Here is a 114,300-nt window from a genome sequence, read left to right as displayed (position 1 = left end):
CAGGTCACGGATGGTCAGCGCCGTGCCGAGCGCGACGTTGATCCGCGCCACGGCGCGCGCGGCGATGAGCGAGTTGCCGCCGAGATCGAAGAAACCGTCCTCGAGCCCGATCGCCTCGGTGCCGAGCACCTCGCTGAAGATCGCGGCGAGCGCCCGCTCCACCTCGGTGCGCGGCGCGGCGGTGACCGGCATCGTCCTGGCGACGAGCGTCGGCACCGGCAGCGCCTTGCGGTCGATCTTGCCGTTGGCGCTGAGCGGCAGTTCGTCGAGCTCGATCAGCGCCGAAGGCACCATGTAGGCGGGGAGGGTGCGCCGCAGCGCGGCCATCAGTGTCGCGGTGTCCAGGCGTTCGAAGTCGGCGCCGGGCGCCGCGACGACATAGGCCACCAGCTCGTCGCCTGCGCGTCCCGCGTGCGCGATGCAGACCGCCCTCGCGACGTGATCGTCGTCGAGCAGCGCGGCCTCGATCTCGCCGAGCTCGATGCGCAGGCCGCGGATCTTCACCTGGAAGTCGGTGCGGCCCAGGTATTCCAGTACGCCCCGGCCGTCCGCCGCCGGCTCCAGCTGCCAGCGGGCGAGATCGCCGGTGCGGTACATGCGCGCCCCCGGCGTGAACGGGTTGGCCACGAAGCGGTCGGCAGTCAGCCGCGGCTGACCGAGATAGCCGCGCGCCAGCTGCACTCCTGCCAGGTACAACTCACCCACGACACCCGGCGGCACCGGCCGCAACTGCCTGTCCAGCACGTAGGTCTGGGTGTTCCAGACCGGCGAGCCGATCAGCACGGTCCCCGGCTCCTCCGGGCACGGCCAGTAGGTGACGTCGACGGCGGCCTCGGTGGGCCCGTACAGGTTGTGCAGCTGGGTCCCGCGCAGCACCCCGTGGAAATCGCGGATGATCGCGGCGGGCAACGCCTCACCGCTGCAGAACACCCGGCGCAGGCAGCCGCACTGGCGCACATCGGTGTCGGTGACGAACACCGACAGCATGGACGGCACGAAATGCGCGGTGGTGATGCGTTTTTCGGCGATAACACGGGCGAGATACGCCGGGTCACGGTGGCCGTCCGGCGCGGCGATCACAAGACGCGCGCCGATCTGCAGGGGCCAGAAGAACTCCCAGACCGAGACATCGAAGGTGGCCGGGGTCTTCTGCAGCACCGCGTCGGTGTGGTCGAGCGAGTACTCGTGCTGCATCCAGCGCAGCCGGTTCACGATGGCCGCGTGGGATACCCCGACGCCCTTGGGCTTTCCGGTGGATCCCGAGGTGAAGATGACGTAGGCCAAGTGCTCGGGGCGCAGCGGCGCCTTCCGGTCGGCGTCGGTGATCGGCGCGGCGTCGAAACCGGAGAGATCGACGGTGTCGAGCGTCAGCACCGGGGTGCGCAGCGGCAACGCGAGCCCGTCGCGCTCGGCGCCGATCAGGCACACGGGTTCGGCCTGGGCGAGGATGCCGTCGATGCGATCGGCCGGATGATCGGGGTCCAGCGGCAGATACGCCGCGCCTGCCTTGACGATCGCGTACATGCCGACGATCAGCTCGATGCTGCGCCGCAGGCAGAGGCCGACCACCGTGTCGGGGCCCGCGCCGCGGGCGATGAGCAGCCGCGCCAATCGATTGGCCTGCTCGTCGAGCTCGCGGTAGGTCAGCACACGGTCTTCGAACTCCAGCGCGGTCGCATCCGGGGAGATCTCGACGCGATCGGCGAACAGCCCGGCCAGCGTGTCGTCCTGGACCGGCGCCTCGGTGGCGTTCCAGTCGCGTAGCACGAGATCGCGTTCGGCGTCGGTGAGGGCGCACAGCGATTCCGCCGCGGTCGCCGGCTCGGACGCCAGGAACTTGCCGAGGAAGTCGAGGAAGCGACCGTGGTGCATGGCGACCTCGGTGTCGCCGTACAGCCGCGGGTTGGCCTCGAAGTCGACATGGATGTGCCCGGCCTCGCCGTTGTAGAGGTTGATCGAGAGGTCCTCCACCGGTCCGGTGGCGAGCACGTGCAGCGAGCCGGTCAGATCACCGAACTTCAGTTCGTTGTGGAACAGCATGATGTTGACCATCGGCCCGAAGAAGCCGCGCGCGTCCCTGGAATAGCCGCAGTCGCGCCGGATGTCGTCGTGCCGGTAGCGCTGGTGCCGCAACGCGCCGGTGATCTGCAGCTCCGTCGAGCGCACCACGTCTCCGACGGTCGTGTCGGCGTCGAACCGCAGGCGGATGGGCACCACGTTCGACAGCACGCCCGCCGAACGGCGCAGCGCGACGGTCGTCCGCGCCGCGACGGGCAGGCTCAGCACCACGTCCGAATCGCCGGTCACCGAGCGCACGTAGCACGCGAGCGCCGCGACGAACAGCGTCGAGTTGTTCGTGTCGAACGCCGCCATCGCCGCGGTCATGGTGGTATCGGCGTGATCGTCGAGCATGCCCATGGCCAGGCGCCTGCCCGGATCCGGCGTCGAGGTGGTCACCGCGACCTGGGACAGGCTGAGCGGCCCGCCCGCGTCCGAGAGCTGCTCGCGCCAATAGTCGCGGTCGGTGCGGAACCGGTTGGACTCGCGGTAAGCCGACTCGTCGGCGTAGATCTGTTCCAGCCCCGTCGCGCGCGAGACCGACGGCTCCGTCTGATTCTGCACGGCGGTGTAGATCTCGGCCGTCCGCGTCAGCGCGTTCATCGCGCCGTAGCCGTCGATCACAATGTGATGCCCGCGCGAGTACCAGTAGTACTCGGATTCGCCGACGCGCAGCACCACGTTAGTTGTGAGTGGATCGCGTTCCAGATCGATGGGAGAGCTGGCGTGCTCGGTCATCCAGCGCAGTGCGGCGCCGCGCGGATCGGGCTGGTCGCGCATGTCGACGCGGCCCCAGCCGGGACGGCGGGACCAGTCGACCATCTGGTGCGGAACACCGTCGATCTCCGCCATCCGTACGTGCCCGACCTCGGTCTCGGCACCGAAACGTTCGATCGCGTAGAGCAGGCACCCGATGTCGAGATCCCCATGGATCTCGAGGTACTGGGCGATCGTCAAGGGAACGTCGGGCCGAATCCGCTGGGCATACCACAGGGCCGTCTGCGCTGGGGAGAGAGCGAACGGTTGTGCCGAAAATTCACCCGAAGTGCATTGGTCGACGCGATCGGTGGCCAATGAACTCATTCATCACTCCGTTCTGCCGCAACTGACGCAACTCCCCGACCCCCCACGGCGGGCACGCACGCGCGAGCCGTAGGACGTGTGATCCACGCCCTATGATTCGGAGCACCCCAGATGCCGGATGGCCGACGTATTGGATTTGTTTCACATCGAACGACGTTGGCAGAACGTCTTTTTGGTCAGCTACATTTCCGCAAACTTTTGCGGCGAGCGGCGTCGCGGACCGGAAACACCGAGGTCCGACGGCTGACGCCGCGGACAGGATCGACCTCGCGAGTCACGCCAGCAAACGGCACGCAACATCACGAACAGGCTACGGAGGTCTCGCCTGTCCCGGAAAAGACCGGATGTTCGGTTGTCGATGAGATCGTTATCCAGGTCAGCCGACCGATTGGTCGACCGAAAAACCCTGGTCGGTCGCGTAGACAGACTGCGACCTCCGCCGGCGGGACCATGCAACAACGACGGCGGCAGCGGTCAGGATAGCGGAGACCCATTCCGGTGTGGCGCCGATTCGAGTAGCCAATGTGGTGCTGCTGCGCAACGGCAGGTCCGCGACGAGGGCCGCGGGCACGAACAGATCGGTCTGCTGCGGCACCGCGCCGTCGGCGGTGACGATCGCGCTGACACCGGAGGTCGCCGCGACGACCAGCGCCCTGCCGTGCTCCACCGCGCGTACACGGGACATGGCCAGCTGCTGGTAGGTCATCTCGCTGTCGCCGAAGGTCGCGTTGTTGGTCGGCACGGTGAGCAGTTGCGCTCCGGCCCGCATCGAATCGCGGAAGGCCCGATCGAAGGCGACCTCGTAACAGGTCGCCACGCCGATGTCGACGCCGTCGGCGCGCACCACGCCGTCCCCGTCACCCGGCACGAAATAGCCTGCCCGGTCGGCGTATTCGGAGAACAGCCGGAAGAAGGAACGCATCGGCAGGTACTCGCCGAACGGCTGGATGATCTTCTTGTCGTGCCGGTCCCCAGGGCCGGCCGCGCCGTTCCACACCATCACCGAATTCGTTGTGGTGCGATCGCCGTTCACGAGCACGGCGCCCACCAGGATCGGCGCGTGGATCGCCTCGGAGGCGCGCGTGATGAGCGCCGCGGCGTCGGCGTTGCGCAGCGGGTCGATGTCGGAGGAATTCTCCGGCCAGATCACCACATCCGGCTGCCGCACCCGCCCCGCGGCGACCTCGTCGGCCAGCTGCTCGGTGCGCCGGACGTGGTTGTCCAGCACCGCCCGTCGCTGCGCGTTGAAGTCGAGTCCGAGCCGCGGCACGCTGCCCTGAATCGCGGCGACCGTGATCGTCCGGTCACCGTCGTCAGGGGCGGGCAGCGCGGACCGGAGGATCACTCCGGCGATCGGCATGATAGCCAAAGTCGCTGCCGCGGTGATAATTCCGGTCCTCGATGCGAGACCTGCCCGGGATCTAGCCGAGTTCGCCGAGTCGCTGCCCACGGCCTCGCCCGCCGAGTTCCGCTCGCCCGCAGCGGCCTTCGCCGCCTGGCGCGCCATCGCCAGCCGTTCGACCAGCGCCGCGAGCCCGGTGCCCGTGAGCGCCACCGCGAAGCCGATCAGCGGCGCGCCGCCGACCGCGGCCAGCGACAGGAACCAACCGTCCGCCTGCCCGAAAGCCAGCCGTCCCCAGGGGAATCCGCCGAACGGAAAGCTGGAGCGGATCCATTCGGCCGTCACCCAGGCCAGCGCCACCCACAGCGGCCAGCCGGGCAGCCGCCCGATCAGGTTGGTCAGCAGGCCGAACAGTCCGAGGTAGACCGCGCACGCGGTGGACAGCGCCAGCCACGGCGCAGGTCCGACGTAGATTCCCGTCCATGGCAGCAGCGGCACGAAAAAGCCGAGCCCCGCGAGCATTCCGTAGCCGAAGCCGCCGCGCAGGCTGCCCGCGCCGCGGACCGTCGCGGTGAGTACGGCGATGCCGACCGGCGCGAGGAACCAGAACGGCCGCGGCGGAAAGCTGCCGAAGAGAAGCAGTCCCGCGATCAGCGCGGCCACGACACGCGCCGCTACGCCGCGAAACTGTTCCGGAGCGACGCCGGTGCGCGCGAGGCCGGGCATCGTCATGCCTCGAACAGGGTGGCGCCGCGGTGCACGGTGCGCAGGCACCGGGGCAGCGCCGAATCCGGTTCCAGCGGAGGCAATCCCGGTACCCGCGAGCGCGGATCGGTGGACCAGCGCTGCACCGAATCGGCGGCCGCGGCGACGACGAGATCGTCGGCCTCCCACACCGCGTACGAGGCGGGCGCGCCAGGAACGAGCGTGCCTGCGACGCCGTCGCGCACGCCGCCCGCCCGCCAGGCGCCGCGCGTGGCGGCCGCGAAGGCCGCGCGCGGCGAGATGCCGTGGCCCGGCGTGCGATGGTCGACGGCGGCGCGCACGGCCTGCCACGGGTTCAGCTCGGTCACCGGCGCGTCCGAGCCGATGGCCAGCGACACACCGGCGGCGGCCATGGCCGCGAACGGATTCAGCGCGGCGGCCCGCTCGGCGCCGAGCCGGGCCGCGTACATGCCGTCCGTACCGCCCCATGTCGCGTCGAAACCCGGTTGGACACTGGCGATCACGCCCCACGAGGCGAGCTTGCCGATCTGCTCGGCGTCGACCATCTCGGCGTGCTCGACGCGGTGTCCGCGTGAAGCGACGGCCGGACCGCCGAGCTCGTCGGCGACCCGTTGGAAGCCCGCGACCGCCGCGTCCATGGCGGCGTCACCGATGACGTGGAAGCCTGCCTGGATGCCCGCGGCGGTACACGCTCGCAGGTGCGCGGCGATGGCGTCGACGTCCAGATATCCGATACCCGTCCCGGGCGTGTCGGCGTAGGGCTCGCGCAGCCAGGCGGTGCGCGAGCCGAGCGACCCGTCGACGAACAGGTCGCCGCCGAGCGCGTGCACGCCGAGCTCGGCGACCAGGGTCTTGGCCTGCTCGGCGCTGGTCACGGCTTCGCCCCAGTAGGCGCGGACCTCCACCCCGTGCTCGAATTCCAGCAGTTCGCGCACGTCGTCGCGGCCCGCGATATCGGGTCCGGAGCATTCGTGGACGGCCGCGATGCCGTGAGCGGCCGCCGCGTCCAGCGCCGCGCGGCGCGCCTCGTCCCGCCGCGCGCGGTCCAGACCGCCGAGCACCGCGGCGCGCACGAGGTGGTGCGCCGCACCACGCAGCGGCTCACCCCTGGTGAACCCGGCCGCCGAGGTCACCGCGGGCACGGCGTTCAGCAGCGCCGAGGACACCGCGGCCGAATGGGCGTCCACCCGGGCCAGATACACCTGACGGCCGGGGCCCACCGCGGCATCGATCTCCTCGATCGTCGGCGGGCGGCCCTCGGGCCAGCGGGTCTCGTCCCAACCGTCGCCGAGGATCGCGCCGTGCGGCCGCGCGGCGGCGTGCTCGCGCACCGCCGCGAGGCAGTCGGCCAGCGACCGCGCGCCCGACAGGTCGAGTCCAGTGAGTTTCAGGCCGAGTGCCGTCACGTGCACGTGCGGCTCGACGAACGCGGGCGCGACGAACGCGCCGTCCAGGTCGATGATCTCGGCGTCCGGGTGCAACGCGCGGCCGGGCCGCTCGGCGCCGAGCCACACCACCATGCCGTCGCTGACCGCCATCGCGGTCGCGTCCGGTGAACTAGAGCTGTAGAAACGACCGCCGATCAGCAACTGGGTACCCACGGGTCACCAGTCTGCCGTATGCCGGATTCGGTCGATCACCGTGGACGGCCCACCGTCAGGCCGGGCCGACCGCCCGGCGGGCGTTGCCTTGACCGTCGTCGTACCACTGGGGGACGGCAGTCGGCGGAGCCGACGGGGTGGGTGAACACTGCTGGACGACCACGCCGTCGATCACCTCGTCGCCGTCGATGACGACGCCGCGGTACGGCGCGCGGCTCAGCAGACGACCGAAGCGACGCGCGGCCAGCGCGGTGACGATGGGACGCACCAGCATCCTGGTCGGCGGCAGCAGCAACAGCAGCCCGAACAGCGAGGTCACCAGTCCGGGCACGAACATCAGCACTCCGCCCGTCGCGACCAGCGCGCCGTCGGCGACGGCGGTGCCGGGGGTGATCTCGCCGCGTCCGGCCCGGCGGAACTGGTCGAACACCCGCCGCCCCTGGGAGCCGATCAGCAGCATGCCCGCCGCGGAGCCCGCGATGAGCAGCAGGATGGTTGGCATCGCGCCGATCAGCTGACCGAGGGCGAACAGCGCGGCGATCTCGACGACCACGTAGAGCACGAACAGCAGGGCGGGCATGGCGTTCCTTCCGGACGATCTACCCCTACCAACGCAAGCGAGCGGTGTTTTTCTCCCGCCCGGGGCTGATAGCTCGCTGAGATTCAGCCGCCGGGCCGCACCAGCCCGGTCTCGTAGGCCAACACCACGGCCTGCACCCGGTCGCGCAGCCCGAGTTTGGTGAGCACCCGGCCGACGTGCGTCTTGACGGTGGCTTCGGAGAGGTAGAGTTGCTCGGCGATCTCCGCGTTGGAGCGGCCCGCGGCGATCTGCTCGAGCACCTCGCGTTCGCGCGCGGTGAGCACATCGAGCACCGAGGGGTCGCGCATGCCTGCGGGATCGTCGGCGATGAGCCGGTCGAGCAGCCGCTTGGTGACCTTCGGTGAGACCACCGCGTCGCCCGCGGCCACGCTGCGGATGGCCGAGACCAGATCTTCCGGCGGGGTGTCCTTGAGCAGGAAGCCGCTGGCGCCCGCGCGCAGCGCGCCCAGGGCGTGTTCGTCCAGGTCGAAGGTGGTCATCACCAGGACACGGCACCCGTCGCCCGCTTCCACGATGCGGCCGGTGGCGGTCACGCCGTCGACCACGGGCATGCGGACGTCCATCAGCACCACGTCGGGGCGCAGTTCCTTGGCCTTGCTGACGGCCGCCGCGCCGTTCTCGGCCTCCCCGATCACCTCGATGTCGGGATGCGCGCCGAGCACCATCTTCAGCCCCATGCGCATCAATTCTTGGTCGTCGACTACGAGAACAGTGATCGGCACGCGTCCAATCTAGCGGTGCCGGGCGACAATTCGGTTACCGCTTCCGCGCGTCTCCCGGACTTGTCGGCGCGCGCCGATATTCTCTTGCGTTCCCTGTAATCGACTCTCGTGGTGGGGAGATGTGCGAACAGATTCGGCTTCTGGAGATCGCGATGATCCAGCAGCACACGTGGACCGGCGGTCAGCATCGGGTTTCCGTCCTCGACCATCCGTTTTTGCGCCATCCGGCGCGACGGCTGGTCTGGCTCGGGTTCGACGAGCGAGCCAACCTCGAGGTCTCCTTCCGTGTCGCGGCGGACGGCTCCGCGACCGACCGCGATGGGCGGACGATCGGCGTCGACTCGGCCCGTATCGCGGTGGCCCATCCGCTCCAGCTCGCGGGCGAGCTACCGCACTGGGTCAGCCATTTCACGGATCACGAACTGCGCCAACCCTTTCCGCAACTGGCCAGAGAGGTGCACGCGCTGACCGAGCGGGAGCGGGCGGCGACCTCGCTGGAACGCTTCGCGCACCGCATGGTGCCCACCTGCGCGCTGCTGCGCCTGGAGGGATTCGGCTGGCGCCGCGGCGCACCGATCGACGGGGTGCACGATCACCTCTACCGCCGGGTCGACGGCGACCTCCAGGTGCTGCTGCACCTAGACGACGGCATCGCCGTCGGGGATGCAGAGCCCGAGGGCGAGCGGGTCATCGAGGCGGTCGAGCTGAGCTCGCGCCCCGCGTCACCGTGGTGGCGCCGATGCGGCGACACCGCCTTCGGCGCGCTGAACCCGATCACCGCCAGCGAGGTGCTGCGCGAGCTCGCGGCGATCTTCGAGTGACCGGGCGTAGCTGACCACTCCCCCGGGGCCGCACCAGCGGAACCGCCCCTCCATCCCCCGCGGCCGCACCAGCGGAACCGCCCCCACCGGGGCCGCGGCAGCGGGACCACCCCCACCGGGGCCGCGGCAGCGGGACCGCCCCCATCCGGGGCCGCGGCAGCGGGACCGCCCCCGCGGCAGCGGGACCGCACCCTAGCAGTCCAGCGGCTCGGTGACCAGCGGGATGGTCGCGCGTACCCGCCAGGCGCCGTCAGCGGCGCGGCCCACGTCCAGGGTTCCGCCGAGGACCGCGATGCGTTCACGCATGCCGACGAGCCCGAGGCCGCTGCCCTTGATCGGGTTGGCCTCGGGCCCGTGCATCGGAACGCCGCCGGAGTCGGTGACCTCGACGAGGACGTCACTGTCGCGGCGGTGCACCCGGACCCATGCCTTGGGGTGGGCGCCCGCGTGACGCAACGTGTTCGTCAGCGACTCCTGCACGATCCGGTGCACGCCGAGGCTCACCTCCGGGGCGATGTCGTCGATGTCGCCGGTCAGCTCCAGCTCGACGGCGAGACCGGTGCCGCGCATCATCTCCACCACCCTGGCGATGCCTGCCGTGCCGTGCTGGGGCAGCTGATCGGGCGCGTGCTCGGTGCGCAGCAGTGCGACCGTGCGGCGCAGCTCACGCAGCGCCTCGCGGCCGGTGCTCGCGATGGTGGTGACGGCTTGCTCGGCGATGTCCGGGTCGCGGCGCAGCGCGTACTTCGCACCGTCGGCCTGCACGATGATGACGCTCACCGCGTGCGCGACGACGTCGTGCAGTTCGCGCGCGATACGGGTGCGTTCGAGCGCGACCGCGTCGTGGGTGCGCCGCTCCCGGTCGTAGTCGGCGACCGCGAGCCGCGCGGCCACCTCGGCGTCGTAGGCGTGCCGCGCGCCGTTGAACTCCGCCAAGGTCCAGCACAGCGCGTAGTACAACGCGATGAACGCGATCGTCGACCACACGGGCTGGTCGAGCAGCAGGGTGGACAGCGTGGTGTCGACGACAAGACCCGCCAGCAGCAGCAAGCCCTCGCGCCTGCCGACGTAGGCGACCAGCGTGTACAGCATGATCCCGAGCGCGAGCAGCGCCGGGTGCATTGCCTTGTCGTCGAGCAGGTAGCTCAGCAGGGTGGTGCTGATGGCCAGGCCGAGCATGGTGGCGGCGGTGGCCCTCGGGTAGACGCGGCGGAAGGCGACCGGGATCGGCAGCAATCCGCCGACCACCAGGTACACGGCCTTCTGGTTGGAATCGCCGATGGCCGTGAGGTCCAGCAACAGCAAGCCGAACGCGAGGATGGAATCCGCCACGAGGGGCTTGCCACGAAGCCACAGACTGAACCGGCGCATGCCGGCAAGACTAGGCCCTCCGTCCCAGGCAGCACGGAAACATGGGACGTCTGGTTGGGTTGCACCGTGAATCTTGCAGACTGGGCGGCCCTGGTGGCGGCCGCGACCGCCGCGGGCTGGGTCGACGCGGTGGTCGGCGGCGGCGGCCTGATCGTCCTGCCGACGTTGTTCTTGGTCGCTCCCGGCATCGCGCCGCAGACCGCGCTCGGCACCAACAAGCTGGCCGCGTTCGCGGGCACCACCGCCTCCGTGCTGACCTTCGCCAGGAAGGTGCCGATGCAGTGGCGGGTGCTCTTGCCCGCGGCGGGCATCGCCGCCGTGGCCGCGGCGTCGGGCGCGGCGGCGGTCTCGCTGATCGATCGCGACCTGTTCGTCCCGATCGTGATGGTGGTCCTGGTGTCGGTCGCGATCGTCGTGACGCTGCGCCCGTCGATCGGCGTCACCATGGCCACCCATCCGCCGACCCGCCGCAAGGTGGTGCTGGTCGTGGCGCTGGCCGCCGGGCTGATCGGGTTCTACGACGGCTTGCTCGGGCCCGGCACCGGCACCTTCCTGATCATCACCTTCGCCACGCTGCTCGGCACCGAGTTCGTGCGGGCCGCGGGCATGGCGAAGGTGATCAACTGCGGGTCCAATGCCGGCGCGCTGCTCTTCTTCGGCCTCACCGGGCACGTCATGTTCGCGCTCGGCGCGACGATGGCGGTCGCCAATATCGCCGGCGCGATCGCCGGGTCGCGGATGGCGCTGAGCCGGGGCGCCGAATTCGTCCGCGTCGTGCTGCTCGTGGTCGTGGTGGCGATGGTGCTCCGCCTCGGCTGGCAGCAGTTCGGCTGAGCGGCGCGCTCAGTCAGTCGGTGCGCAGTCAGTCGAACGCGCTCAGCCTTTCGAGGCGCTCAGCCGACCGGTTCGGCGTGCGCCGCGCAGCTGGCGGTGAGCCACGGCCGCAGGACGCGGCGGGTGGTCTCGTTGATCTGGCGGTGCAACCGCTCACCGTCCTCGGGTCCCGCGTGCGGCTGCTGGAAGAGCACGGTGAGCGCGCCGGACACCGCACCGACCACCGCGCCGACCAGCGCCGCGGCGCCGACCTCGTCGAATTCGTCGGGGAACGCGGCGTGTAGCTGCCTGCCGATCTCGCGCTGCGCCACCAGCTGGGCGTGCGCGGCGCGGCCGCTCACCGCGGGCACGGTCCGCGAGACCTGGGCGCGCACCGCGGCGATGCGAGCGCCCAGATCGTCGACGAGGTGTTCGCCCGGATTGTCGCCCGCGGCCCGTAGCGCGCGCAGCAGCACCTCGACCGGACGCTCGCCGACGCGGCGGCTCGCGATGGCGGCCACCGCCATTCGCACCCGATCGTCGGGCTCGGGGAAGAGCAGTTCTTCCTTGCTGGCGAAGTAATTGAAGAAGGTGCGCGTGCCCACCTCCGCCGTGGCGGCGATGTCGGCCACCGTGGTCTCGTCGTAGCCTCTTGTCTCGAAGAGTTCGACGGCGGCCTCGAGCAGCGCGCGGCGGGTACGGTCACGTTTGCGGTCACGGAGGGCGGATGGCGGCACGCGGGCACAGTACGGCATTCCGCAGCGCCGATGCGGTAACCCACGCCTTGCGCGTGCCGTTCGCGCCGGTGCGATCCGGCGTCACGAATCGGCTGCCGACGGATGTCTTCTTGCACCGCTGAGTATTTCGGCCGATCGCCCACCGCGCCGAGGTGCGCGGCTTGTCCGCCGATGCCCGGGTCGGCGGACACCCGGTAGCGTAAACGGGGTGAGCATCGCGACTTCCGGGGACGGCTCGGTGATCGACGCCGAATTCCTCGCGCTACCACTGTCCGCGCTGGCCGACGCCGCGCTCGCGGCGGCCACCGCGGCGGGGGCCGAACACGCCGATCTGCGCGTGCACCGGTTGGTCACGCAGTCCATCCGGCTGCGCGACGGCCGCGTCGAGGCGATCAGCAATGCCACCGATCTAGGGTTCGCCGTGCGCGTGATCGTCGACGGCACCTGGGGTTTCGCCTCGCACGCCGCGCTCACCCCCGACACCGCCGCCGAGGTGGCGCGCCGCGCGGTCACCGTGGCCACGGCCCTGCGCGATCTGAACCGGGAGCGCGTCGAACTGGCCGACGAGCCACGCTACACCGACGCGCGCTGGGTCTCGGCCTACGACATCGACCCGTTCACCGTGCCGACCGCCGACAAGGTCGCTCTGCTACAAGATTATTCGGGCAGGCTGGCCGCGGCGGACGGCGTCGATCACGTGACCGCCTCGGTGTTGCAGGTCAAGGAGCAGACCTTCTACGCCGACACCGCGGGCTCGTCGATCGCCCAGCAGCGCGTCCGGCTGCATCCGCAACTCGAGGCCGTCACTGTCGATTCGGCCGCGGGCGTCTTCGAGACGATGCGCACCCTCGCCGCTCCGGCCGGGCGCGGCTGGGAGTACGTCACCGGCGCCGACGGAATCTGGGACTGGGACGACGAACTCGCGCGGATCCCCGGCTGGCTTGCCGAGAAGGTGAAGGCGCCGAGCGTCACCGCGGGCCCGACCGATCTGGTGATCGATCCCAGCAATCTGTGGCTGACCATCCACGAATCCATCGGTCACGCCACCGAATACGATCGGGCCATCGGCTACGAATCCGCCTACGCGGGCACCTCCTTCGCCACCCCGGACAAGCTGGGCACGCTGCGCTACGGCACCCCGATCATGCAGGTCACCGGCGACCGCACCGAGCGCAACGGCCTGGCCACCGTCGGCTACGACGACGAGGGCGTTGCCGGGCAGCGCTGGGATCTCGTGCGCGACGGCGTGCTCGCCGGTTACCAACTGGACCGCGCGTTCGCTCCGCGCCTCGGTCTGCCGCGCTCCAACGGCTGCTCCTACGCCGATTCCGCGCACCACGTGCCGATCCAGCGAATGGCCAACGTCTCGCTGCAACCCGACCCGGACCGCGACACCAGCACCGAGGAGCTGATCTCCCGGGTCGAGGACGGCCTCTTCATCGTCGGCGACAAATCGTGGTCGATCGATATGCAGCGCTACAACTTCCAGTTCACCGGCCAACGGTTCTTCCGCATCCGCAACGGCGCGCTCGACGGCCAGGTGCGCGATGTCGCCTACCAGGCCACCACCACCGATTTCTGGGGCGCGATGGAGGCCGTGGGCGGCCCGTCGACGTGGCGGCTCGGCGGCGCCTTCAATTGCGGTAAGGCCCAGCCGGGTCAGGTGGCCGCTGTCAGCCACGGCTGCCCATCGATCCTGGTGCGCGGCATCAACGTTCTCAACACCAGGACGGAGGCCGGTCAGTGAGCGAGCCGGGCAGCGACAGGGTGCACGCGCGCGGTGTGGCGCCCGCGGGCGACGTGGTGGAGAGGGCGCTGGCGCTCTCCCGCGCCGACGAGGCGATGGTGATCGTCACCGACGCGCACGAGGCGTCGCTGCGCTGGGCGGGCAATTCGATGACGACCAACGGCTCGTCGGTCTCGCGGGACTGGGCGGTGGTGTCGATCTTCCGCGACGGACCGCATGCGGCCAGGGTCGGCAGCGTCGGTTCGACGAGCGTCGACCTCGCCGAGATCGAGGCGGTCGTACGGGCCAGCGAGGACGCGGCGCGCACCGCCGAACCCGCGAAAGACGCGATGCCGCTGCTGGAATCGGACGCCGCCGCCGAGGACTGGGCGGCCGCACCCGGCAGCACGGGCATCGAGGTCTTCGCCGATCTGGCCCGTGACCTGTCGGCCGGATTCGACGGCGCCGACCTGCTGTACGGCTTCGCCCACCACCAGATGCACACCACCTGGCTCGGCACCTCCACCGGCATCCGCCGCCGCTTCGTGCAACCGACCGGCTCGGTGGAGATCAACGGCAAACGCGGTGCGGGCGCGGAGCTGGCCAGCGCCTGGGTCGGCGTCGGCACCGCCGATTTCACCGATGTCGACACCCCGGGCCTGCTCGCCGAGCTGAACCGACGCCTGGATTGGGCGAGGCGCCGCGTCGAGCTGCCCGCGGGTCGCTACGAGACGCTGCTACCGCCCTCGGCGGTCGCCGACCTGATGATCTACATGGCGTGGTCGATGGAGGGCCGCGGCGCGCAGGAGGGGCACAACGCCTTCGCCCGCGCGGGCGGCACCCGAATCGGCGAGCGGCTCACCGACATTCCGCTCACGCTGTATTCCGACCCGAGCGCGGCCGGGCTGGAGTACCGGCCGTTCGTCGCGACATCGGCCTCGTCCGAGGCGCTCTCGGTCTTCGACAACGGGCTGCCCGCCGCGCGGGTCGACTGGCTGCGCGAGGGCGTCATCGAATCGCTGGTCTATCCGCGCGCCACCGCCGCCGAATTCGACGCCCCCGCCACGGTGCCCGGCGAGAACCTGTTGCTCACCGGGGGTTCCGGCGCGAGCTTGGACGAGATGATCGCGCGCACCGAGCGCGGCCTGCTCCTCACCACGCTCTGGTACATCCGCGAGGTCGATCCGGCCAGCCTGCTGCTGACCGGTCTCACCAGGGACGGCGTGTATCTGGTGGAGAACGGTGAAGTCAGCGCGGCGGTGAACAACTTCCGTTTCAACGAGAGCCCCATCGACCTGCTGCGCAGGGCCACCGAGGCGGGCGTGACCCAGGCCACGCTGCCCCGCGAGTGGAAGGACTGGTTCACCCGAACCGCCATGCCGCCGTTGCGGATTCCCGACTTCCACATGTCCTCGGTCAGCCAGGCCACCTGAGACACGACACCACCCGAGACACGACGCAGGGCCGCTCCGTGCTGGGAGCGGCCCGTGCGGACGGGATCGTGGCGGCGACCGGCCTCAGTGCGGGCGGCCGACCTCGTAGGTGCCGTCGCTGTCGGTGATGGTGACCGATACGGACTTCTGCATGCTGCCGACCTTCACGAGGCATTCGAAGGTCGCGCCGAGGACGACGGTCTGACCTCCGGGGCAGCGCACGTCGCGGACGTCGTCCATGCCGTAGGAGTCGATGAGCACCAGCTGCACACCGCGTTGTAGGTCCATCTGGTCCAGCTGCTTGGCCGGCGGATCCACCGCGCGGACCGGCGCGACGGGAGCCGAGGTCTGCGCCAGCGGCGCCGAGGCTGCCGGTGTCCGCACCGGGTTGTCGGCCGCCGCACTCTCGCGGATGTTGACCACCACGAGTCCGGCGATCACCCCGGCGATGGCGATGACGACGGCGCCGACCAGAGCGGCGACGAGCACGGGAAGCCAACCGCTGTCGGTGGTTTCGGCGTCCGAGTGGGCGGCGACCGGGTAAGGCTGCGAGGCCCGCGGCGGCCGAGTCGGTGCTGTCATGAACGATCCCTCCCCCCGGGGCAGGGTCGAGACATCGTGTCCGCCTGGGGACTACCCCGGTATGCCCGACGAAGGATAGCCGAGCCATGATCACCGCCTCCGCCGGTACCCCCGGAATCCCCGTGTCCGCCTTGCCTATTCCGGACCTTCCGGGCATTCGGCCGAATCTGCGCACTCCCGCTTCCGCTCCGAGTGTGCGCGGACCCGGGGATCGACCTCGCCGGGCAGCGCCGGTCAGGCGTCGGGCGTGAACTCGATGCCGATCGTGCCGGCCTTGCCCCTGCGCAGGGTGCTGCCCAGAATGAGCAGCGGTCCCAGCAGCCAGTACTTCTTGCGCAGCAACGCGCGCACGCGTTCGGTACCGTCGGCGTCCAGCACGCGCCCGGTGCCCGCGACGACGGCGCCGCGCACCCGCTTACCTCTGGCGTCGCACGCCTGCACGGTGCATGCGGGATCCCGGCGCAGCCGCTTGACCTTCCAGCTCTCGGTCTCCGTCCAGATGTACAGCTTGCCGCCGTCGGCGACCGCCCACACCGGCGTGCTGACGGGCGTGCCGTCCTTGCGGAAGGTGGTCAGCTGCACGTAGTCGGCGGAGCCTGCCTCACCGAGCGAGTTCGTCATGATCACAGCGTATCCGGGGGCGCGGCGGGGGTGCGAGGGCAGCACGAAGGGATCACTCCGGCATGCGGTACTCGCCCGACTCCAGGCGGGCGAGCAGTCCGTCGGTCCATCGGGTGAGGTTGTCGAACACGCCGCTCCACAGCTCGAGCAGATCGGGCGCGTGCGGCGCCTCGTAGCGGCCGGGGAAGGTCGGGATCATGGCCAGCAGGTCCTCGCGTACCGCGGCCGCGTTGCGCCGCTGCTCCGCCAGTTTGGCGATGACGTGCGCGCGGGGCAGAGCGTCCATGAAAGCGATGGCGGCGCCGAGTTCTTCCATATCGATGCTCACCAGCGCGGCGTCCATGAGCGTGCGGAACTCGGCCTCACCCGCCTCGGTGAGCTCGAACAGCGTCCGGCCGGGTCCCTGGTCGCTGTCCTCGGTGCCGAGCGCGCGCAGCTTCCCTTCCTGCGTGAGCTGTTTGAGCGCGTGGTAGATCGAGCCCGGCTTGACGTTCGTCCAGGTTTCGGCCCGCCACGACAGCAGTTCGCGCCGCACGGCGTAACCGTGCGTCGGTTGGCGGGTGCGGATCACCCCGAGGACGAGCAGACGCACGGCCGCCACGCGCGTTCCTTTCTCCCTGTCGCCACGAATCGACCCATGCTACTCAAATTTGACTTCCGGGAGAGCGCGCGCCTAGGTTGGCGGTACTCAAATTTGACTAGTGTCGGAGGAACGACTCATGGACGACTCTCCGGTCCCGGTGTTGTGGACCGCGTCGCCGGCCACCACCCTCGACTTCTACCGGGCCATCGGCTACACGGTGACCCACGAGCAGACCCGCCCCTACGTCTATCTCGCGCTGGAATTCCACGGTTGTCCGGTGCATTTCAACTCGCCGCCCAAGGGCTTCGAGCTGCCGCCGGAGCGCGTCGGCTGCCTGGTGATGGTCGACGACGTGGCCGCGCGCCACCGCGACTTCACCGCCGCGTTGCGCGCCGCCTTCGGCAAGGTGCCTACCAAGGGCCGCCCGCGCATCACGCGTTTCCGCCCCGGGCAGAGCCGCTTCACCCTCGTCGACCCCGACGGCAATTCCCTGCTGTTCATCCAGCGCGACGAGCCCGACGACCGCGAGTACGGCGGCTCACGCGACCTGGAAGATCTGGCGAGGGTCATCGACAACGCGCGAATCCTGCGCGATTTCAAGACCGACGACAAAGCCGCCGCGCGGGTGCTCGAAGTCGGCCTCGGTCGCTTCGCCGCAACCGCCGCGCCGGTGGAGCGCGCGCGGGCGCTGGCCATGCTCGCCGAGATCGCCATTGCCGCGGAGGACCCGGAGCGCGCCGCCCGATACCGCGACGAGGTGCGCGCGCTGAATCTTTCGGCCGAAGATCGCGCGGCAGTGGCCGCCGAACTCGGTGCGAGCGCCGAGCTGGAGCGCTGGCTCACCGAAACGCGCTGAGGCGAAGGAGGTTCCGCGTCAGGCCGCGCGGGTCAGCACCTGCGGCCCGTCGGCCGTGATGGCGACGGTGTGCTCGGAGTGCGCGGTACGCGAACCGTCGGCGGAGCGGATGGTCCAGCCGTCGGCGTCGGTGTAGATGCGATCGGTGGTGCGGGCGAACCACGGTTCGATGGCAATGGTCAGTCCCGGCCGCAGCGGATAGCCGCGACCGGCACGGCCCGTGTTCGGGATGTGCGGATCCTCGTGCATGGTGCGCCCGAGGCCGTGCCCGCCGAACTCGGTGTTGACCGGATAACCGTAGGCGCGGGCCACCCCCGCGATGGCCGCGGACAGATCGCCGATGCGGTTGCCGGGCAATGCCACCGCGATGGCCGCGGCGAGCGCCTCCTCGGTGGCACGCACCAGCCGCAGGTCCGCCTCCGCCGCGGTCCCGACGATCACCGTGATCGCCGAATCCGCGACCCACCCGTCGACGCCGACCGCGAGGTCGATGCTCAGCACATCGCCATCGCGCAGCACGTAGTCGAACGGAAGTCCGTGCAGCACGGCGTCGTTCACGGACAGGCACACCGTGTTCCGGAACGGTCCGCGCCCGAAGGACGGCGCGTAATCCCAATAGCACGAGACGGCGCCGCGGTCGCGGATGCGTTCGCGCACATAGGCTTCCAGGTCGAGCAGGTTCACCCCGACCCGCGCCCGCGTGCGCACCTCGGCGAGCACGTCCGCGACGAACTCACCGGCCACCCGCATCCGGGCGATCTCCGCCGCCGACTTCAACTCCACCATTTCCGACCTCCACTGCGCCGAATCCACTACCGGTTCCGACCCCGCCGGCGGGACGCGCCGACGGTCGACCGGTATTTTTATACCAGCGTAGCGGCGTCGGTATTTAAATACCAATCGCACACGAGAGCTCGCCGCGCCCGGCGATTCCCGGGCGCGGCAGGACTCGAGAGACACACGCGCCGGATCACCGGCAGGCGGCCCTTACTCCGCGTCGTCCTCGCCCTGCTCCAAGGCGCGCATGGCCTCCGCCAGCTCGGCGCGCAACCGCTCGGCGGCCTGGCGATCGTTGCAATCCTCGGCCGTGGTGATGTCCTGACGAAGCTGGGCGATCGTGTCGCGGGAAACCATGAATCCTCCCTCTCGCTCTCGCGGCGTTCTCATTCCATTCGGGGGATGTCCGGTTTCCGAGCGCGGAAACCCCGCGTCACGGGAACGAGTTTTCGAGGCGCGACCGGGTATCCAGCCGGTGGGCGGCGTCACATCCAACGAGTGAACAGTCGTGCTCCCGATAGCCGACATGGGCGTCGCGCGCGCCACCCCTCGCGGCGCGCGCGACGCCCCGTTCCGGCATCGACGGAAACGGGTCCGAACTGCCAACTCCCGGTACGGCGACGCAAGCACACCACACCACCGTTTATGTGTGCTACCTTTCGTAACATTAATACGGCTACGAGTGTAAACTCAGTGCGGTTGGAGGTTGTCGTGTCCGGCACGATGCACGAAGCGATAGGACGGCTCGCCGCGCCCGGCACCGAGGGCGGCGGCGCGGCGCTGGATCAGGTGGCGATCATGACCGGCTCCGCGGGCCTGATCGCGCTCGCCCTGCTCTGGGTCGGGTACCTGCACCGGACTCGACGCATCACCTGGCTCGGCGCACTGGCCGACCGCATCGGCGCCGTCTTCAACCGGCCCGGCTGGGTGGCCCTGCCCATCGTGATGTTCCTCGCCACCATCCTCACCGCGCTGCTCGGCTTCATCTGGGACGTCAGCCTGCACGTCGGCAACGGCCGCGACGAGGGACCGCTGGCCAATCCGGCGCACTACTTCATCCTGGCCGGCCTGTTCTTCCTGTTCACCGCCGGAATGCTGGCGATCGTGCTGCCCATGGACGAGAAGCCGGGCGCGGCGGCGGTGCGGATCACGCGCACCTGGTACGCGCCCGTCGGCGGCATCCTCATCGCGGGCGCCGGCCTCTACGCGCTCATCGGGTTTCCGCTCGACGACATCTGGCACAGGATGTTCGGCCAGGACGTCACGCTGTGGGGACCCACGCACCTCATGCTGATCGGCGGCGCAGGGCTTTCCCTGGTCGGCGTGCTGCTGCTGGAATTCGAGGGCAGCCGCAACCGGCCGGACCCGGATCGCGCGGACGGACGCCTGATCTGGACGCTGCGCGCGTTCGCGTTCGGCGGCCTCATCATCGGCCTCTCGGTGTTCCAGGTGGAATTCGATTTCGGCGTCGAACAGTTCCGGCTGGTGCTGCAACCGATGCTGATCGTCGCGGCCGCCACCGTCTCGCTGGTCGCCGCTCGCGCGACGCTGGGCGCGTTCAGCACCTTCGTGGTGGTCGGCTTCGCCGCGGTCGTGCGCGGGGTGGTGGCATTCCTGGTCGGCGGGCCGATCATCGACGCGCCGCGCAACGTCTTCCCGCTCTACCTCGGCGCCGCCGTCGTCGTGGAACTGCTCGCCCTGCTCCCGTTGGCGCGCAAGCCGCTCTGGTGGGGCGCGGCGGCGGGCCTCGCGGTGGCCACCGTCGGCGTCTGGCTCGAATCCCGGTGGGTCGACGCCGTATTCGTCGATCCGTGGCCGGCGGCGATGTGGCCGGAACTGCTGGCGATGAGCGTGCCGACCGGCATCGCGGGCGGCGTCGTCGGCGCGCTGCTCGGCATGGTGCTGCGCGGGGAGCCGCTGCCGCGCCCGCCGGTGCGCCGCGCCATGATGGTCGCCGCGGTGCTGATCGTCGCCGCCGCCACGACCAACGGCCTGATCGTTCGCGTCCCCGATCAGGCGAGCGCCACCGTCGCGCTGCGCGACGCCGAGCCCGTCGACGGCGGCCGCATGGTGACCGCCGATGTGCGACTAGACCCGGCCGACCTGGTCGGCTCGGATCCCGAGTGGTTGCAGATCCTGGCCTGGCAGGGCGGCGTCGGGTCGGACAGCCCCGGCCGCGGCCTGGTCGTCGATCAGCTGCGGCGAGTCGGCGACGGCCACTACGTCTCGACGAAACCCGTTCCGGCGCACGGATCATGGAAGACCGTGCTGCGCCTGCAGGACGGCCGCACGCTGACCGCGCTGCCGATCTTCATGCCCTACGACGCCGGTATCGGCGCGGCGGAGGTCGCCGCTCCGCCGGAGTTCACCCGCCCATTCGTCGCCGAGATCACGGTGCTTCAGCGGGAGCGTTCGTTCGATCACCCCGACTGGCTGTTCGGCGCGGCCTCGCTGGTCGTGCTGGTGTGCAGCGCGATCCTCATCGGCGCGCTGTCCTGGGGCGCGGCGCGGATCAACGACCGCTACTCCATCACCGCCCGGACCGACGCGACCGCGCCGGTGACGGCGGGATGACCACGCCCGGCGACGGCGTGGACCTGCTGGCGGACCATTCCGTTCTGCTGGCGATCCCCGCCTTCCTTCCCGCGCTCGCCGTGGTGGGCATCATCGTGCTCATCGCGGTGCGCGACCGCCGCGCCGAGCGGCGCGAGGGCCAACCGAACGCGAAGTCCCCCGCGAGCGGCGACGAGGAGACCCGATGACTCGCACCTGGCGAGACGCGGCGGTTGCCCTCGCGGTGGTGGCCGCCGCGCTCGGCTGTTCCGCGGAGGACAGCACGAAGCAGCCGGGCGTGAGCGCGACCGCCGAAGCCGACGCCGTCGTCGTGGAGTTCCGTATCGCGAACGGGACGGTGAGTCCCGTCAACGCGCGCAGGGACGCGAAGGTCGGCCAGCCGATCGATCTCGTCGTCGACAGTGACTCCGAGGACGAACTCCACGTGCACGCCACGCCGGAGTACACCTTCGCGGTCCGCCCCGGGGCCGGTCAGCGCTTCCGGTTCACGGTGGAGGTGCCGGGCCGGGTCGAGGTCGAGTTGCATCACGCGCACAAGACCGTCGCCACGGTGGTCGTTCGCCCGTGATCGAGGTCAGCGCGCACGGGATCTCCGGTGCGACCGATCTGCCGATTCCGTTGTCCTACGCGTTGATCGGCGCCGCCTGGGCCCTGACGTTCTCCTTCGCCGTGCTGGCCTTCGCGTGGCGCGAGCCGCGACTGGATCCGGATTCGCCCGGCGCGCCGCTGCCCGGGTTCGCGCGCGCCGTGGTCGATTCCACTGCGGTGCGCACCGTGCTGGGCGGCATCGGACTGCTCGGCGCGCTCGCGGTCCTGGTCGCCGGGCTCTTCGGTACGTCCGACTCGGCGCGCAATCCGGTGCCGGGGATCGTCTACATCTTCGTGTGGGTCGGGGTGATGGTGGCCTCGCTGGTGCTGGGGCCCGTGTGGAAGATCCTCTCCCCCACCCGCGCACTGCACCGCTCGATCTGCCGGGTGACGGGGCGGCCGCCCGAGTACGGGCCGCTGCACTATCCCGAAGCGTGGGGCAACCGTCCCGCGGCGCTGGGCCTGTTCTCCTTCGTGTGGCTGGAATTGGCGTTCCCCGAACCGGGTTCGGTACTCGCCGTGACGATCTGGTTTCTCGGCTACCTGATCGCGGGAACCGCGGGACTCGTGGTTTTCGGCACGGCGTGGGCCGAACACGGCGATCCGCTCGAGGTGTACAGCAGTCTGCTGGCGCGGCTGAGTCCCTTCGCCCGCCGCGAGACCGGCGTCCCGGTGCTGCGGTGGCCGCTGAACAATCTCGCGGGCACGCCCGCACTGGCCGGTTCGGTCGCGGTGGCGGCGACGCTGCTGGGATCCACTGCCTTCGACAGCTTTTCGATGTTCGCCGGGTGGCGTGACTTCCTCGATCGGGTGGGCGGCGACTCCACTCTGGCGACCACGCTGCTGCGCACCGCGGGCTTGCTCGGGTTCATCGCCGTGGTCGGCGGCGTCTTCGGTCTGGCGGCCCGGGCGACCGGCGGCCTCACGAAACCCGAACGGGCGCTGCTGCCGAGGCGGCTCGCGCACAGCCTCACCCCGATCGTGGCGGGCTACCTGATCGCGCACTACCTCAGCTTTCTCGTCGAGAAGGGGCAGGCGACGCTGATCCTGTGCGCCGACCCCTTCCAGCGCGGATGGAACATCCTCGGGCTGGCCGACCTCGACGTGCACTACATCCTGTCCACCCACCCCGCTGTGCTGGCCAGCCTCAAGGTGCTCGCCGTGCTCACCGGTCACATCCTCGGCGTCGCCGCGGCCCACGATCGCTGCCTGCGGCTGCTGCCTCCCGCGCACCGGCTCACCGGTCAGCTGGCGCTGATGCTGACCATGATCGGCTTCACCTTCACCGGCCTGTACCTGCTGTTCGAGGCCTGACCCGCCGCGGACGCGCGATGTCGGTCGTCATCGTCCGGCCCGGCTCGAACACCGGCTTCGGCAGGATCTCCACCGCAGGGTCGACCGGCGCACCGATGGCCCGGCCGCTTTCGAGATTGCGGTATTTAAATACCGCATCTACCCTGGGGCGCATGGTTCGTTTGCCGCTGACGCCCGCCCAGATCGAGGCGGGCCGCCGCTTGGGCGCTCTGCTGCGCGCGGCCCGCGGCCCGCGCGATCTCACCGAGGTGGCCACCGCGGCGGGGATCTCGCCGGAGACGCTGCGCAAGATCGAGACCGGCCGGCTGCCGTCGCCCGCGTTCGGGACCGTGATCGCACTGAGCCAGGCACTCGACCTTCCGCTCCAGGAACTCGCCGACACGTGGCGATCGGCTGGGCTGGCCGAATCAGCCTGAGCCGCTATCGATTCGAGGGGCCCGAGACTTCCAGGGTGCCCAGCGTGCGGCGGGCGACGGCGAAGAGCTCCGACTTCGACTGCTCCAGCCGGTCCCCGATCGGCACATAGCCGTCGGCCCTGCCGAACGATCTCGTCGAGCGCGCGCCCGTAACGCACCGTCGACTGATTCAGGGACGACCGAGCGAACCCCTACGGACGCCCGGACTCAGCCGCGGCGGGTTCGCGGCCGGTTCGGTTTCCCTTTCCGCGAATGCGGCAATAAACTCCCGACCGTGGCGAATCTGCGGATCAGCGAGGCGGCCGCCCTCATGGGCGTCAGCGACGACACCGTGCGGCGGTGGATCGATCAGGGGCGGCTGCCCGCGATCCTGCTCGACAACGGGCGCAAGGGCGTCGACGGCCGCGATCTCGCCGAATTCCTGCGCGCCAACGCCGAGGCGCCCGCGCCCGGCGTCACCGTGGCGGCGTCCGCCCGCAACCGTATGCGCGGCATCGTGACCCGCATCGTCAAGGACACGGTCATGGCCCAGGTCGAGATGCAGGCCGGGCCGTTCCGGCTGGTCTCGCTGCTGAGCCGTGAATCGGTCGACGAGCTCGGGCTCGAGGTCGGCAGCGTCGCCGTCGCGTCGGTGAAGTCCACACACGTCGTTGTCGAAATACCGGAAAGTTGATGAGGATGACACTGTTTCGCACGGTGAGCGCGGTCACCGCGACGCTCGTACTCGCGTCTCTGACGGGCTGCGGCTCCGACGACGCACCGGCCACGGGCGACTCCGTGACCGGCACCGTGACCGTCTTCGCCGCCGCCTCGCTCACCGAGACCTTCACCGAACTCGGCAAGCAGTTCGAGGCCGCACATCCGGGCGTCAAGGTCGTCTACAGCTTCGGGGCCAGCTCCGCGCTCGCCGAGCAGATCAACCAGGGCGCCCCCGCCGACGTGTTCGCCTCGGCGGCGCCGAAGAACATGCAGCAGGTCGTCGACAAGGGCGAGGTCACCGCGACGCCGTCCACCTTCGTGCGCAACCGGCTGACGATCGCGGTGCCGAAAGGCAATCCAGGACACATCGCCGGGCTGACCGATTTCGGCAAGTCCGAACCCAAGCTCGCGCTGTGCGCCGAGCAGGTGCCGTGCGGGGCCGCGGCGCAGAAGGTCTTCGAAGCCGCGGGCGTCACTCCGCAGCCCGACACCCGCGAACCCGACGTCAAGGCCGTGCTGACCAAGGTGACGCTCGGCGAAGTCGACGCCGCGCTCGTTTACCGCACCGACGTGCGGGCCGCGAGCGACAAGGTGGAGAGCATCGACTTCCCGGAGGCCGACAAGGCGGTCAACGACTACCCGGTCGCGCCGCTGGCCGAGTCTCCCAACCCGGCCGCGGCGCAGGCCTTCGTGGACTTCGTCAAGTCGGACAAGGCCAAGGCGGTGTTCGCGCAGGCCGGCTTCGACACACCGTGACCGCACCCGCACGACGGCGGGCGGTCCGCGGGCGGCGACCGCTCGTCCTGGTGCTGCCCGCCGTCTGCGGGTTGCTGTTCCTGCTCGTCCCGCTGGCAGGGCTGCTGCTGCGGGCGCCGTGGCAGACCATGCCGGAACGCCTGTTCAGCGCCGAAGTAGGTGAGGCACTGCGGCTTTCGCTGTTCTGCGCGAGCCTCGCCACGGTCGTCTGCCTGCTGCTCGGTATTCCGCTCGCTTGGCTGCTCGCTCGCGGGGAAGTGCCCGGCCGCGGGCTGATTCGCGCGCTCGTCACCGTGCCGCTGGTGCTGCCGCCCGTGGTCGGCGGTGTCGCACTGCTGCTGGTGCTCGGCAGGCGCGGGCTGGCCGGCCGGTACCTCTACGACTGGTTCGGCGTCTCGCTGCCGTTCACGACGGCGGGCGTGGTGGTGGCCGAGGCCTTCGTGGCGATGCCGTTCCTGGTCATCTCCGTGGAGGGCGCGCTGCGCGCCGCGGATGTGCGGTTCGAGGAAGCCGCCGCCACCCTCGGCGCGTCGCGCTGGTACGCCTTCCGCCGCGTCACGCTGCCGTCGGTGCTGCCCGGCGTGGTCGCGGGCGCGGTGCTCTGCTGGGCCCGCGCGCTCGGCGAATTCGGGGCGACGATCACCTTCGCGGGCAACTTTCCCGGCAAGACCACCACCATGCCGCTGGCGGTGTACCTCGCGCTGGAGACCGATCCGGACGCGGCGATCGTGCTGAGCCTGGTGCTGCTAGTGGTCTCGGTAGGTGTGCTCGTCGCGCTGCGGGAGCGCTGGATCCGAGGTGCGCTGTGACGCTGGACGCCGAAATACGCGTCACCCGTGGCGCATTCAGCCTCGACCTCGCGCTCGCGGCCGAACCGGGCGAAGTGGTGGCGCTGCTCGGGCCGAACGGCGCGGGCAAGACCACCGCGCTTCGGGCGCTGGCCGGCCTGCTCCCGGTGACCGATGGACACCTGCGGCTCGGCGAGCGCACCTGGGACGCGCCGCCGTCGGTGTTCGTGCCCGCCGAACGCCGCGAGGTCGGCGTGGTGTTCCAGGACTACCTGCTCTTCGCGCACCTCTCCGCGCTGGACAACGTCGCCTTTGGCCTGCGCGCCCGCGGCCACCGTCGCGCCGAAGCCCGGCAGCGCGCCGCCGAATGGCTCGACCGGGTCGGGCTCGCCGAGCACGCGCACCGTAAACCTCGCGCGCTGTCCGGCGGTCAGGCTCAGCGCGTCGCGCTGGCCCGCGCGCTGGTCACCGACCCGCGGCTGCTGCTGCTCGACGAGCCGCTCGCCGCGCTCGACGCGAGCACCCGGCTCCAGGTGCGTTCCGATCTGGCCCACCATCTGCGCGACTACCCTGGCCACACGGTGCTCGTCACCCACGACCCGCTCGACGCCATGGTGCTCGCCGACCGGCTGATCATCCTCGAACACGGCCGGGTCGTGCAGCAGGGGCCGCCCGCCGAGGTCGCCAGGCAACCACGCTCGGACTACGTGGCGAATCTGGTGGGCCTCAACCTGTATCGCGGCGCCGCCCGCGAGCTCACCGTCGAACTCGATGGGGGCGGCGAGCTCACCGTCGCCGAACCCGCCGACGGACGCGTCCACGTCGCCTTCCCGCCGAACGCGGTGAGCCTGCACCTGGAACGCCCCGAGGGCAGCCCGCGCAACACCTGGCCGGTCACCATCGGCGGCATCGAACAGCACGCCCACACCACCCGCGTCCGCCTCGACGGTCACCCGCCCGTGCTCGCCGATATCACCCCGGCCACGGTCGCCGAACTGCGCCTGCGACCCGGCCTGCGCCTGTGGGCTGCGGTCAAGGCCACCGAGGCGCGGACGTATCCGGCCTGAGCTTCGGGCTGTCAGCTGGGAATCACGACATCGCAGGCGCGACAAGCCTTCTCGCGGGTCCCCGACTCGAGCACGGCGGACCGGTACGCCTCCCACTCGGCCAGCTTGGGCGCGTCCCGGTCGGCGCCCCGCGCGATCATCCGCGCCCTGATCCGATCCGCAGGGGTGTCCAGCCACACCGTGACGATCGGCATCGATCGCGCCGCCTCGGGATAGCCGCGCACGTACTCGCTGAGGGTGCGCCCGGCGGCGTGGGCGTTGCGGATCGTGGACAGGAACGGCGCGTCCAGCACCACCGGCGCGGCGGCGGCGGCAGTCAATCCGGTGCGGATGAGTCCCTCGTACAGGCCGGGCGAGATCAGCGTCCGATAGGTGTCGGAATCGCGGTCGTTGCGGTCGCCGGTCAACTGCTCCATCACCTGTTCCTCGAGCAGCGGCACGAAGCGGTCCTTGTCCAGCACCACGGCGCCGCACAGCGCGCGCAGATACGCTGCGGCCGTGGACTTCCCGGAGGCGGGGAAGCCGCAGAGCAGTACCAGCCCGCGGCGCCCAAGGGCCTCGGCCACCGGGCGCAGCCGCTCCCGCACAGGCGTCGGCACGCGCACGTCCAGCTGATCGCGGTTCTCCAGCATCGCTCCAGTCCACCACATCGCGGCGGCCCGGATCGGCGCGATCGATCGAGAGCCCGCCGTGACGGGCCGACCGGCTCGACAACCGTCCGAGCCGGTCGACCGCGCGGGCTCAGACCGCGGCGGCCTCGGTGTCGGCGACGACCTCCCCGATCCACGGCAGCACCGCGTCGCGCACCGTACCGTGGCGGGCGGCAGCCCGTCGGCGGCCAGCAGGTCGGCGGCGCGCTGCTGCTCGTCGAGGAACGCTTCGGTGGCCGACCGGACGCCGAACGGCCTGCCGCGCAACGCCGCCTCCCACGCGTCCAGGTCGGCGGACCCGCCGCGGGCGACCGCGTCGTCGACGAAATACTGCGCGGCGGCCCGCGGGTGGGCGGTGATCCACGCGTCCGATTCGAGAGCGGGATTTCCTAGGCGACGAGCACTTCCGGGATCGACTCCATCAGCCGAGCCCACTCCGGGTACATCGCGAGCTTGCGTTCGTGCATGGCCATGATCTTGGCGCCGAGCTCCGGATCCATGTCGTCGGAGACGTCCGGGCCGATCGCGAGCTTGGCCAGGTGCGGAATGATGCCGGGATCGCCCGCGAGGTGCACCGGGTCGTGCATGTAGCGCTCGAGCGCCGCCAGGTCGGCGATGCCGACGCAGTAGCTGTGCGTGTACCCCGCCGTCGGATCTCCCAGGTGCTGCCCGACCGCCGAGAACGACACCGATTCCACCCCCGCCGTGCGCCGCATCGCGGCGAGGACGTCCGCTTCCCGCTCCTCCGTCGCCTCGTCGCGGAACGCGAAACGCAGCAGGTGAACGATCATGACAATCTCCTCAGCGCGGACAGGTCGTAGCGCGAGCCGCCGCCAGGATCAGCGACGCCTGCGGACCGTAGGTCTTGTTGTCCGCGGCCAGGCGCAGGATCCGATCGGGCCGAGCCAGGTTGGACGCGGAGCTGATGGTCAGCGGGTTCACGGCCAACGCGTCGGCGGGGAACGCGATGGGCACGGTGATCACCGGACGGGAGGCGCTGCTCGACGCGGGGCGCAAGGGGCTGGCCGGGTTCCTGAAAGATGAGTACGCGAGGTACGAGGTGACCGACATCGTCTTCCTGCGCCCCGATGTCGCCGTCGCGCACAAGGCGGCGCGGGCGATCACGACGGACGGCGAGCCGATCGACCACGACCCGGCGATGGTCGCGCTGTACGTCCTGGTGAAGGAGAACGGCCGGTGGTGGACGGCGGCGCGGCACAACACGCTCGTTCCGAAGGCCGGATGAGGAGCGGGGCGAACAACCCCCGAACAGAACAGTCCCCGGTAGTCTCCATCGATTTCCATGAGTCTCAGTCGTCGCTGACGACTCCGGTCTTCGACTGGCTTGCCGGGGGCCTAGCCGGATCTTGAAGATTTGTCACTACATTCTTTGGACGTCTCCGCCGTTTGTACGACTCTTCTTCGGTGTTTCCGGTATACAACCTATCGTCCTCGGTTTTCCCCGCTAGTCAATAGCTGGACACCCCAATTTTCGACGCATTTCCGCCGCTCACCGCCGCCATCGGCACCCGCCGCGCCCTCCCCGCGAACCCGGGGCAGACCTGGCCGCCCCCCACCCCTCGGCGAGGCGGGCTTCCCGCAGAGACTCGACACGCCGCGCAGATGTCGTATCGCCCATGCAGCGTTTCGAGAGTCCGCGCGAACCGATTTTCCGCGGAAATGAAAAGCGGGATGTCCGGAAATTGCGAGGGCGTGAGTGCGGCCCGTCCGGAATTCGTCCAGGACGGGCCGCCGGTGGTCGCGGGGCCGTTCACCCCGCGATTGCTCGGCTCAGGCGTTCGCGCCGATGATCCCGCCGATCACGGCGCCGATGATGCAGCCGGGAATGGCGGGAAGGATGAGGAAGATCGCGCCGATCAATGCGCCGATCACACAGCCGATCGCGATACCACCGATCGTCGTTCCCGCATCGCCGATGAACGCCAGTTCCGGCCGGACCGGGCCGCTCACCGGGGTGAGCGTCAATTCCGTTGCGCTCGCGTCGATTACCGGCGCGACTTGCACCTGCTGCCCCGCCACGGTGTGCAGCGTGGTCGGCAGGCTGCCGATCACCGTGCCGTCGGGCGCGTGCACCAGCACCGCGTCCGGCGCGACCTCGAAGGTCCCGGACGCGAGGGTGAGCGTGGCACCCGAGCGATCCGGCGCCACCGAGGCCGTGTACTCGACCCCCCGGTCCACCCCCGCCACCACGCCGCCGGGCGAGCCGTTGGCGGTCGCGGTGGCGATGCCGGTGGTCGCGGCAACGGTCAGCACCGCGGCCGCTATCAACTTTTTGATCATGATGAATCTCCATCATCCGGCCGATCCGAATATTGTGTGCCCCGAGAATCGGCTTTAGGGACATCGATAATGATGCGCCATGGGCGCTCTCGGTGTCGATAGAATGACGAGACCGAATTGTGTTGCAAGATCAGCGAATCGGCCCTGGAATTGGGGGGTTGCCAATTCTGGTCGATGGTATTTGCGCGCTCGAATCCACCGATAACCGGAACGAAACAACATGCGGCACAATAAAAACCGAGGCGTCGTTTTGCGGTGGTATACCACGGCATCGGTGGCGGGCGGACCTGATCATAACCGGGTCCGCCCGCACGACGCCGAGGCTACTCGAGCTCGCCCTCGGTCTCCAGGTACACCTGGCGCAACCGGTCCAGCGTCTCCGGCTCGGGGGCGGCCCACATGCCGCGCTCGGCCGCCTCCAGCAGCCGTTCGGTGATACCGTGCAGCGCCCACGGGTTGGACTGCTCCATGAACTTGCGGTTCATGTCGTCGAAAACGTAGCTCTCGGTGAGCTTTTCGTACATCCAGTCGGCGACGACGTCGGTGGTGGCGTCATAGCCGAACAGGTAGTCGACGGTGGCCGCCATCTCGAACGCGCCCTTGTAGCCGTGCCTGCGCATCGCCTCCAGCCAGCGCGGGTTCACCACGCGGGCACGGAACACCCGCGAGGTCTCCTCCGACAGCGTCCTGGTGCGCACCGCGTCGGGCCGGGTGCTGTCGCCGATGTAGGCCTCCGGGTTCTTGCCCGTGAGCGCGCGTACGGTGGCGACCATGCCGCCGTGGTATTGGAAGTAGTCGTCGGAGTCGGCGATGTCGTGCTCGCGGGTGTCGGTGTTCTTGGCGGCCACGGTGATTCGGCGGTAGGCCGAGCGCATGTCGTCGGCGGCAGGAGCGCCGTCGAGATCGCGACCGTAGGCGTAGCCGCCCCACGCGGTATAGACCTGCGCGAGATCGTCGTCGGTGCGCCAGCTCTTGGAATCGATGAGCTGAAGCAGGCCCGCGCCGTAGGTGCCGGGCTTGGAGCCGAAGATGCGGGTGGTGGCACGGCGGGCGTCGCCGTGCTCGGCGAGATCCGACTGGGCGTGCGCGCGAACGTAATTCGATTCCGCGGGCTCGTCGAGATCGGCCACCAGCCGGACCGCGTCGTCGAGCAGGGCGAGCACGTGTGGGAAGGCGTCGCGGAAGAATCCGCTGATGCGCACGGTCACGTCGATGCGCGGCCTGCCGAGCTCGGACAGCGGAATCACCTCGAGGGTGGTGACGCGACGGCTGGCCTCGTCCCACACCGGGCGCACGCCGAGCAAGGCGAAGACCTCGGCGATGTCGTCGCCGGAGGTGCGCATGGCCGAGGTGCCCCACACCGAAAGCCCCACCGAGCGTGGGTATTCACCGTGATCGGCCCGATAGCGTTCGACCAGCGATTCGGCCATGGCCTGCCCGGTCTCCCAGGCCAGCCGCGACGGCACTGCCTTCGGATCGACAGAGTAGAAATTGCGGCCGGTGGGCAGCACGTTGATCAGGCCGCGCAGCGGCGAACCGCTCGGGCCCGCCGGGACGAATCCGCCGTTCAAGGCGTGCAGCACCCGCTCGATCTCGACGCCGGTCTGCCGCAGGCGCGGCACCACTTCGGTGGCAGCGAACCGCAGGACAGCCCGCACCGCGCCGACCGTACCGGGCTCGGCGCCTGCGACGGCCGCCGCACCCGAGGGCGCCAGGGCACCCGCAAGGTCCGCGACCAGTCCGTCGATCGCGTCGACCGACCACTCGGCGGCCTGCAACGCGCCGAGCAGCTCGCGCGCCCTGCCCTCGATCAGGTCGACCCGCTCGCGGGCCTCGCCGCCGGATTCGTTCAGTCCCAACGCTTCTCGCAGGCCGGGCACCGACACCTCGCCGCCCCACAGCTGCCGGGCGCGCAACATCGCCAGCACCAGGTCGAGTTCGCCCTCGCCGACGGGCGCCTGGCCGAGGACGTGCAGTCCGTCGCGGATCTGCACGTCCTTGATCTCGCAGAGCCAGCCGTCGACGTGCAACAGCATGTCGTCGAAGGACTCCTCGTCCGGGCGTTCGGTGAGCCCGAGGTCGTGGTCCATCTTGGCCGCGCGCATCAGCGTCCAGATCTGCTGGCGGATGGCGGGCAGCTTGGCCGGGTCGAGGGCGGAGATATTGGCGTGCTCGTCGAGCAGTTGCTCCAATCGCGAGATGTCGCCGTAGCTTTCGGCGCGCGCCATGGGCGGGATGAGGTGGTCGACCAGGGTCGCGTGCGCGCGGCGCTTGGCCTGGGTGCCCTCACCGGGATCGTTGACCAGGAACGGGTAGATCAGCGGCAGATCGCCCAGCGCCGCGTCGGTGCCGCACGAGGCCGACATGCCGAGGGTCTTGCCCGGCAACCACTCCAGGTTGCCGTGCTTGCCGAGATGCACCATGGCGTCCGCGCCGAAACCGCCCGTGGCCTGGGGCGCCGCCAGCCAGCGGTAGGCGGCCAGGTAGTGGTGGCTGGGCGGCAGATCGGGATCGTGGTAGATCGCGACCGGGTTCTCGCCGAAGCCGCGCGGCGGCTGCACCATCAGCACCACGTTTCCGAAACGCAGTGCGGCGATGACGATTTCGCCCTTCGGGTCGGCCGAACGGTCGACGTACAGCTCGCCGGGCGGCGGGCCCCACGCCTCGACGACGGCCTCGCGCAGGTCCTCGGGAAGGGTCTCGAACCACGCGGTGTAGGCGGCGGCGCCGATGCGGATCGGGTTGCCCTCCAACTGTTCGGCGGTGAGCCAGTCCGGGTCCTGGCCGCCCGCCGCGATGAGCGCGTGGATCAGGGCGTCGCCGTCGCGCTCGTCCAGCCCGGGAATCTCCCCTGAGTCGCCGAGATCGTAACCGGCGGAGCGCAATTCGGTCAGCAGCCGGATGGCGCTCGCAGGGGTGTCGAGGCCGACGGCGTTGCCGATGCGGGCGTGCTTGGTGGGATAGGCGGAGAGCACGACGGCCAGCCGCTTCTCGGCGGCCGGGATGTGGCGCAGCCGCGCGTACCGCGTCGCGATGCCCGCGACCCGCGCGGACCGCTCCGGATCGGGGACGTAGGTGGACAGGCCGTCGGCGTCGAACTCCTTGAACGAGAACGGCACCGTGATGATGCGACCGTCGAATTCCGGTACGGCCACCTGGGTCGCGACGTCCAGCGGCGAGAGGCCGTCGTCGTTGTCCTCCCACTGGTCGCGGCCGCTGGTCAGGCACAGGCCCTGCAGAATCGGCACGTCCAGGTCGGCGAGCGCGCCGACGTCCCACGCCTCGTCGTCGCCGCCCGCCGACGCGGTGGCCGGTTTGGTGCCGCCCGCGGCGAGCACGGTGACGACCAGCGCGTCGGCCTGCCGCAGCGTGGTCAGCAGCTCGGGTTCGGCGGTGCGCAGCGAGGCGCAGTACAGCGGCAGCGGTCGCGCGCCCGCGTCCTCGATCGCGGCGCACAGCGCGTCGACGTAGCCGGTGTTGCCCGCCAGATGCTGGGCGCGGTAGTAGATCACCGCGACGGTCGGCACACCGGCGACGGGCGCCGGGTGACGGGCCGCGCGCTCGAGCTCGCCCCAGCTCGGCAGCTGCACCGGCGGCGCGAAGCCGTGGCCGGTGAGCAAGACCGTGTCGGACAGGAAGTTGTGCAGCTGCCGCAGGTTCTCCGGACCGCCCGCGGCCAGGTAGTTGTGCGCGTCGGCCGCGACGCCGCCCGGCACCGTGGAGCATTCCATGAGCTCGGCGTCCGGCGCGATCTCGCCGCCGAGCGCCACCGTCGGCACGCCGCTGTCACGCAGCGCGGCAAGCCCGTCCTCCCAGGCGCGCTTGCCGCCGAGGATGCGGACGACCACGAGATCGGCTCCGTCCAGCAGCCCGGGCAGGTCGTCGACCAGCAGGCGGGCGGGATTGCCCAGCCGGTAGTCCGCGCCGCTGGCGCGCGCGCTGAGCAGATCGGTGTCGGACGTGGACAGCAGCAGGATCACGGGTGACCTTCCTCGGGTGACGCGCCCATCGGGGTGTGGTGCTCGCCGGAGAGGGTCTGGCTGTTCACAGTGGCGCGACCGCACCGGAATTGCACCGGTTTCCTCGTCGCCCGCCGAGCACGCCGATGCTACCCGGCCCGGTGCGGACCGCCGCACCCCCGGTTCAGGACAGGTCGGCGTTGCCGTCGACGACCTTGAGCAGATAGTGGAACCTGTTGATGCGCCAGCCCGCGGGCGTGCGCTCGACGCCGAGGTCGTAGCTGCCGACGAAGGTGCGGGTCTTGCCGTTGGCGGCGTCGTTCTTCACGTGCACGGCGATGGAGTCCGCGTGCACGTCGGCGGTGTCGCCGTCGCGATCGATCAGGTAGTTGCCCGCCTGATGGTGGATCGCGTCGAGGTCGCCGAGGCCCGCGCGCCAGTCGGCGACGATGTCGGCGGCAGGGCGCGACGCGGCGGGGTCGCCGAAACCGCCGTCGAAATCGACCTTCGCGGTGAACACCTCGGCCAGATCGTCCCAGCGCTTCTGGTCGCAGTAGACGAACATCTGGGTGGCGAGGTCGATGATCGCCAAACGATCTGCGACATCGGAGAAATCGGTCATGTCCGCCACCCTATCGATCGCGCGGGTCACCGCGCTCGGTGAATTCCCCCACGAGGCGCGATCTCGCGGCGCGGTCGCGCACGTAGGCTGAAGGAGCTATGACCAGAACCGCCCCCGATTCCTGCCCCGGCGTGCTCCGGCTCCATCAGGCCGCCGACGGACCGCTCGCGCGCATCAGGGTGCCCGGCGGACGCCTCACGCCGGAGCAGGTGCTGGCCTTGGCCGCCGCGGCGAGCGAACTCGGCGACGGCGCGATCGAACTCACCTCTCGCGGCAATCTCCAGCTGCGGCAGGTGCGCGACGCCGCGGAGCTGACCGCGCGCGCGACCGCCGCCGGACTGCTGCCGAGCCGGACACACGAGCGGGTGCGCAACATCGTGGCCTCGCCGCTGTCCGGGCGGGTCGGCGGACTCGCGGACGTGCGCGGGCTGGTCGGCGCGCTCGACGCCCGGCTGTGCGCGGAGGCCCGGTTGGCGGAACTGCCGGGGCGGGTCCTGTTCACGCTCGACGACGGACGCGGCGACGTCAGCGCACTGGATGGCGACATCGGCGTCCACGCGGTCGGTCCCGACGAGTTCGCACTGCTGCTGGCTGGGGCCGACACCGGCGTCCGTGTCGCCGGATCAGAGGCCGTCGATATCGTGCTGGCCGCGTCGGCGAGTTTCCTCGAGGTGAGCTCGGGGCAGTGGCGGCTACACGAGATCGCGGACGGCCCGGCCCGAATCGTCGAGTCGCTCGGTCTGGCTCCCGGTGCGGAGCGCGTGGAAATCCTCCCCGTCCAGGATGTTCCGATCGGCTGGCTGAACCAGGACGACGGCTTGGTCGCGCTCGGCGCGGGCGTGCGGCTCGGCGCGCTCGACGCCCGCGTCGCCGAATTCGTCGCGGCCATCGAACGTCCGGTGATCGTCACGCCGTGGCGCAGCCTGGTCATCGCCGACCTCGACGAGTGGGCCGCCGAACAGGTGGTGCGCGTCCTGGCCCCGATGGGCTTGATCTTCGACGCCGCCTCCCCCTGGCTGCACGTCAGCGCCTGCGCCGGACAGCCCGGCTGCGCGAAGTCGCTCACGGACGTGCGCGCCGATGTCACCGCCGCCGTCGAATCCGGCCGCGTGCTTGCCGAGGGCGCGTCGACCGACACCGCGCACGAGCAGGCCGTCCCCGCCGAAGAGGTCAGGGTCGCGGGCCGCCAGCACTGGTCCGGCTGCGACCGCCGCTGCGGACGCCCGCGCGGCGAGGTCACCGACGTGGTGGCGACTCCCGACGGCTATCGGGTCGACTGAGTCACACGGCTACCGACCACACGGCGACCTCACCGCCGCGGCGACAACTCACGACGGCTACCGCGTCGACTGATCGCACCCCCTGCCCGGAACCAGCCGCGTCTGCGGTGGCGCCGAGCCCATTCCGGCGTGCGGCCGTGGTCGCCGGGTTGGACTTCCGCCGAATCCGGAATCGGCGATGCCGCACGCGATCGTGACGCCGAGTCGGAGGTCCTGATGCAATGGCTGTGCCGCACGCGATTTCGGCTCCAGCCACTCGGGGTCAATGCAACTCCAAGGTGCAGCATTTGATCCCGCCGCCCGCCTTCAACAGCTCCGAGACGTCCACCGGGACCGGGAGGTAGCCGCGGGCGCGGAGGGCGGTGGCGAGGTCGGTGGCCTGCGGACTCAGGAAGACGTGGTAGCCGTCGGAGACGCCGTTCAGCCCGAGGGCCGCCGCGTCCGCGTCGGTCGCCTCGATGGCGTCGGGGAACAGGCCAGCGAGGACGGTGCGGCTGGTTTCGTCGAAGGCGGGCGGGTAGTAGGCGATGGTGGCGTCGTCGAGGACCATCAGGACCGTGTCCAGGTGGTAGAACCGCGGGTCCACCAATTCCAGTGAGATCACCGGGATTTCGAAGTGCAACTCGACCTCGCGGTGGGCCGCCGCGGAACTGCGGAAGCCGGTGCCCGCCAGGAAGCGTCCGCCGATCAAGGCGAAATCGCCTTCGCCCTCGTTGAATTCCGCCGCCGCCACGACCTGGACGCCGCCGCGTCCGGTGAACCAGCGGTGAAAGGCGGGTCCCTCGGCGGCGCGTTCGACGTGGGTGAAGCGCGCCGACATGATCCGGTCGCCGACGGCGAGGCCGCTGTTGGCGGCGAACACCATGTCGGGGAGCCCGGGTTCGCCGGGGACCACGTCGACCCGGTGCCCGTGGCGCTCGAAGGTCTCGCGCAAGGTGTCCCACTGGGCGAGCGCGAGTGCGCGGTTCACCGGAGCGTTCGGATCCATCCACGGGTTGATCGCGTACCGGACGTCGAAATGGTCGGGGCGACACATCACGAACCGGCGCGGCGCGGGTCGGCGCGCGGGGGTCGGCTCGGTGGTCTGGAGGGTAGCTACTGAGGTCATCGTGGCTCCCGGAGTCAGGCGCGGATTCGGCTGATCCGAAGGTAAACGGCCTACCATTGCGTCAGGAACGCCGAATCGTTGCGCAGATCGCCGTACATACGGCGGATCATTGCGCCGAGCGGAGGATGATGTGACGTGGACGATACCGACCGCCGAATCCTCGGCCATCTGTTGCGCTCGGCCCGCGCGTCCTTCCAAGAGATCGGCTCCGCGGTCGGCCTCTCCGCGCCCGCGGTCAAGCGCCGGGTGGACCGCATGGTCGCCAGCGGACAGATCACCGGCTTCACGGCGCTGGTGAACCCGGCGGCGCTGGGCTGGACCACCGAGGCCTACGTCGAGGTGTACTACCGCGACAACATCACCCCGGCCGAGCTGCGCCGCACCCTGGAGCCGATTCCGCAGGTGGTGGGCGTCTGGACGATCGCGGGCGAGGCCGACGCGCTGGTGCACGTGATGGCCACCGACATGGCCGAGATCGAGTCGACCGTGGAACGCATCAGGGAGAACGCGCGCGTCGGGCGCACCCGCAGCGCGATCGTCATGTCCCGCATCCTCGAACGGCCGCGCACCTGACCCGCGACCGGCGGGCGCGCTCGCCCAGGCGTGGCTCCGCCGCCCTGCGCGGGCTGTCGGCGAGGTCGGTTCGGACGCCCCATTAGGGTGGTGCCCATGTCCGACGTGCGCACCAGCTACCTCACCGACGGGGCCGAGATCTATCGGCAGTCGTTCGCGACGATCCGCGCGGAAGCGGACCTGAGCGCGTTCCCGGCGGACGTGGCGCGGGTGGTCGTCCGCATGATCCACGGCTGCGGCCAGGTGGACCTGACCGAGGACATCGCCTTCTCCCCCAGCGTCGTCGCGGCCGCACGGGCGGCGCTGCACGCGGGCGCGCCGATCCTCTGCGACGCCACCATGGTCGCCTCCGGCGTGACGCGCAAAAGACTGCCCGCCGACAACGAGGTGATCTGCACCCTCGCCGACCCCCGCGTGCCGGAACTGGCCGCGGCACTGGGCAATACCCGCTCGGCCGCGGCGCTCGAGCTGTGGCGCGACCGGCTGGACGGCGCGGTGGTCGCCATCGGCAACGCGCCGACCGCGCTCTTCCACCTGCTGGACATGCTCGACGCGGGCGCCCCGCGCCCGGCCGCGATCCTCGGCATTCCGGTCGGTTTCGTCGGCGCCGCCGAGTCCAAGGACGCGCTGGCGGCCTACGGCGGCGTCGAATACCTGACGGTGCGCGGCAGACGCGGCGGCAGCGCCATCACCGCGTCGGCACTGAATGCGATTGCGAGCGAGGCGGAATGAGTACAGCGGGCAAACTGTGGGGCGTCGGGCTCGGGCCGGGCGACCCCGAGCTGGTGACGGTCAAGGCGGCGCGCGTCATCGCGGCCGCCGACGTGATCGCCTTCCACTCCGCGCGGCACGGCCGCAGCATCTCCCGCGGCATCGCCGCGCCCTACATGCGGCCCGGCCAGCTCGAGGAACACCTCGTCTACCCGGTGACGACGGAGACCACCGACCATCCCGGCGGTTACCAGGGCGCGATCGACGAGTTCTACGAACAGGCCGCCGAACGGCTGGCCGCGCACCTGGCGGCGGGCCGGTCGGTCGCCCTGCTCGCGGCCGGTGATCCGCTGTTCTACAGCTCCTACATGCACATGCACCGCAGGCTGGCCGACCGCTTCGACGCCGAGATCATTCCCGGCATCACCTCCGTGAGCGCGGCCTCGGCGGCGCTCGGCACCCCGCTGGTGGAGGGCGAACAGGTGCTGACCGTGCTCCCCGGCACCATGCCGACCGAGGAGCTCACCCGCCGCCTGCGCGACACCGACGCCGCCGCCATCATGAAGCTCGGCCGGACGTATCCGGGTGTGCGGCAGGCACTCTCGGACGCGGGACGGCTCGACGACGCCTACTACGTGGAGCGGGCGAGCACCGACCGCGAGCAAGTGCGCACCGCCGCCGAGGTGAACGACGCCGACGTGCCGTACTTCTCGATCACGCTGGTGCCCGGCCCGCGACCGACCACGCCGCTGCCGCGAATCGCCGCGGCGAAGGAAGAAAAGGACGCGAACTCCACGACTGTTCCCGCGGAAGCGAATTCGCCCGGCGAGGTCGTCGTCGTCGGCCTCGGACCCGGCGCGGCGGACTGGACGACGCCGGAGGTGCGCGAGGCGCTGGCCGCCGCCACCGATCTGGTCGGCTACACCACTTACATCGACCGCGTTCCACACCGTCCCGGCCAGCGCAGGCACGCCAGCGACAACCGCGTGGAATCCGAACGCGCCGCCATGGCTTTGGATCTGGCCAAGCGCGGCGCCAAAGTCGCGGTGGTCTCCTCCGGCGATCCGGGCGTGTTCGCGATGGCGGCCGCGGTGCTCGAGGAATCCGCCGATCCGCAGTGGCAGGACGTGCCGGTGCGGGTGCTGCCCGGCCTCACCGCGGCCAATGCCGTGGCCAGCCGGGTCGGTGCGCCGCTCGGACACGACTACGCGATGATCTCGCTCTCCGACCGGCTCAAGCCGTGGGAGGTTGTCGCGCAACGCCTTTCGGCGGTCGCCTCGGCCGATATGGCGATCGCGGTGTACAACCCGGCGTCCTCGCATCGCACCTGGCAGGTCGGCGCGATGCGCGATCTGCTGCTGGAGCACCGCAAGCCCGACACTCCGGTGGTGCTCGGCCGCGATGTCGGAGGGCCCACCGAGTCGGTGCGGGTCGTCTCGCTCATCGATCTCGATCCGGCCGACGTGGACATGCGCACCCTGCTGATCATCGGCGCGTCCACCACCGCCGTGGTCGACACCGCGCACGGAACCCGCGTCTACACCTCGCGGCGCTACCACCGGCCGTGACCAGCGGGTGAGCCCTATCTGGTATGCGCATACCAGCACTCGTGATCGCCGCGTACCATAAGCCTCTTCGACGGGACGAAAGGAGACCGCGGTGCCGCGGCTGGTGGATCACGAGCAGCGCAGGCGGGAGATCACCGACGCGGCGCGGCGCGTCATCGCGCGCGGCGGACTGGAGTCCGCCACCTTCCAGTCGGTGGCCGCGGAAGCCGGAATCTCGGTCCGCTTGGTGCAGTACTACTTCGGCACCAAGAAGGACTTCCTGCGCGCCACCCACCTCGCGGTGAGCGCGGACGCGAGCGTCCGCTTCGCCCAGCGGTTCGCCGCACTCGGCGAGGCGGCCGAACCGCGCGATGTCATCTACGCGATGCTCGAGGAGTTGCTCCCGATGAACGAGGCGCGGCGACAGGACACCGTCGTGCTCGGCGCCTTCCAGGCCGCCAGTCTCGCCGGGTCCGGACTGTCGATGGACGAAACCCTCGGCGGCACGCGATGGCTGGTCACCGCGGTCGCCGATCAGCTCCGCCGGGCGGCCGATTCGGCCGACGCCGAGCGCGACGCCACCCTGATCGTGCTCGCCGCCGCCGCGCTCACGCAGACTATGGCGGCCGGGGTTCACACCAACGAGACGGCGACCGACCTGCTCGACCACCTGCTCCGACGCATACCCGGACCGGGCGCCGCCCGACCGGGCGAATGACGACACGACAACCGGCAGCGGGATCGTTCCGCTAACATTCCACTATGGAATGTCGAGAAGGGAGCGACCAATGGCCACGATCCGGCGCAAACCGTTGAATTCGACGGCCGCGTCGCTGCTGGGCTTTCTGCACGAGGGGCCGATGTCCGGCTGGGACCTGGTGACGCTCGCGCAGGACCGGATCGGCGATTTCTGGACCATCACACAGAGCCAGGTGTATCGCGAGCTCGCGGCCATGGACGCGGCGGGACTGGTGGTGAAGGGCGAGACCGGCGCGCGGGAACGCACTCCCTACCGGATCACCGACGCGGGCCGGGAGGCGTTTCTCGAATGGGTCACCCGCGATCCCGGCGCGGAGACCATCCGGGTGCCGCTGCTGCTCACCATGTCCTTCGGGGACCACCTGGACGCCGAGCATCTCGACCGGATCATCGCGGCCAATCGCGAGGTGCACCAGCGCCGCCTCGACCACTACTTGAAGGAAGAGGGCGCCCCCCGGCGGCCGCACCAGCGGGCCACCCTCGAGTTCGGCATCGGCTACGAGCGCGCGGTGCTCGCCTGGTTCGACCGGCTGCCCGGGCTGCTCGGGCGCTGATCACCGCGCGCCGGATGCCCTGGCCCGCAACCATTCCCAGGCTTCGGCCACCGTGTCGACGACCTCGGCGCCCGCGGGCAGTGGCGGCCGATCGATCACGACCACCGGAAGGTGCGCCGCGCGGGCCGCTGTCAGCTTGGCCTCGGTGCGATCGCCGCCGCTGTCCTTGGTCACGAGCACGTCGATGCGACGGCTCGCCAGCAGCCGGGACTCCTCGTCGACCGTGAAAGGCCCTCGGGCCAGCAGCACTTCGTGCCGCGGCGGCAGCTCGGTCTCGGGCGGATCGATGGCGCGGATGAGGAACCACTGCCGGGTGAGACCGGCGAACGCGCCGACGCCCTGCCTGCCGATGGTGAGAAACACGCGCTCACCCAACTCCGGAAGCGCGCGGGCCGCGGCGGCCGGATCGGGCACGCGAATCCATCGGTCACCCGGAACTTCGGACCAGCCGGGCCGCCGCAGGTGAACCAGCGGCACGCCCGCGTCCCGCGCGGCGGCGGCCGCGTTCGCGGTGATGGTGGCGGCGAAGGGATGGGTGGCATCGACAATGCTCTCGATCCCGTTGGCCACCAACCACTCCCGCAGCCCCGCGACGCCGCCGAAGCCGCCGATCCTGACCTCGCCCTCCGGCAGCAGCGGGTCGCGAACACGACCGGCGAGCGAGGAGACGATGTCGAATCCTCGCTCGCCGGAAGCGATGTGGGCCAGCTGCCGGGCTTCGCCGGTGCCGCCCAGAATAAGAGTTCTCAGGGCTGACCGCTGAAGTAGGCCATGCCCGCGTTCAGCAGCGACGGGCCGCCCGCGACCAGCAGACCGATCACGCCGCCGATGATGGCGCCGGGGATGACGCCGACGACCAGACCGAGCAGGCCGATCAGACCGCCGATCACGGCGCCGACGGCAGCGCCGAGCGAGGCGCGCTGCAACTCGGCGAAGAACCACTCCTGCGCGCTGACGTCCTGGACGGCGACCACGTCGGCCTTCGGGGTCAGCGTGAGGGTCTGGCCGGTGGCGTCGAGCGCGGCGGCGATCTCCACCGCGGCGCCGTTGCTGGCCTCGCGCGCGGCGAGCGGGATCGAGGTGACGACCTCGCCCGCGTCGTTCTTCAGCGTGACGGCCTTGCCGTCCGCGTCCAAGGAGAACGCGCCGCCGGTCACCGTGGTGACGATGGACTTGCCCGCGTCGGCGAGCGCCGCGGTGTAGCCGACGCCGTGGTCGACGCCCTGCGCCGACAGCGCGGCCTGCTCCTGCGCGGCAGGCGCGTCGGCGGGGGCGGCGTAGGTGGTGCCCGCGGTGACACCAGTGGCGGCGACGGCCAGCAGAGCGGTGGCGGCGAATTTCTTGTACTTCATCTATCTCCCCATCAGGAATCGGTTGTCCGATAACGGGCGGATGTCGCGACCGACCCTACCTGGCGACACACGCGTGTTTCACCCTCGCAGTGCAGATTTCAGGGTGAACCCCTAGGCTGATTTGACGATCGACCACTGGGCCACCGGCAGCTGGGGACGCCACGCGGTGAAGCCGCCCAGCGGTTCGGCGCGATAGATCTGGAACTTCCGCAGCTCACCGCCCCACTCGGCGGCCATCGTGACCAGCAACGATTCCGATTCCGCGGTGACGGCGTTCGCGACCAGCCTGCCGCCATGGCGCAGATGGGCAAGGCATGTCTCGAGCAGGCCAGCCTGAGTCACGCCGCCGCCAACGAAAATCGCATCCGGCGCCGACATTTCGTGCTCCGCGGCCAGTTCGGCGAGCACCTCGCCGCGCACCTCGACGTGCGGGACGCCCAGCGCGGTGGCGTTGGCGGTGATCTGCTGCCTGCGCCGCTCGAGCCGCTCGAAGGTCACCGCCCGGCAGGCGGGGTGTGTGCGGCACCACTCGATGGCGATGCTGCCCGAGCCGCCGCCGACGTCCCACAGCAGTTCGCCCGGTGCGGGAGCCAGCGCGGACAGGGTCAACGTCCGCACCTCGGCCTTGGTGAGCTGCCCGTCACCGCCGTAGACGGCGTCGGGCAGACCGGGCACGCGGGTGCGGCGGACGTGCTCCGCATCGGCGGCGCAGTCGACGGCGACGATGTTGAGCGGATCGCCCGTCTCGAGATCCCAGGACGCCGCGGCGCCGGATCGCACGCGTTCCGCGGGACCGCCGAGCTGCTCCAGCACCGTGAGGGTCGACGGGCCGAATCCGTTGTCCCGCAGCAGTTCCGCGAGGCGCGCCGGGGTGTGTTCGTCGCTGCTGAGCACCAGCAGCCGCCGCCCGTCGGCCAGGTCGGGCAGCACCGTCGCGACGGGACGGCCCACCGCGCTGACGACCGGCGTCTCCGCGAGCGCCCAGCCGAGCCGCGCGCACGCCAGCGACGCCGAGGACGGCTGCGGCAGTACGCGCAGCGAAGCGGGTCCGAACAACCGCGCCAGCGTGACGCCGATGCCGTAGAACATCGGGTCCCCGCTGGCGAGCACGCAGATCCGCCGCGCGCCGTGCTCGGCGAACAATCCGGGCAGCGCGGGCAGCAGAGGCGACGGCCACGCGCGGCGCTGTCCGCCGAGATCCGTTGGCACGAGCGCCAACTGACGCGCGGACCCGAAGAGGATCTCGGCCGCGGCCACGGCGTCGCGTGCTGCGGCGCCGAGACCGTCCCACCCGTCGGCCCCGATCCCGACCACCGCGATCGCGGGGCCGTGCCAGGTCATCGAGGCATCCGGCGCCAGAGGAATTGCGGAACCAGGCGCGCGACGACGACGGCCGGGCCGAGGGCGCGGGGCACCCAGATCCTGCCCGCGCGGCGGCGCAACCCGCGGACCACGGCATCGGCTACCTGACCAGGCGTGCTGGACAGCGGCGCGGGGTCCATGCCCTCGGTCATCGCGCCGATGACGAACCCGGGGCGCACCAGCAGCAGATGGACGCCGCTGCCGTGCAGCGCGTCGGCGAGACCGCAGGCGAAACCGTCCAGACCGGCCTTGGCCGAGCCGTAGACGTAGTTGGCCCGGCGCACCCGCGCGCCCGCGATGGAGCTGAAGACGACGAGCTGGCCGTGCCCTTGCGCGCGAAGGAGATTCGCGAGGGTGGTGAGCACGCTGACTTGGGCCAGGTAATCGGTGTGCACGACGGCGAGCGCGTGCCCGGGTTCCCGCTCGGCGCGGGCTTGGTCGCCCAGGATGCCGAAGGCCAGCACGGCGACGCCGATGGGCCCGTGTTCGGCGGCGATCTTCTCCAGCAGCGCCGGGTGGCTGCCCGTATCGTCGGCGTCGAACTCCACCGGGTGCACCGCGCTCGCACCGGCCTGTTCGACGGCCGCGATCGGCCCCGCCAAGTCGTGGCTGCGCCGCGCCGCGAGGATCACCGTCCGGCCGGGGGCAAGACGCCGGGCGATCTCCAGACCCATTTCGCTGCGTCCGCCGAGTACCAGTACCGAGCCCTCGGCGATCCCTCGCATTCCCATGCGCTCAGTCTGTCATCCCGGGTTGCACACCCCTCGATCCCCTCGCGGCCGGCCGAACACCCGCGCCGTGGCGGCCACCGCCGGACGCAACGGCTACCGTCGAGGGATGCCGACCACCACCGCACAGCTCTCCCCCGCCGCACTCGAGTTCGTCGCCGAACGCCATCTCGCGACCCTGACCACGCTGCGCGCCGATGGCACGCCGCACGTTGTCGCCGTGGGATTCACCTGGGACGCCGACGCCGGGATCGCGCGAATCATCACCAACGACGGTTCGGTGAAAGTGCGCAACGTGCGCCGCTCGGGATACGCGGCGGTGAGCCAGGTCGACGGCATCCGGTGGCTGACCCTGGAGGGACCCGCGACGGTGCTCGACGACCCGGACAGCGTCGCCGACGCCGTCGAGCGGTACGCGGGTCGCTACCGGGTACCGCGCGAGAACCCGACCCGGGTGGTGATCGCGATCGAGGTACGCCGCGTCCTGTCGTCGAGCACGTTGCGCTGACTGCACATTCCGGACGTCACAGCACGGTCAGGCCGTGCGGGCGCGCGTTCATGGATTCGCAGCCCTCGGGCGTGACCACGACGATGTCCTCGATGCGAGCGCCCCACTCACCGCCGAAGTAGATGCCCGGTTCGACACTGAACGCCATGCCCGGCTGCAGAACCAGGTCGTTGCCCGCGACGATGTAGGGCTCCTCGTGCACGGACAGGCCGATGCCGTGACCGGTCCGGTGCACGAACTTCTCGCCGAAACCGGCCTTCGTCAACGGATTCCGGGCGGCCGCGTCCACCGAGGCGGCGGTGACGCCGGGCCGGACCGCGGCGACGGCCGCGGCCTGGGCGCGTTCGAGTTCGGCGTAGCGGGCCGCGATGTCGGGGCTGGGCTCGCCGAGGACGTAGGTGCGGGTGGAGTCGGAGTAGTAGCCGGGCTCGACGGGTCCGCCGATATCGATCACCACCACGTCGCCGTTCTCGATGCGCCGATCGGATACCCCGTGGTGCGGATCAGCGCCGTGCGGGCCGCTGCCGACGATCACGAACGCCGCCTCGGTGTGCCCTTCGGCCACGATCGCCGCCGCGATATCGGCGCCGACCTCGGCCTCGGTGCGTCCTGCCTGGAGGAACTCGCCCATCCGCGCGTGCACCCGGTCGATGGCCGCGCCCGCTCGGCGCAGCGCATCGATCTCGGCGGCGTCCTTGAGCATGCGCAGCTCGCGCAGCACCGGCGTGGCCGAGACCGGCAGGCCGCTGAACGAGGCCGCCAGCGGCAGCAGGTGCAGGGCCGGCATGGCGTCGGCCACCGCGACACGGGAACCGACGTGCAGCGTCGACTTCACCACCTGGTACGGGTCGACGCCGTCGACCCAGTCCAGCACCTGCAGGCCGAGTTCCCCCGCCGCCGAGGCGGACAGCGAGGCCAGTTCGAGTTTGGGAATGATCACCGACGGCGTCGCGCCGTCGGCGGGAATCACCAGGCAGGTCAACCGCTCGAAGGATTCGGCCGCCGAACCGATCAGATAGCGCAAGTCCGGGCCGGGGGTGATGAGCAGGGCGTCGAGGTGCGCCGCGCGCATCGCCTCCACCGCCCGCTCGAGCCGGTCTCCGTAGACATCCGCCGCGAATCTGGACTCCGTGTGCCCACTCATACCCATCGACGTTACCCGTGATCGACTCGCGGCGAACCCGAACACCGGGCGGCGCCGACCCCTCGGGCGAGCGCCGTGCCGTGTCGGGTGGATGCCGCGCCGGATCGGGTACGGCCTGTCGTAGCCTGCGGGTAGCCTCAGCGCGTGACCTCTGCTGCGACTTCCGGCCCGCTGCTGCTGCTCGACGGAGCAAGCCTGTGGTTCCGCGCGTTCTACGCGATTCCGGACAAGATCACCGCACCGGACGGGCGTTCGGTGAACGCGCTGCGCGGCTTCACCGATATGGTCGCCTCGCTGATCACCAAGCACGCGCCGAGCAGGCTGGTCGTCTGCCTGGACCTGGACTGGCGCCCGCGCTTCCGGGTGGACCTGGTGCCCTCCTACAAGGCGCACCGCCTGGACACCTCGGCCGACGCGGCGGAGGGCGCGGAGGAAGTGCCCGACAAGCTGACGCCGCAGGTCGAGATGATTCTCGAGGTGCTCGCGGCCGCCGGGATCGCGACCGCCGGTGCGGAGGGCCTGGAGGCCGACGACGTCCTCGGCACGCTGGCGAGCCGGGAGCGCACCGACGAGGTGATCGTGGTCAGCGGCGATCGCGACCTGTTGCAGCTGGTCCGCGACGAGCCCGCGCCCATCGTGCGGGTGCTCTACGCGGGGCGCGGTTTGGCCAAGGCCGAACTCTTCGGTCCCGCCGAGGTGTCGGCGAAGTACGGCGTCCCGGTGCGCAACGCCGGACCCGGCTATGCCGACCTGGCGACGTTGCGCGGTGATGCCTCCGACGGCTTGCCCGGCGTCGCGGGCATCGGCGAGAAGTCCGCGGCGACACTCATTTCCCGCTTCGGTTCGCTGGACGCGCTGGTGGCCGCGGTGGACGATCCAGAATCCGATCTGGCGCCGGGCGTGCGCGGAAAACTGCGCGCGGCCGAGGAGTATCTGAAGGCCGCGGCCCCCGTGGTGCGCGTAGTGCGCGACGCCGAGGTCGAACTCTCCCGCCCCGACACGCTGCCCACGGCGCCCGCCGACCCGGACCGCTTGCGAGAGCTGGCGGTGGCCTACAACGCGGAAAGCCCGGTCACCCGACTCACCGCCGCGCTGGCCGCACCGCGGTCCTGAGGCGCGAACACTCCCGCGAGGGCATGCGCCGCACCTTTGCACAAGGTGCAATTTCGCACACCATGCGTGCGCGCGCGTCGTGCCGCTGCGGCTCGATCCGAGTGATACCCGGCGGATTCGCCTCCACTCGCACGGCATGGGTTCTCGACCAGCTGCGCAGGAATCGCACGCGTGCATCCGTGCAGTGGGCTCGTCGGCGAAACGCGACGAGCCCACGAACATCGACGCCGACACCACGACCGTGGTGCACCGCCGAACCCGTTCGTGGGCCCGCTACTTCCCTACTCCCACCGGACGCCCGCGCCGCAGCACGGGCCGCCCGGTCTGGGCTCCGAGCTCAGTTCGGTCGACCGACCTCGTAGGTGCCGTCGTCCTTGGTGATCTTGATGTTGACCTTCTTCTGCTCACCGCTGACCTTCAGGGTGCACTGGAAGGTGGCGTCCACCTCGACCTTCTGGCCCGACGGGCAGGAGACGTCGGTGACGTCCTGGATGCCGTAGGAATCCGTGAGCACCTTCTTGACGCCGTCCTGGACGGCGGCCTGGTCCAGCTTGTCCGTGGAGGTCAGCACCACCACGAGGGCGACCACCGCGCCGATCACCAGCACGCCGAGCGCGGCCAGACCGATGATCAGCCCCTTCTTGCCACCACCACCGCCGCTCTGCTGCTGCGGCTGCTGCTGGCCCTGGCCCTGGCCCCACTGCTGCTGGGGCTGCTGACCCCACTGCTGCTGCGGCTGCTGTTGCTGGCCCCAATCCTGCTGCGGCTGCTGCCCCCACTGCGGCTGCGGCTGACCGGGCGTCTGTCCCCACTGCTGCTGCGGCTGTTGAGGCTGTTGAGGTTGCTGCGGCTGGCCCCACTGTGGCTGCGGCTGGCCGGGGGTCTGTCCCCACTGCTGCTGGGGCTGGTTCTGGTCACCCCAATGCTGGGTGGGCTGTGCCTGCGACGGAGTCTGCTGGCCACCCCAGTGCTGGGTCGGTCCGGCGCCGCCGGGCGCCTGCTGTCCGCCCCACTGCTGGGTGGGATCGTTGCGTCCCTCCCCGGGGTCGTTCGGTCCGTACGGGCCGCTCATCTGGTTGCCTCCACTCGCATAGTTACTCACACGGTAGCCCCCCGCCGGCGACTCGTCGTTGCAGAACACGACTCCTCCGCCACGGTCGGTACGCGAAAGAAATCAAATCACAATCGAATCCGCTACGCGGCGTCCACCGCCACGACACCCCGCCGGATGGCCCGGACCGCCTTCGCCGCCGTCCCCGCGATCTCCGGGTCGTCGGCCGTGCCGTGGATCTGATCGAGCAGGTCGATCACCTGCCTGCACCACCGGACGAAATCGCCCGCGGACAGCGGCGCGCCCTGGTCGCCACTGGCCAGCAACGACTCGGCCAACCCGTCGCCGCGCGCCCATTTGTAGACGCCGGTGACGAATCCGAGATCGGGCTCCCTGGTCGGCGGCAGCTTGTGCCGCGCTTCGTCGGAGCGCAGTTCGCTCCACACGCCGATGGTCGAGGCGACCGCGCGCCGGATCGGCGCGGTGGGACCCGAGGCGCCGAGAATGCCACCCTCCTGGCGAGATTCGTAGACCAGCGCGGACACGACACCCGCCAGCTCGGCCGGGCCGAGACCGCGCCAGAGGCCGTGCCGCAGGCATTCGGCGACCAACAGGTCGCTCTCGGCGTAGATGCGGGCCAGCCTGCGCCCGTCCGCGGTGACCTCGCCGTCGTGCACGAAACCGCGTTCCTCCAGCAGCCCGACGATGCGGTCGAAAGTGCGGGCCAGCGAGTTGGTCGTGGCGGCAACCTTCTGGCGCATGCTCTCGGTCTCGCGAAGCAGCCGGTTGTAGCGCTCACCGATCCGGCTCATCTGCTCGCGGTCCGGCCGGGTGTGCGCGGGATGCGCGCGCAAGCTCCGGCGCAGTGTGTCCAGTTCGCGGTCGTCGGCGGCCTCGGCGCGCTTGCCGCGGCGCGGACGGCCCGGCGCGCTGATGCCGGTGCTGCGCAGCGCGGACGCGAGGTCGCTGCGGGCGCGAGCGGTGCGGTGGTCGACGCGACGAGGCAGCCGCATGTGACCCAGCGGTTCCGCGGGCACCGGGAAGTCGGCGACCGACACCCGGCCCGCCCACTTGTCCGCGGTCAGCACGAGCGGGCGCGGATCGTTGGGCGTCGTGTCCGGTTCCAGGATCACCGCGAGCCCGGCGCGGCGGCCGGATGGAATGGCCACCACGTCGCCGCGACGCAGCGCCGTCAACGCGCTCACCGCCGCGCCGCGCCGGTCGGTGCGACTCTGCTGCGCCAGCTGACGCTCCCGCTGCCTGATCCGCTCGCGCAGCGAAATGTATTCCAGGAATCCGCCTTCCGCGCCGCCGAGCTGGCCGCGCAGCTTGCGCAGCTGGCCCTCGTTGCGTTCGATGCCGCGCACCAGCCCGACAACCGAGCGATCGGCCTGGAACTGGGCGAAGGAGCGCTCCAGCAGGGCGCGCGATTCGGCGGCGCCCATCCGATCGATCAGGTTGATCGACATGTTGTAGCCGGGCCGGAACGAGCTGCGCAGCGGATAGGTGCGGGTGGAGGCCAGGCCGGCCACCGCGCTGGTGTCGACCTCCGGCTGCCACAGCACCACGGCGTGGCCCTCGATATCGATGCCGCGCCGGCCCGCGCGGCCGGTCAGCTGCGTGTACTCGCCGGGGGTGAGCTCGGCGTGCGTCTCGCCGTTGAACTTGACCAGTCGTTCCAGCACCACGGTGCGCGCGGGCATGTTGATGCCGAGGGCCAGCGTCTCGGTGGCGAAGACGGCCCGCACCAGCCCGCGCACGAACAGGTCTTCCACGGCGTGCCGGAAAGCGGGCAGCATGCCGGCGTGGTGGGCGGCCAGACCGCGGTGCAGCGCCTCGCGCCACTCCCAGTAGCCGAGCACCTCGAGATCGGACTTCGGCAGATCACCGGTGTGCTTCTCGATGATCGCGTCGATCTCGGCGGTTTCTCCCTCCCTGCTCAGGTCCAGTCGCGACCGCAGGCACTGAGCCAGCGCGCCGTCGCATCCCGCGCGGCTGAAGATGAAGGTGATCGCGGGCAGCAGCCCTTCCTCGTCGAGACGGGCCAGCACTTCGGGGCGGGGCAGCGGACGGAAGTCGCGGCGCATGCCGCCGCGACCGCGCGGCACACCCCAGTTGTTCATCCGGTCCGCGGACTCGCGGTGCCGGATGTAGCGCACCAAGTCCTCGTCGACGAGCACCTTCTGCTCGCTGGACTTGGTGTCGAACAGGTCGAACATCCGCTTGCCGACCATCACGTGCTGCCACAGCGGCACCGGGCGCGTCTCGTCGACCACCACCGTGGTGTCGCCGCGCACGGTCTCCATCCAAGCGCCGAACTCCTCGGCGTTGCTGACCGTGGCCGACAGGCTGACCAGCCGCACGTCCGACGGCAGGTGCAGGATGACCTCCTCCCACACCGCGCCGCGGAACCGGTCGGCCAGGTAGTGCACCTCGTCCATCACCACGTACCACAGCCCGCGCAGCGCCTCCGAGGACGCGTAGAGCATGTTGCGCAGCACCTCGGTCGTCATCACCACGACGGGCGCGTCGGGGTTGATCGACTGATCGCCGGTCAGCAGGCCGACGCTGTCGCGCCCGTACCGCTCGGTGAGATCGGCGAACTTCTGGTTCGACAGCGCCTTGATCGGAGTGGTGTAGAAGCATTTGCCGCCGGAGGCCAGCGCCAGGTGGACGGCGAACTCGCCGACCACGGTCTTGCCCGCGCCGGTCGGCGCGCACACCAGCACGCCGTGGCCGTCTTCGAGCGCACGGCAGGCGTCACGCTGGAAGGGATCGAGAGTGAACTTCAGCTCGGCGGAGAAACTGGCCAGCTCGCTGGTGCGGGACCGGTGATCTGTCACCGTTCAGAGAGTATCGGAGTAGTCCGACACCGGTCGCGTTGATTTTGCCGCCGGATCCATGATCGACTCCGCGGGCGTGATCGGCTCCGGCATGGCGATCGAGGAGGCCTCGTCGTCGGTCAGCGCGGCCAGCGCGTCCTTGCGCGCCTTGCGCTTGTCGTTGATCCTGGCGATCTGCACCGCCACCTCGAACAGCACCGTCAGCGCGGCCGCGAGCGCCAGCATCGAGAACGGGTCCTGCGGGGTGACCACCGCGGCGAAGACGAACAGGCCGAAGATGAGGCCGCGGCGCCACGCCTTGAGCCGCTCGTAGGTGAGCACGCCGATCATGTTCAACCCGATGATCAGCAGCGGCGTCTCGAAGCTGACGCCGAAGATGATCAGCAGCTGGATGATGAAGCCGAAGTACTGCGAACCGCTCAAGGCGGTGATCTGCACGTTGTCGCCGATGGTGAGCAGGAAGTCCAACGCGTGCGCCACCACGACGTAGGCGAGCACGGCGCCCGCCGCGAACAGCGCGGAGCCCGACGTGACGAAGCCGACCGCGACCTTGCGTTCCTTCGCGTACAGGCCGGGCGTGATGAACGCCCAGATCTGGTAGAGCCAGATCGGCGCGGCGAGCACGACGCCTGCGGTGAAACCGACCTTCAACCGGAGCATGAACTGCTCGAACGGCGCGGTCGCCAGCAGGCGGCAGGACCCGTCGGGGGTCAGCGCGGCCCTGGCCTCGGGCGGCAGCGAACAGTACGGTCCGCGCAGGATCTCGCCGAGGCTCTCGATGCCGAGGAACGGATGCGAGTACCAGAGGAAGCCGAGCACGGTGGTCAGCAGCACCGCGAACAGCGACTTCAGCAACCGGGTGCGCAGTTCCTGCAGGTGCTCGACCAACGACATGGTGCCGTCGGGATTCGTCCTGCGCCTGCTGCGCCGGGGATCGAACGGGATTCGCATATCTGTGGATTGCCCCTGTGCTCGAGTGCCGCGCCAGGCGCGGCGGTATCGCGTCCCGTGGGTTCAGGGACCGAAGCCTTCACGGACCGCCGAACAGCACTGACCGGGGTGAGTCCGAACTCACCCCGACGGGAGCATTCGACTCAGGCCGATTTCGTCTCGGTCTGCGGCGTGGTCGCCTGGTTCACGGGCTGCGCGGGCGGCAGCTGCTGCGCGGGTTGCTGTGCGGGTGCGGCGCCCGCGGTGGGGCTCGCCTCGTTCTGCATCTGGCTGACCTCGCTCTTGAAGATGCGCAAGGACCGCCCGAGGCCGCGCGCGGCGTCCGGCAGCCGCTTCGCGCCGAACAACACCACGAAGAGCAGCGCGATGATCAGCAGGTGCGACCAGCTGAACGTGCCTGACATCTGTTACCTCCCAAGACTGTGGTAGCTCCGATGCTACCGGACCGCCTGGCGCCCGAACTCGCCCACTTCGCCCGTTTACCGGGCGTTCAACCTCGACTTTTGCTATAGGGGCGGCTCGGCAGCAGCGGCGGCGCGCAGTTGCGCGAGCAACTCCGGCCCGGTCCAGGCCCGCCCGTGGCCCTGCTCGGCCGCGACGATGAGCTCGATGAGTCGCTCGTTCACCGGAGTCGGCGTGCCGACCATCGCGCCGAGGCCGACGATTTCGCCGCAGAGCCAGGTGATTTCGGTCTTGCGTCCGGCGGCGAGGTCGTCGGCCATCGAGGAGCGCGCCACCGGATCGATGGCGAGCACCTGCCCCGCGACCCGGCGGAACAGGCCGTCGGGCACGGTCAGCAGCCGGGTCATCAGCTCCGGCGGCAGCGGGGTGAGCCGGGCCGGGCGAATGCGCGCCTTGTGCATCGCGGCCAGTGCCTCGCGCTGCGTCAGCGCCAGGCAGCGGCGGTAGTCGCGGTCGGCGAGCTCCTCGCGCAGCGGGCGTCCGGACAGCGCGTTGATCGGGTTGTTCAGATTGAGCAGCAGCTTGGCCCACTGCACCGGCCGCAGATCCGAGTAGCGGCGCAGCGGCAGCCCGGCCCGCTCGAAGAGCTGGACATACTCGGCCAGCGCCGGATCGTCCTGCACCGCGAGCCCGCCCTCGGTGCCGCGGTGGAAGCGACCCTCCGGGTGGTGCACGACGTTGAACATCACCATCCCGGCCAGCACCACGCAGGTGGGCAGGATCTCCCTGATCACCGAGTCGTTGCCGATGCCGTTCTGCAGGCTCAGCACCACGGTGCCGGGACGGATCTTGCCGGTCAGCTCGCGCACCGCGCTCGCGGTCGCCCCGGATTTCACCGCGACCAGCACCAGATCGGCCGAGCCGACGTCCTCCGGGCCGGTCGCGAGCGTGAGCCGGTCCGGCGAGACGAGTACCTCACCGCCCTCGAGATCCGTCAGGCGCAGGCCCGAGGCGCCGACCTCGTCGAGCAACCACTGCCTGCCGACGAACGTGACGTCCGCACCGGCCGCCGCGAGTTTGCCGCCGACGAAGACGCCGATGCTGCCCGCGCCGAGCACCATGACTCGCCGCGGCATGTTGCCGAGCTCGGTCACCTCACTCCAATTCCTCTAGTCCGGCGTCCCGGTACGCGGCGAGCGCCGCGTTGGATCGCTCGCGCACGGCGGCGATCAGCTCCGGCGGACCGAGTACGGTCACGCCCGAGCCGAACCCGAGCAGCAGGCGCGCCATCCAGTCCAGGGTGGCGAAGCGCATGGTCGTCTCCAGACTGCCGTCCGGATGCACGGCCAGCCGGTGCATCGGGTACTGGTCGAGTACCCAGCCGTAGTCGCCGCGGATGCGCAGCCGCGCCAACGGGACCGCCGGGTCGTCCTGGAACAGGTCCAGCGAGGCGGCCGCTTCGGTGGCGGCGTGGCTCGGCGGGCGGGCGGCCTCGGCGAGTTCGGTGGCGGCCTCGATCCGGTCGAAGCGGAACAGCCGCACGCCCTCGGCCTCCCGGCACCACCCCTGCAGATAGCTGTTGTCGTCGACGAGCACGATCCGGATCGGATCGACGACCCGCTCGGAGACCACATCGCGGCTGGCCGAGTAATAGATGATGCGCAGCGCGTGCTGACGAGCCAGGGCCGAGCGCACGGTCGCTACGGCGGGCGCCTCCACCGGGGTCGCCAGGGCGTCGTCGGAGAGCCGCGGGGCGCCGCCGGAGATGGCGGATTCGATCTTGGCGATGGCCGCGTGCGCGGCGGTCGGGTCCACCATGCCCGGCATCTCCACGATCGATCGCAGGGCAACCAGCAGCGCGGTGGCCTCGGTGGAGGTCAGCCGCAGCGGCCGATCGATGCCCGCGGAGAAGGTGACCTCGATGCTCTCCTCCGAGAACGAGAGATCGATGAGATCGCCCGGACCGTAGCCGGGCAGGCCGCACATCCACAGCTGATTCAAGTCGCTCATCAGCTGCTTGGTCGTCACGCCGAGGTCGGCGGCGGCGTCCGCCGCGCTGATGCCGGGGTTGGCGATCAAGTACGGAATCATGTTGAGCAGCCGGGAAAGCCGCACCGAGAGCCGGCTGGTCGTCACGCCCGCACCTCCGTCGTGTCGAACACCGAACGTAGCCGGGCGACCACGTCGGCGCGCAGATCGTCGGGCGCGAGGACCAGGGCGTCCGGTCCGAGGCCGGTGATGAGCCTGGCCAGCCAGTCGCGCGAGCGGACGGGAACCTCGACCACCATGCCGCCGCGGTCGCCGACGGTATGTTCCTCGACGACCTGGCCGAGCCTGCGGATCTCCTGGCCGCGTCCGTCGGCGACCCATACCGTGGCCGAGCCGCTGACCGGCGCGCTGCTGGTGACCCGCGCGACGATCGCGCGCAGGTCGACGTCGTCGGGTTTGTGCACCGCGTTGACTGGGCCGTACGGCGTCACGTCGTCACCGATACGGGAGAGCCGGAAGCTGCGCACCGCGTCGCGGTCGCGGTCGTGGCCGACCAAGTACCAGCGACCGTGATGGGTCACCACGCCCCACGGCTCCACGTCGCGCATCAGGTATGGCGCGTTGACCGCGCCGCGATGCTCGAAGCGGACGGCCTGCCCGGCGTCGACCGCCGCGAGCAGCTTGCCGAGCACCGGCTCCGAACCGCGGGTGCGGGCGGGCACGGCGGGCACCGACGCCACGGCCGCGTCGGTTTCGACGTGGATGCCCGCGGCCCGCAGCTTGAGCAGGGCGCCTTCGGCGGCGGCCGCCAGCTCAGGGGACTCCCACATCTGCACCGCGACCGCGACCGCCGCGGCCTCCTCGTCGCTCAGATCGATGTCGGGTAGCTCGTAGGCGTCGCGGTTGATCCGGTACCCCTCCAGCGTCGAATACCGGTTCACCGGTCCGACTTCCAGCGGAATGCCCAGGTCGCGCAGCTCGTTCTTGTCCCGTTCGAACATTCGGCTGAACGCCTCGTCGCTGGCCGAGTCCTCGTAGCCCGCGACGCTTTCCCTGATCCGCTCCGCGCTCAAGAACTGCCGGGTCGACAGCAGCGCGATGACCAGATTCATCAGCCGCTCGACCTTGGATATCGCCACCCGATAGAGGGTAATCGCCACCGCGACGTCACCGCGCGGCGGCGCGCGTTTCGTGGCCGTGCGATCGCCGCCCGCGGTGGACAATGATCCAGTGATCGTTGCCTTCTCAGTGACTCCGCTCGGCGCGGGAGTGGATGTCGGCCCCGCGGTAGCCGAGGCGGTGCGCGTCGTCCGGGCCAGCGGACTGCCCAACCGCACCGACGCCATGTTCACCACGCTGGAGGGCGAGTGGGACGAGGTGATGCGCGTCGTGAAAGACGCCACCGACGCCATCCTCGCCATCGCCCCGCGCTGCAGCCTCGTCCTGAAAGCCGACATCCGCCCCGGCGTCACCGACGCGATGACGGCCAAGGTCGAGTCGGTCGAGCGCTACCTCGCCGAGGGCTGACTCCCGTGCCGGCATGAAAGAGCCGTACGTCCGTCCACTCGCGCCGTTGGCTACTCGATCAGCTCCACCACGCAGGGCAGACCCGGCGCATTCCCTAGTTTCGCGTCGCGTGTCAGCAAGGGGATCCCCAGCCGTGCCGCCAGCGCGACATAGAGCCCGTCGTAGAACGTGACCGAATGGCGAAGCTTCCACGCCTCGACCGATAACCAATCGTGGTGGGCATACCGCTCATCCACCAGCAACTTCAGCAACCGCATGCAGGTGAGCGCGGTGCGTTCCGAGATCAGCCCCTTCCGCTCCGCACGCCGCAGCACGCTACCCACCTCGGCGTCGATGAGGTGCGGCGAATGGCAGACGGACTCCGAGATTCGTTTGGCCAGCGCGACGCCAGCCGCGTCATCGCGCAACAGCGCATCCACGAGGGCCGACGCATCGACGACAATCTCGTCACTCACCTCGCAGCTCCCGCAGGGTTTCCAGGACGAAGTCGCGGTCGACACCAGGCCCGGAATCCTCGGCCAGTGCCTCGCGAATCTCCGCGAGGGCCTCCACCTTGGTCCGGCGCCGAGCCATGCTGATCAGCTCCCGGCGCATGTACGCCTGCAGCGACATTCCGGCCGCTTCAGCGCGCCGCCGGAGTACCTCGGCGTCTTCCTCGGGAACATCGCGGATCTGAATAGTCGCCATAGCGCTAGTTTAGTGCTCCCCTGGCGCTGAACCAGCGCGATTACTCCTCCGGGAAACGGGTCTGTTGGTAGCAGGTCAGGCGCCAGCCGTCGGTGGTGCGGAGGTAGATGCTCGACATCATGCCGCGGAAGGCTGGGGTGGGGTCTTCGCGGTAGGCGACGCCGATGTAGATCAGAGCCGCGGCGTCGGGGCCGACGTGCACTAGGCGCGGGTCCTGGATTTCGTAGGTGCGCCACGGGGGTGCGTGGCGTAGGGAGTCGACGACGCCGGCGCGGTCGAGCACCATGCCGTTGGCGAGGATCATCAGGGCGTCGTCGGTCATGAGGGCGCCGTAGAAGTCCGCGCCCGAGCTCGCACACAGCGAGTCCCAGCCGCGACCTTCGAGAGCGAGCAGCTCGTCGAGCACATCCGTGTCCGTCATGCGTCCCACATTAGGCAGGATCGGCGTGACGGCACCTCGTTCGATGCTCGGATTTCGTCCCGCCGACAAGCCGCTGGTCCACGACCTGGAGGTCGCGGACCAGCGTTTCCGAACTACATCGAGCTACATCGAGGCGATCAGCCGGTCGACGCGCTCGTCGACCGAGCGGAACGGGTCCTTGCACAGCACGGTCCGCTGCGCCTGGTCGTTCAGCTTGAGGTGCACCCAGTCGACGGTGAAGTCGCGACCGGCCTCCTGGGCGGCGGTGATGAAATCGCCGCGCAGCTTGGCGCGCGTGGTTTGCGGCGGGGTGTCGACCGCCGCATCCACCGCCTCGTCCTCGGTGATGCGCTTGGCCAGGCCCTTGCGCTGCAGCAGGTCGAAGACGCCGCGGCCGCGCTTGATGTCGTGGTAGGCCAGGTCCAGCTGGGCGATCTTGGGATCGGACAGCTCCATGTTGTAGCGGTCCTGGTAGCGCTGGAACAGCTTGCGCTTGATCACCCAGTCGATCTCGGTGTCCACCTTGGCGAAGTCCTGCGCCTCCACCGCGTCCAGGGTGCGGCCCCACAGGTCGACGACCTGGTCGATCTGCGGATCGCGATCCCGGTTGCGCAGGTGCTCGACGGCGCGCGCGTAGTACTCGCGCTGGATGTCGAGCGCGCTGGCCTGCCGGCCGCCCGCCAGTCGCACCGGACGACGTCCGGTGAGGTCGTGGCTGACCTCGCGGATGGCGCGAATGGGGTTGTCCAGCGCGAAGTCGCGGAACGAGACGCCCGCCTCGATCATCTCCAGCACCAGCGCGGCCGTGCCCACCTTCAGCATGGTCGTGGTCTCGGACATGTTCGAGTCGCCGACGATCACGTGCAGGCGCCGGTACTTCTCGGCGTCGGCATGGGGCTCGTCACGGGTGTTGATGATCGGGCGCGATCGGGTGGTCGCCGAGGAGACGCCCTCCCAGATGTGCTCGGCGCGCTGCGACAGGCAGAACGTGGCCGCCTTCGGCGTCTGCAGCACCTTGCCCGCTCCGCAGATCAGCTGCCTGGTCACCAGGAACGGCAGCAGCACGTCGGAGATCCGGGAGAACTCGCCCGCGCGCACCACGAGGAAGTTCTCGTGACAGCCGTAGGAGTTGCCCGCCGAGTCGGTGTTGTTCTTGAACAAATAGATGTCGCCGCCGATGCCTTCTTCGGCCAAGCGCTGCTCGGCATCGATCAGCAACTCCTCGAGCACCCGCTCGCCCGCCCTGTCATGGGTGACCAACTGATGCAGACTGTCGCATTCGGCCGTGGCGTACTCCGGATGCGAGCCGACGTCGAGATACAGCCGAGCGCCGTTGCGAAGGAACACGTTAGAGCTACGGCCCCAGGACACGACCCGGCGGAAAAGGTACCGGGCTACCTCGTCGGGGGACAGCCGACGGTGACCGTGGAAGGTGCATGTCACACCGAACTCGGTCTCGATCCCCATGATTCGTCGCTGCACACTATCGACATTACAGCCATGTCATGTACTCGCGTGGCGCTGCGGACAACACGGACGCATACGGCTTCACAACGATTCGGCACCGTATGCCTGGTGCACTCGGCCGGTCAGACGCGGATTTCGGCCCGTGGGCCGCGGCGAAAACCCGTGCGCCGAGCGCACGGAAGCACACAGAATCGTCGGCCGCATCGGCGTCGCACGACAGATCTTCCGACGTCCCGCCGACGCGCGCCGACCCGCCGGAATTTTGCACGGCTCCGCACGAGACGCGCTCGGAACCGCGAAAGGCCCGCACGGGACCGCCTCGGAGCGGTCTCGCGCGGGCCCTCGTCTTCGACTACTCCGAGTCCGACGACTCCTCGGGGAGCTCGACCACTTTGGTCTTCGCCCCCGGCTTGCCGGCCTGCAGCAACTTCTCCAACGTGGCGTCGGAGATCCTGCGGAACGCCCGGCGCGGCCGCGCCTGCTCCAACGTGGCCACCTCGAGCGAGCTCACGCCGAGCACCCGCTTGTCCTTGTCGGCGCCCTCCGGAATCCCGGCCTGCAACGCCTTGACCGCGACGCCGATCGCGCCTGCCAGGTCGAGACCCGGCCGGTAGGACCCCTTCAACGCGGAGACGATGGGCTCGGTCGTGCCGCCCATCACCACGAACTCGCGCTCGTCCACGATCGAGCCGTCGAAGGTGATCCGGTACAGCACCGACTGCGGCGACTGCTCCGGATATCCCACCTCCGCCACGCAGAGTTCGACCTCGTACGGCTTGAGCTGATCGGTGAAGATCGTGCCGAGCGCTTGCGCGTAGGCGTTGGCCAGCGCCCTTCCGGTCACGTCCCGCCGGTCGAACTGGTAACCGCGCAGGTCGGCCTGCAGGATGCCGCTGCGGCGCAGATTCTCGAACTCGTTGTACTTGCCGACGGCCGCGAACCCGATGCGGTCGTACAGCTCACTCACCTTGTGCAACGTCGCGGAGGGATTCTCCGCGACGAACAGCACTCCCTTGTCGTACGCCAGAACGATGACACTGCGACCACGAGCGATGCCTTTGCGCGCGAGCTCGGTCTTGTCGCGCATGATCTGCTCGGCCGACGCGTAGTACGGCAGTGTCATGCGTTGGCGCTCCCTTCCTCCGCCGCCGCGCGGTCGGCGACGATGCCGCGGGCGATCTCCTCCACACGCTCCTCGGGAACCTCCACCGCACCGTCCTCGTCGATCGTGACGATCGTCGGGTAGATGCCGCGAGCGAGATCCGGTCCACCGGTCGCGGTGTCGTCGTCGGAGGCGTCGAACAGCGCCTCGACCGCGATGCGCAACGCCCGGTCCGCGTCGATTCCCTTGGCGTACAGCTTCTTCAGCGACGTCTTGGCGAACATCGAACCGGAACCGACTGCGGTGTAACCGAATCGCTCCTCGCTGCGACCGCCGACCACGTCGTAGGACACGATGCGGCCGACCCGGTCGGGATCGGTGACCTGCTGGTCGTAGCCGACCAGCACCGGCACCACGGCCAGACCCTGCAGCGCGGCGGGGAGGTTGTCGCGCACCATCTTCGACAGCTTGTTGGCCTTGCCGTCGAAGGTGAGCGGAACGCCTTCGATCTTCTCGTAGTACTCCAGCTCCACCGCGAAGAGACGCACCATTTCTACGGCCATGCCCGCGGTGCCCGCGATGCCCGCCGCCGAGTAGGTGTCGGTGATGTACACCTTCTCCATGTCCCTGCTCGCCACCAGGTTCCCCTGCGTGGCGCGGCGGTCGCCCGCGATCAGCACGCCGCCGCGGTAGGTCACCGCGACGATGGTGGTGCCGTGCGGGGCGATGTCCTTCGCGACAGCGCCACCGGAGTGTCCGGTGGCGCCATCGATCGCGGCGAAACTGTTGCCCGGCAACAGTTCCGGTGCGTGTGCGCGGAGGTGTTCGGTGAACGAGGAGAGGGCGTACCCCGGGTGGAGACGCATGGGGTCACCTGCTGTCACTGGCCGCCCTTCTGCACATAGGCGCGGACGAAGTCCTCCGCGTTCTCCTCGAGCACGTCATCGATCTCGTCGAGCAGGTCGTCGGTATCCTCCGCCAGCTTCTCGCGGCGCTCCTGACCGGCGGCGTCGACGCCGTCGGGACCCTCGTCCTCGTCGCCGCCCCCGGTGCGCTTGGTCTGCTCTTGTGCCATGGCAGCCGACCTCCTCTGTCCTCATCATGACCGGAGCCAAAAGTATGAGCACGGCTCCGATCATGAGCAATGTGCGTGCTCGTACAACAACACTACCCAGCCGAGCCGACACGATGTCGGATCTGTGCCCAATTCGCCGCGCGGACAGCGCCCGATTCGCGACCCTGCCCGCGCGGGAGGAACGTAGCTACGTGGTGAGCTGCCGAACCAGCTCGGCGGCGGTGTCCACGCCGTCGAGCAGCTTGCCGACATGCGATTTGGTGCCGCGGCGCGGTTCCAGGGTCGGGATGCGCACCAGCGAGTCGCCGCCGAGATCGAAGATCACCGAATCCCAGCTCGCGGCGGCGATGTCCGCGCCGAAGCGGCGCAGGCATTCGCCGCGGAAGTAGGCGCGGGTGTCGGTGGGCGGCTTGGTCATCGCGTCGAGCACCTGCTGCTCGGAGACCAGCCGCTTCATCGAGCCGCGCGCCACCAGGCGGTTGTACAGGCCCTTGTCCAAGCGTACGTCGGAGTACTGCAGGTCCATCAGGTGTAGTTTCGGCGCGGCCCAGCTCAGTCCCTCGCGCTGGCGCATGCCCTCGAGCAGGCGCAGTTTGGCCGGCCAGTCGAGCAGGTTCGCGCATTCCATCGGGTCGCGCTCGAGCAGATCGAGCACCATCGCCCAGTTGTCCAGGATGTCCTGCACGCGGGCGTCCTCATTGCCCTCGCGGTCCATGAACTTGGCGACCCGCTCGTGGTAGAGCCGCTGCAGGGCCAGGCCGGTCAGCTCGCGGCCGTCGGCGAGCGCCACGGTGGCGCGCAGGCTCGGGTCGTGGCTGATCTGGTGCACCGCGGTGACCGGACGGGCCAGCTGCAGGTCGGAGAGGTCCTCGCCGGCCTCGATCAGGTCAAGGACCAGCGCGGTGGTGCCGACCTTGAGGTAGGTCGACATCTCGGCGAGGTTGGCGTCGCCGATGATGACGTGCAGCCTGCGGTACTTGTCGGCATCGGCGTGCGGCTCGTCGCGAGTGTTGATGATGCCGCGCTTGAGGGTGGTCTCCAGGCCGACCTCGACCTCGATGTAGTCCGAGCGCTGGGACAGCTGGAACCCGGCGTGATCGCCGGACTGGCCGATGCCGACCCGGCCGGAACCGCAGATGACCTGCCGGGAGACGAAGAACGGCGTCAGCCCGACGATGATCTGGTTGAACGGGGTGTCCCGGTTCATCAGGTAGTTCTCGTGGGTGCCGTACGAGGCGCCCTTGCCGTCGACATTGTTCTTGTACAGCTGCAACCGGGGGGCTCCCGGCACGCTGGAGGCGTGCCGCGCGGCGGCCTCCATCACGCGTTCGCCCGCTTTGTCCCAGATCACCGCGTCCAGCGGGTCGGTGACCTCGGGCGCGGAATACTCCGGGTGCGCGTGATCGACGTACAGGCGGGCGCCGTTGGTGAGGATCATGTTGGCAGCGCCGACCTCGTCGGCGTCGATCACCGGCGCCGGTCCGTTCATCCTGCTCAGGTCGAATCCGCGCGCGTCGCGCAGCGGCGACTCCACCTCGTAATCCCAGCGTGTGCGCTTGGCCCGCGGCACGCCCTCCGCGGCCGCGTACGCGAGGACCGCCTGGGTGGAGGTGAGGATCGGGTTGGCCGACGGCTCGGTGGGGGTGGAAATACCGTATTCGACCTCGATACCGATGATGCGCTGCATACCTCGAGCCTAGGCGACACCGGCCAATGTCATACCGAGGGTGGTACTTCCGGAGGATCGCGGCGCCCGTGCGCGGGCCGGATAGTCGACACATGACCGAATCCATCGCCGAAACCGGGGCGGGAGCCGTGCAGCGGCCCCGCGTAGCCGACGCGCGCCCCGCGCGGCTCGTCGCGCTCGACGTGCTGCGCGGCATCGCGATTCTCGGCACGCTGGGCACCAATATCTGGATCCTGACCAACCCCGAGGGCCTGATCGGCTACATCGAGGAACTGGGCGCCGCGACGGACGGCGGCTGGATGTGGACCGAGCGGATGCTGCAACAGCTGGCGCAGGGCAAGTTCCTCGGCCTGCTGACGATCATGTTCGGTATCGGCCTCGCCATCCAGCAGGCCTCAGCGGTGCGCCGCGGGCGAGCGTGGCCGGGCGGCTATCCGTGGCGAGCCGGGCTGCTGTTCCTGGACGGCCTGCTGAACTTCGTGCTCGTCGCCGAGTTCGACGTGCTGATGGGTTACGCGGTGACCGGCTTGGTGGTCGCGTTCGTGCTCGCCACCGGTGAGCGCGCGCAACGCCGCTGGCTCGTGATCGCGGCGGCCGTCCATCTGGCACTGCTGACGCTCATCGCGCTCGCGATGACCTTTGCCCCGCAGCCGGATTCGGCCGCGCGCGAGCCGCTGAACCCGAATCCCTATGCGGACGGCTCGTTCTGGGACCTGGTGGTCTTCCGCCTGGAGAACGCGCTCGCGTTCCGCGTCGAGGCCGTCTTCGTGTTCGCCATGTCGGTGGCGCTGTTCCTCGCGGGCGCGCGGCTGTACCGGGCGGGCGTGTTCGCACCGGAGGGCGCGCGAATCCGGCGGCGTCTCATGCTGATCGGCGCGATCGCCGCACCGATCGACTTCGTCGTCGGCGTCCTCGGCGGCGATCTGGTGCTGTTCACCCGGTACGGCACCGCGCCGCTCGTCGCCTTCGGCATCCTCACCGTAGTCGCCGAGTTCTTTCTGCGCCGCCCGCGGCTGGGTTTCGCGGGCAGGCGGCTCACCGAGATCGGCCGTACCGCGCTGTCCTGCTACATCCTGCAGAACCTGGTGACCTCGGCGCTGTGCTACGGCTGGGGTCTCGGCCTGGCCGCGCGGGTCTCCCCCGAGGCGCGGGTCCCGTTCACGATCGCGATCTACCTGGTGGTCGTGCTGATCATCGCGACGGGCGCCCACTTGTGGCTGCGGCGCTTCGAGCGCGGGCCGGTAGAGTGGGCGTGGCACACCTGCTATCGGCTCCTGGCCGGGGAGCGCTGAATCCGCCCTGGTCCGCGCCGTTGCACCGAGACCAGGTGGCGAACACGAGTAGCCCACTACTCGTGTTCACCGCCCCGCCTCGTCCCATGCTGAAATGAAACCTTTCCGCACTCTCGACGAGGGGAATCGTTCATGAAGGCCGCGGTGCGCCGCGTGTGGCTGGCGTTCAATGTGCCGTTGGAAGGCCGGGTGCCCTGGATGTACCTGGATTCCGAGGGTTTCGTGAGCACCGGTGTCGGCAACAAGCTCGACGACACCGCGCGGGTGCGTGCCGCCCCGACTCCAGCCGAACGAACCGCCTCGCTCATCGCGGCCCGCAGGCTGCCGTGGCGACGCCCGGACGGCTCGGCCGCCACCGGCGCGGAGGTCAACGCGGCCTGGGACGCGGTGAAGAACCGGATGGACCTCGTCGCGGGCGGCAATCGCGCTTTCGCGGACGTCTCCCTGCTGCGGTTGACCGACGAGGACATCGACCGCACCGTCTACGGCCGGCTCGACGAGCTGGAGACGCTGCTGCGCGGCCGCATGGTCCGGCACGGCAGCGGCGCGGTGGTCATGCCGTTCGCCGCCTTCGACTCCTGGCCCGCCGACGCGCAGCTCGGCATGCTCAGCATGTGCTGGGCGATGGGGCCGAGATTCAGCTTCCCCGCCTTCCAGGACGCCGCCTTCGCCCGCGACTGGCTGCGCTGCGCGGCCGCCTGCCGGGTCAATCCCGAGATCGGCACCGTGATCCGGCGCAACGATCGCGATCAGGAGTTGTTCCGCAACGCTTTTCGCGTCGAGGAGGAGCAGCTCGATCCGGAGGTCCTGCTGTTCCGTCTTCCTGAACTACCGTCGGGCAGGTGAGTTTCGCCGAGCGTTATCCGCTGCTGCACACCCCCGCCCGCTGGGAATGGGGCGGCCTCGATGTCCGCTTCTCCATCGAACTGCCACCCGACGAGCTGGTGACCAATGTGCACGCCGTGTGCTTCGTCGGCGAGCGGATCGTACTGTGCCGCGACGACCGCGACGTCTGGCTGCTGCCGGGCGGCACCCGCGAGGCGGGCGAATCCGTCGACGAGTGCCTGCGCCGCGAACTGCGCGAGGAGGCGGGCGCCCGTCCGATCGGCCCGGTGCGATGGCTGGGCGCGCACCACGCGACCAGCGACGCGCCGGAACCGTACCGGCCGTGGCAGCCGCACCCGCACAAGGCGTGGCTGTGGTGCGCCGCCGACGTCGTCCTCGACCGCTCCCCTAGCAACCCCGCCGACGCCGAGCAGATCCTCGAGGTCCGCGCCTTCGCGTTCGAGGACGCACTCGAGCACGCCGCGTCGGATGGCGCGCACCTGCCCGAACTCCTCACGCTGGCAAGGGAACTGCACCGCCCAGGTGTGCGGTAGCGCACCGCGGCCGACAACCTCGGGACCATCCGCCGGGCGGGTGCTCCGGGGATGCCGGGCGCACCGCCGTTTGGTCCGGTGCACAAATCACGGCGGCACAGTCTTGTTCTTTGCCCCTGGTGAAGGGGGTCCGCGATGCGCTGAGCTTGGACGGACGACGAGGTCGACGCCACCGCCCCGGGTGCGGAGTTGCCTCGACCACACTCGAGCAGAAGGTTGCGGTCTTGGCTTCTCCCACAATTCCGGCGGTCGAGCGGGTGCGCCCGGACACCCTCTGCGCGGCGTTCCAGGCGAACGTCGCGCGATACGCCGACGCGGTCGCGCTGCGCACCCTCGGCGGCGGGCAGACCATCACCTGGCGCGAGTACGGAGAGCGGGTGCGCGACATCGCGACCGGTCTGGCCGCGCTCGGCGTCCGCCCCGGCGACACCGTCGCGCTGATGCTGACCAACCGGCCGGAGTTCCACCTGTGCGACACCGCCGTGCTGCACGCGGGCGCCACACCCTTCTCCGTGTACAACACCAATCCGGTCGACCTGCTCGCCTACCAGTTCGGCAACGCGGGCAATCGGACCGTGATCTGCGAAAGCCAGTTCGTGTCACGGATTCTGGACGCGGTGGCCGAGGCCGCCACGCAGGGGCATCGCGTCGAGCGCGTGATCGTCGTGGACGAGGCGCCGGCCGGTACCGTCGCGCTCGCCGCGCTCGAATCGAGCACGGCCCCCGCGGGTTTCGATTTCGAGTCGACGTGGCGCGCGGTGCGTCCCGACGACCTGCTCACCATCGTCTACACCTCGGGCACCACAGGACCGCCGAAAGGCGTCGAGCTGACGCACACCAATTTCCTCGAGAACTCTCGCGTCATCGATCAATTCGGCGGCGGCCCGGACGACCGGGTCATCTCCTATCTGCCCGACGCGCACGCGGCCAACCGCTGGTTCGCGCACTACCTGACCATGCTGGAGGGCGGCCGGATCACCACGGTCGCGGATTTCACGCAGGTGGCCGCCGCGCTGGCGGAGGTGCGGCCGACGGTGTTCCTCGGCGTGCCCCGGGTGTGGGTGAAAGTCAAAGGCGCGCTGGAGGAACGCTTCGCCGCGGAACGCCCGCCGCGCCGCACGCTGGTCCGCTGGGCGGTCGGCATCGGGCGTATCCGTGCGCGTGCCGCCTCCGACGGACGCGCGCTCGGGTTCACCGAGCGGATCCAGCACAGCGTCGCCGAACGACTGGTGCTGCGCCCGCTGCGGGCGCGGCTCGGCTTTGACCGAGTGCGCGTCGCGGTGACGGGCTCGGTGGCCATCCCACCGGACGTGCACGAGTTCTTTCTCGGCATGGGTCTGCCGTTGTGCGAGGGGTACGGCATGACCGAGTGCACGGCGGGCGCGACGCTGAACGGTCCTGCCCGGATCAAGATCGGCACGGTCGGCACGCCGCTGCCCGGCGCGGAGGTCCGCCTCGCCGCGGACGGCGAGGTGCTGATCCGCGGCAAGATGGTGATGCGCGGCTACCGCGACGACCCGGCCGAGACGGTGGACGCCGACGGCTGGCTGCACACCGGCGACATCGGCTCCTTCGACGCCGACGGCTACCTGTCCATCGTGGACCGCAAGAAAGAACTCATCATCAACGCCGCGGGCAAGAACATGTCCCCGGCCAACATCGAGAACACGATCATCGAGAACTGCCCGCTGGCGGGCGCGGTCGTGGCGATCGGCGAGCAGCGCCCCTTCAACACCGCGCTGATCTGCCTCGACCCCGATCTGGCCGCCGCGTTCGCCCGGCGAATCGGGCTCGCGGCGGCCTCCCCCACCGAGCTGGCCACGGCCCCCGCAGTGCTCGCCGAGATCGAGCGAGGGGTGGCGGCGGCCAACGGCAAACTCTCCCGCGTGGAGCAGATCAAGAAGTACGTGGTGCTCGGCGAGGTGTGGGAGCCGGGCGGCGACTGCCTGACGGCCACCGGCAAACTTCGCCGCGCGCCGATCGCGAGCCGCTACACCGATACGATCGAGGCCATGTACTCGTGATGGTCGTACGGACTCGGAGGCGCTGATGAGCGAACGTGGTGAGCGAATCGTGTGCCAGCGCGCATCGCGCATGACGGAGCCGAGCGCCAGCGAGGCGGAGGCATGAGCGAACGCAGTGAGCGATTCATGTGCCAGCGCGCATCGCGCATGACGGAGCCGAGCGCCAGCGAGGCGGAGGCATGAGCGATGCGGGCGGAAGAGCAGGTCCGAGAGGCCACGCGCACCGCACCGCGGCGATCGACGGCCTGCACCAGGCCGCGGCGTCGCTGCTGGAGGGGTTCTACGGCACGCTGCCGCCGTACGCGCAACTGCCGCACTCGCTGGTGGAGACCGACTTCGCCCGCGGCGCGAAGCTCAATGTCGACCTGTTCTTCGAGTATCTCCGGCGCGGCGCCGAGCCGTCCGAAGCCGACACCAGGGAGCTTGTCGAGCTGGCGATGGACCGGCTGCGCGACGGCACCCCGCTGGCCGATGTGCTGGAACGGTATCGGCTCGGCGCCGTCTTCCTCTGGGACCGGCTACGCGATTCGGTCGGTGACGAGCGCCTGCTGCTGGAGGCCTCGCCCGCGCTGCTGAAGTACGTCACGCTGGTCAGCGCGCGCATCGCCACCGCGGCCACCCAGCGGTCGCACGATCCGCGGTGGGAACTGCTCGAGCGCCGCCGCGGCATCGCCGACGCGCTGCTGGCCGGACACGATCCGGTGGAGTGGGCCGCCGACCCGGTCATACCGGTGGCCGACGCCTTCCTGGTCGCGGTGTTCCGGCTGTGCGGAAGCCACGGCGGCACCGCCGCGGCCCTGCGGCACCGCGTCGAAGCCATCCCCGGCGTGTTCTTGCGGCTGGACACCGGCGGCTGGACCGCGCTGGTCCCGCTGGCCACGGGCGACGACGGCGCGGCCGCACTGGCCGGTCTCACCGCGCGCCTGCCCGCGCACGCGCCCGGCCGGGTCCCGCCGTACTGGGTGGGCGTCGGGGCCGCGTCCGCCAGGGCCGTGATCCCCGCGACGGCCGCCGAGGCGCGTGTCCTCGCCGAGCTCGGCCGCTGCCTTTCCTGGCGCGAGATCATCTGTCGCCGAACGGATCTGCACTTCGAGTACACCGTGGCGGCGAGCGACGCCGCGCGGCCGGGCCTCGCCGCGCTGCTCGCCCCGCTGGACGCCCAGCCGATGCTCGCCGAGACGCTGGAGACGTTCGTGGACACCGGCTTCAATCAGCTCGCCACCGCGCGGCTGCTCATGGTGCACCGCAACACCGTGACCTACCGGCTCTCGCGCGTGCACGAACTCACCGGGCTGGATCCGCACCGGCCCGCCGACGCCATGACGCTGTCCGCGGCGCGGCTGGCCCGCCGCCTCGAATCCGCGTCTTTCGCACCGTGATCGGCGTATCCCGTTCCGGCCACCGTGTCCGCGCGACCGATCGTGGGTGAATTCCTGGCTCACCTGACCGAAACGCTCACCGCCGCGGTGGGACCCGGATAGTCTCGGCGATGGGTCCGAAACCCGGATCCTTGCTTCACTGCCGGGAGCGTCCGATGGAGAAGGCTCTGGTCACCGACGGGGTGTCCGCGACACCCTGTAGTCCGGGCGGCGCCCGCACGCCCGACGAATCCCACCGGCGGGCAACGGCTTTACTCCGTCCCGGGATTCTCGCTTTCGGCGGCGCGATCCGCCCGACCGCATTGCACGCCCACCACACCGTTCAGGTGCTCGCCGCACGCACGCCGATCACGGTGATGGACGCGGGCGGGGTGCGCCACCGCGGCACCAGGATCATCGTGCCCGCCGACGCGCCGCACCGGATCGAGACCGCCGCCGAGGGCGCCGCGCTCTATCTCGATCCCGAGACCGCGGCGGGCGCCACCGCCGATCGCCGCGCGCACGCCGGCGGCTGGGCCGACGACCAGCAGGTCATGCCAACGACGCTGGCCACCGCGCCGATCGCCGAGCAGGTGGCCGCGATCGTGCGCGAATTGCGCTGCGCGCCAACGGCCGCCAACGGCTCGCACCGGCACGGCGCGGTGACCGAGGCGCTGCGGCTGCTGCCGAGTCTGGTGCCGGACCATTCGATGCGCGGCGCCGACGTGGCCAAGCGGGTCGGGCTCTCCCCCGCCCGGCTCTCGCACCTGTTCGCCGAACAGGTCGGGATGCCGTTGCGCCCGTACATCCTGTGGCTGCGGCTGCGTTTGGCGGTCAACCGGTTCCGCTCCGGCGACGATGTCGCCGCCGCCGCGCACGCCTCCGGTTTCGACGACAGCACCCAACTCACCCGCACCTGCCGTCGCACCTTCGGGTTGACGCCCGCCGCGCTGCATCGCGCCGAACTGTGGGACCTCGGCGACGGAGCCTGACGGACGCCGTCGGACGTCGGTCCGTCGACAGCCCGCGCACGGCCGGCGCGAAGCCGAACACACGCCATGACGCCGCGCCGCCCGTACCCGGTACGCTCGATCCCATGTTCTCGCGGGTGCGGCTGACGGCCTTCGCGGTGCTCGCGTGCCTGGCGCCCGCGCTCGCACTGCTGGTCGCGCCCCTGCCCGAGCACGCGTCGCTGGCCGCGCTCGGTGTGCTCGCCGTCGCGGTGTTCGCGATGGTGGCGCTGCACGGCGGCGCGGTCGCGCCGCTGGTCGTCGCCCGCGGCGGACCGCCGTCGGCACAGCGCCGCAGGCGCGGTTCCTATCTGCGACAGAGCAATCCCGATACGGCGGGCCGTCCGCGGCCGCGAGCACCGGGACTGGTCACGGGCTGATCGACGGCCCGCGCCGCGGCGCGGGTGTGGTCGGCCCGCGCCGTGACCATCTCCACTTCGCGTGCGTGTGCGCGCACGTCTCACCGAATCAGGTGCTCCCCCAATGCTCGATGTCCTCTATTACCCTGTCTCCGCCGTGCTCTGGCTCTGGCACACCGCGTTCGCCGCGCTGCTCGGATCCACCAGCGGCCTGGCCTGGGTACTGGCGGTGGTGTTCCTCGTCGTCACGCTCCGCGCGGCCATGTATCCGCTGTTCCTGAAACAGGTCCGCACCCAAGCCGTCGTGCGGCGCCTGCGACCCGAGATCGAGGCGCTGCGCAAGCGCTATCCCGACGACAAGCAACGACAGGCCGTCGAAATCCAGAAACTGCACCGCGAGAACGGTGTCGGCGTGCTGGCGGGCTGCCTGCCGATGCTCGGCCAGGGGCTCGTGTTCCTCGCGCTGTTCCATGTGCTTCGCTCGTTCGACCGCACCGGAACGCTCGGCCATCTGCCCTTCCAGGCGACGTCGACGCCGATGACGCCCGAACAGAACGCGCAGACCCCGAACTACGTCTTCGACGCCGCCGATGTGCAGTCCTTCCTGAACGCCAAGCTGTTCGGCGCGCCGCTGTCGGCCACGCTGACCGGTCAGCCGAGCGTGGCGATCGCCGCGGTCGCAGGCACGCTGATGCTGGTGGCGGCCATCGCGACGCACTTCACCGCGCGCGCCGCGATCGCCCGCCAGGACCCGGCCACGGCACAGCTGCCGCTGCTGAACACGATGACGCTCTGGGTGTTTCCGGCGGGCGCGCTCGTCGGCGGCGCACTGCTTCCGGTGGCGATCCTGCTGTACTGGGTGGCGAACAACGGGTGGACGCTCGCGCAGCAGCACGTCGCCCACCGCCGCGTCGACGCCGAGGTCATGGCCGCGGCGGCAGCGGCGGCCACGGCGCGGCAGGACAGCGCGCCGAAGCCAGGGGTGAAGCCGATGCCGGGCGTGAAGCCGCGACCGGGCGTGAAATCCCGGCGTGGCCGTCGGTGACCTGCCGGGGCACGCCGTCAGGCAGCGGGTGTGGCCCGCAGGTAGTGCTTGGCGGCGATGCCCCACAACACCTGGCGCACGCCGAGCGGAGCCCAGCCCGCCGAGCGATCCTCCAGCACCACCGGATCACGCAACGTCACGGTGTGCCCCTTGGTCTCCAGCTCGAAAACGCCCGCGGCGAGGACGTTCTTGACCCATTCCGTCTCACGGCCGTACGTCAGCGCGATGCGGTAGACGCCGTCGTCTTCGAACACCCACACCGGTGTCCGGTAGGCGCGGCCGGATCGTCGTCCTTTGTGCAACACCACAGCGAAGGGCGGCACCGTGCCCGCGACCAGTCCCGCCACCGGGTTGGTCACGTGCCGGTTGAATCTCGCCACTATGCGCGGAAGCACCATCGGACGGTCCTCTCTCCAGGTGGCGTGCGCTGCCCAGGTTACTCTCGAGCAGTGTCTGCGCAGCCGAACTTCGACGGTCCTTCCGGCGAGATGATCGCGGTCTACGACCGGCAGGGTCGCGCGGTCGGCGCGGCCGATCGCGCCGAGGTCTACCGCGAGGGTCTATGGCACGCCAGTGCCGGGGTGCTGGTGCGTTCGAGGGAAGGCGAGCGGGTCTACGTACACCGCCGCACCGACACGAAGATGGTGTTCGCCGGGATGCACGACTGCCTCGCGGGCGGTGTCGTCGCGCCGGGCGAGGACCCGGCGCGGACCGCGATCCGGGAGCTGGCCGAAGAGCTCGGCATCGTGCTCACCGAGGACGCGGCGCCTCCGCTGCCGATGGCCAGCGCGTCCTGGGACGGGGAATGGGAGGGCAGGCCGATGCGCTGCCATTTGTTCGCCTACGAGCTGCGGTACGACGGCCCCATCCGTCATCAGCCCGAGGAGATCGCCGACGGCTGGTGGTGGACCGACGCGGAACTGCGCGCCCACCTCGCCGACCCGGACTGGCCGTTCGTCCCGGACACCCTGGTACTGGTCGGCGATCTCCTGGCCTGAACCAGCTACGCCGCGCTGCCGCTGCCCAGGGACAGCATCGTGGTCAGAATGTTGGCGACGACTTCGAGCAACTCCATGAAAGGCAATCCTTCGGGTAGTTCATCAGGTGGAGGGCCCAGCATCACGGATGTGGGTGTCGGGGAGGTTACCCGAACATGACGGACTCGGATGGGAGTCCTCGCAGCGTGACCCTCGCCGCAGTCAGCTCGACGAGGCGCCGGTGCTGGCCCAGGACAGGAACGCGCCGGGATTGCGGGTCTGCAGCAGCACCCGGCCGGGACCGACGAAGTCGAAGACGAAGCCTTCGCCGGACTTCAGCGACTGGATGGAGCGGCCGGAGACGGCGCGCCGGATGGTGAAGTTCATGGCCAGGTCGTAGGCCACCACGTGTCCGGTGTCGATGGTGATCGGTTCGCCCGGCTGCAGATCGATCACATCGATCGCGCCGAAGACGCCGACCACGATCTCGCCGTCGCCGTGCGCGCGCAGGCCGAAGCCGCCCTCGCCGCCGAACAGATTCGCGAAGCCGCCCCACTTGCTCTCCACTTGCACGCCGTGCGAATTGGCGATCCAGCCGCCGCGGCTGATGAAGTACGGCCGGTCCGGGGTGATCTGCAGGTTCAGCATGTCGCCGGGCAGGGCGGGCGCGACGTCGACCCAGCCGCCCTGCGGCGGAGCGGTGAAGGTGGAGACGAAGAACGATTCTCCGGAGAGCACCGAGCGCTTGAGCCCGGCCAGGATGCCGCCCTCGGCCTTGGCCTGCAATGTGACTCCCGCCGAATGGGCGACCATGGCGCCGCTCTCGACCCGCATCGGCTCCCCGCCTGCCAGGAAGCACCGCGCGACGGTGGAGGCGGGGTTGTGGCGCAGATTTACCTTCATGCCGCCGACCCTACCGCGTGTGCGCGGTGGACAGGGATGAGCGAATTCGGCCCCGGGAGACCGGGATTCGCTGGATCGTCAGTCGAGCGAGCGCAGCGTGTCCTCGCTGCGCGCGACCACCGCGCCGCCGTCGCCGGTGAGCACGATCGGACGCTGGATGAGCTGCGGGTTGTCGGCCAGCGCCGCGATCCACCGATCCCGGTCGGCGGGCGTGCGGCCCCAGTCCGCCATGCCCAGATCCTTGGCGATCTGCTCGCCGGTGCGGGTGATGTCCCACGGTTGCGCGTCGAGCCGCCGCAGCACCTCGCGCAACTCGTCTGCGGTGGGCGGGTCGTCCAGGTAGCGGCGCACGGTGTAGGTCGCACCCGTCTCGTCCAGGTGCGCGGTCGCGGCGCGGCTCTTCGAGCACCGCGGGTTGTGCCAGATCTCGGTCTGCCCAGATGTCATGCCTCCAGATAATCACGTCCCGCTACAGGTGCATCAAGTCCGGCCAGGTCTCGGCCCACGGATGACGCGCGCCAGTGCACTTCCACACGGTGACGTCCTGGGTGTTGCCGGGGAAGCCGAGCCTGCTGTCCGCCTTGCCGACCGGCTCCACGCTGTCGAAATTCCAGCGCAGGAAGCTCTCGGTCATCCCGACGGCGAGCACGGTGCTCGCCTCGTCGAGCGGCCTGCCGAAGTAGCCGTAGCCGCGGCTCGGGCTGTAGATCGGCGGCAGCTCGTCGCGGGCGAACTGGTCGAGCGCGCTGGCCTGCCAGTAGGTGTCGGTGACGACGACGGCGTTCGCGCGTTCGGCCGGGGCGAGGGCCGCCGCGGCCCGCGACACCGCGGCGGTCAGCTCGGGCCAGCCGAATTCGCCGTATACGCCGATGTTGATCGCGGCCTCGGCATCGTCGGCGGGCGGTGCGATGTGGTCGGGGTGCTGCCACGGCGTCGACCACAGCACGAGTGCCGCGGAGCACAGCACCACCGCCGACCCGCCCCCGGTGAGCAGCCGCCGCGGCGAGGGACCCAGTCGGCCCGCCTGCTCGACCAGTCCGACCGCGCCCGCGGCGAGCACCACGCCGTACATGCCCGCCACGTAGTAGATACGTCCGCCCGTCACCAGGAAGATCGCGACGAGCAGCAGTAGCGTCGCCCCGAGGAAGCGGTACGGGCGCAGGGCCGGAGTGCGCAGCAGCGCCCACACGCCGTACACCAGCACGACCGCGCCGAGAATGCCCGCGGTCAGGATGGCCAGGGGCACGAACATCAGCCGCCCGCCGAGTACGCCCTGCTCGCCGCTGATCACCTCGCCCATGCGCAACTGCGGCCAGCCGTTGCCCGCCTGCCAGATCAGCGTCGGCAGCGTCGCGAGCAGGACGATCGCGCCGCCGAGCCACAGCAGCGGGCGCCGGACCAGCTCGCGCGGACCGAGGGCCAGCGAGGTCACGGCGACCACGATCCAGAAGAACGGGATCAGCCACTTCACCTGCATGTCCAGCGCCGTCACCAGCGCGGCGCACAGCAGCAGCGAGTCGCGGCGGGTGCGCACCCACCGCACCACGAGCCAGGTGACGATCACCCACAGCGCGGTGTCGATCGCGTTGGTGGTGAGCATCTTGCCCTGCAACAGCAGAAACGGTGAGGTCGCGTAGGCGGCGGCCGCGAGCAGTTGCGCGCCGCGCCCGCCGCCCAGCTCCCTGGCCAGCAGCGCGGTGAGCGCCACGGCGAGCGTGGTCAGCGCGACCGCGGGCAGCCGGAACACGAAGAACGAGCCGGGAGCGATGGTGTCCATGAGCCGGGCCAGCATCGGAAGCACCGGGCCCTGATCGGCGTAACCGAAGGACGGGTGACGGCCCGCGGCGAGGAAGTACAGCTCGTCGCCGAAGTAGTCGTAGCGAGCGGCCGAGAACAGCAGCACCGCAAGGGAGATACCCGCCACTACGGCGATACCCGCGGTCGCCGCCGGAGGGCGCTCCTCCCCTGCCACGTCCAGCTCCTGACGCTCAACGGTATCGGTCACGCCGCTCCTCGACGAGTTCGGACTCGGGCCTGGTCGAATCTAACGAGAAACGGCCGCCCGCCCATCCGCCCACGGGGGGAGTCGAGATCAGCCTTTCGGCGTAGCCAACGGGGGATCGACAGATACTGGAAGGATGAGCGACACATCGAAGCCCGAAAATCCTTACGGAACACCGACTACCAGCGGTCCCAGTCCGATCCCGCGCTATCAGGCCGTGGTGAACCGCGTAATACGCTCGCTGCTGCGCGTCCCCGTGCTCTCCGGGGTGGTCGGGAAACGACTGATGACGCTGCACGTCGTCGGCCGCACCTCGGGCAAGATCTACGAAGTGCCTGTGGCATACACCCGCCACGGCAGCGCGTTGCTGGTCGGCACCGTGCTGCGGCCGTGGGTGAAGAACCTGCGCACCGGCACGTCGGTCACGCTGACCCGCGGTGGCGCGCCCGAACGCTTCGATCCCGTGGTGCACACCGGCGAGGAGGAGGTGATGCGGCTGTTCGAGATCATCGCGAAAGACAACAAAACCAACGCCTCGTTCAGCGGCATCGGGTTCGACGCCGACGGTTCCCCGAACAAGGCCGACATCTACCAGACCTGGCGGCAGGGCGGTGTCGTCGTCGAGCTGCGGCCGGTCTGATCCCGCTCACACAGTGGCGGTCGCCCGAACAGGCCGACGGCGTCGAGCCAGGAGGTAGGCCGCCCCGGCGGCGGGGATGTTCATCAGCACGCCGTACACCGCACCGGGAACCGCCATCGTGTCGTTGTGCAGCACCGTCACCGCGACGGCGATGGCGATCGCGCCGTTGTGGATGCCGATCTCCATCGCCGAGGCGACGGCCTGATCGTCGTCGACTCCGAACAGCCGCGGCGCGAAATACCCGACCGTCAGGCTCAGCACGGCGAACACCAGGCACAGCGCGGCCAGCTCGCCGAGGTGTTCGGTGAGCGTCTCGAAGTTCTTCGCCACCGCCGCCGCGACCACCAGTGCGAGCACCACGATCGACAACACCTTGACCGCGCCGCGCATCCGCCGCGCCCAGTCGGTGAACCGCCGATGCACCCACATGCCGAGCGCGACGGGCACCAGCACGATCGCGAAGACCTGCGCGAACTTGTCCGGCCGCAGCCCGATCGAGCCCTCGCCGTCCAGGAACACCGTGTAGGACAGCGCGACGACCAGCGGCATGGTGAACACCGCGAGCACCGAATTCACCGCCGTGAGTGTGATGTTCAGCGCGACGTGCCCACCGGCGATGTGGCTGAACAGATTCGCCGACGGTCCGCCCGGCGAGGCCGCGAGCAGCATCATGCCCACCGCGAGCGCGCCCTCCACCCGGAACAGCAGGATCAGCCCCAGGCAGGCGGCGGGCAGGAGCACCATCTGGCAGACCAGCGCGATCGCCGCGGCCGCGGGAAAGCGCAGCACCCTGGCGAAATCGTCGACGGTGAGCGTCAGCCCGAGCCCGAACATCACCAGGGCCAGCGCCAGCGGCAGAAATACGGCGAAAGCCGTTGAACCCATGCGGATCTCCTTCCGAACCGACGCCCGCGAGCGGCATTGCCGGAGTCGACCGTAGCGACGGAAGACACGCAAGGAAAGCCCGCGCGGCGAATGTCTCATCCGCGCGGCGGGTACTGCGCCTTCCGGTATTGGATCGCCCACCAGACTTGCAGCGCGGTGTGCGCGACGCGCAGATCGGCGCCGGTGAGTTCTTCGAAGCGACCGAGGCGGTAGCGAACGGTGTTGGGGTGCACCACGAGTCGCTCGGCAGTGACCTCGACGCGCATGCCAGTGTCGAGGTACGCCTCGACGGTGTCGACGACCGTGCGGACGGACTCGCCGTCGCCGAGGGACGCCAGATAGCGCCGGACGAGTTCCCCGCCCAGGTCGGTGTCGGCGGCGATCGCGGGCAGCAGGCCGACGCTGTCCAGGTCGACGATTCCGGTGCGGCCGAACAGCTGCGCGGTGGTCAGCATGCGGCCCGCCAGGCGAAACGAGCGAGCCAGGTCCTCCAGGCGGGCAGGCGGGCCGAGGCCGACGACCCCGTGCCCTTCCGGGCTTCTGGACTTTTCCACAAAACCGGCGATATCGCCGTCCACCGTGGTCACGAACCCGCGCGGGGCGATGCTCCGGCCTGCGGCGCGGGATTCGTCGGTCCTGGCGCGGTACGCGCGGTACTCGAGCTCCGGGTCCGCGCCGAGTTGCTGGGCGCGGATGCGCAGGTCCGCGGGACCGAGGGTGCCGAGCAGCGCGGCCCTGGTGAACTCGGCGCGGAACTGCTCGTCGTGCCGTGCCGCGGCGATCTCGACGTCGCGGTGCCCAGCGCTGTACGGGACGACGGCCACGTCGACGAGATCGAGCAGCGCGGTGGTCAGCCTCAGCAGTGTGCGATCGGCGGCCTGGCTCTCGCCCGCGGCCGCGCTCAGCTCGGCGAGAATCTCGCGCACCGCGATGCGCCACCCGTTCTGCACATCGGCGAGCGAAATGCCTTGGCGGGCACGGATTTCGCCGAACTCGCGGAGCGCGGCCAGATCCGCGGCGGCCAGCAGGTTGCCGTCGTGCAGCGCGGTGAGCAGGCGGTCGACGATCGAGGTGGTCGACGCGGCGATGGTCGCGGCGGGCAGCGGCGCGTACGCGGGCACCTCCGCCCGCGCCCGCGCCACGATGCGGTCGACCAGTTCGGGCGCCCGATCCCGCACGCGCACCACCGCTCGGCGTTCCGCGGCGGTCGAGAGTCTGCTCATGGCGATCGACCCTACGGCCGGGCGTTTAGAGAAATCAACAAACTGGCGACTGATAGTTCGACACGCCCTCCATGGCGCAGATCACACCTCCCGCCGAATACTCGTCGGGACCCACCACCGCTGTTCGACGAGGAATAGACGATGTATCTGACTCAGGGCCTGCACCGCGCCGCCCAGCACAACCCCGACGGCCTGATGACCATCTGCGGCCCGCGGACGCGGACCAACCGGGAGGTGCTCGACCGGGTGTCCCGATTGGCGGGCGCGTTGCGTGGCCTCGGCGTCGGCGCGGACGACCGGGTGGCGATGCTGTCACTGAACTCCGACCGCTACCACGAGTACCTGCTCGCGGTGCCGTGGGCGGACGCCGTCCTCAATCCGGTGAACATCCGCTGGAGCCCGGCCGAAATCGCCTATTCCCTGGCCGATTCCGACAGCCGGGTCCTCTTCGTCGACGACGCGTTCGCCCCCATGGTCCCCGCGCTGCGGGCGCAGTATCCCGAGCTCCGCGCCGTTGTCCACTGCGGCGACGGCCCGGCCCCCGAGGGCGCGCTCGACTACGAGCGGCTCATCGCGGATGCCACGCCCATCCCCGACGCGCGCCGCGGCGGCGCAGCGCCGGCGGGCATCTTCTACACCGGCGGCACCACCGGATTCCCCAAGGGCGTGGTGCTCAGCCACGCGAACCTGCTGACCTCCGCGCTCGGCGGCGTCGCCACCGGATACCTGATGGCTCCCGGTGCGGTCTTCCTGCACGCGGCGCCGATGTTCCACCTCGCCGACCTGGCCGGATGGCAGGGTGTGCTGATGCTGGGCGGCACCCACGTGATGATCCCCGCGTTCGATCCGGTCGCCACGCTGACCGCGATCCAGCAGCATCGGGTGAGTTCCTCGGTACTCGTGCCGGTGATGATCCAGATGCTGGTCGACCATCCCCGCGCCGCCGAGTTCGACCTGTCCAGCGTGGAGCACATCATGTACGGCGCCTCGCCGATCTCGCAGGCGGTGCTCGAGCGCGCGATGGCCGCCTTCCGGCGAGCCGGGTTCACCCAGGCCTACGGCATGACCGAGGTCGCGCCGATCGCCACCCTGCTGGGCCCGCAGGACCATCTGGCCGGTCGGTTGCGCTCGGCGGGACGGGCCGCCCCGCACAGCGAGGTCCGGATCGTGGATTCCGACGGCGTCGAGGTGCCGCGCGGCGAGGTCGGCGAGGTCGTCGTGCGCGGTGGCCACGTGATGCTCGGCTACTGGAACAAGCCCGCCGAGACCGCGGACGCGGTGCGGGACGGCTGGATGCACACCGGCGACGGCGGCTACATGGACGAGGACGGCTACGTCTACATCGTGGACCGCATCAAGGACATGATCGTCTCCGGCGGCGAGAACGTGTACTCCGCCGAGGTGGAGAACGCCGTCGCCGCGCATCCGGCGGTCGCCGCGGTGGCGGTCATCGGCGTGCCCGACACCGAATGGGGCGAGCGGGTACACGCGGTCATCGTCTGCAAGCCGGGCCGGCAGGTGACGGCGGAGGAGATCCGGGGCCACGCCAAGGAACTGATCGCCGGGTACAAGGCGCCGCGCAGCATCGAGATCGTGGACGCGCTGCCGGTGTCGGGCGCCGGGAAGATCCTGAAACGCGATCTGCGGCAGAAGTATTGGGACACCGGGGCACGGCAGGTCAACTGATCGGGCCGGATCTATTCCCGGAGCGCGAGATTCGCTCCGCGTCGGCACAGACGAAGGGCCGAGCCCCCTCTCGGGAGGCTCGGCCCTTCGATCCGTCGTGCGCGGTGGCCACGTGCGCTGCCCGACGGCGTCCGTCGGCCGTCCGCGCATGGCCGCCGCGGAGGCGGCGGTGGACTCAGCTCGCGCTGCCCGACCCCAGCAGCTGCTGGATGGTCTTGATCAGAACTTCGGCCAGGAAATCCGCTGCAGATCCGGACATGGGGTGCTCCTCATCTCGATACGGTGCGCACGGTCGGCGCGCCGTTAATCTGAAGCATGCATGATTCAGATGTTTGCCGGAGGCGTTTTCGGTCCAAAAAGACCGGAGAAGCATCGCGCGCACACCTGGAGCAGGGCTCCAAGCTGGCATTATCTTCCCAGACAAGCGTCCAGTGGGTTGAATCACATTCCATTCAGTGGAACGCGGGGATCCGTTCGCCGGACACGGCGAAGGGCCGCGCCCATGGGAGACGCGGCCCTCGGCACAACCACCACCCGACACGGCGCGAGCCGCGCCCCCAAAGGAGACACGGCCCGCCACACCACCGAACTACAGGTACTGACCCGTATTCGACTCCGTATCGATCGCACGACTGGCGCTGGCGTTCTTGCCGGTGCATCGAGCGCAGCCGGATGTACACGATGCGCTCACCCGACACGGCGCGAGCCGCGCCCCCAAAGGAGACACGGCCCGCCACACCACCGAACTACAGGTACTGACCCGTGTTCGACTCTGTATCGATCGCACGACTGGCGCTGGCGTTCTTGCCGGTGACCAGAGTGCGGATGTACACGATGCGCTCACCCTTCTTACCCGAAATGCGGGCCCAGTCATCGGGATTCGTGGTGTTGGGCAGGTCCTCGTTCTCGGAGAACTCGTCCACGATCGAATCGTAGAGATGCTGGATGCGCAGACCCGGGTTGCCGGTGTCGAGCACCGCCTTGATGGCGTACTTCTTGGAGCGGTCCACGATGTTCTGGATCATGGCGCCGGAGTTGAAGTCCTTGAAGTACAGGACTTCCTTGTCACCGTTGGCGTAGGTGACCTCCAGGAAGCGGTTGTCCTCGCTCTCGGCGTACATCCGGTCGACGACCCGTTCGATCATTGCGGCAATGCAGGCGACCTTGTCGCCGCCGAACTCTTCGAGATCGTCGGCGTGCAGCGGCAGGTGCTCGGTCAGGTACTTGGAGAAGATGTCCTGCGCCGATTCGGCGTCCGGCCGCTCGATCTTGATCTTCACGTCCAGGCGGCCGGGCCGCAGGATCGCGGGGTCGATCATGTCCTCGCGGTTGGAGGCGCCGATGACGATGACGTTCTCCAGGCCCTCGACACCGTCGATCTCCGAAAGCAGCTGCGGCACAACGGTTGTCTCCACATCGGAGGAGACGCCCGAGCCGCGGGTGCGGAAGATCGAGTCCATCTCGTCGAAGAACACGATCACCGGAGTGCCCTCGGAGGCCTTCTCGCGCGCCCGCTGGAAGATGATCCTGATGTGGCGCTCGGTCTCGCCGACGAACTTGTTGAGCAGCTCGGGGCCCTTGATGTTCAGGAAGAACGACTTGGCTTCCTTGGCATCCTCACCACGCGCCTCGGCGATCTTCTTGGCCAGCGAGTTGGCCACCGCCTTGGCGATCAGCGTCTTACCGCAGCCGGGCGGACCGTAGAGCAGCACGCCCTTGGGCGGGCGCAGCGCGTACTCGCGGAACAGATCCTTGTGCAGGAACGGCAGTTCCACGGCGTCGCGGATCTGCTCGATCTGGCGTCCGAGACCGCCGATGTCGTTGTAGTCGACATCGGGGACTTCCTCCAGCACGAGATCTTCGACCTCGGCCTTGGGGATGCGCTCGAAAGCGAAGCCCGCCTTGGTGTCGACCAGCAGCGAATCACCGGGCCGCAGTTTGCGAATGGGGGCATCGGGGTCGTCCAGATCATCGACCTCGGCGACCTTCGCCAGCGGGCCCGCCAGCCAGACCACGCGCTCCTCGTCGGCATGGCCGACGACCAGCGCGCGGCGCCCGTCATCGAGGATCTCGCGCAGGGTGCCGATCTCGCCGACCGAGTCGTAGGTGTTCGCCTCGACGACCGTCAGCGCCTCGTTGAGGCGCACGGTCTGGCCGTACTCGAGGATCGCGGTGTCGATGTTCGGTGAACACGTCAACCGCATCTTCCGACCCGAAGTGAACACGTCGACCGTCTGATCGTCGTACACGCCGATCAGAATGCCGTATCCGCTCGGCGGCTGACCCAGCCGATCGACCTCCTCGCGCAACGCGACCAGTTGCTGGCGCGCCTCCTTGAGCGTGTCCATCAGCTTCGTGTTGCGAATGGTCAGCGAATCGATGCGGGCTTCCAATTCCCGTGTGCGATCCGGCGAATCGGCGAGTTGCCTTCGGAGTGCAGCCGCCTCGGCGCGTATCGCCTCGAGCTCTCTCCAGGCCGCCGAATCCGAATTCTCGATGGGGCTCATGTGCTGCTCCTCCCAGTCCCGGTCTATCAACGCTACCGGGCGCGAACCGTTCTCGCTTTCCGACATGGTTTCGTCGTGATCACATCTGTGCTGCGATCGGCGGCTGAGTGTCCATGTTAGCCTGCCCTAACCCGACGTGGGCGAGGTCCCTCGTCACCCGAGCCGAAAGGTTGCTGGACAATGCTCCTTCCTGCCAAAACCCTGCGTGTTTCCGTGGCTACCGCCGCGGCAGCCCTCGCCGTTACGGTGGGGCTGACCGCCTGCGGCTCGGACGACTCCTCCGACACCGCCGCGACCGGCACCTCGGCGGTGGTCACCACCTCGGCAGCGGCCACCACCGGCGCGGCGGGCGGGCACGACCACGCCGCGGGCGACGCTCCCAAGCCCGAGGAGTTGCAGGCCACCTTGGCACTGGTCGCCGATCCCAGCAAGCCCACAGCCGAGAAGACCGCGATCATCGTGGACGGTGAGAAGCGCGCCGCCAACATCGACCAGATGAACCAGCTGCTCGCCGGCTACGGCCAGCTCACCTTCGTGGTCAGCGACGTCAAGACCGAGGGCGAGACCGCCACCGCCCAGGTCGTCATCACCTCCCCGCACGGCTCGGCCCCGGCCATGCCGATGACCTGGCAGCACGTCGACGGCAAGTGGAAGCTCTCGGACGCCACCGCGTGCACCATGCTGGGCTTCGCCCAGGCGCCCTGCACGCCCTAGTCGCACCTCGGCCCGCGCGCCCGTGCGTGATTTCCCCGTCTCCGGTGAAACCTCGCCCGGGCGCGTTCTCGGCGCTGCGGCTCCCGAGCGCCTCAGCCCTTCGAGGGGCGGCGTTGCGGCTTGGGGGTGACCACACCCTCGGCGAGCCTGCGGGCGCTCACCAGGAAGGCCGTGTGGCCCTGCATGCGGTGCTCGGGGCGGACTGCGAGGCCGACGACGTGCCAGCCGCGCACCATCGACTCCCATGACCTCGGCTCGGTCCAGCACTCCTGTTCGCGCAGCGCCTCGACCACCTTGGACAGCTGGGTGACGGTCGCCACGTACACGATGAGGACGCCGCCCGGCACCAGCGCCTTGGACACCGCGGACAGCGCGTCCCACGGCGCCAGCATGTCCAGCACCACCCGGTCGACCGGATCGCCCGCGTAGTCGGCGACTTCGCCGACGGTGAGACTCCAGTTAGCTGGACGTTCGCCGAAGAAGCGCTCCACATTGCGAACGGCGTGCTCGGCGTGGTCCTCACGGATCTCGTAGGAGACGACCTCGCCCTCCGGGCCGACCGCCCGCAACAGCGAACAGGTCAGCGCGCCGGAGCCCGCCCCGGCCTCCAGCACCCGCGCGCCGGGGAACACATCGCCCTCGTGCACGATCTGGGCGGCGTCCTTCGGGTAGATGACGGCCGCGCCGCGCGGCATGGACAGCACGTAGTCGACCAGCAGCGGGCGCAGGGCCAGATACGGGGTGCCGTTGGTGGAGTGCACGAGGCTGCCCTCGTCGGCGCCGATCAGATCGTCGTGCTTGATCCCGCCGCGGTGGGTGTGGAACTCCTTGCCCGGCTCCAAGATCACCGTGTGGAGGCGTCCCTTGGCATCGGTCAGCTGCACCCGGTCCCCGGTGGTGAATGGCCCGGTCCGTCTGGCCGTCATGAATCTCCGTTCGCTGCTGGTCTTCGCGCTGTCGTCGCGGTTCGGCACCGGCGTGTCGGTGCCGCCGGATAGCCTGCCAGGTATGCCAGCGCCCGTGTCCACGCCCCCTGCCGACGCCGCCTCCGCACCGGAGCCCGCGCCCGCCGAGACGCGCCGCAGGCCCGCGCTGTCCCCTTCGCGGGCAATGGATTTCAAGCAGTGCCCGCTGAAGTACCGGCTGCGCGCGATCGACCGGATTCCGGAGCCGCCCTCGCGGCACGCGGTGCGCGGCACGGTGGTGCACGCGGTGCTCGAGGACCTGTACGGGCTGCCCGCCGCGGACCGCGTACTCGAGCGCGCCGCCGCGCTGGTGGAACCGGCTTGGGACCGCGTGCTGGCCGCGCAGCCGGAGATCGCGGAACTGGTCGCGGCCGACGGGCTCATGCCGTTCCTCGGCGAGGTCCGCGCGCTGGTCGAGAGCTACTACCAGCTGGAGGACCCGACCCGGTTCGAGCCGGAATCCCGCGAGGCCAGGGTCGAGGTCGAGCTGGACGACGGCGTGCTGCTGCGCGGGTTCATCGACCGGATCGACGTGGCCCCGACCGGCGAGCTGCGGGTGGTCGACTACAAGACCGGACGCGCGCCGGGTCTCGCGCAGGAGACCAAGGCGCTGTTCCAGCTGAAGTTCTACGCGCTGGTGGTGCTGCGCACCCGCGGCGTGCTGCCCGCCCAGCTGCGCCTGATCTACCTGGCCGACCGGCAGATCCTCACCTACGCGCCCGACATCGAAGAGCTCGGCCGCTTCGAACGCACCCTGTCGGCGCTGTGGACGGCGGTGCGCGAGGCGGGCCGCACGGGCGAGTTCCCGCCGTCGACGAGCTGGCTGTGCGGCTACTGCGACTACAAGCCGCTGTGCCCGGAGTTCGGCGGCACCCCGCCGCCCTACCCCGGCTGGCCGGAGGGCGGCGGGGAGTCGCCGGACGAGACCCTGGCCGAGGCCGTCGCCGACTGACCTCCGGACCGGATCACACGCTGAAGTCGCGGAACAGCAGCACCGAGAGTCCAAGGCCGACAAGCAGATTCACCGCGACGGCGGAGCCGAAGACGGCGACAGGTCGCCAGCCCGCCGCACGCAGCCCGCGCAGCGAGAATTCCAGGCCGATCGAGACGAAGCAGCGCGGAGGTTTCCGAGCGCACCGGCGGCTCGGCGGAGGGCGCGGGATCGGCCTGCCGCGCGTGGGTGTCCGACATCAGGGCACCAGCCGATCCGGGATCGCGCCGAGCAGGACGAGCGCGACGAGCGCCAGTCCGACGATCGCCGCCAGCCAGTCCTCGTTCCAGGTGAAAGTGCTGCCCGGACGTTCCTCGGGCGGTGTCTGCGACACGGTGGTGCTCCTTGCGTTCCTCATCGAGAGGCCGCACCGTACCAACGCGCCGCCGCGGGTCGCAGCGGTTGAACTCCGCGTGAATCGATCGGTGGGAACGGACGATCCGGGCGGATACACTCCGGTATCCGCCCGGCGTCCGGCGAGGTCAGAAGGCCCGGCAGGACCGGATGTCGGTGGCCAGGATGGCCTTGGCGCCGAGGTCGGCGAGCTCGTCCATCACCGCGTTGCCCCGGTTGCGCGGCACCAGCGCCCGCACCGCGACCCAGCCGGCGTCGGCGAGCGGGGAGACGGTCGGCGATTCCAGGCCCGGCGTGATCCGCACGGCCTGCTCGAGCAGCTCCTTCGGGCAGTCGTAGTCCAGCATCAGGTACTGCTGGGCGAACACCACGCCCTGGACGCGGGCGATGAGCTGGTTGCGGGCCCGGTCGTTGCGGTCCGACCCGACGGCCTCGATGAGCACGCCTTCCGAATCGCACAAAGTTTCGCCGAAGGCGACCAGGTTGTGCTGGCGCAGCGTGCGCCCCGAACCGACCACATCGGCGATGGCGTCGGCGACGCCGAGCTGGATGGAGATCTCGACCGCGCCGTCGAGGCGGATCACCTCGGCCTCGATGCCGCGGCGCTGCAGGTCCGCGAGCACCAGGTTCGGGTAGGAGGTCGCGATGCGCTTGTCATAGAGATCCTCGACCTTCCATTCCCGGCCCGCAGGCGCGGCGTAGCGGAAGGTGGAGCGGCCGAAGCCGAGCGCGAGGCGTTCCTGCACCGGCGCACCGGAGTCCAGCGCGAGATCGCGGCCGGTGATGCCGAGGTCGAGTTCGCCGGAGCCGACGTAGACGGCGATGTCCTTGGGACGGAGGAAGTAGAACTCGACCTGGTTCGCGGGGTCGAGCACGCTCAGGTCGCGGGAGTCGGTGCGCTTGCGGTATCCGGCCTCGGCCAGGATGGAGGTCGCGGATTCGGACAGGGCGCCTTTGTTGGGGACTGCGACGCGCAGCATGGGGGTGGAGTCCTTTCGGTGTTCGACTTGGCGTGAGCGGGGGCCCTCCGTGGTCACGCTCCGCTACCGCCTACGGGCCTGACCCGTTCACGCCCGGGAACGAAACTACGGGATGGACGCGACCGTCACAGATGTCGGTACACGTCGTCGAGCTTCAGTCCCCGGCCCACCATGAGCACCTGGACCCAGTAGAGCAGCTGCGAGATCTCCTCGGCCAGCGATTCGTCGCTCTCGTGTTCGGCGGCCAGCCAGACCTCGCCCGCCTCCTCCAGCACCTTCTTGCCCTGGGCATGCACGCCGGCGTCCAGCGCGGCCACGGTGCCGGAACCCTCGGGGCGGGTGATGGCACGATCCTGCAGCTCGGCGAACAGGGCTTCGAAAGTCTTCACGGCTGGCCATTCTTTCAGACGCGCATTCCCAGCTACCGTCCCGGTCCACCTCCGACCGGCCGCGAGCCGTGCGTCCGACGGACGCGGGCGAACGAGGTCCGCGCGCGGCCGGACCGAACGCGGCGGAACGCCCAGCGTCCATGGTGACCGGATCGTCCCCGGGCCCGTCGCGCCGTGCCGAACCGTTGGGGCGGTTCGGCACGGCGACTCGGAGTGAAACGAGCGGCGCGATCCGGATTCAGCGCGGCCGGTCGACGCGGTAGATGTAGTGCGCGGTGCCGTTGGCCGGGTTGTCCGGCGTCAGCTCGCCCTCCGCGACGCGCCGCAGTCCCGCCTTCTCGAGCGCCCGCCACGATGCCGCATTGGCCGCCGCGACCGGCACGATGACGCAGTCGGCTTCCGGATACGCCGCCCAGGTGTCGGCCAGGGCGGCACGGATCATCGCCGAACCCACGCCGCGCCCGACCAGGTCCGGCTCGCCGACCAGGTAGTCGACGGTCATCGCCGACTCGGGCACCTCGGCGAGCTCACGCAGCTCGTCGAGGTACTCCGGATAGTCGGCGATCCGGCACCGCTGCACCAGGCCGATCGGCACGCCGTCGGCGTGGGCGAGAAGGTCTTCGGCCGGCTCCTCGCCGCGGGCGGTGGGGCCGAAATCGCGCCGCACCGCCTCCGGCGAGGTCTCGTGGTTCCACCACCGCGCCACGTGCGGACGCGCCAGCCAACCGCCGAGCAGCGGGAAATCCGCTTCGGCGACGCGACGCCAGGTGAACTCCGGCGTGCGCACCTCCTCCGCGCCGGTCACTCCCCCGACGACAACAGGTCCGCCAGTTCGGCGACCGCGACGCGCAAGTAGTCGGCGTACTCGTGCATCTGGTCGGCCACCGCCTTGGGCGTCGCCAGGTAGAGGTTCCAGCGGTCCGGCAGCAGCACGTAGGCCACGCCGATGCAGCGCGGGCTGGTCGAGCCGAAGCCGAAGTACTGGATGTTGACCGACGGCGCCGAGCTGGTGCTGAGGTAGTCGTCGCGCATGATCACCCAGCCGGGGCTGTCGTAGAGCGAAATCGGTTCGGTGACACCGAGTTCCGCGCCGCGGCGGCGCTGGATCCACTGCAGCTCCCACAGGTGCTGCTCCGGCGCGTCACCCGCCTGGCATTGCTTGGCCCGCTCGACATGCTTGGCCGCGGCGGTCCGCGCGGCGGCGAGCCGGGTCGCGGTGTCGGCGGCGGGGTCCTGCATGGCGTCGACGAAGGCGATCATCTCCGGCGTCACCACGCGCATGGCCTCGGTGCGGCCGTTGCGGTACTGGCGGGTCGCGATCGATTCGTAGGTGGCGCCCGTGATGCCTTTGCTGCGCCGGTGCGCGAGCTGGTAGCTCAGCTGGGCGAAGGCGTCCGGCGAGATGCCGAGCTGCTTGGCCCGCGCGGTGCCGAAGTCCTCGAAAGAGACGGTCTGCGTGGCGTTTTCGGCCGCGTAGCGGGCGAAGGCGGCGCCCGCCGACGCGATGTCGGTGCGCAGTTCGGCGTCGAGGGTGAACTCGATCGATTCCACCGGCGGCAGCCCCTGCGCCTGCGCGCCCGAGCGTTCCGCGTGCTCGGCGGCCGAGGACTCGAGCACGGTGTCGACGAAGGACAGGATGGTGGTGCCGTCCAGCCCGCAGTGCTCCACGTTGATGCCCGCCTGGCCGTCGCCGAAGACGATGAACGAGACCGCCTTGTCGAACCAGCGGTTGGCGCTGTCACCGTGCAGCAGCTGGTCGCAGGCGTGCAGGGTGTCGCGCGGGGCGAAGTCCTCCAGGCACAGGCAGAACAGCGCCGTCTCGATGGTGTCGAGCGCCGCGACGTTGGCGGGTTCGGCGCGGAGCGCCGTCCGGCTCGCGGCCCACTCGGCGCGCGCCTTGGTGGTGAGGTGACCGACGGCGGTGTCGGTGCGCGCCGAGCGCGACCCGGCCTTGAGTACCGCGCGCAGACCGTCGGCGAGGTCGTCGAGCGAGTACGGCGCGCCGCCCGCGCCGATCACGTCCATCCGGAACATGCTGCCGCGGTAGAACACCACGATGTGCCGCTCCCGCGAGGGTCCCGGCCACTCCGGGCTGTAGGGCACCCGGACGGAGTCCTGCTGCTCGCCGGGAATCCTGGTCTCGGAGAACAGGTACTTGTTCTGCCACATGGACAGCTGCTGCCCGCGCTGGGTGACCGGCGGGATCGCCTCCTCGTCGAGGGCCAGCTTGTAGTCGACGGCGGCCGAGACGATGGCCGCGGCCCGCTCCACCTGATCGGCCGCGGTGGAGGCGGCCAGCGGCGTGTCGTCGCGGAAGAGGAAGAAGAAGTTGGCGTTCAACGCGATTCGGTCGCGCCTGCCGAGATAGCGCGACGGCCAGAACAGGTCGAGCCAGCTGCCGACGCCCGGCGTGGCGTCGTAGTCCGCCAGTGCCGCGTGCAGCGTCCGGCCCGGGCCGTCCGGGCGGAGCAGGTCGGCGACCGCCGCCTCGGTGGTGGCGAGTTCGTCGTCGGTGAGCAGCGGGCTGCACCACTCCAGGAACCTGGCGCAGCTGTCCTCCAGCGTCGGCAGCGGTACCCGGGGCAGGTGGTCTTCGGCGGCGAAGGTGCGGTCGGTCAAGTCGGGGTCCTCGCGGTTCGGGTGCGGTGGGTGAGACGCGCACGGCGGGACAGCATCCGTGCGCGGGAGTTCGTGGAATGCGTCGCTCCACTACAGATCCTCGGCGACGAGGCCGAGTTTCGACAAGAGGTTGCCGGTGTTTTCGAGCGAAAGGCTCAGGCTTGGCCCTTCGGGCCGGGACGCGACAGGTAGAGCTGCGCGTACAGCCAGCCGTCGGCTTCCCGGCCGGTGGTGTCGATTCCCTTGTCCGACAGCGTGTTCAGCACGCGCTGCTGTTCGTCGGCGGAGGCGAACCTGCGCTGCGCGAACAAACCGGACGCCTGCTCGGTGCGGTAGCCGAGCGCCGCCAGCTCTTCGGCCATCGGATCGAAATCGAACATGCGCAGCACGAAGTGCGCCATCCACGGCCTGCGCCGCGGGTGCGCGGTGGCGATCCGCAGCAACGTCTTCTCGGTGACGTAGCCGATACAGCCGGTCGACAGGACGATGTCGGCGGCGGCGAGCACCTCGCACTGCTCGTCGGTGGGATCGGCGGATTCGAGGTCGGCGTGCACGATGTCGTGCAAAAACCCCGCGGCGTGCGCGTAGTCCAGCGCGGGGCCGGAGACGTCCACGCCGACGAAGCGCACGTCGGAATGATGTTCGCAGCCGGCGAGACGGTCGCGATCGCGCGCGACGAGCTGCGCACGGTCGACCTCGGCGGCGGTGCGGTAGTGCTCGGTGAGCTCATCGATGCCGGTGTCGAAGCGCAGCAGCGCCGCGTTCACGCCGTAGGAGCAGCCGATGTCGAGCACGGTCGGCGTCGCCACGCGCGCGGAGGCGCGGTACTCCCGAATCTGCTGCTCGAAGAAGGGCTTCGCCAGTTCCGGTATGCGGTAGTCCAGCTCGGACATCCGTGCGTAGTAGTCGCGGGGATCGGGACGGTCGTAGATGTCGTCGAAGGAGGCTTTCCCGGTCGTGTCTAACGGCACTGGCACGTGTGTTCCTCTCGGGTCGAGCTGAGCCCAGTCGATCGGGTCGAGCTGAGCTCAGTCGAGTAGTCGGTCACCGCGGACCAAGCGGTCCTCGGCGACGTGTTCGGGCAGGACGCGGCCGAACAGCTGGCGGGTCCGCTCCACGGTGCCGATGACACCGGGCCGGTCCGTGTAGGCGAAGATCGCCGAGTGTCGTTGCCTGCCACCGGAAACCGGGGACACGCGATGAAGGGAGAAGCGACCTTGGAACAGTTGCAGGTCGCCGGGGCGCAGTTCGAGCCTGCGGATCAGGCGCTCGCCGGAACCGGCGAGCACGTCGCGCACATCGGCGAGATTCTCGGCGTGCGGCGTGCGGATGTCGGGGCAGTATTCGAAGACCCCGCCCGCTTCCGGCAGCTGAGTGAGCATGCTGACGGTGAACTCGTTGGTGTCGAAGTGCCACGGATGCGACATGCCGGGAGCGACCACGTTCAGGCACAGTCCCGCCAGCGGATCGGCGTATTCGTGCAGCTCGGACAGGCCGAAGCAGTCCGCGACGAAGCGCTGGAACGCGTCGCTGGTGTAGAGCCGGTGGATCAGCGCCTCGGCGGGGATGCGGTCGCGGGGCACGAACGCGTTTCCGCGTTCCATCACGAGGCGGCCCGGATGATCCCGGGGCAGTTCGGTGTTCAGCGGAATGTTGTAGGCGTTGACCCGCTCCACCTCGTAGTGCGCGTGCGGCGCGATGTCCTCGCCCTGCGCGCGCAGCGTCTCGATCAGCTCGGGGCGGATGAACTCGCGTAGGACGGTGCAGCCGCCGTCGGCCAGGTCGGCCCGCGCCGCGTCGACCGCCGCCCGCCACCCCGCCGACCCCTGCGACGCGAGCGGATACCTTGCGGTATCGACGATTTCGTCCAGCACACCCGTCGCAGCCATGGCGTCATCTTGGTGCAGAAATCGACGACACGCCCGGGGATTCGGAAAAGTTGCCGGTGAATACGGTCACACTTACCATCTGCGCGCACTTGCGTTGCAGGACAGTAACTCCCGAGCATTTGCTCGGTACTCGCAACGCGATCCGACCGACCAGTCCCGGGTTCGCTCCGCGACGTCTTCTTCCGCTCGCGCAACGGTTCCCGCCCCGCCGGACGCGATCACGGCGCCGCCGCGGACGCGCGAAGGAGCGTCAGCCGCGGGCGTGCAGTGTGCGTTCCAGATCGACGTGGGTGAGACCGACCAAGGTGTCGCGGAAGACGAGGCCGGGCGCTTCCGGGACCGGGATCTCGCAGGGGACGACGAGGACGGCGCAGCCCGCGGCCGCGGCGGCGCGGGCGCCGGTCGGCGAATCCTCGATGGCCACGCAGTCGCGCGGGTGGACGCCGAGCAGCTCGGCGGCGCGCAGGTAGACGTCCGGTTCGGGTTTTCCCTCCGGCACTTCGTCACCGCAGACGGAGACGTCGAAGAAATCGCGGCCGAGGGTGTCCAGGCCGTACTCGGTGAGCGAGCGTTTGGTGTTGGTGACGAGCGCCGAGGCGAGGCCCGCGTCGCGGACGAGGCCGAGGGCGTCCTTGGCGCCGGGCCGCCACGGGATCGGGCCGGTCATCAACTCGGTCACCCGCCGCTCCAGGAAGCCCGCGGCGTCGCGCAGGGCCTGCGGCGTCGGGTCGAGGCCGAGTCCGTCGAACAGGATGCGCAGGGCGTTCGGGCCGGACGCGCCGATGAGCGCGTGCCTGATCTCGTCGGTCATCGCGGTGCCGAGTTCGACCGCCAGCTCCCTGACACCTATGTCCCAGAGCTTCTCCGAGTCCAGCAGCGTCCCGTCCATGTCCCACAGCACCGCGGCGAGTCGCGCTGTCACGTGCGGTCGTTCTCCTCGTGCGCCGATCGAATCGACGGACCGTGCGCCCGCCGGGGAAACCGACGTCCAGCGTAATGGGCACCGCCCCCGCACCTTCCGTCGGCCGGGCACGGCCGGACCACGGGTCCGGCAGGCGCCGCCGGACGCGGTCTGTCGCCAGTCCGCGCGGGACGGCGCTGGGGCGAGAGTCCCCCGACAGGCGGAGCGTCACACTCCGGAGGCGGTGATGACCAACCTGCCGCCGTCCTGGCGAACCTGGATCCAGCGGTTCTCCCGATCGACCGAGCCGTTGGTCTTCACGTAGGTCAGCGCGACGGTGGCGCCGTCGTCGCCGCGTGGGGTGATCCCGTTGACCTGGACCGAGCGGATGGTCGACCAGAACGCGGCGTAGGAGTTGTAGCCGCCGGTCTGGGCCTGGTAGCCCGGTGCGAGCTGCGTCCACGCGCCGGACACGTTGCCCGGCAGCATGCCGTAGTAGCCCTGGATGAACTGGGCGATCCGGTCCGGCGTCGGCGGGCCGAACGGCGTCGTGGTGATCGTGGTCGTCGGCGGACGCGTCGTGCTGCTCGGCGACCCCGACGGGCTGATCGACGGTGTCGCGGACGGGGATGCGCTCGGCGGTGCGGAAGTCGGGGCTCCGGTCGGCTGCGCGGCGGTGGGGACCTGAGCCTGGGGCTCCTGGGTCGGCTGCCCGCCCCCGTCCGTCGGGGGCTGCACCGGCTCACCGGTGCCGGGCGGCGGAGCGGCGGTGGGACCGTCCGAACCGCCTCGGTCCCCGCCGGAGAGGGCGAACGCCACCACGATCACGACGAGTACGACCACCGCGGCGGCCGCGAGGGCGAGGATCTGCTTGTTCGGCCCGCCACCCGTGGTCGCGCCGGGCAGCGTACCGCCGCCGGACGGCCCGCGTGGCGGCGCCGAGGCCAGCGCCGCCGTCGGCACGAATTCGGTGGCGTCGGAGGCGTTCGCGGTGCTCGCGGTGGCGGCGGACGTGGCGAGCACGGTGGTCGCGTCCGCGCCGGGCGCAGGGAGCACCTTGGTCGCCACCGGCGCCGCGGCCAGCGCCGGAACCCGGCCCGCCGCAACGGCTTCCAGCGCCTCCTGCGCCTCGCGCATGTTCGGGCGCGCGTCGATGCTCGCGGCGAGCAGGTGCATCAGCACCGGTCCGAGTCCGTCCGCCTGCCGCGGTTGCGGCACATCGGCCCGCGCGACGGCGTGCAGCACCGCCAGCGGGTTGTCGCCCTCGCCGAACGGCGGCGCGCCCTCCACCGCGGCGTAGAGCGTGGAGCCGAGGGCGAAGACATCGGACGCCGGTTCCGGGTTCTCGCCGCGCGCCACTTCCGGCGCGAGGTACGCGGGGGTGCCCGCGAGGAATCCGGTGGCGGTGACGGTCACGTCGCCGACCGCGCGCGAGATGCCGAAGTCGGTGATCTTCACGGTGCCGTTGTCGGCGACCAACAGGTTGGCGGGTTTCACGTCGCGGTGCATGATGCCCGCGTCGTGCGCGGCGGCCAGCGCGGCGGCGGCCTGCGCGCCGATCTTGGCCACCTCGATCGGCGACAGGGTGCGCTGACCGGACAGCTTGACGGCCAAGCTCGGCGCGTTCATGTATTCCATGACCAGCCACGGCTGGCCGTCCTCTTCGGCGACGTCGAAGACGGTGATCGCGTTCGGGTGGTGCAGCCGCGCGGCGATCCGCCCCTCACGCATCGCGCGCAGTTTCGACTCCAGCGCCTGCGCCTTGGAGAGCCCGGGCCCGAGTAGCAGCTGTTTCACCGCCACCGTGCGGCGTAACCGCACGTCGGTCGCCCGCCACACCACACCCATCGCGCCGGTGCCGATCGGATCCGTCAGCCGATACCGTCCAGCGATCAACCGATCCGCCGTCATGGGTCGTGCCCCTCCTGCTATGCGCCGAGCCGTCCAGCACTCCGGTGCGCTCGGCGAGTTTCCCGCGAAACCCATACGCTCCGAAGTGTTTTGCACCCGTCAGCAGCGAGACGAACAACATCCGCCGACTGCTCCGGATGCAGTTGCAACTCTTCGACAATGGCATACGGACCCGACAGACATCCAGCCGCGTGACCCGATACCGCGGACCGGGCAGTCGAATACCCAGGTCGCCTCGAAACATCAAGCGTACCCGCAGGTAACAGATACTTCGGCGACACCCGTGCGGTGACCCGCGCTTCCGCACGTCTCAGCAGGTCAGGGCCCATGGCAGGGGCCGGGCGATGGCGGCCCTCCGCTCATCGCGGTGAGTACCGTCACATCTCCCCGAGCCGTGTGCGCCGCTCACAGCGGAACGGCGGCTCCACACAGCGCGGAGCCGCCGTTCTCGCCGGACGAATCAGGCGTTGAAGTACTTCGCCTCGGGGTGCAGCAGGACGAACGCGTCGGTGGACTGTTCGGGATGCAGCTGGAGTTCCTCCGACAGGACGACGCCGATGCGGTCGGCTTCGAGCAGGTCGACCAGCTTGGCGCGGTCCTCCAGCTCCGGGCAGGCGCCGTAGCCGAAGGAGTAGCGCGCGCCGCGATAGCCGAGCTTGAAGTAGTCCAGCACGTCGTCGGGGTCGGATTCGGCCACCGAATGCCCGTCCAGCACCAGTTCCTCGCGGACGCGGCGGTGCCAGTATTCGGCGAGTGCCTCGGTGAGCTGGACGCCGATGCCGTGCACCTCGAGGTAATCGCGGTAGTTGTCGGCGGCGAACAGCTCGTTGGCGAAGTCGGCGATGGGCTGACCCATCGTCACCAGCTGGAACGGCAGCACATCCACCTGACCGGTGGCCTTGGCGTCGTCGCGCGAGCGCAGGAAGTCGGCGATGCACAGGAACCGGTCGCGCTGCTGGCGCGGGAAGGTGAATCGATAGCGCTGCGGCGCATCGGGATCCGGCTCGGTGAGCACGACGACGTCGTCGCCTTCCGACACGGCGGGGAAGTAGCCGTAGACCACGGCCGCGTGCTGCAGGACGCCCTCGGTGGACAGCCGGTCCAGCCAGGCGCGCAGCCGCGGCCTGCCCTCGGACTCCACCAATTCCTCGTAGGAGGGCCCGTCACCGCCGCGCTGGCCGCGCAGACCCCACTGGCCGAGGAACAGCGCCCGCTCGTCGAGCAGTCCCGAATATTCGTGCAGCGCAAGGCCTTTGACCACGCGAGTGCCCCAGAACGGCGGCACCGGCACCGGCAGGTCGGCGGCAACGTCCGAGCGGGCGGGCACCTCGACGGGGATCTCGGCGGCCTTGCGCTGCGCGGCGATCCGCTTGGAACGTTCGTGGCGGGCCTTGCGCTCGGCGGCCTTCTCGCGCTCGGCGACGGCCTCGGGGCTGTCCGGGTCGAGTCCGCCGCCGCGCTTGCGGGTCATGATGTCGTCCATCAACCGCAGGCCTTCGAAGGCGTCGCGGGCGTAGTGCACGTCGCCCTCGTACACCTCGGTCAGGTCGTTCTCCACGTAGGCACGGGTCAGCGCGGCGCCGCCGAGCAGCACGGGGAACTGGTCGGCCACGCCCCTGGCGTTGAGCTCCTCCAGGTTCTCCTTCATGACCACGGTCGACTTCACCAGCAGTCCGGACATGCCGATCACGTCGGCCTTCTTGTCCATCGCGGCGTCGAGGATGGTCGCGATCGGCTGCTTGATGCCGAGGTTGACCACCTCGTAGCCGTTGTTCGACAGGATGATGTCGACGAGGTTCTTGCCGATGTCGTGCACGTCGCCCTTGACGGTGGCCAGCACGATGCGGCCCTTGCCGGAGTCGTCGGTGGCCTCCATGTGGGGTTCCAGGTACGCGACCGCGGACTTCATCACCTCGGCCGACTGCAGCACGAACGGCAGCTGCATCTGTCCGGAGCCGAAGAGCTCGCCGACGGTCTTCATGCCTGCCAGCAACGTCTCGTTGATGATCTGCAGCGGCGGCACCTCGGCCATGGCCGCGTCCAGGTCGGCCTCCATACCGGCCTTCTCGCCGTCGACGATGCGGCGCTCGAGCCGTTCGAACAGCGGCAGCGCGGCCAGCTCCTCGGCGCGCGAGGCCTTCGACGACGACGTCGAGACGCCCTCGAACAACGCCATCAGCTTCTGCAGCGGGTCGTAGTCCGGGGTACGGCGGTCGTAGACCAGGTCGAGCGCGGTCTCGCGCTGTTCGTCCGGGATCCGGCTCATCGGCAGGATCTTGGAGGCGTGCACGATCGCCGAGTCCAGGCCCGCCTGCACGCATTCGTGCATGAACACCGAGTTCAGCACCTGCCGCGCGGCCGGGTTCAAGCCGAAGGAGATATTGGAGAGGCCCAGGGTCGTCTGCACCTGCGGGTGCCTGCGCTTGAGTTCCCGGATCGCCTCGATGGTCTCCAGCCCGTCGCGGCGCGACTCCTCCTGACCGGTGCCGAGGGTGAAGGTCAGGGTGTCGATGATGATGTCGGACTCGACCAGGCCCCAGTTGCCGGTGATGTCGGCGATCAGGCGCTCGGCGATCTCGACCTTCTTCTCGGCGGTGCGGGCCTGCCCCTCCTCATCGATGGTCAACGCGACCACCGCGGCGCCGTGCTCGGCCACCAGCCGCATGGTCTGCTGGAACCGGGATTCCGGTCCCGCGCCGTCCTCGTAGTTCACCGAGTTGACCGCGCACCGGCCGCCCAGGTGCTCGAGCCCAGCCTGCAGCACCGGGGCTTCGGTGGAGTCCAGCATGATCGGCAAGGTCGACGCGGTCGCCAGGCGCGAGGCCAGCGCCTCCATGTCCTTGGTGCCGTCGCGGCCGACGTAGTCGACGCACAGGTCGAGCATGTGCGCGCCGTCGCGGGTCTGGTCCTTGGCGATGTCCAGGCACTTCTGCCAGTCCTCGGCCAGCATGGCCTCGCGGAAAGCCTTGGAGCCGTTGGCATTCGTGCGCTCGCCGATCATCAGCACCGAGGCGTCCTGTTCGAACGGCACCGAGGTGTACATGCTCGACACGCTCGGCTCGTGCGCCGGGGCACGGCGCTCGGTGATCGGCGGCAACGCGGGCTCGACCTCGCGCACCGCATCGCGCACCTGGCGGATGTGCTCCGGCGTGGTGCCGCAGCAGCCGCCCACCAGCGCCAGACCGAACTCGGAGACGAAACCGCGCAGCGCGACCGCCAGCTCCTCCGGCGTCAGCGGATACTCCGCGCCGTTGGCGCCGAGCACCGGCAGGCCCGCGTTCGGCATCACCGAGACCGGCACCCGCGCGTGCCGCGACAGATGCCGCAGATGCTCGCTCATCTCGTCCGGACCGGTCGCGCAGTTCAGGCCGATCATGTCGATGCCGAGCGGCTCGATCGCCGTCAACGCCGCGCCGATCTCACTGCCGACCAGCATCGTGCCGGTGGTCTCCACGGTGACGTGGGTGATGATCGGAATCCGCCGGCCGGCCCGTTCCATCGCCCGCCTGCTGCCCGTCACCGCGGCTTTCACCTGCAACAGGTCTTGGCAGGTCTCGATCAGGATCGCGTCCGCGCCGCCCTCGAGCATGCCGAGCGCCGACTCGGTGTAGGCGTCACGCAAGATCGTGTACGGGGCGTGCCCCAGCGTCGGCAGCTTGGTGCCCGGCCCCATCGAACCGAGCACATACCGCGGCGTGCCGTCCTCGCTCGGCCCCATCTCGTCGGCCACCTCGCGGGCCAGCCGGGTGCCGCGCTCGGACAGATCACGAATCCGGTCGGCGATGTCGTAGTCGGCGAGGTTCGGCAGATTGCAGCCGAAGGTGTTGGTCTCGACCGCGTCGGCACCCGCCTCGAAGTACGCGCGATGGATGTCGCGCAGCACGTCGGGCCGGGTTTCGTTGAGGATCTCGTTACAACCTTCCAACCCGCGGAAATCGTCCAGGGTCAGATCCGCGGCCTGCAACATCGTGCCCATAGCGCCGTCACCGATGACTACACGCCGACGGAGCGTGTCGAGAAGCGTGGTATCGAACACGGCGGAGCGGGACACAGACATGTGTACAAGCGTAAAGGCCCGGTACGACTGGTAACCAACAGCCTGCGAATGTTCACGGCGAGCGTGTGCGGCGCCACATCCCCGACCACCCCCAGAATCGGTACACCGAAATCCCGAACCCCGACATCCCGCACTCCCAGCCACCCCGAGGGCGAGTCTTACGAGCCCGTTCGCGGCCCGTCTCGCGTCCGAGCCCTCGCGACGCAGGCGCCGCAGGCGCGAGTCGCGAGGGCTCGGACGCGAGACAACAGGGGGCCGCGAACACGCGCGCGCCAGCGCGCAATAGATACAGCACCATGCGGGCGCAACCCGTAGGCTGACCGGGTGAACCCCAGTGAAACTTCCGATTCGGAACTGCCGACGTTGCGGGATCCGGTGCTGGTTGCCGCCTTCGAGGGCTGGAACGACGCCGGTGACGCGGCGAGCGGCGCCGTCGAGCATCTGGAACTGATCTGGGATGCCGAGCCGCTGGCCGAACTCGATTCCGAGGACTACTACGACTATCAGGTGAATCGGCCGACGGTCCGTCAGGTCGACGGCGTGACCAGGGAGATCCAGTGGCCCGCCACCATGCTTTCGGTGTGCTCGCCACCGGGCAGCGACCGGGATGTGGTGTTGCTGCGCGGGATCGAACCGAATATGCGGTGGCGCAGTTTCTGCGGGGATCTGCTGGAGTTCATCGAACAGCTCGGCGTACAGACCGTGGTGATCTTGGGCGCGTTGCTCGCCGACACCCCGCACACCAGGCCCGTTCCGGTGACCGGTTCCGCGTACAGCAAGGAGGCGGCCGAGCGCTTCAATCTGGAGCAGACCCGCTACGAGGGCCCGACCGGCATCACCGGTGTGTTGCAGGATCAGTGTGTGAAGGCGGGCGTGCCCGCGGTGTCGTTCTGGGCGGCGGTGCCGCACTACGTGTCGCAGCCGCCGAATCCGAAGGCGACGATCGCGTTGCTGCATCGGGTGGAGGATGTGCTCGACATCGAGGTGCCGCTGGGTGAGCTGCCCAAGCAGGCCGAGGATTGGGAGGCCGCGGTGAACGAGATGACCGTGGGCGACGAGGAGATCACCGAGTATGTGCGTTCGCTCGAGGAACGCGGTGACGCGGCAGTCGATTTGAACGACGCGATGGCGAAGATCGATGGTGACGCGATCGCGGCGGAGTTCGAAAAGTATCTACGCAGAAGGGGTCCGGGTAGTTTCGGGCTGTGACCGTCCGGTCGCGGCTGCGCGGGTCCGGTCCCGGCGCGAGCAACACCGTGTCGAGGTGTTGCTCGCCGCGCCTGGGGTCGGTGGTTCACGCCACGGAGGGCGGCGCGTTCACCTCCTCGACGGCCCAGACCTGGGCCGCGGCCTCGTGGGCCAGTTTCGCGATCAGGATGTCTCGCGGAATCGTCTGGCCGGCAAAGTGATCGAGTGACGGCACCACCACGTGGTGCGCGTCGGCCCGCTTGAGTTCCTGCGTCAGCTCGGCGAACGCCGTACCGTCGCCCGCTGTCGATTCATGGAATGTTGCGGCGAAGCAAAGCCCTTCGGCTCGGGCGAACGTGCTCATCGCGCGCTCGAGCTCATCGCTGTGGCCGTCGGCCAGATCATCACGCAAGTATCCATAGATCAACGCTTCCACCCGAACCTCCGTTGGATAGGGCCGCTGTTCTCTTGTTTGGATCTTCCCGTGCAGGGTACTGCGACGAGGGCGATCCCGGATCTTGCATCTGCACTTACATTTGCAAATCCGGCAAACCTGACCGCTCCCACTTCAGGATCGCTGACGCCAAACTGCGAATGCAGGTGTCAACCCGCTGACATCTAGATGCCCTATCCGGGCCACCAGACGTTAACTGGTGCGATACTACAACCGTGGCCGCTGGAGACGATCGACCCGTCTGGGCAGTCCGGATGCGTTCCGAGCGCGATGCGAGGGGGTGGTCACAGGCAGACGCCGTCCGCGTGATGCGCGCGAAGTCATCGCACAATCTGCCGACAGACAGCACGCTGCTACGCAATTGGCGGCGTTGGGAGTCGGGCGAGTCGCGACCCGACGACTTCTACGCGCCGATCATCGCCGCCGCCTTCGACACCGTCACCGCGGCGTTCTTCCCCAAGGCCAGGCCGAATCGGGACGACGAGCTGCTTTCCGCAACGGGGATGGACACTTTGGAGTTCATCGGCAGGCTGCGCATGTCGGACGTCTCCGCGGCGACGCTGGACGCCATCCGGATCACCGCCGAGCGCCTGTGCTGCGAATACCCTTACGCCGATCCGCATGCGTTGCACGCCGAGGGCACGTCGTGGCTGCGGCGGATCACCTCGCTGCTCGACGGGCGGCTGACGCTGGCCCAGCACCGGGAGATCCTGGTGCTCGCGGGCTGGGTCGCGCTGCTCGTCGGCTGCGTGGACTACGACCTCGGCCGCCGTACTTCGGCGGAGGCCACCCGGCGTGCTGCGTGGTCGCTCGGCAAGGAGGCCGACCATCTCGAGATCCTCGGCTGGGCCGCGGAAATGGCGGCGTGGTTCGCGCTGACCCAAGGTAACTATCGGGGTGCTGTGGAAGCCGCCAACAGTGCGCTAGAGGACAGTTGCCATCTCGGGGTCGGTGTGCAACTGGCCGCCCAGCGGGCCAAGGCGTGGGCACGACTCGGCGATCGCGCCGAGGTGGAGCGGGCGCTGGGCAAGGGCCGAGCGATCCTGGAGCGACTCGACCATCCGGCGAACCTGGACAACCATTTCGTGGTCGACCCGCAGAAGTTCGACTTCTACGCGATGGACTGCTGCCGCGTGGCGGGCGAGGATCGGCCCGCGGAATCCTTTGCCCGCGAAGTCATCCGGAACTCCACCCGGGCCGACGGCACGGTGCGTAACCCGATGCGCGTGTCCGAGGCGCACCTGACGCTGGCCGTCGTGGCGGTGCGCGGACGCGATCTGGAACTCGCGCTGGCCGAAGGGATGCGCGCCTTCTCGGGGAAGCGCCGCTCGCTGCCTTCGCTGATGTGGATCGCGGGCGAGGTGGCCCGCGAGATCATCGAACGCTATCCGGGCGATCCGCGCACGCGCTGTTATCTCGAGCAACTGCGCGCGCTGTCCACCGAGTGAGCGGCCCGCGTCCGGGCGTGGGCGAACCGCGGGACAGCGGACGCAGCCACGCCGAACAGGGGTCGGTCTTGCCGGCGGCGACCGGCCCGCTACTACCCTGTTCCCGGTGACCGACTCCGACGACGGCCCGCCCGCGGGCGATCAGCCCGGCGCGACCGCACTGGGTGATCGACCCGGCACCGCCGCGCAGGGTGATCAGCCCGGCACCGCCACGCAAGGCGATCAGCCCGGCGCTACCGCATTGGATGATCAGCACGGCTCCGCCACGCAAGGCGATCAGCACGGCACCACCGCACCGGGCGATCGACCCGGCACCACCGCACCGGGCGATCAACCCGGCACCACCGCACCGGGCGATCAACCCGGCACCACCGCATTGGGTGATCAGCACGGCTCCGCCGCACTGTGGGACGAGCGGCTGCGACTGTTCTCTTTCGCGACGGCGGAGAAGCGCGCCGATTACCTCTGGGTGCTGCGCGCTTTCGACAGCGCGCGGGCCGCCTACGTGGTGCTGCTGCACGCCGACGATGTGGCGGACTGGACTCGCCGCAACGGCGGACGCGCACGGGTCGCGGAGAGCGGACCTTCGCCGGACCCGACGGCATCCGGTCCGGCCGAGGCGCAGCCCGGTCTGTTCCGGCGCAGCGACGCCGCGCCGCTGAGCGCCGCGGAGATCGGCCCGCTGCTCGACCAGCTGCACCAGTGGGGCGTGCTGGAACGCAGCTACGACGGCACCCGCGCGGCGACGCTGGCCGAATACCGCAACCGGCACTACGTCTACCAGTTCTCGCAGGCCGGGTTCCAGGCCTATCGCGCGGTGGCCGGCGTACTGGAGGCGCGGCTGGACGAGGCGTCGCTCTCGCGGCTCGTGCTGCCGGAACTACTCGCCGACCTGCACACCCTCGCCGTGGCGAATCGGGCGGGCGACGCCGAGCGCGTCTATCGCACGCTGCGCAGGCTGGACGCGGCGCTGTCCGATATGGCCGCGCGCGCCGCCCATTTCTATCTGTCGCTCGGCGATTTGGTGCGCACCACCGAGATCACCCCGGAATCCTTTCTCGCGCACAAGGACGCGCTGCTCGCGCACATGCGCGAGTTCAGCATGGACCTGGCACGTTTCGCGCCCCGGCTGGCCGCCGCCATCGGCGAGATCGAGGAGACCGGCGTCGACGACCTCATCGCCCGCGCCGCGAGCTGCGACGAGCGGGTGCTGTTGAGCGCCGCCGAACGCGAGGCGGATTGGCACGCCCGTTGGCAAGGTCTGCGCACCTGGTTCGTCACCTCGGACGCCGAGGGCGAGTCCACGGAGGCGGACCGGCTGCGCGAGGCCACCATGAGCGCGATCGCGGCCGTGCTGTCGCTGCTGCGGCGGGTCACCGAGACGCGCCGCGGCGGGGTGAGCCGGGAGTCGGCGCTGCGCCACCTCGCGGGCTGGTTCACCGCCGCGCCCACCGCGGACAGCGCGCACGCGCTGTTCGACGCGGTGTTCGGGCTCGGCAGGCCGCGCCACATCGCCATGGAGCATCCGGACGCCGATATCGTGCCCGCGACGCGGTCGTGGTGGGAGGCGCCGCCGCTGGAGATCTCGCGCACCCTGGCCGAGACCGGGCGGCCGCCCTCGGCGGGTGCGCCGAGTCGAATCCAGCGCAACGACGCGGGGATTCGCCGTTTGCGCGAGGCCCAGCTGGCGGCGCAGCGAGCCAGGGCGGAGGCGGCGCAGTCCTTGGCCGCCGCGGACGTTCACGAACGGGTGCTCGACGAGCGCGAAACCGAGGTGCTGCTACGGCTACTCGACGCCGCTTCCACCGCGTGGGTGCCGGTCAGCGGGCGGGTCGGCGGCACCACGGGTTCGGAGAGCGGCGTCACCCTGACGGTCTCCGAACATCCGGGGCCGACCGTGGTCAGGACCTCGCGCGGGCTGCTGCACCTGAACAACCGCAAGCTCGACGTCCGCGCGACCAGGTCCCGAGGCGGGAACGCAGGGCGCGGGAAGGCCACCGAGAATGTGTCCGATGCCGAAACAGCAAGGGGCGGAGCATGATCCACGCCCGGCGCATCGACGCGCTCGCACTGGACAACTACCAGCGCGCCGCCAGGGTGATCCTGGCCAACCACCTGGTCACCCGCACCTATCCGGACCGGATCGCGCTGCCGCTGATTCGCCGGTGGGCCACCGAACTCCGCGAGGATCTCGCCGAACTGTTCGGTTACCGGCTCGAGGTCACCGAGACCACGGCGCGGGTCTATCCCGTGATCGATCGGCTCGACGGCGGCAAACCCGCCCGCACCGTGAACGACCGCGTCTTCGACCGCCGCCGCTACGCCTACCTCGCGCTGGCGCTGGCCGCGCTCGGCCGCGCGGGCGATCAGATCACGCTCTCGGAGCTCGCGGATCAGGTCGCGGCGTACACGGCCAGGATCGACGGGCTCGAGCTGGCGCCGGATCGCGCGGCCGACCGCGACGCCTTCGTCGACGCGGTCGGCTGGCTGGCCGCCCGCGGCGCGCTCGCACTCGCCGACGGCGACGCGGGCGGTTGGGCCGCCGATCCCGAGGCGGGCGAGGCGCTCTACGACATCGACCGGCCGGTAGTGTTCGCACTGTTCCGGCCGCCGCGCGCCCTGCAGCATCTGCACAGCGTGCGCGGCCTGCTGGCCGAGGATCCCGCCGTCACCGCCGGGCAGCCCGCAGCGGCGGCCGGCGAGATCGCCCGCCGGGTGCGCCGAGCGCTGGTGGAGCGGCCGGTGGTGTACTCCGAGGACCTGATGCCCGAGGAGCGTCCGGTGCTTGCGCAGGACCGGACGGTCGCCGATGTCGAGCTGTTCACCGGCCTGCGCGCCGAACGCAGGGCCGAGGGCGTCGCGCTCATCGACACCTCGGGGCGGCTGTCCGATGTCCGCTTTCCCGGCACCGGCACGCTCGCCCAGGTGGCGCTGCTGTTGGTCGGCGAGATCGCCGATGTGGTCCTCGACATCGATCACCCGCTCCCCCACCGCCCGCGCGCCGCCGATCCCGGTGTGGCGCTGGCCGATCGGCTCGACGACGCCATCCCCGAATCCACACTGTTCGCGCCGATGGCTGATCACCCGTTCACCGGAACCGAAGCGGCCGAGGCGGATTCGGCGGAGGACGAGGACGAGACCGAACCAGGGGCGACCTATCCGTTCGTCGCGGCCGACTGGGTGCGCGACACCGTGCAGGCGCTCACCGATCGCTACGGCGTCACCTTCGCCGCGCAGTGGCAGGCCGACGTGCCCGGCCTCACCGCGCAGGTCAGCGCGCTGCTCGCGCGGCTGCGGCTGGTCCAGCCGCTCGAGGACGGGTTGCTCGTGCTGCCCGCCCTGGCGCGCTATCGGGGTGCGGTGGTCACCGTGCGCACCAAGCGCGCCGCGGAACTGTTCGTCACCGCCGCCGACACGGTCGGGGCCGCAAGCACCGGTACGGAAGGGATCTGAACATGTCGGTCATTCACGGCGGAGTGCGTTTCCTCCCGACCCGCGCCGGAATCGTCAACCTGTGGGACTACCGAGACCAGGAGTTCTGCTTCGCCGACGGCAGGCTGGTGCTGCGCGGACCGAACGGCTCGGGCAAGACCAAGGCGCTCGAGGTGCTGTTCCCGTTCGTGCTCGACGGCCGCATCGAACCGCGCAGGCTCAACCCGTTCGCGGGCGAAGAGCGCACGATGAAGTCGAATCTGCTGTACCGCAAGCAAGAATCGGCCTACTCCTATGTCTGGATGGAGTTCGCGCGCGGGAAGTGGGACGACCCCGAGGTGGTCACCGTGGGGATCGGCATGCGCGCCACCCGCTCCTCGGACAAGGTCACGCGCTGGTACTTCGTCGCCGACGGACGGGTGGGCGTCGACTTCTCCCTCATCGGTCCCGACGACCGCCCGTTCACCCGCAAACAGCTGGCCGAGCAGATCGGCACCGACTCCATCGTGGACCGGCCGGTCGAATACCGGGCCGCCATCGACGCCCGCATGTTCGGGCTCGGCGCGCAGCGCTACGACCAGCTCATCAATCTCATTCTGACGCTGCGCCGCCCACAGCTCGCCAAGAACCTCGACCCGCGCGGGCTCTCCCAGGCGCTCACCGACGGTCTACGCCCGCTGGACGAACAGCTGATCCTGGACGCGGCCCGCTCCTTCAGCGATATGGAAGAGGTCGGGCGCACCCTCGAGGGCCTGGTGCACGCCGACACCGCCACCCGCGCCTTCGTCGGCGTGTACCGGAAATACCTTGCGGTGCAGGCCAAGACCGATGTCGACCAGGTACGCGCCCGCTTGGACGCGGTCACCCACGCCAGCACCGCGCTGTTCGCCGCGACCGCGCTGCGCGAGCGCCGCGAGGCCGAGCGCACCGCCGCCGAGGCCCGCGCCGACGACGCCGACCGCGCCTACGAACAGGCCCTCACCGACCGCGAGACCCTGCAACGCTCCAGCGCTTACGAGGGCAAACAGCAACTCGACGACCTGGCCGACGCGGTGCGCAGGCTGGAGACCTCCGCGGCGGTGCACCGCGACAAGGCGCTCAAGGCCCGCCAGACCCTCGACCAGCGGGCCGAGGAGGCCGAGCGGGCGCGCGCCGCGGTGCAGCAGGCCGCAGCCGCGCTGTCCCGCGGCGAGGACGAGCTGCGCGCCGCCGCCGAGGAGGCGGGCATCGCCTGGACCGCGTTGTCCGACGACGCGCGCGGCGATCAGCTCACCGCGACCGTGCGGGCCCGCGCCGAAGAGCGCGACGCCGATGTGCGCGCGGTGCGTAAAGCGTTGCTGCTCATGGATTCCGCGGCTGCCGAGCGGGCCAGGGCGGAACGGCTGGCCGAGCGCGCGGTGGGGTCGCGCGAGGCGGCCGCCGCCGAGGCGGCGCACGCCGAGGCGGCGGTGACGCTGGCCCGCACCGAGGCCGCGGCGGCGCTGCGCGCCTGGTGGGAAGGGCACCGCGAGTGCTACGCCCCGCTCGGCGGCGGACTGTTCGACGCGCTCGACGCGGCGCTGGCCAAGGTCGGCTCCGACGACGCGGCGGGCGTGGCGGAGGTGCTGGCCGAACGCGCCGAACCGCTGCTCGACGAGTTGCGCGACCGCAGGCTGGCGGCGAAGGCGCGCGCCGCGGCGGCGGCCGAACAGATCGCCGAGCTCGGGGCCGAACGCGACCGGGTCGGCGCGCGGCGCGACGACGCGCCGCCCAGCACCGCGACACGCACCGACGACCGGACCGGGCGCTCCGGCGCTCCGCTCTGGCGGCTGGTCCGCTTCGGCGACGACGTGACGCCAGAGACCGCCGCCGGTGTCGAGGCGGCACTGCACGCCGCTGGGCTGCTCGACGCCTGGGTGTGCGCCGAGGACGAACTACCCACCGGCTATCGCAGCGACCAGTTCTTGGTTCCGCTGCCGCCCTCCGCCCGGCCGACCGGACGCACCCTGGCGGACGTGCTCGTGATCGAGGACGACGCCGAGGGTCTGACCGTGCCGCGACGGGTCGTCTCCGACGTGCTCGCCTCGATCGCGCTGCTCGACGAACTCGACGCCGCCGCGGGCGTGGCGATCAGCGGCGCGGGCGGGTTCCGGCAGGGCGTGCAAGCGGGCAGGCACCACAAGCCCGACGCCGAATTCATCGGCGCGACCGCCCGCGCCCGTCGCCGCGAACTGCGGCTCGCCGAGTTGACGTCCCAGCGGGACGCGGCCGCGGAGGTTCAGCGCGTCGCCACGGCGGAGGCCGACGCGGCCGACGCGGAACTGGCTCGGATCACGGCCGCCGCCAAGGCCCTTCCGCGTCCGGCCGCGGTCACCGCCGCACTGCGTTCGGTGTCGGAGACCGCGGGCGTCATGCGGTCCCGCTCGGAGGCCGCCGCGCAGGCCGAGAAGGATCTGGACCAGGCCGTCACCGAGGTCGCGGCCATCGAGAAGAAGTTGCGGGCCGCCGCCGTCGCGCACCGTGCGCCGCGCGAATCGCGCGAACTGGACGCGCTGGCCGCCGCCATCCGGCATTTCGAGAACACCGGCACCGGGCTGCTCCGGCTGCGCGCCGACCACGACCGGGAACGCGAACGCGAACGCGAGGGCGCCGACCGCTACGACGAGGCGCGCGACCTGGCGGAGGCGTTCGCCGAGGAGGCCGAGGCCGCCCAAGCCGGCTATCAGGAACAGCTGCGCAAACTGGAGACGCTGCGCGAGGCGCTCGGCGCGGGCGCGGCGGACATCGACCGCGAACTCGACCTGGCCAGGCAGCGCATCGAGGCGACGAGGGCCGAACAGAAGGCCGCGCGCAAGGCCGCCAACGAGGCGATCGAGGCGGTGGGTGACGCGGAGGCGGCCTTCCGCACCGCACACGAGTCGCTGGGCACGGCACTCACCGAGGTGCTCACCGACGTGAAAAGCCTTGCGCCCTATGCCCAGCCGGATCTGCTGTCGCTGCTGGGCGCGTCGCCGGAGTGCCGGTGGCCGAGCAGCGATGCGGCCTGGTCGACATCGGAACAGCTGCTCTACCGGATCACCCAGGCGGGGCCGGAACACGAACCGCGGGTGCTGCCCGAGGAGGTCGCCGAGCTCTTCGACGGCCTCACCGCGGCCACCGCCGCGGTGCGCGCGGGCGAGGCGGCACGCAAGTCCACCCGCAGCGCGGTGACCGCGGCCCTCCAGGAGTTCGACGCCGCGCTGGCAGCCTCGGGCCGCGACTACCGCTTGCAGTGGGACGCGGCCGACGGGCTCACCGTGGTGCAGGTGCAGGACGAGAACGGGATCGCCGCGCTCGCCGACTTCGCCGGACGCATCGACCAAGCAAGGCACGACCAGGAACTGCTGCTCACCGACGCCGAGCGCCGCATCCTGGAGGACGCGCTGCTCACCGGCCTCGCCCAGCAGATCCACGAACGCACCAGCGACGCACGCGAACTCATCGCCAAGATGGGCGCGGAGATGAAGAAGCGGCGGATGTCCTCGGGCAACACCATCGGCGTGCACTGGGTGCTCGCCGACAACCTGTCCGACGCCGCGAGGGCGATGTGCAAACTGCTCGACCGCGACGCCACCACCCTCGGCTCCGAGGACCTGGCCGCGATCCGCTCGCACTTCGCCGCCGAGATCCGCGCCGCGCGCGCCGCGCACCCCGAACGCTCCTACCCCGAGATCCTCGCCGCCACCCTGGACTACCGCACCTGGCGGGTGTTCTCGTTCACCCTCATCTCCGGCGACGGCAGCGAGGACAAGCTGACCGTGGCCAGGCACAGTGCGCTCTCCGGCGGTGAGCAGTCGGTGTCGCTGCACCTGCCGCTGTTCGCGGCCGCGCACGTCATGCTCGACTCCGCCGATCCGCAGGCGCCGCGCCTGCTCGCGCTGGACGAGGCGTTCGCGGGCGTCGACGACAACGGCCGCAGCGAATTGCTGGGCCTGAGCGTGCAATTCGACCTCGATCTGTTCATGACCGGCTACGACCTGTGGATCACCTACCCGCACGTGCCCGGCTGCGCCCACTACGACCTGGCACACTCCACCGCCGAGAACACGGTGAGCGCGACGCTGCTGGTGTGGGACAGCGGCGATCTGCTCGCCGAACACGACGGCGCCGATCTGACCACCGCGCTCGGCTCCCCCAACCGCCGCCGGGTGCCAGCCACCATCGAAGGCGGGCTCACCCTCGACGACATGCCGGGCGCACCCGCGCCCGTCGGCTGAATGGATTGCAGTGACCTCGGTTCCACCCCGCTCGACCGCCGTGTCCGCCCCGCGCCGGGTCGCCGCGGCCACCCTGATCGGCACGACGCTCGAGTGGTACGACTTCATGCTGTACGGCACGGCGTCGGCGCTGATCTTCGGTAAGCAGTTCTTCCCCTCGCTGAGCCCGGCCGCTGGCACCCTCGCGGCCTTCAGCACTTTCGCGGTCGGGTTCGGCGCGCGCCCGATCGGCGGGCTGCTGTTCGGGCACTTCGGCGATCGGTTCGGGCGGCGCACCACGCTGGTGGTGTCGCTGATCGTCATGGGCGTCAGCTCGACGCTGATCGGTGTGCTGCCCACCTACGCGAGCATCGGATTCTGGGCGCCGGTGCTGCTGGTCGTGCTGCGGCTCGTGCAAGGCGTCGGGCTCGGCGGCGAGGGCGCGGGCGCGACGGTGCTGTCCATCGAGCATGCACCGCCCGGGCGGCTCAACCGGTACGCGAGCTTCCCGCAGATGGGAACGCCCGCCGGGTTGATCCTGGCCAACGCGATGTTCCTCGGCGTGAGCGCGCTGCTGCCCGATGCGGCGTTCCAGTCCTGGGGATGGCGGATTCCGTTCCTGTTCAGCGTGATTCTCGTGGCGGTCGGCCTGGTGGTGCGGCTGCGCGTCACCAAATCCGAGGAGTACTCGGGACTGGTGCGGCGCGGGGAGGTATCGGCGTTTCCGCTGCGCGACGCGCTGCGCGTCGGAGCGCCGCGACTGGCGCTGATCCTGTGCGCGGCGGTCGCGACCTCGGCCGTGGTGTACATCTTCATGGTCTTCACGCTCACCTACGGCGCCAAGGAGCTCGGGTTCAGCAGGGATTTCCTGCTGTCGGGCGTCATCGTGGCCGCGATCGTCTGGTGCGCCACGATGCCGCTGTGGGGCGCGCTCGGTGATCGGATCGGTACCGCGCGGGTCTTCCTCGCGGGCACCGCGGCGCTGCTGGCGTGGTGCGCGGTCTACTTCCCGCTGTTGAACACCGGCAACCGAGTCGTGGTCTTCCTCGCGCTGCTCGGGATGGGCGTGGTCCTGCCGATCAGCCACAGCGTGGGCGGCATCATCATCGCCGAGTTGTTCCCTCCCGCGGTGCGGTACTCGGGGACCTCGCTCATCGTTCAGATCTCCGTGATTCTCGGCGGCGGGCTCGCGCCGCTCATCGCGACGGCGCTGTGGTCGATGGGATCGGGATCGGGGTCGGCGGGCTCCGGGTCGGCCCCGGTCGCCTGGTACATCGTCGCGGTGTGCGCGATCAGCCTGATCAGCACGTTCGCGCTGTTCTGGGTGCTGCCGCGGCGAGCGGGACGCACCGGCCGACGGATCGAGGCGACCGAACCTGTGCCGGTGCGCTGAGGCGCTGTCCGGCCGTCCTCATTACGGCTCGCGACTCGGCGGCGCGACCGTTTCGGAGTTACCGTTGAGTGCTCACGGCCCCGGCGACCCGATGGAGGACCCGGACATGCACATGACCTACGACCCGGCCGCCGACGCCGCCTACTTCACCATCGCCGACGAGATAGCCCCGGGCGAGGCGACCCGCCAGGTCGTCACCCCGGTCGAGGGCGGCACCGTAGTCCTCGACTTCAGCTCCTCCGGCACCCTGCTCGGCATCGAGGTCCTCGGCGCCCAACGCCTGGTCCCGACGGAAGTCCTCGGCCGGGCCCCGAGCCCGCCGTCGCGCTCGTGAGCCGCCGCCTCGATCCCGGCGTACCCACAGCCTGATCTCGGCCAGGCGCGGGCCGACGACCCCCTCCCCACCGGCGTGCCCTGGACGCGCCCGTCTTCGCCGCCGCTCCGGCCGTACGATGGACGAACTCCGCTGGCATCGAACGGGTAGACATCGCTGCGCCGCAGCCCTTTCCAGGCCGACGATCGATACCCTCCCGCAGCGCAACCAGGCCCACCTCTCCGCGCTCCGGCCGTGGGCGGGCCGACGACCGGCATCGTCGGACAGCAGCGATCAGGCGCACCTCGAGCTGCTCCGGCCATGAACAGGTGGTGGACGGATCCCGTCCAGCTACGGCAGCCCGCGACATACATCGGCCTCCGGTCCCGCCCCAAGCGGACCAAAGCCCGTCCAATAGCACCGATCTGACGCACCCTTCGCCTCGCTCTCGGCCATGCGCGGGCGCACGACCAAGCCCAGCAACGCCAACCAGCCATACCACGCCCAATCCCGCCATGCGCGGGCCGACGACCGGCACTGTCCCGCAAACGCAACCAGGCGCACCTCGCCCGGGCGTCGGCCGTGGACGGACCGACGACCGGCATCGTCGGACAGCAGCGATCAGGCGCACCTCGGTTGCTCCCGCCGAACTTGTCGTCGACGGACGTAGTTCCGCTGACGCCAACCCGGCATACTTCGGCCTGCTCTTCCGGCACACGGGGCCTACCGACCGACTCGGCCCGCGGTATGCCAGGCGCACCGCGGGCCCGCGCTTCGCCCATGCGCCGGTGGTGACCGGAAGCTGTCCAGCTGTGCCGAGCACGCATACCGCCGCCTGCTTTCGCCATGCGCGGGCTGATGACCGACAGCGTCGATCAGCGTTCGCTGGCGTCCGGACGGAGGGGCGGGCAGGCGGCGCCGGGGATGGTGGCCAACTCGAAGTGCCACCATTCGTTGGTGTAGGTGCGGCAGAGGCCCCAGCGGTTTCCGTTCTGTTCGAGCCATTGCGCGCCCGGTTGCGGGCCGACGTCGATGGCCTGACCTGCGACGTGGGTGGATTCCTCGGGCGGCAGCACCCAGCGGCGCGCCTCCTCGGGGCTGCCGTAGGTGGCGATGCCGTCTTCCCACAGGGCTTGTTGTTCGGCGTAGCTGCGGTATCCGGAGTTGATCCAGATCGGAACGCCTTCCGAATGCGCCGCATCCTCGGCGAACGAGTACGCCACCGCGAGCGCCGGATCGAGCCCTTCGGTGGCGGTGGCCAAAACCAAGACCTCCCGCTCGTCGCTCGGCGTAGCGAGCGACTGCGGCGCACCCGCGGCGCCGATCGCGGCCACCGCCAGCACCCCAACCGCCATCCGCTTCCCGAAGCCCGCATTCCTCACCAACATGGGCGCCATCCTAACGACGCCCAATCGCCCACTCCCCCAACCGATGATCACCAGGCGACCCATCCCAACCAGCATCGATCCGCGGCAAACTGGCCGCTACACCGTCACAATCCAGTGCTATTCGGACGCGACAGCTGCCCGGCCGCAGACCCCGGCGTCCACATCCAGAGAACCACCTGAGCCCCGCTCGACAATGCAGCCTGGCCATCACCACCGGCAGCCAGCCGCCGCACCACCTACCGAGCAGCAGCCAACTCCTCGGCCACAACCCGTGCCGCACGCGGACCACCGCCCTCGCTTCCAACGGACCACGACAGCCAGCGCACCGCTACCGCTCGGGCCGACTTGCACACCACCACCTCACCCGGGATGCGGCTAGCGCACCACGATCCCGCCCAAGGCGGCCTGCGCCCCAATCGGAAACCAAGGCTCGCGCCCCGGCCAACCCGGCAGCCACAGTCAACGCACCCCCATCGCCCGGTCGGCAATGCCACCCACCGCACCCCGTCCGCCACACCACCTCTCCAGCAAGAAAGCCGAAGATCGACGGGAGAAATTGGTTGTCCACGAGAGGCATTGAGCCACCCTCGCGAATACTCAGCAGCACACCGCGCGAGCGTGCGATCGGCCGTCGCGCTCGGTCAGCAGCTCGAGCAGAAGTTGCGCGACAGTCGCGTCGCCGTCGATCATGAGACATTCTGCCGCCTTGGTCAGGTCGGGATCCAGGTCGCGGGTAGCTAAGTCGGCCAGCGTTCGCAGGTCGGTGGTCACCACGACATCGGTGTCGTCGGCTTCCCCCGGAGTCACCACCACTCGGCCGTTGTCGATGGACAGTGCAGCGGGGGAATCGTCGATCCAAAACTGGAAAACCGCCCGCACACCTGTGGTGGCGGCCGGGTCGATCAATGCCGCCAAGAACACCAGTGTCCACTCCGCGCGGTAGTTCTCGTCGCCACGCCGCGGTTCGTCGAACCTATGGCGTAACCCCCACACGGCGAGCGGGACAAGGGCGGCAGCAAGTTCACGGCCTGCCGGTGTCAGTTCGTAGACCTGAGAGGCGGCAGGGGGCGGTAGTTGTTTTCGGGTGATCAGTCCGTCGTTGTCGAGCTGTTTGACGCGGCTGGCGAGCAGGTTGGTGCCGATGCCGTCGAGCGTGTCGACCAGATCGGAGTAGCGCTTCGGCCCGGACATCAGCTCGCGCACGATCAGCAGTGTCCAGCGCTCGCCCACAAGGTCGAGGCTGCGAGACAGCCCGCAGTACTGGTTGTAGGAGCGCCGTGTCATCGCCAGGTTCCTCCAGATTTAAAACCATCTAGTGTCTACTTTAAAATCATATAGTACTGTCGAGGCACCGCCGCAGGAGACACCGTGACGACGACAGGAGACACTGTGACGACGCCACTGACGGACCCGGAAACCCTTGTACTGCAAACGCTGTCGTCCGACAGCGGGGCAGATGTTCAACACCGTTTCGTGCAGATCGACGGTCTTCGCATCCACTACGCCGAGGCCGGCGCGGGCGAACCGCTGATTCTGCTGCACGGGTGGCCGCAGCACTGGTGGGAATGGCGTCACTTGCTCGGCCCGCTGGCCCAGCGATACCGCGTCATCTGCCCCGACCTTCGCGGGCTGGGCTGGTCGGAGGGGCGAGCCCGCGGATACACCTTCGAACGCTTGGCGCGAGATCTGATCGATCTGATGGATCACCTGAAGGTGCGTCGGGCTCGGATCGTCGGACGAGACTGGGGACTCGTGGTCGGCTATCGCGCATGCCTGAACTGGCCCGACCGCTTCGAGCAGTTCGTCGCAATGGCAGGGGTCCATCCGTGGACCGCCGACGGCATTCGGCCCGCGGTGTTCCTACGCCCCTGGCATGTGTACCTTCTCGCGTCGCGAGGCAATTCGCGTCGCCTGCAGGATTGGCTGACCAAACGAAGCCTGCACGCATGGCGGCACCGCGGCCGATTCGGTGCGGACGAAATCGAGGTATACCAGCAGCGTATGCGCACCCCCGCCGCGTACACGGCAACAGCTGAGTTCAACCGCAACGTGGTGCTGCACGAAGTCCCACACTTCCTGCAGCATTATCGCCTGCTTCGACTGCAAGTGCCGACGCTGCACCTCAACGGCGCCCAGGATCCGCTCTCGGAAGGAATTCCACACAGCTACCGGGATTACACCGACGCCATGCGGCTCGAAACGATCCCGGACTGTGGTCATTTCGCGCCAGAGGAACAACCGGAATGGCTGACCACGCGGCTGCTGACCTTCTTCGGATAGATCCGACTCTGTCAGCAGCCCTCGCATGCCTCGCCGCGGACACCAGACCTCATCGACACTCACTGCGAGGATAAGCACTCGTCACGCCAGTGCCCGTGGGCGAGGCCTGCAGCATTCCGAGCCGAGGCTCTCACCAGTAGCTTTGCGCCCACCCGGCAGGCGGCCTGCGCACTTCGACCCCTACACCGAGCAGAAGACACCGCACAGATCGACGGGAGAGAAATGGTTGTCCGACAACCACGTTCAGCCACTCTTTCTCTCCCGGCGAATCCATTTCTCTCCGCTCGGTAGCGAAAGGGTGGCTGGGCAACCAGAGACTGGACGGTCCCTTCGAGCGCATCCGGGGACCCGGACAAAGTGCGCGGGCCCGCCGCCACCATCGACCCCGAAACTGGCAGCGCGTGCAAGTTGCCGTCAGGCACCAGGGATTTCGTGTGGATCACCTGTGGAGAGATGCCCGGCGAAGACTCCATCCATCCCCCGAATCCACAGGCATGTGGATAACCAGCGGTGATAGCTTACGGCTACATCCCGGCCCCAGATCGCCGCATCGGATCCCGAGTGCACATGCCTGGCAATCCCGATATCCACAGGAAAGATCGCTGTCCACATAGTTATCCAGTGCTGTGGATCACACTGGGAGCGAGCCTGCTACCAATCCCCTACCGCGCCCGGACGACACGCACCAGCTCGCCGTCGGCGTACTCCAATCGGACACGGTCGCCGACGCGGACCGGAATGTCCGTATCCAGCAGGACATCTCGCACGCTGACGGATTCACAGGTCTCGGTGATCACCTCACCGAAGCCTCCGTCGGAATCCGGCACCCAGGTCGACACGATCGCCCACATCGGCCCGACCTTACCCCCGGCGTCGATCACGAGCGTTTTGTCCGAATCATCCCAGCTGCGAGCCCTTTTCGCTCGCGGGAGTACAACCCGAACTCGGAGAAAAGAAAAGCGCCGAAGCCGACAAACGGCCCCAGCGCAGCAAACAACCAAT

The 114,300-nt window shown here is 70.0% G+C and carries 106 protein-coding genes and 2 pseudogenes (1 of these 108 only partly in view); 45 read left to right on the top strand and 63 right to left on the bottom strand.

Annotated features, from left to right (window positions below):
* From AC3EO7_RS23725 to AC3EO7_RS23705, 5 genes are all read right to left on the bottom strand, one after another.
* Window positions 1–3,141 carry the start of a non-ribosomal peptide synthetase gene (locus AC3EO7_RS23725; RefSeq protein WP_435592414.1) on the bottom strand. The gene continues 10,551 nt to the left of window position 1, outside the view, so 3,141 of the gene's 13,692 nt are visible here — the first part of the coding sequence; it begins with the start codon at window positions 3,139–3,141; its stop codon lies off the left edge, out of view.
* A 376-nt stretch (window positions 3,142–3,517) separates the two neighbouring features.
* Window positions 3,518–5,209 (bottom strand): apolipoprotein N-acyltransferase, encoded by a 1,692-nt coding sequence (lnt, locus tag AC3EO7_RS23720; RefSeq protein ID WP_435592428.1) that lies wholly within the window; start codon window positions 5,207–5,209, stop codon window positions 3,518–3,520.
* A 2-nt stretch (window positions 5,210–5,211) separates the two neighbouring features.
* A complete protein-coding gene (locus tag AC3EO7_RS23715) occupies window positions 5,212–6,810 on the bottom strand; it encodes an amidohydrolase (protein ID WP_431970608.1) in 1,599 nt (532 codons plus the stop codon).
* A 55-nt stretch (window positions 6,811–6,865) separates the two neighbouring features.
* Window positions 6,866–7,390 (bottom strand): FxsA family protein, encoded by a 525-nt coding sequence (locus AC3EO7_RS23710; protein WP_435592413.1) that lies wholly within the window; start codon window positions 7,388–7,390, stop codon window positions 6,866–6,868.
* Between the two features lie 83 nt (window positions 7,391–7,473).
* Complete coding sequence (locus AC3EO7_RS23705; protein WP_431970610.1) at window positions 7,474–8,133, bottom strand: response regulator; 660 nt, start codon at window positions 8,131–8,133, stop codon at window positions 7,474–7,476.
* A gap of 119 nt (window positions 8,134–8,252) precedes the next feature.
* On the opposite strand from AC3EO7_RS23705, the gene AC3EO7_RS23700 reads away from it, so the two are divergent.
* Window positions 8,253–8,954: a DUF4132 domain-containing protein gene (locus AC3EO7_RS23700; protein ID WP_431970611.1), complete on the top strand. Its 702-nt coding sequence runs from the start codon at window positions 8,253–8,255 to the stop codon at window positions 8,952–8,954.
* Between the two features lie 192 nt (window positions 8,955–9,146).
* On the opposite strand, the gene AC3EO7_RS23695 is transcribed toward AC3EO7_RS23700, so the two are convergent.
* The gene (locus AC3EO7_RS23695; protein ID WP_435592412.1) at window positions 9,147–10,325 is read right to left on the bottom strand and encodes a sensor histidine kinase; all 1,179 of its coding nucleotides are present in this window, start codon (window positions 10,323–10,325) and stop codon (window positions 9,147–9,149) included.
* 66 nt (window positions 10,326–10,391) lie between these two features.
* On the opposite strand from AC3EO7_RS23695, the gene AC3EO7_RS23690 reads away from it, so the two are divergent.
* Window positions 10,392–11,159, top strand: coding sequence for a TSUP family transporter (locus AC3EO7_RS23690; protein ID WP_435592411.1), 768 nt, complete (start codon window positions 10,392–10,394; stop codon window positions 11,157–11,159).
* A gap of 59 nt (window positions 11,160–11,218) precedes the next feature.
* Here the strand turns inward: AC3EO7_RS23690 and AC3EO7_RS23685 are convergent, their stop codons facing one another.
* Window positions 11,219–11,875: a TetR/AcrR family transcriptional regulator gene (locus AC3EO7_RS23685; RefSeq protein ID WP_431970614.1), complete on the bottom strand. Its 657-nt coding sequence runs from the start codon at window positions 11,873–11,875 to the stop codon at window positions 11,219–11,221.
* Window positions 11,876–12,083: 208 nt separating this feature from the next.
* Between AC3EO7_RS23685 and AC3EO7_RS23680 the strand changes: the two genes are divergently transcribed.
* Window positions 12,084–13,622, top strand: coding sequence for a TldD/PmbA family protein (locus AC3EO7_RS23680; protein WP_435592410.1), 1,539 nt, complete (start codon window positions 12,084–12,086; stop codon window positions 13,620–13,622).
* Between the two features lie 95 nt (window positions 13,623–13,717).
* The gene (locus AC3EO7_RS23675; protein WP_431970637.1) at window positions 13,718–15,034 is read left to right on the top strand and encodes a metallopeptidase TldD-related protein; all 1,317 of its coding nucleotides are present in this window, start codon (window positions 13,718–13,720) and stop codon (window positions 15,032–15,034) included.
* Window positions 15,035–15,118: 84 nt separating this feature from the next.
* Here AC3EO7_RS23675 and AC3EO7_RS23670 read toward each other — a convergent pair whose 3' ends face one another.
* From AC3EO7_RS23670 to AC3EO7_RS23660, 3 genes are all read right to left on the bottom strand, one after another.
* Complete coding sequence (locus tag AC3EO7_RS23670) at window positions 15,119–15,616, bottom strand: DUF4333 domain-containing protein (RefSeq protein ID WP_431970616.1); 498 nt, start codon at window positions 15,614–15,616, stop codon at window positions 15,119–15,121.
* Window positions 15,617–15,850: 234 nt separating this feature from the next.
* Complete coding sequence (locus tag AC3EO7_RS23665; RefSeq protein WP_431970617.1) at window positions 15,851–16,237, bottom strand: PPOX class F420-dependent oxidoreductase; 387 nt, start codon at window positions 16,235–16,237, stop codon at window positions 15,851–15,853.
* Window positions 16,238–16,289: 52 nt separating this feature from the next.
* The gene (locus tag AC3EO7_RS23660; protein WP_431970618.1) at window positions 16,290–16,838 is read right to left on the bottom strand and encodes a PadR family transcriptional regulator; all 549 of its coding nucleotides are present in this window, start codon (window positions 16,836–16,838) and stop codon (window positions 16,290–16,292) included.
* Between the two features lie 118 nt (window positions 16,839–16,956).
* On the opposite strand from AC3EO7_RS23660, the gene AC3EO7_RS23655 reads away from it, so the two are divergent.
* Window positions 16,957–17,676, top strand: a complete 720-nt coding sequence (locus tag AC3EO7_RS23655) for a VOC family protein (protein WP_431970619.1) — start codon at window positions 16,957–16,959, stop codon at window positions 17,674–17,676.
* Window positions 17,677–17,694: 18 nt separating this feature from the next.
* Here the strand turns inward: AC3EO7_RS23655 and map are convergent, their stop codons facing one another.
* Window positions 17,695–18,462, bottom strand: a complete 768-nt coding sequence (map, locus tag AC3EO7_RS23650) for a type I methionyl aminopeptidase (protein WP_431970620.1) — start codon at window positions 18,460–18,462, stop codon at window positions 17,695–17,697.
* A 201-nt stretch (window positions 18,463–18,663) separates the two neighbouring features.
* Window positions 18,664–18,810, bottom strand: a complete 147-nt coding sequence (locus tag AC3EO7_RS23645; RefSeq protein ID WP_431970621.1) for a hypothetical protein — start codon at window positions 18,808–18,810, stop codon at window positions 18,664–18,666.
* 366 nt (window positions 18,811–19,176) lie between these two features.
* Here AC3EO7_RS23645 and AC3EO7_RS23640 point away from each other — a divergent pair, with 366 nt between their 5' ends.
* From AC3EO7_RS23640 to AC3EO7_RS23600, 9 genes are all read left to right on the top strand, one after another.
* On the top strand, window positions 19,177–21,027 hold the full coding sequence (locus AC3EO7_RS23640) for a hypothetical protein (protein ID WP_435592427.1): 1,851 nt from the start codon (window positions 19,177–19,179) through the stop codon (window positions 21,025–21,027).
* Window positions 21,024–21,215, top strand: a complete 192-nt coding sequence (locus AC3EO7_RS23635; protein ID WP_435592409.1) for a hypothetical protein — start codon at window positions 21,024–21,026, stop codon at window positions 21,213–21,215. Before AC3EO7_RS23640 ends, AC3EO7_RS23635 begins: the two co-directional genes overlap by 4 nt.
* Complete coding sequence (locus tag AC3EO7_RS23630) at window positions 21,212–21,595, top strand: hypothetical protein (RefSeq protein ID WP_435592408.1); 384 nt, start codon at window positions 21,212–21,214, stop codon at window positions 21,593–21,595. The genes AC3EO7_RS23635 and AC3EO7_RS23630 overlap by 4 nt, the downstream gene beginning before the upstream one ends.
* Window positions 21,592–22,929 (top strand): hypothetical protein, encoded by a 1,338-nt coding sequence (locus AC3EO7_RS23625; RefSeq protein WP_435592407.1) that lies wholly within the window; start codon window positions 21,592–21,594, stop codon window positions 22,927–22,929. Before AC3EO7_RS23630 ends, AC3EO7_RS23625 begins: the two co-directional genes overlap by 4 nt.
* Window positions 22,930–23,081: 152 nt before the next feature.
* Window positions 23,082–23,345 carry a helix-turn-helix transcriptional regulator gene (locus AC3EO7_RS23620; protein WP_435592406.1) on the top strand — a complete coding sequence of 88 codons (264 nt, stop codon included), beginning with the start codon at window positions 23,082–23,084 and terminating at the stop codon, window positions 23,343–23,345.
* 274 nt (window positions 23,346–23,619) lie between these two features.
* A complete protein-coding gene (locus AC3EO7_RS23615) occupies window positions 23,620–24,018 on the top strand; it encodes a TOBE domain-containing protein (protein WP_431968574.1) in 399 nt (132 codons plus the stop codon).
* Entirely contained in the window at window positions 24,018–24,800 is a 783-nt protein-coding gene (modA, locus tag AC3EO7_RS23610) for a molybdate ABC transporter substrate-binding protein (protein WP_431968576.1), read from the top strand. Before AC3EO7_RS23615 ends, modA begins: the two co-directional genes overlap by 1 nt.
* Complete coding sequence (modB, locus tag AC3EO7_RS23605; RefSeq protein ID WP_431968578.1) at window positions 24,797–25,609, top strand: molybdate ABC transporter permease subunit; 813 nt, start codon at window positions 24,797–24,799, stop codon at window positions 25,607–25,609. Before modA ends, modB begins: the two co-directional genes overlap by 4 nt.
* Window positions 25,606–26,655 carry an ABC transporter ATP-binding protein gene (locus AC3EO7_RS23600; RefSeq protein WP_435592405.1) on the top strand — a complete coding sequence of 350 codons (1,050 nt, stop codon included), beginning with the start codon at window positions 25,606–25,608 and terminating at the stop codon, window positions 26,653–26,655. The genes modB and AC3EO7_RS23600 overlap by 4 nt, the downstream gene beginning before the upstream one ends.
* An 11-nt stretch (window positions 26,656–26,666) precedes the next feature.
* Here AC3EO7_RS23600 and AC3EO7_RS23595 read toward each other — a convergent pair whose 3' ends face one another.
* From AC3EO7_RS23595 to AC3EO7_RS23580, 4 genes and pseudogenes are all read right to left on the bottom strand, one after another.
* Window positions 26,667–27,287 (bottom strand): P-loop nucleotide/nucleoside kinase family protein, encoded by a 621-nt coding sequence (locus tag AC3EO7_RS23595; RefSeq protein WP_435592404.1) that lies wholly within the window; start codon window positions 27,285–27,287, stop codon window positions 26,667–26,669.
* A 109-nt stretch (window positions 27,288–27,396) separates the two neighbouring features.
* Window positions 27,397–27,680, bottom strand: a pseudogene (locus AC3EO7_RS23590) (ABC transporter substrate-binding protein); the annotation flags it as partial.
* A 14-nt stretch (window positions 27,681–27,694) separates the two neighbouring features.
* A complete protein-coding gene (locus AC3EO7_RS23585; RefSeq protein WP_435592403.1) occupies window positions 27,695–28,096 on the bottom strand; it encodes a Dabb family protein in 402 nt (133 codons plus the stop codon).
* A gap of 10 nt (window positions 28,097–28,106) precedes the next feature.
* Window positions 28,107–28,280 carry a hypothetical protein gene (locus AC3EO7_RS23580; RefSeq protein ID WP_435592430.1) on the bottom strand — a complete coding sequence of 58 codons (174 nt, stop codon included), beginning with the start codon at window positions 28,278–28,280 and terminating at the stop codon, window positions 28,107–28,109.
* Here AC3EO7_RS23580 and AC3EO7_RS23575 point away from each other — a divergent pair.
* Window positions 28,231–28,551: an SgcJ/EcaC family oxidoreductase gene (locus AC3EO7_RS23575; protein WP_435592402.1), complete on the top strand. Its 321-nt coding sequence runs from the start codon at window positions 28,231–28,233 to the stop codon at window positions 28,549–28,551. The genes AC3EO7_RS23580 and AC3EO7_RS23575 overlap by 50 nt on opposite strands.
* A gap of 545 nt (window positions 28,552–29,096) precedes the next feature.
* Here the strand turns inward: AC3EO7_RS23575 and AC3EO7_RS23570 are convergent.
* The 3 genes from AC3EO7_RS23570 to AC3EO7_RS23560 all read right to left on the bottom strand — a co-directional run bounded on the left by AC3EO7_RS23570 (window position 29,097) and on the right by AC3EO7_RS23560 (window position 34,187).
* Entirely contained in the window at window positions 29,097–29,606 is a 510-nt protein-coding gene (locus AC3EO7_RS23570; protein WP_435592401.1) for a DUF8020 domain-containing protein, read from the bottom strand.
* Between the two features lie 323 nt (window positions 29,607–29,929).
* Window positions 29,930–33,586, bottom strand: a complete 3,657-nt coding sequence (gene cobN, locus AC3EO7_RS23565; RefSeq protein WP_435592400.1) for a cobaltochelatase subunit CobN — start codon at window positions 33,584–33,586, stop codon at window positions 29,930–29,932.
* 163 nt (window positions 33,587–33,749) lie between these two features.
* Window positions 33,750–34,187: a nuclear transport factor 2 family protein gene (locus AC3EO7_RS23560; RefSeq protein WP_431968591.1), complete on the bottom strand. Its 438-nt coding sequence runs from the start codon at window positions 34,185–34,187 to the stop codon at window positions 33,750–33,752.
* Between the two features lie 98 nt (window positions 34,188–34,285).
* On the opposite strand from AC3EO7_RS23560, the gene cobG reads away from it, so the two are divergent.
* Window positions 34,286–35,467, top strand: coding sequence for a precorrin-3B synthase (gene cobG / locus AC3EO7_RS23555; RefSeq protein ID WP_435592399.1), 1,182 nt, complete (start codon window positions 34,286–34,288; stop codon window positions 35,465–35,467).
* A gap of 262 nt (window positions 35,468–35,729) precedes the next feature.
* On the opposite strand, the gene ddaH is transcribed toward cobG, so the two are convergent.
* Entirely contained in the window at window positions 35,730–36,575 is an 846-nt protein-coding gene (gene ddaH, locus AC3EO7_RS23550; RefSeq protein ID WP_431968595.1) for a dimethylargininase, read from the bottom strand.
* A gap of 135 nt (window positions 36,576–36,710) precedes the next feature.
* Here ddaH and AC3EO7_RS23545 point away from each other — a divergent pair, with 135 nt between their 5' ends.
* The 5 genes from AC3EO7_RS23545 (at window position 36,711) to AC3EO7_RS23525 (ending at window position 40,719) form a co-directional block, all read left to right on the top strand.
* A complete protein-coding gene (locus AC3EO7_RS23545) occupies window positions 36,711–37,148 on the top strand; it encodes an Lrp/AsnC family transcriptional regulator (RefSeq protein ID WP_431968597.1) in 438 nt (145 codons plus the stop codon).
* Window positions 37,149–37,244: 96 nt separating this feature from the next.
* The gene (locus AC3EO7_RS23540) at window positions 37,245–37,880 is read left to right on the top strand and encodes a precorrin-8X methylmutase (RefSeq protein WP_431968599.1); all 636 of its coding nucleotides are present in this window, start codon (window positions 37,245–37,247) and stop codon (window positions 37,878–37,880) included.
* On the top strand, window positions 37,877–39,427 hold the full coding sequence (cobJ, locus tag AC3EO7_RS23535) for a precorrin-3B C(17)-methyltransferase (protein ID WP_431968600.1): 1,551 nt from the start codon (window positions 37,877–37,879) through the stop codon (window positions 39,425–39,427). The genes AC3EO7_RS23540 and cobJ overlap by 4 nt, the downstream gene beginning before the upstream one ends.
* A 91-nt stretch (window positions 39,428–39,518) precedes the next feature.
* Window positions 39,519–40,124, top strand: a complete 606-nt coding sequence (locus tag AC3EO7_RS23530) for a TetR/AcrR family transcriptional regulator (protein ID WP_431968602.1) — start codon at window positions 39,519–39,521, stop codon at window positions 40,122–40,124.
* A 70-nt stretch (window positions 40,125–40,194) separates the two neighbouring features.
* Window positions 40,195–40,719, top strand: coding sequence for a PadR family transcriptional regulator (locus AC3EO7_RS23525; protein ID WP_431968604.1), 525 nt, complete (start codon window positions 40,195–40,197; stop codon window positions 40,717–40,719).
* Here the strand turns inward: AC3EO7_RS23525 and AC3EO7_RS23520 are convergent, their stop codons facing one another.
* The 4 genes from AC3EO7_RS23520 to dprE2 form a co-directional block, all read right to left on the bottom strand.
* Window positions 40,720–41,469, bottom strand: coding sequence for a cobalt-precorrin-6A reductase (locus AC3EO7_RS23520; protein ID WP_431969089.1), 750 nt, complete (start codon window positions 41,467–41,469; stop codon window positions 40,720–40,722).
* On the bottom strand, window positions 41,466–42,071 hold the full coding sequence (locus tag AC3EO7_RS23515; protein ID WP_435592398.1) for a DUF8020 domain-containing protein: 606 nt from the start codon (window positions 42,069–42,071) through the stop codon (window positions 41,466–41,468). Before AC3EO7_RS23515 ends, AC3EO7_RS23520 begins: the two co-directional genes overlap by 4 nt.
* Window positions 42,072–42,182: 111 nt before the next feature.
* Window positions 42,183–43,412 (bottom strand): precorrin-6y C5,15-methyltransferase (decarboxylating) subunit CbiE, encoded by a 1,230-nt coding sequence (cbiE, locus tag AC3EO7_RS23510; RefSeq protein WP_431968608.1) that lies wholly within the window; start codon window positions 43,410–43,412, stop codon window positions 42,183–42,185.
* A complete protein-coding gene (gene dprE2 / locus AC3EO7_RS23505; protein ID WP_435592397.1) occupies window positions 43,409–44,164 on the bottom strand; it encodes a decaprenylphospho-beta-D-erythro-pentofuranosid-2-ulose 2-reductase in 756 nt (251 codons plus the stop codon). Before dprE2 ends, cbiE begins: the two co-directional genes overlap by 4 nt.
* A 106-nt stretch (window positions 44,165–44,270) precedes the next feature.
* Here dprE2 and AC3EO7_RS23500 point away from each other — a divergent pair, with 106 nt between their 5' ends.
* The gene (locus AC3EO7_RS23500) at window positions 44,271–44,669 is read left to right on the top strand and encodes a PPOX class F420-dependent oxidoreductase (protein WP_068066365.1); all 399 of its coding nucleotides are present in this window, start codon (window positions 44,271–44,273) and stop codon (window positions 44,667–44,669) included.
* A gap of 16 nt (window positions 44,670–44,685) precedes the next feature.
* Here the strand turns inward: AC3EO7_RS23500 and AC3EO7_RS23495 are convergent, their stop codons facing one another.
* Window positions 44,686–45,813, bottom strand: coding sequence for a M24 family metallopeptidase (locus AC3EO7_RS23495; protein ID WP_435592396.1), 1,128 nt, complete (start codon window positions 45,811–45,813; stop codon window positions 44,686–44,688).
* A gap of 144 nt (window positions 45,814–45,957) precedes the next feature.
* Here AC3EO7_RS23495 and AC3EO7_RS23490 point away from each other — a divergent pair, with 144 nt between their 5' ends.
* On the top strand, window positions 45,958–46,926 hold the full coding sequence (locus AC3EO7_RS23490) for a 5'-3' exonuclease (RefSeq protein ID WP_431968615.1): 969 nt from the start codon (window positions 45,958–45,960) through the stop codon (window positions 46,924–46,926).
* A 337-nt stretch (window positions 46,927–47,263) separates the two neighbouring features.
* Here the strand turns inward: AC3EO7_RS23490 and AC3EO7_RS23485 are convergent, their stop codons facing one another.
* The 7 genes from AC3EO7_RS23485 to AC3EO7_RS23455 all read right to left on the bottom strand — a co-directional run bounded on the left by AC3EO7_RS23485 (window position 47,264) and on the right by AC3EO7_RS23455 (window position 55,301).
* The gene (locus tag AC3EO7_RS23485) at window positions 47,264–47,998 is read right to left on the bottom strand and encodes a DUF4333 domain-containing protein (RefSeq protein ID WP_431968617.1); all 735 of its coding nucleotides are present in this window, start codon (window positions 47,996–47,998) and stop codon (window positions 47,264–47,266) included.
* A gap of 122 nt (window positions 47,999–48,120) precedes the next feature.
* On the bottom strand, window positions 48,121–50,820 hold the full coding sequence (locus tag AC3EO7_RS23480; protein WP_435592395.1) for a DEAD/DEAH box helicase: 2,700 nt from the start codon (window positions 50,818–50,820) through the stop codon (window positions 48,121–48,123).
* Between the two features lie 3 nt (window positions 50,821–50,823).
* Entirely contained in the window at window positions 50,824–51,771 is a 948-nt protein-coding gene (gene tatC, locus AC3EO7_RS23475; protein ID WP_431968621.1) for a twin-arginine translocase subunit TatC, read from the bottom strand.
* A gap of 143 nt (window positions 51,772–51,914) precedes the next feature.
* Window positions 51,915–52,175: a Sec-independent protein translocase subunit TatA gene (gene tatA / locus AC3EO7_RS23470; protein WP_431968623.1), complete on the bottom strand. Its 261-nt coding sequence runs from the start codon at window positions 52,173–52,175 to the stop codon at window positions 51,915–51,917.
* A 102-nt stretch (window positions 52,176–52,277) separates the two neighbouring features.
* Window positions 52,278–53,309, bottom strand: a complete 1,032-nt coding sequence (locus AC3EO7_RS23465) for a 2-dehydropantoate 2-reductase (RefSeq protein ID WP_431969091.1) — start codon at window positions 53,307–53,309, stop codon at window positions 52,278–52,280.
* Between the two features lie 19 nt (window positions 53,310–53,328).
* Window positions 53,329–54,309: a helix-turn-helix transcriptional regulator gene (locus tag AC3EO7_RS23460; RefSeq protein WP_435592394.1), complete on the bottom strand. Its 981-nt coding sequence runs from the start codon at window positions 54,307–54,309 to the stop codon at window positions 53,329–53,331.
* A complete protein-coding gene (locus AC3EO7_RS23455; protein ID WP_435592393.1) occupies window positions 54,306–55,301 on the bottom strand; it encodes a helix-turn-helix transcriptional regulator in 996 nt (331 codons plus the stop codon). The genes AC3EO7_RS23460 and AC3EO7_RS23455 overlap by 4 nt, the downstream gene beginning before the upstream one ends.
* Before the next feature lie 91 nt (window positions 55,302–55,392).
* Between AC3EO7_RS23455 and AC3EO7_RS23450 the strand changes: the two genes are divergently transcribed.
* The gene (locus tag AC3EO7_RS23450) at window positions 55,393–55,689 is read left to right on the top strand and encodes an MTH1187 family thiamine-binding protein (RefSeq protein WP_435592392.1); all 297 of its coding nucleotides are present in this window, start codon (window positions 55,393–55,395) and stop codon (window positions 55,687–55,689) included.
* A gap of 50 nt (window positions 55,690–55,739) precedes the next feature.
* Here the strand turns inward: AC3EO7_RS23450 and AC3EO7_RS23445 are convergent, their stop codons facing one another.
* From AC3EO7_RS23445 to dop, 8 genes are all read right to left on the bottom strand, one after another.
* Complete coding sequence (locus AC3EO7_RS23445) at window positions 55,740–56,144, bottom strand: type II toxin-antitoxin system VapC family toxin (protein ID WP_431968631.1); 405 nt, start codon at window positions 56,142–56,144, stop codon at window positions 55,740–55,742.
* A complete protein-coding gene (locus AC3EO7_RS23440) occupies window positions 56,137–56,376 on the bottom strand; it encodes a FitA-like ribbon-helix-helix domain-containing protein (protein WP_431968633.1) in 240 nt (79 codons plus the stop codon). Before AC3EO7_RS23440 ends, AC3EO7_RS23445 begins: the two co-directional genes overlap by 8 nt.
* Window positions 56,377–56,416: 40 nt before the next feature.
* The gene (locus AC3EO7_RS23435; RefSeq protein WP_431968635.1) at window positions 56,417–56,797 is read right to left on the bottom strand and encodes a nuclear transport factor 2 family protein; all 381 of its coding nucleotides are present in this window, start codon (window positions 56,795–56,797) and stop codon (window positions 56,417–56,419) included.
* Window positions 56,798–56,920: 123 nt separating this feature from the next.
* Window positions 56,921–58,279: a Pup--protein ligase gene (gene pafA / locus AC3EO7_RS23430; RefSeq protein WP_218024195.1), complete on the bottom strand. Its 1,359-nt coding sequence runs from the start codon at window positions 58,277–58,279 to the stop codon at window positions 56,921–56,923.
* A 337-nt stretch (window positions 58,280–58,616) separates the two neighbouring features.
* Complete coding sequence (prcA, locus tag AC3EO7_RS23425; protein ID WP_431968638.1) at window positions 58,617–59,387, bottom strand: proteasome subunit alpha; 771 nt, start codon at window positions 59,385–59,387, stop codon at window positions 58,617–58,619.
* A complete protein-coding gene (gene prcB, locus AC3EO7_RS23420) occupies window positions 59,384–60,232 on the bottom strand; it encodes a proteasome subunit beta (protein WP_431968640.1) in 849 nt (282 codons plus the stop codon). Before prcB ends, prcA begins: the two co-directional genes overlap by 4 nt.
* Before the next feature lie 14 nt (window positions 60,233–60,246).
* A complete protein-coding gene (locus AC3EO7_RS23415; RefSeq protein WP_067781199.1) occupies window positions 60,247–60,441 on the bottom strand; it encodes a ubiquitin-like protein Pup in 195 nt (64 codons plus the stop codon).
* Window positions 60,442–60,628: 187 nt separating this feature from the next.
* Window positions 60,629–62,128: a depupylase/deamidase Dop gene (gene dop / locus AC3EO7_RS23410; protein ID WP_431968643.1), complete on the bottom strand. Its 1,500-nt coding sequence runs from the start codon at window positions 62,126–62,128 to the stop codon at window positions 60,629–60,631.
* A gap of 92 nt (window positions 62,129–62,220) precedes the next feature.
* Here dop and AC3EO7_RS23405 point away from each other — a divergent pair, with 92 nt between their 5' ends.
* From AC3EO7_RS23405 to yidC, 8 genes are all read left to right on the top strand, one after another.
* Window positions 62,221–63,420 (top strand): DUF418 domain-containing protein, encoded by a 1,200-nt coding sequence (locus AC3EO7_RS23405; RefSeq protein WP_435592391.1) that lies wholly within the window; start codon window positions 62,221–62,223, stop codon window positions 63,418–63,420.
* A 132-nt stretch (window positions 63,421–63,552) separates the two neighbouring features.
* Window positions 63,553–64,266: a hypothetical protein gene (locus AC3EO7_RS23400; RefSeq protein WP_431968647.1), complete on the top strand. Its 714-nt coding sequence runs from the start codon at window positions 63,553–63,555 to the stop codon at window positions 64,264–64,266.
* Window positions 64,263–64,799 (top strand): NUDIX domain-containing protein, encoded by a 537-nt coding sequence (locus AC3EO7_RS23395; RefSeq protein WP_431968649.1) that lies wholly within the window; start codon window positions 64,263–64,265, stop codon window positions 64,797–64,799. The genes AC3EO7_RS23400 and AC3EO7_RS23395 overlap by 4 nt, the downstream gene beginning before the upstream one ends.
* Window positions 64,800–65,023: 224 nt before the next feature.
* On the top strand, window positions 65,024–66,823 hold the full coding sequence (locus AC3EO7_RS23390) for an AMP-dependent synthetase/ligase (RefSeq protein WP_435592390.1): 1,800 nt from the start codon (window positions 65,024–65,026) through the stop codon (window positions 66,821–66,823).
* A gap of 179 nt (window positions 66,824–67,002) precedes the next feature.
* Window positions 67,003–68,202: a PucR family transcriptional regulator gene (locus tag AC3EO7_RS23385; protein ID WP_435592389.1), complete on the top strand. Its 1,200-nt coding sequence runs from the start codon at window positions 67,003–67,005 to the stop codon at window positions 68,200–68,202.
* A gap of 155 nt (window positions 68,203–68,357) precedes the next feature.
* Window positions 68,358–69,173, top strand: coding sequence for a helix-turn-helix transcriptional regulator (locus tag AC3EO7_RS23380; RefSeq protein ID WP_431968655.1), 816 nt, complete (start codon window positions 68,358–68,360; stop codon window positions 69,171–69,173).
* Window positions 69,174–69,277: 104 nt separating this feature from the next.
* Window positions 69,278–69,571: a DUF6412 domain-containing protein gene (locus AC3EO7_RS23375; RefSeq protein WP_431968657.1), complete on the top strand. Its 294-nt coding sequence runs from the start codon at window positions 69,278–69,280 to the stop codon at window positions 69,569–69,571.
* A 103-nt stretch (window positions 69,572–69,674) separates the two neighbouring features.
* Window positions 69,675–70,595: a membrane protein insertase YidC gene (yidC, locus tag AC3EO7_RS23370; RefSeq protein WP_431968659.1), complete on the top strand. Its 921-nt coding sequence runs from the start codon at window positions 69,675–69,677 to the stop codon at window positions 70,593–70,595.
* Window positions 70,596–70,612: 17 nt separating this feature from the next.
* On the opposite strand, the gene AC3EO7_RS23365 is transcribed toward yidC, so the two are convergent.
* On the bottom strand, window positions 70,613–70,993 hold the full coding sequence (locus AC3EO7_RS23365) for a nitroreductase family deazaflavin-dependent oxidoreductase (RefSeq protein ID WP_431968661.1): 381 nt from the start codon (window positions 70,991–70,993) through the stop codon (window positions 70,613–70,615).
* Window positions 70,994–71,083: 90 nt separating this feature from the next.
* On the opposite strand from AC3EO7_RS23365, the gene AC3EO7_RS23360 reads away from it, so the two are divergent.
* Window positions 71,084–71,593, top strand: a complete 510-nt coding sequence (locus AC3EO7_RS23360) for an NUDIX hydrolase (RefSeq protein WP_435592426.1) — start codon at window positions 71,084–71,086, stop codon at window positions 71,591–71,593.
* A gap of 201 nt (window positions 71,594–71,794) precedes the next feature.
* Here AC3EO7_RS23360 and AC3EO7_RS23355 read toward each other — a convergent pair whose 3' ends face one another.
* The 3 genes from AC3EO7_RS23355 to AC3EO7_RS23345 form a co-directional block, all read right to left on the bottom strand.
* The gene (locus AC3EO7_RS23355) at window positions 71,795–72,475 is read right to left on the bottom strand and encodes a TIGR00266 family protein (RefSeq protein ID WP_431968663.1); all 681 of its coding nucleotides are present in this window, start codon (window positions 72,473–72,475) and stop codon (window positions 71,795–71,797) included.
* Window positions 72,476–72,553: 78 nt separating this feature from the next.
* A complete protein-coding gene (locus AC3EO7_RS23350) occupies window positions 72,554–72,922 on the bottom strand; it encodes an arsenate reductase family protein (RefSeq protein WP_431968665.1) in 369 nt (122 codons plus the stop codon).
* 22 nt (window positions 72,923–72,944) lie between these two features.
* Window positions 72,945–74,480, bottom strand: a complete 1,536-nt coding sequence (locus AC3EO7_RS23345; RefSeq protein ID WP_435592388.1) for a glycosyltransferase family 39 protein — start codon at window positions 74,478–74,480, stop codon at window positions 72,945–72,947.
* A 133-nt stretch (window positions 74,481–74,613) separates the two neighbouring features.
* Here AC3EO7_RS23345 and AC3EO7_RS23340 point away from each other — a divergent pair, with 133 nt between their 5' ends.
* On the top strand, window positions 74,614–75,117 hold the full coding sequence (locus AC3EO7_RS23340) for a PNPOx family protein (protein ID WP_431968669.1): 504 nt from the start codon (window positions 74,614–74,616) through the stop codon (window positions 75,115–75,117).
* A 6-nt stretch (window positions 75,118–75,123) separates the two neighbouring features.
* Here AC3EO7_RS23340 and AC3EO7_RS23335 read toward each other — a convergent pair whose 3' ends face one another.
* Together AC3EO7_RS23335 and AC3EO7_RS23330 are read right to left on the bottom strand one after the other, a co-directional pair.
* Complete coding sequence (locus tag AC3EO7_RS23335) at window positions 75,124–76,002, bottom strand: bile acid:sodium symporter family protein (RefSeq protein ID WP_435592387.1); 879 nt, start codon at window positions 76,000–76,002, stop codon at window positions 75,124–75,126.
* 95 nt (window positions 76,003–76,097) lie between these two features.
* Window positions 76,098–77,225, bottom strand: coding sequence for a PucR family transcriptional regulator (locus AC3EO7_RS23330; RefSeq protein ID WP_431968673.1), 1,128 nt, complete (start codon window positions 77,223–77,225; stop codon window positions 76,098–76,100).
* 141 nt (window positions 77,226–77,366) lie between these two features.
* On the opposite strand from AC3EO7_RS23330, the gene AC3EO7_RS23325 reads away from it, so the two are divergent.
* Complete coding sequence (locus tag AC3EO7_RS23325) at window positions 77,367–78,911, top strand: acyl-CoA synthetase (RefSeq protein ID WP_435592386.1); 1,545 nt, start codon at window positions 77,367–77,369, stop codon at window positions 78,909–78,911.
* A 746-nt stretch (window positions 78,912–79,657) separates the two neighbouring features.
* Here AC3EO7_RS23325 and arc read toward each other — a convergent pair.
* Window positions 79,658–81,418 (bottom strand): proteasome ATPase, encoded by a 1,761-nt coding sequence (gene arc, locus AC3EO7_RS23320; protein WP_431968677.1) that lies wholly within the window; start codon window positions 81,416–81,418, stop codon window positions 79,658–79,660.
* A 180-nt stretch (window positions 81,419–81,598) separates the two neighbouring features.
* Here arc and AC3EO7_RS23315 point away from each other — a divergent pair, with 180 nt between their 5' ends.
* On the top strand, window positions 81,599–82,132 hold the full coding sequence (locus AC3EO7_RS23315; RefSeq protein WP_435592385.1) for a WKL family lipoprotein: 534 nt from the start codon (window positions 81,599–81,601) through the stop codon (window positions 82,130–82,132).
* 92 nt (window positions 82,133–82,224) lie between these two features.
* Here the strand turns inward: AC3EO7_RS23315 and AC3EO7_RS23310 are convergent, their stop codons facing one another.
* On the bottom strand, window positions 82,225–83,058 hold the full coding sequence (locus AC3EO7_RS23310; RefSeq protein WP_435592384.1) for a tRNA (adenine-N1)-methyltransferase: 834 nt from the start codon (window positions 83,056–83,058) through the stop codon (window positions 82,225–82,227).
* Between the two features lie 82 nt (window positions 83,059–83,140).
* On the opposite strand from AC3EO7_RS23310, the gene AC3EO7_RS23305 reads away from it, so the two are divergent.
* Window positions 83,141–84,049 (top strand): RecB family exonuclease, encoded by a 909-nt coding sequence (locus AC3EO7_RS23305; RefSeq protein ID WP_435592425.1) that lies wholly within the window; start codon window positions 83,141–83,143, stop codon window positions 84,047–84,049.
* 13 nt (window positions 84,050–84,062) lie between these two features.
* Here AC3EO7_RS23305 and AC3EO7_RS23300 read toward each other — a convergent pair.
* The 11 genes and pseudogenes from AC3EO7_RS23300 to metH form a co-directional block, all read right to left on the bottom strand.
* Window positions 84,063–84,209, bottom strand: a pseudogene (locus tag AC3EO7_RS23300) (putative sulfate exporter family transporter); the annotation flags it as partial.
* A gap of 78 nt (window positions 84,210–84,287) precedes the next feature.
* Complete coding sequence (locus tag AC3EO7_RS23295) at window positions 84,288–84,422, bottom strand: hypothetical protein (RefSeq protein ID WP_431968685.1); 135 nt, start codon at window positions 84,420–84,422, stop codon at window positions 84,288–84,290.
* Between the two features lie 148 nt (window positions 84,423–84,570).
* A complete protein-coding gene (gene hisG / locus AC3EO7_RS23290; protein ID WP_431968687.1) occupies window positions 84,571–85,422 on the bottom strand; it encodes an ATP phosphoribosyltransferase in 852 nt (283 codons plus the stop codon).
* A gap of 125 nt (window positions 85,423–85,547) precedes the next feature.
* Window positions 85,548–85,811 carry a phosphoribosyl-ATP diphosphatase gene (locus AC3EO7_RS23285; protein WP_067847679.1) on the bottom strand — a complete coding sequence of 88 codons (264 nt, stop codon included), beginning with the start codon at window positions 85,809–85,811 and terminating at the stop codon, window positions 85,548–85,550.
* A 238-nt stretch (window positions 85,812–86,049) separates the two neighbouring features.
* A complete protein-coding gene (locus tag AC3EO7_RS23280; RefSeq protein ID WP_431968689.1) occupies window positions 86,050–86,616 on the bottom strand; it encodes a GNAT family N-acetyltransferase in 567 nt (188 codons plus the stop codon).
* Entirely contained in the window at window positions 86,613–88,430 is a 1,818-nt protein-coding gene (locus tag AC3EO7_RS23275; RefSeq protein ID WP_431968691.1) for a choline/carnitine O-acyltransferase, read from the bottom strand. The genes AC3EO7_RS23280 and AC3EO7_RS23275 overlap by 4 nt, the downstream gene beginning before the upstream one ends.
* A 155-nt stretch (window positions 88,431–88,585) precedes the next feature.
* Complete coding sequence (locus tag AC3EO7_RS23270) at window positions 88,586–89,407, bottom strand: class I SAM-dependent methyltransferase (protein WP_435592383.1); 822 nt, start codon at window positions 89,405–89,407, stop codon at window positions 88,586–88,588.
* Window positions 89,408–89,458: 51 nt separating this feature from the next.
* Window positions 89,459–90,319, bottom strand: a complete 861-nt coding sequence (locus AC3EO7_RS23265) for a HalD/BesD family halogenase (RefSeq protein ID WP_435592382.1) — start codon at window positions 90,317–90,319, stop codon at window positions 89,459–89,461.
* Between the two features lie 250 nt (window positions 90,320–90,569).
* Window positions 90,570–91,241 (bottom strand): HAD family hydrolase, encoded by a 672-nt coding sequence (locus AC3EO7_RS23260; protein ID WP_435592381.1) that lies wholly within the window; start codon window positions 91,239–91,241, stop codon window positions 90,570–90,572.
* A gap of 207 nt (window positions 91,242–91,448) precedes the next feature.
* The gene (locus tag AC3EO7_RS23255; RefSeq protein ID WP_435592380.1) at window positions 91,449–93,131 is read right to left on the bottom strand and encodes a serine/threonine-protein kinase; all 1,683 of its coding nucleotides are present in this window, start codon (window positions 93,129–93,131) and stop codon (window positions 91,449–91,451) included.
* A 460-nt stretch (window positions 93,132–93,591) separates the two neighbouring features.
* Window positions 93,592–97,188: a methionine synthase gene (gene metH, locus AC3EO7_RS23250; protein ID WP_435592379.1), complete on the bottom strand. Its 3,597-nt coding sequence runs from the start codon at window positions 97,186–97,188 to the stop codon at window positions 93,592–93,594.
* 324 nt (window positions 97,189–97,512) lie between these two features.
* On the opposite strand from metH, the gene AC3EO7_RS23245 reads away from it, so the two are divergent.
* Window positions 97,513–98,397 (top strand): PAC2 family protein, encoded by an 885-nt coding sequence (locus AC3EO7_RS23245; RefSeq protein ID WP_068069147.1) that lies wholly within the window; start codon window positions 97,513–97,515, stop codon window positions 98,395–98,397.
* 85 nt (window positions 98,398–98,482) lie between these two features.
* Here AC3EO7_RS23245 and AC3EO7_RS23240 read toward each other — a convergent pair whose 3' ends face one another.
* Entirely contained in the window at window positions 98,483–98,812 is a 330-nt protein-coding gene (locus AC3EO7_RS23240) for a hypothetical protein (protein ID WP_431968702.1), read from the bottom strand.
* 326 nt (window positions 98,813–99,138) lie between these two features.
* Here AC3EO7_RS23240 and AC3EO7_RS23235 point away from each other — a divergent pair, with 326 nt between their 5' ends.
* From AC3EO7_RS23235 to AC3EO7_RS23210, 6 genes are all read left to right on the top strand, one after another.
* On the top strand, window positions 99,139–100,278 hold the full coding sequence (locus AC3EO7_RS23235; protein WP_435592378.1) for an NsdA family TPR-like regulatory protein: 1,140 nt from the start codon (window positions 99,139–99,141) through the stop codon (window positions 100,276–100,278).
* A 418-nt stretch (window positions 100,279–100,696) separates the two neighbouring features.
* Window positions 100,697–102,319: a TIGR02677 family protein gene (locus AC3EO7_RS23230; RefSeq protein ID WP_431969096.1), complete on the top strand. Its 1,623-nt coding sequence runs from the start codon at window positions 100,697–100,699 to the stop codon at window positions 102,317–102,319.
* Window positions 102,319–103,731, top strand: a complete 1,413-nt coding sequence (locus AC3EO7_RS23225) for a TIGR02678 family protein (RefSeq protein WP_435592424.1) — start codon at window positions 102,319–102,321, stop codon at window positions 103,729–103,731. The genes AC3EO7_RS23230 and AC3EO7_RS23225 overlap by 1 nt, the downstream gene beginning before the upstream one ends.
* Before the next feature lie 2 nt (window positions 103,732–103,733).
* Window positions 103,734–107,945 (top strand): TIGR02680 family protein, encoded by a 4,212-nt coding sequence (locus tag AC3EO7_RS23220; protein ID WP_435592377.1) that lies wholly within the window; start codon window positions 103,734–103,736, stop codon window positions 107,943–107,945.
* Window positions 107,946–107,955: 10 nt separating this feature from the next.
* Window positions 107,956–109,317, top strand: coding sequence for an MFS transporter (locus tag AC3EO7_RS23215; RefSeq protein ID WP_435592376.1), 1,362 nt, complete (start codon window positions 107,956–107,958; stop codon window positions 109,315–109,317).
* Between the two features lie 64 nt (window positions 109,318–109,381).
* Window positions 109,382–109,651 carry a DUF2283 domain-containing protein gene (locus AC3EO7_RS23210; RefSeq protein ID WP_431968710.1) on the top strand — a complete coding sequence of 90 codons (270 nt, stop codon included), beginning with the start codon at window positions 109,382–109,384 and terminating at the stop codon, window positions 109,649–109,651.
* A gap of 854 nt (window positions 109,652–110,505) precedes the next feature.
* Here the strand turns inward: AC3EO7_RS23210 and AC3EO7_RS23205 are convergent.
* On the bottom strand, window positions 110,506–111,018 hold the full coding sequence (locus tag AC3EO7_RS23205) for a M15 family metallopeptidase (protein ID WP_435592375.1): 513 nt from the start codon (window positions 111,016–111,018) through the stop codon (window positions 110,506–110,508).
* A gap of 597 nt (window positions 111,019–111,615) precedes the next feature.
* On the bottom strand, window positions 111,616–112,302 hold the full coding sequence (locus tag AC3EO7_RS23200; RefSeq protein WP_435592374.1) for a winged helix-turn-helix transcriptional regulator: 687 nt from the start codon (window positions 112,300–112,302) through the stop codon (window positions 111,616–111,618).
* A gap of 105 nt (window positions 112,303–112,407) precedes the next feature.
* Between AC3EO7_RS23200 and AC3EO7_RS23195 the strand changes: the two genes are divergently transcribed.
* A complete protein-coding gene (locus AC3EO7_RS23195; protein WP_435592373.1) occupies window positions 112,408–113,298 on the top strand; it encodes an alpha/beta fold hydrolase in 891 nt (296 codons plus the stop codon).
* A 662-nt stretch (window positions 113,299–113,960) separates the two neighbouring features.
* Here AC3EO7_RS23195 and AC3EO7_RS23190 read toward each other — a convergent pair.
* Entirely contained in the window at window positions 113,961–114,179 is a 219-nt protein-coding gene (locus tag AC3EO7_RS23190; RefSeq protein ID WP_435592372.1) for a hypothetical protein, read from the bottom strand.
* Window positions 114,180–114,300 lie beyond the last annotated feature (121 nt).

This window comes from Nocardia sp. bgisy118 (assembly GCF_057708605.1).
This window is presented reverse-complemented; position numbering and strand designations above follow the sequence as displayed.

What these genes read in the sequence shown, in the direction of transcription:
- AC3EO7_RS23340 (WP_431968669.1), top strand. Translation starts at nt 74,614, where the DNA reads ATGAGCGACACATCGAAGCCCGAAAATCCTTACGGAACACCGACTACC.
- AC3EO7_RS23570 (WP_435592401.1), bottom strand. Translation starts at nt 29,606, where the DNA reads ATGATCAAAAAGTTGATAGCGGCCGCGGTGCTGACCGTTGCCGCGACC.
- tatC (WP_431968621.1), bottom strand. Translation starts at nt 51,771, where the DNA reads ATGCGAATCCCGTTCGATCCCCGGCGCAGCAGGCGCAGGACGAATCCC.
- dprE2 (WP_435592397.1), bottom strand. Translation starts at nt 44,164, where the DNA reads ATGGGAATGCGAGGGATCGCCGAGGGCTCGGTACTGGTACTCGGCGGA.
- arc (WP_431968677.1), bottom strand. Translation starts at nt 81,418, where the DNA reads ATGAGCCCCATCGAGAATTCGGATTCGGCGGCCTGGAGAGAGCTCGAG.
- AC3EO7_RS23630 (WP_435592408.1), top strand. Translation starts at nt 21,212, where the DNA reads ATGACTCGCACCTGGCGAGACGCGGCGGTTGCCCTCGCGGTGGTGGCC.
- AC3EO7_RS23220 (WP_435592377.1), top strand. Translation starts at nt 103,734, where the DNA reads ATGTCGGTCATTCACGGCGGAGTGCGTTTCCTCCCGACCCGCGCCGGA.
- AC3EO7_RS23485 (WP_431968617.1), bottom strand. Translation starts at nt 47,998, where the DNA reads ATGAGCGGCCCGTACGGACCGAACGACCCCGGGGAGGGACGCAACGAT.
- AC3EO7_RS23640 (WP_435592427.1), top strand. Translation starts at nt 19,177, where the DNA reads ATGCACGAAGCGATAGGACGGCTCGCCGCGCCCGGCACCGAGGGCGGC.
- AC3EO7_RS23330 (WP_431968673.1), bottom strand. Translation starts at nt 77,225, where the DNA reads ATGAGCAGACTCTCGACCGCCGCGGAACGCCGAGCGGTGGTGCGCGTG.
- AC3EO7_RS23670 (WP_431970616.1), bottom strand. Translation starts at nt 15,616, where the DNA reads ATGACAGCACCGACTCGGCCGCCGCGGGCCTCGCAGCCTTACCCGGTC.
- AC3EO7_RS23360 (WP_435592426.1), top strand. Translation starts at nt 71,084, where the DNA reads ATGATCGCGGTCTACGACCGGCAGGGTCGCGCGGTCGGCGCGGCCGAT.
- ddaH (WP_431968595.1), bottom strand. Translation starts at nt 36,575, where the DNA reads ATGACCTCAGTAGCTACCCTCCAGACCACCGAGCCGACCCCCGCGCGC.
- metH (WP_435592379.1), bottom strand. Translation starts at nt 97,188, where the DNA reads ATGTCTGTGTCCCGCTCCGCCGTGTTCGATACCACGCTTCTCGACACG.
- AC3EO7_RS23385 (WP_435592389.1), top strand. Translation starts at nt 67,003, where the DNA reads ATGAGCGATGCGGGCGGAAGAGCAGGTCCGAGAGGCCACGCGCACCGC.
- AC3EO7_RS23405 (WP_435592391.1), top strand. Translation starts at nt 62,221, where the DNA reads ATGACCGAATCCATCGCCGAAACCGGGGCGGGAGCCGTGCAGCGGCCC.
- prcB (WP_431968640.1), bottom strand. Translation starts at nt 60,232, where the DNA reads ATGCGTCTCCACCCGGGGTACGCCCTCTCCTCGTTCACCGAACACCTC.
- AC3EO7_RS23700 (WP_431970611.1), top strand. Translation starts at nt 8,253, where the DNA reads ATGTGCGAACAGATTCGGCTTCTGGAGATCGCGATGATCCAGCAGCAC.
- AC3EO7_RS23495 (WP_435592396.1), bottom strand. Translation starts at nt 45,813, where the DNA reads ATGAGTGGGCACACGGAGTCCAGATTCGCGGCGGATGTCTACGGAGAC.
- AC3EO7_RS23255 (WP_435592380.1), bottom strand. Translation starts at nt 93,131, where the DNA reads ATGACGGCGGATCGGTTGATCGCTGGACGGTATCGGCTGACGGATCCG.
- AC3EO7_RS23710 (WP_435592413.1), bottom strand. Translation starts at nt 7,390, where the DNA reads ATGCCCGCCCTGCTGTTCGTGCTCTACGTGGTCGTCGAGATCGCCGCG.
- AC3EO7_RS23350 (WP_431968665.1), bottom strand. Translation starts at nt 72,922, where the DNA reads ATGACATCTGGGCAGACCGAGATCTGGCACAACCCGCGGTGCTCGAAG.
- AC3EO7_RS23465 (WP_431969091.1), bottom strand. Translation starts at nt 53,309, where the DNA reads ATGCCGCGGCGAGTCATGGTGCTCGGCGCGGGCAGCATCGGCGTCTTC.
- AC3EO7_RS23695 (WP_435592412.1), bottom strand. Translation starts at nt 10,325, where the DNA reads ATGCGCCGGTTCAGTCTGTGGCTTCGTGGCAAGCCCCTCGTGGCGGAT.
- AC3EO7_RS23540 (WP_431968599.1), top strand. Translation starts at nt 37,245, where the DNA reads ATGTCCGACGTGCGCACCAGCTACCTCACCGACGGGGCCGAGATCTAT.
- AC3EO7_RS23415 (WP_067781199.1), bottom strand. Translation starts at nt 60,441, where the DNA reads ATGGCACAAGAGCAGACCAAGCGCACCGGGGGCGGCGACGAGGACGAG.
- AC3EO7_RS23400 (WP_431968647.1), top strand. Translation starts at nt 63,553, where the DNA reads ATGAAGGCCGCGGTGCGCCGCGTGTGGCTGGCGTTCAATGTGCCGTTG.
- dop (WP_431968643.1), bottom strand. Translation starts at nt 62,128, where the DNA reads ATGCAGCGCATCATCGGTATCGAGGTCGAATACGGTATTTCCACCCCC.
- AC3EO7_RS23655 (WP_431970619.1), top strand. Translation starts at nt 16,957, where the DNA reads ATGGACGACTCTCCGGTCCCGGTGTTGTGGACCGCGTCGCCGGCCACC.
- AC3EO7_RS23380 (WP_431968655.1), top strand. Translation starts at nt 68,358, where the DNA reads ATGGAGAAGGCTCTGGTCACCGACGGGGTGTCCGCGACACCCTGTAGT.
- cbiE (WP_431968608.1), bottom strand. Translation starts at nt 43,412, where the DNA reads ATGACCTGGCACGGCCCCGCGATCGCGGTGGTCGGGATCGGGGCCGAC.
- AC3EO7_RS23620 (WP_435592406.1), top strand. Translation starts at nt 23,082, where the DNA reads ATGGTTCGTTTGCCGCTGACGCCCGCCCAGATCGAGGCGGGCCGCCGC.
- AC3EO7_RS23645 (WP_431970621.1), bottom strand. Translation starts at nt 18,810, where the DNA reads ATGGTTTCCCGCGACACGATCGCCCAGCTTCGTCAGGACATCACCACG.
- AC3EO7_RS23525 (WP_431968604.1), top strand. Translation starts at nt 40,195, where the DNA reads ATGGCCACGATCCGGCGCAAACCGTTGAATTCGACGGCCGCGTCGCTG.
- cobG (WP_435592399.1), top strand. Translation starts at nt 34,286, where the DNA reads ATGACCAGAACCGCCCCCGATTCCTGCCCCGGCGTGCTCCGGCTCCAT.
- AC3EO7_RS23500 (WP_068066365.1), top strand. Translation starts at nt 44,271, where the DNA reads ATGCCGACCACCACCGCACAGCTCTCCCCCGCCGCACTCGAGTTCGTC.
- AC3EO7_RS23595 (WP_435592404.1), bottom strand. Translation starts at nt 27,287, where the DNA reads ATGCTGGAGAACCGCGATCAGCTGGACGTGCGCGTGCCGACGCCTGTG.
- AC3EO7_RS23305 (WP_435592425.1), top strand. Translation starts at nt 83,141, where the DNA reads ATGCCAGCGCCCGTGTCCACGCCCCCTGCCGACGCCGCCTCCGCACCG.
- AC3EO7_RS23335 (WP_435592387.1), bottom strand. Translation starts at nt 76,002, where the DNA reads ATGGGTTCAACGGCTTTCGCCGTATTTCTGCCGCTGGCGCTGGCCCTG.
- AC3EO7_RS23310 (WP_435592384.1), bottom strand. Translation starts at nt 83,058, where the DNA reads ATGACGGCCAGACGGACCGGGCCATTCACCACCGGGGACCGGGTGCAG.
- prcA (WP_431968638.1), bottom strand. Translation starts at nt 59,387, where the DNA reads ATGACACTGCCGTACTACGCGTCGGCCGAGCAGATCATGCGCGACAAG.
- AC3EO7_RS23355 (WP_431968663.1), bottom strand. Translation starts at nt 72,475, where the DNA reads ATGAAGGTAAATCTGCGCCACAACCCCGCCTCCACCGTCGCGCGGTGC.
- cobJ (WP_431968600.1), top strand. Translation starts at nt 37,877, where the DNA reads ATGAGTACAGCGGGCAAACTGTGGGGCGTCGGGCTCGGGCCGGGCGAC.
- AC3EO7_RS23585 (WP_435592403.1), bottom strand. Translation starts at nt 28,096, where the DNA reads ATGATCGTTCACCTGCTGCGTTTCGCGTTCCGCGACGAGGCGACGGAG.
- hisG (WP_431968687.1), bottom strand. Translation starts at nt 85,422, where the DNA reads ATGCTGCGCGTCGCAGTCCCCAACAAAGGCGCCCTGTCCGAATCCGCG.
- AC3EO7_RS23675 (WP_431970637.1), top strand. Translation starts at nt 13,718, where the DNA reads ATGGTGATCGTCACCGACGCGCACGAGGCGTCGCTGCGCTGGGCGGGC.
- AC3EO7_RS23665 (WP_431970617.1), bottom strand. Translation starts at nt 16,237, where the DNA reads ATGACGAACTCGCTCGGTGAGGCAGGCTCCGCCGACTACGTGCAGCTG.
- AC3EO7_RS23205 (WP_435592375.1), bottom strand. Translation starts at nt 111,018, where the DNA reads ATGTTGGTGAGGAATGCGGGCTTCGGGAAGCGGATGGCGGTTGGGGTG.
- lnt (WP_435592428.1), bottom strand. Translation starts at nt 5,209, where the DNA reads ATGCCCGGCCTCGCGCGCACCGGCGTCGCTCCGGAACAGTTTCGCGGC.
- AC3EO7_RS23365 (WP_431968661.1), bottom strand. Translation starts at nt 70,993, where the DNA reads ATGGTGCTTCCGCGCATAGTGGCGAGATTCAACCGGCACGTGACCAAC.
- tatA (WP_431968623.1), bottom strand. Translation starts at nt 52,175, where the DNA reads ATGTCAGGCACGTTCAGCTGGTCGCACCTGCTGATCATCGCGCTGCTC.
- map (WP_431970620.1), bottom strand. Translation starts at nt 18,462, where the DNA reads ATGGTGGAGTTGAAGTCGGCGGCGGAGATCGCCCGGATGCGGGTGGCC.
- AC3EO7_RS23315 (WP_435592385.1), top strand. Translation starts at nt 81,599, where the DNA reads ATGCTCCTTCCTGCCAAAACCCTGCGTGTTTCCGTGGCTACCGCCGCG.
- AC3EO7_RS23325 (WP_435592386.1), top strand. Translation starts at nt 77,367, where the DNA reads ATGTATCTGACTCAGGGCCTGCACCGCGCCGCCCAGCACAACCCCGAC.
- AC3EO7_RS23560 (WP_431968591.1), bottom strand. Translation starts at nt 34,187, where the DNA reads ATGACCGATTTCTCCGATGTCGCAGATCGTTTGGCGATCATCGACCTC.
- AC3EO7_RS23200 (WP_435592374.1), bottom strand. Translation starts at nt 112,302, where the DNA reads ATGACACGGCGCTCCTACAACCAGTACTGCGGGCTGTCTCGCAGCCTC.
- yidC (WP_431968659.1), top strand. Translation starts at nt 69,675, where the DNA reads ATGCTCGATGTCCTCTATTACCCTGTCTCCGCCGTGCTCTGGCTCTGG.
- AC3EO7_RS23375 (WP_431968657.1), top strand. Translation starts at nt 69,278, where the DNA reads ATGTTCTCGCGGGTGCGGCTGACGGCCTTCGCGGTGCTCGCGTGCCTG.
- AC3EO7_RS23635 (WP_435592409.1), top strand. Translation starts at nt 21,024, where the DNA reads ATGACCACGCCCGGCGACGGCGTGGACCTGCTGGCGGACCATTCCGTT.
- AC3EO7_RS23575 (WP_435592402.1), top strand. Translation starts at nt 28,231, where the DNA reads ATGGTCAGCGGGTTCACGGCCAACGCGTCGGCGGGGAACGCGATGGGC.
- AC3EO7_RS23265 (WP_435592382.1), bottom strand. Translation starts at nt 90,319, where the DNA reads ATGGCTGCGACGGGTGTGCTGGACGAAATCGTCGATACCGCAAGGTAT.
- AC3EO7_RS23515 (WP_435592398.1), bottom strand. Translation starts at nt 42,071, where the DNA reads ATGAAGTACAAGAAATTCGCCGCCACCGCTCTGCTGGCCGTCGCCGCC.
- modA (WP_431968576.1), top strand. Translation starts at nt 24,018, where the DNA reads ATGAGGATGACACTGTTTCGCACGGTGAGCGCGGTCACCGCGACGCTC.
- AC3EO7_RS23435 (WP_431968635.1), bottom strand. Translation starts at nt 56,797, where the DNA reads ATGACGGACACGGATGTGCTCGACGAGCTGCTCGCTCTCGAAGGTCGC.
- AC3EO7_RS23235 (WP_435592378.1), top strand. Translation starts at nt 99,139, where the DNA reads ATGCGCGCGAAGTCATCGCACAATCTGCCGACAGACAGCACGCTGCTA.
- AC3EO7_RS23440 (WP_431968633.1), bottom strand. Translation starts at nt 56,376, where the DNA reads ATGGCGACTATTCAGATCCGCGATGTTCCCGAGGAAGACGCCGAGGTA.